Consider the following 115,343-nt stretch of genomic DNA (forward strand, 5'->3'; position numbering starts at 1 on the left):
CAACTTAGTTAGACCATATACGTATCAGCATTTTGTTTCTATTTCAAATTACAGTAATAATGGTGAGCCATTAGCGCACCCTAGAGGTGCAAATTTTAGAGAATTAATTGGTGTCGCAAATTATTCTTATAAAAGATTTGACTTTTCGGGTAAAGGTATGTTTAGCACATTTGGAACTGATCCTAATATGGAGACAAATATGGGGGGGGATATTTTTCAATCTTATAGAACAATCCCGGAAATGTATGGTAATAAAATTGGACAGGGGGTGAAGAACAATTTGTATTTTGCGGATCTAAGAGCAGCCTATGTTTTAAATCCAAAATATAATTTGCGTTTGGAATTAGGGTATACACAGCGTTTCCGCACTATTGAGGGAGATAAAACCCAAAAATCAGGTGTGATTAATTTTGGCTTGAGATCTAGTTTCCGCAATTTTTATAATGATATTTAAAAACTGATATCTATATTTATTCATTAATCTATAACATGAAGAAAATATTGGTGCTAAATGGACCTAACCTTAATCTGTTAGGTGTTCGTGAAAAAAGTATTTATGGTGAACAATCGTTTGAAGATTATTTCAAATCTTTGAAAGATAGATTTGCTAGTATAGATCTTACCTATTTTCAAAGTAATTCTGAAGGTGCAATTATTGATAAATTGCATCAAGTAGGATTTGATTTCGATGGAATAGTCTTGAATGCAGGAGCCTATACACATACATCGGTAGCAATTGCTGATGCTATTGCAGGTATAACTACACCGGTAGTGGAAGTACATATTTCTAATGTACATCAGCGTGAATCATTCAGACATCACTCTTATTTATCCAAAAATTGTAAGGGAGTGATACTAGGTTTTGGATTGGATAGTTATCGATTAGGAATAGAGAGTTTTATATAATAAGAAAGAGGCTTTAATAAGCCTCTTTTGTGTTTTCGTTAATTTTTCTTTTGGTCAAGTGAAGTAGCAGTGAAAATAGGGCGCAAAATCCCATACAGACCAACATGGGTTGTGCAGTATCGTTATGTAATAAGCTAACCACCCCAGAGCTCAGCGCTCCAAGCCCCATTTGTAAAAATCCTAATAATGCAGAAGCAGTACCAGCAGTTACTTTAAATGGTGCCATTGCCATGGCTGATGCATTTGGAAATATAAACCCTTGACATAGCAAATAGCCAAAAGTTAATCCTAAAAGTATAGGTAAGTTTATAAAATTAAGGGTTAGGCTTAGAAACATAAATAAACCAACAGCAACCTGACAAATATTAGCTATTAAACATATTTGCTGCATAGACCATCTTTTAAGCAACATTCTATTTAATTGAGTGGATAGTATAAGTGCAGAAGCCACAAAAGCAAATGCTAACCCATATTCTTTTTTGCTCAATCCGTATATGTCTTGGAGAATGTAAGATGATCCAGCCAAATAAGCGTATAGCCCTGCTGATGCAGTAGAGGCAATGAGGCAGTAGAAGATGAATGTATTATTCTTAAATACTTTGAAATATTCGTTGACAATTGATTTTGGTGCTAAGGATAAATTTTTATTTCCGGCATAGCTTTCAGGTAATATAAATACTGTAAGTACCAGTATTACAAAGCCAATACTAAACAAAGCGATAAATATATAATGCCAATCCAAATAATCTAATAAAAATGCGCCTGCTGAAGGAGCAAGAATTGGCGAAATTGCAATTACCAGCATTAATAGACTAAATACACGTGCAGCCTCTTTTCCTTCATAATAATCTTGTATCATTGCTCGTGCTGCCACCATACCAGCGCAGCTTCCTAAAGCTTGTATAAATCGCAGTAATATCAAACTATCCACATCTTTAGTAAATACACAAGCAATAGATGTTAAAGTATAAATGCAAAGTCCAAATATTAATGGTTTTTTACGCCCATATTTATCTAATAGCGGACCATAAATCATTTGTCCAATAGCAATACCGATAAAGAAAGAAGTCAGTGATAATTGTACATTTTCAATACTGGTATCAAAATCCTTTGCAATTGTAGCAAAAGCAGGAAGGTACATGTCTATGGAAAATGGACCAATGGCTGACAAAAGACCGAGAATTAGCAGGATAATTTTTTTATTATTAAACATAGTAATGTGATTACACCTTCGAGAATTCAGTGTGTGAATTTTGCTGTAAAGGTATAGTTTTACATGGTTTTATAAGAGTTTAGTAAATAAAAATGAAGTAGAAATTACATGAAATTAAGCAAGATTTTATAATTACTTCAGTATAATTCTCTCGAAAACGTTTAAGTAGAAAAAAATATATTAATTTCTTTTTTATAGCTGATATTAGCACATTTACGCAGCAATTATAAATCAATCAATCATCTAGATGAGTATATTCGAACAATTTTCATTACAAGATAAAGTATGCGTAGTGACAGGGGGAACGGGGGTTCTGGGCGAAGCATTTGTGTCTGCCATTGCAGAATCGGGAGGTAAAGTTGCAATTATAGGGCGAAATGAAGAAAGGCTAAAAGCTAGAGTGGAAATGGTTGAGAAAATAGGTAGCCACGGTTTAGGTATAGTCGGTGATGTATTGTCCGAAGAGGATATGATAAGAGCTAAGGATATTATACTAGAGAAATGGGGAACAATTGATTGCTTAGTGAATGCTGCGGGGGGAAACATAAAAGAAGCGGTGATCGGTCCTGATGCAGACTTATTTGCTTCTAATATCTCGCACACAATAGATGCAATTAATTTAAATTTAAACGGAACAATTATTCCAACACATATTTTTGGTAAAGTCATTGCGGAAAAGGGAAGTGGTAGTATCATAAATATCGCGTCACTTTCATCCCAGGTTGCACTAACGCGTGTGTTAGGGTATACAGTTGCCAAGTCAGGTATAGTCGGATATACCAAATGGATGGCTACTGAATTGGCGTTACGCTATGGAGACAAAGTACGTGTAAATGCAATAGCTCCAGGTGTATTTCTAACAGAGCAAAATCGCTCACTAGTTACGAATACAGACGGAACTTATACATCTCGAGGGCAAAAATTTGTTGATAATACACCATTCGGTAGACTTGGTGATCCAAGGGAGCTAAAAGGAACTATTGTTTATCTATTGAGCGATGCATCACGCTTTGTATCGGGAGAAACAATTTACGTGGATGGAGGATTTACCGCTTGGTCTGGTGTGTAATAATTATGTATTCAAGAATTGGATGTTAATCTGTAGAACTGTATATGAAAAACAACTTTATAAAGGAAGATTTTTTATTAAATTCATCATTGGCAAAGGAATTTTATTTTGACTATGTATCTACACTCCCGATTATAGACTACCATTGCCATCTTCCTCCAGATCAAATAGCAACCAATCACAAGTTTGAGTCTATAACAGAAATATGGCTTAATGGAGATCATTATAAATGGCGTGCAATGCGTGCTATTGGCGTTGCTGAAAAGTACATCACTGGCGATGCAATTGACCAAGAGAAGTTTGCAAAATGGGCAGAGGTCGTTCCTTACACAATGCGTAATCCATTGTACCACTGGACACATATGGAGCTAAAAAATCCTTTTGGCATTGACAAGTTGCTCGATCCTACCTCAGCTGATTCAATATATCAGGACACAAAGTCATTATTAAAAGAAGATAGATTTTCCACGCAGGGATTGATGAGTCATTTTAAAGTGGAGATGGTAGGAACAACTGATGACCCTATAGATTCTTTGGAACATCATAGAGCTTTGAATAATAGTGATTTTGAAGCTAAAATTCTTCCTTCCTTTAGACCAGATAAAGCGTTTAATATAGATGGTGGAGATTTCTTTAGAGAATATATCCAGAGGTTAAGCACAGTATCAAATATTCAAATTCTCGATTTGGACAGCTTGCTAGAAGCTTTGTTTAATCGCATTGAATATTTTCATGCATTAGGTTGTCGGATTGCTGATCATGGGCTTGGATGTCTACCTTTTGAAACAAATATAGCGCTAGAATCAATTAACATAACTTTCAAATCAATTTTGGCGGGTGAGAATATACATATTGTATCCGAAATGAAAGATGCATTTGTATTTTATGTACTGACGAATTTGTCCAAAAAGTATAACGAAAAAAATTGGTCGCAACAATTTCATTTAGGCGCTTTTCGTAATACGAATACCCGTAGTAAAATTCAATTGGGACCAGACACAGGATTTGATACTATAGGTGATTATCAACATGGAGAAAGATTGTGGAAATTCCTCGATTTTCTACAAAAAACAGATCAGTTGCCTCGAACAATTATTTATAACCTTAATCCTTCCGATAATGCACTTTTCGGAAGTATGATAGGTAATTTCCAACAAGAAGGTATAAAAGGCAAAATTCAGTTTGGCTCTGCTTGGTGGTTTTTGGATCAACTTGATGGCATGAAAGATCAAATTGATACACTATCTAATTTGGGATTATTGAGCTGTTTTGTAGGTATGTTGACAGATTCTCGTAGTTTTTTGTCGTATTCTCGACATGAATATTTCAGAAGGTTGTTGTGTGAGATTTTTGCAGATGATGTACTGAAAGGCAAATTGCCGAATGATAAGGGGTGGATCGGTAAAATATTACAAGATATTTGTTACTACAATGCAAAGGATTATTTTAATATCTCTTCGTAAAATCTATGATAATGTGAGAAGCAACCAATACAGTTGCTTTTTTTAGTTAACAGCTGTTGACTTTCTAAATGTTAGTTCTGTTTCTAACTCAATGGTTTCTTGCCCATATTGAATCCAATTTTGTCTTTTAATAAAATGGATTAATCGCTCTGTAGCAAGTCTGCCAATTTCTTTTGTAGGCTGTCGAATGGTGGATAATGAAGGATTCAAAGAGTCTGGAAAGTCTACATTGGAGAATCCAATGAGTGCTATTTCATCAGGGACAGCTATCTTTAATTCGGCAAGAATTCCTAAAATACGTACAGAAATAGTATCAGATGAACTTATGATAGCATTCGGTTTTAAATCGCTAGCCAACACTTTTTGAAGTGCTGTACGTAAGTCGCCATCCAATAGCTCATTGCTCTGCATGTTACATTGGATATAATAATCAGGATTGAAGGGTATATTGTGATCCGTAAGTGCCTGTTTATATCCCTTGAATCGTTCTCCACTCAGACCAAATTTTGAGCCTGTGATATTCAAAATATCTGTTCTGCCATTTAGAATTAAATGTTTGGTTGCGCTATAAGCACCTTTAAAATTATCGACTCCAATTTTGACAGTTTCTAACTGATGAAGGATGCGGTCAAATATAACTACTGGACAATTTGATTGGTGTAAGGACTTTAATAAATCAACATTGGAGGTTTCGTCAATTGGTGCTATTAGCAAACCATCAATTCCTCGTAATTGTAACGCTTCAATACATGATTTTTCAATCTCGGACTGTTCCCTACTTTGCATAAATATAACATCATATCCAACAGTCAGCGCGTGTTGCTGTATTCCTTCAATTATTTGCGAATAAAATAAATTATTAATAGAGGATAGAATAACACCTATAGTATTGGTTTTACCAGTTTTTAAATTTTTGGCCAACAAATTTGGTCTATAACCATTTTCTTTCGCATACGCTAATACACGTTTTTTTGTTGCTTCACTAATATCATAACTATCATTCAACGCTTTAGAGACAGATGATATCGATAAATCTAGGGCCTTAGCAATCTCTTTGATGGTGATATTAGACATAGATATATTGGTAACTGTTTATTGCAATATATCGAATATTTACAATAGATTAAAATAAAAATGGTTGCAAAAGTTGCAACCATTTTTATTTTAATTAAGCTTTTTAGATGCGGGTCTAAGTATAAGGTAGAGACCAGCAAGTATAAATGGAATACTTAATAATTGTCCCATATTGAAGAACATACCATCTTCAAAAGCTTCTTGATTCTCTTTGAAAAACTCCATTATGAACCGAATGGTAAAAAGTCCAATTAGCCCTATTCCAAATAGTAAACCTCTTTTTGGATTACTATCTTTTTTATAAGTCATCCAAAGTATTAAAAATAGAACAAAATATCCAAGCGCTTCATATAATTGAGCTGGATGACGTGGAATATTGTCTATTTGGGTAAAAACTACAGACCAAGGAAGATCTGATTCAGTAGGCTTCCCGATGATTTCAGAATTCATGAAATTACCAATACGGATGAACGCTGCAGCAATTGGAACAACTAAAAGTAATCGGTCTGCAATCCATAGAAAATCTGTTTTTGTTTTTTTTACATACAAATACATGCCGATTAATATACCAATAGCTCCACCGTGAGAAGCCAATCCTGCGAACCCTGTGAATTCCCAGCTTCCAGATCGTTTACTAAACGGCAAAAGCATTTCTAGGGGATTTTGACTGTAATAATCAAACTCATAAAACAAACAATGCCCAAGACGAGCACCTAGAATAGTACCTAAAAAAATATAAACAGTTAACTTATCCAGATCATCTTGTGTTTTGCCTTCCTTCTTAAAAACTTGCAACATTAATATGTAAGAAACAACAAATGCAAGAAGCCAACACATCGAATAATACCGGATACCAAATGATCCTATAGAGAAAATATTCTCTGCTCCTGACCATTGGATAACATTATAAATATACTCCATCTTTGATTGATTAAAGCTGTAAATATAAAATTAATAATCGTTTATGAGAAGGCTATTTCTAAATAGAACTGTATTATTTTTTGGATTAGAATAATTATTTTTTATTTTGTACGGAAACAAAAAATGGTATGGCAAAGAAGAGTAGTAAAGAAATAAAACATCAATCGGTCGTAACGAAAGAATCTGTAAAATTCTTTGAAAAATACATAAATAATCCATCTCCAACAGGTTTTGAGTGGGAAGGACAACGTCTATGGTTAGACTACCTCAAGCCATTTGTAGACGAAACATATATTGACAATTATGGTACTGCAGTGGGAATAATAAATCCTAAAGCGGCTTATAAAGTGGTAATTGAAGCGCACGCGGATGAGATATCATGGTTTGTGAATTATATCACAAAAGATGGTCTTATCTATGTAATTCGCAACGGTGGATCAGATCATCAAATAGCACCGTCAAAACGAGTAAATATTCATACAGATAATGGACTTGTAAAAGCCGTATTCGGTTGGCCCGCGATACATACGCGTTCGGGTGAAAAAGAGGAATCACCATCATTAAAAAACATTTTTTTGGATTGTGGATGTACTTCCAAAGAAGAGGTGGAAGCATTGGGGATTCACGTAGGTTCTGTTGTGACTTACGAAGATGAATTCATGATTTTGAATGATCGCTATTATGTGGGACGTGCTCTGGACAATAGAGCTGGTGGATTTATGATCGCTGAGGTTGCGCGTTTATTGAAAGAAAATAAAAAGAAATTACCATTTGGGTTGTATATTGTCAATTCAGTACAAGAAGAAATTGGTCTTCGTGGTGCAGAAATGATTGCAGATTGGATCAAGCCGAATGTTGCTATCGTGACAGATGTAACGCATGATACCCAAACACCTATGATCAATAAGATCACGCAAGGAGATTTGGCATGTGGTAAAGGTCCCGTTGTATCGTATGCTCCAGCTGTACAGATTAACTTGAACCGTCAGTTGATCGACGTAGCACAGAAAAACGATATTCCATTCCAACGTCAAGCATCATCGAGATTCACTGGAACAGATACAGACGCATTCGCATATTCTAATGGCGGTGTGCCTTCTGCTTTGATTTCTTTACCTTTGCGCTATATGCATACTACAGTAGAAATGGTACATAAAGAAGATGTGGATAATGTAATTCGCTTGATTTATGAGACTTTATTAACTATTGAAGATGGACAAGATTTTAGAAGTTTTACGAAATAAATAAGATTAAATAATTAGAATAGAGATGAGTGATCAAAATCAAAACATTCCAGAAAACAACGAATTAAGTATAGAGTTATCAGAAGAAATTGCTGAAGGTATTTATTCTAACTTAGCGATTATCACACATTCGAATACAGAGTTTGTGTTGGATTTTATTCGCGTGGTGCCAGGCGTTCCTAAAGCGAAAGTGAAATCAAGAATTATCTTGACCCCGGAGCATGCAGTAAGATTATTGGGTGCGCTTCAAGATAATTTAGCTCGATTCGAAGCTCAAATAAAAGCTGCAGCGCAACAACAACAAGGTGAGCCTGTCGCGAAAGATTTTCCTTATCCATTGGATTTGCATCCAAAAGGCGAAGCATAAAATAAGCCCTCTCGTTATATCGAGAGGGCTTATTAATTGAATTAATCTATTACTTATAATAAGCTACCATTGGATAGCTTGATCTTCGTCAGGTATCTGTGTATTGAGCACACGTTGTAAACTCAATGTTCCTTTTACCACATATTGAATATTAATATTGGGAATCATGGTGTAATCCGTGAAGTTGTAATCAATATTATTAATTGTTATGGTTTTTCTCAATAAGTATGGATAATTAGGTTCAATCATTTCACTCATCGTATAGCTTAAATCTTTATTTACCTTAAAGTTTAGGAGTGGATTGTCCGCATATAATTGAACTCCTCCGCTATCATTAAAGCGCGCATAGATTTTATAGTTTTGTCTATCTTGTCTTTCTTCGTCAATTGCTCCTGCGTAAAAAAATATGGTGTTTTCATCCACTACATATGCTTTGATTTCGCTTTTTACGATAGAAGTTTCATTTTCGGCTCCATCCATAAAAGTTCGTAATGCTGTACCGCCGTAGGTTCCAGAATAATTATTAAACGGGTTGACACGTAGTAAAGCTTTTTTGTAATGTTTACGTGGATGGGGGACATAAGTAGATGAACCCTCGACAATAGTGAGTGGTAAGACCCATTTTTCTACCAGATTGATATCCTTCAAAGTAAAGTCAATATTCAAGAGCCCTACATTTTCTCCAGATTTGATATCGAGCGTTTGGTTAAAACTGAAATACTCAGCAGGCAATAATCTATAGTAAAAGTCAGTTCTGTTTTGGAATCTTTCATAGTTCAAGATATCTAAACTGTCTCGGTCTACGTCGATTTTAACAGAAATATTCTGTTCATTATTCGTTGAACCACTGATGATGACTGGCAGTTGAAAAGATGACTTCTGGTTATCCTTATAACGAACATATATATCGGATACACCACTTTGATTATTAATAGGTGCTTTAAATGAAATGAAATTTTCGTATTGTTCTTCTTTCCACTCATCGTTGCACGAAGTGTTAGCAAATAAAAGTGCTAGTACTAAATATTTAATATAATTCTTTTTCATGAGATACGTTTCTAATCGTTGTACGTCCAACCAGGATTTTGAGTTAGTTTTTTGTTTCTCTTCAATTCCGAGTGTTTAATTGGCCAAAACCACATTTTATCTGCAAAGGTGTTTTTCAAAACCCAAGTAGCTACTGGCGTATGGAATAAATCTCTATTTCCTGCATTCATCAAAATATTGCAACCATATACAGGCAGAGATTCTTCTACAGCAGCATCCAACCAACGGCGAAGATCATAATAGCGTTGCCCTTCAGCCACCAATTCAATGAATCTTTCTCTTTTAAGTGTTTTTCTTAATTCCTCCTTACTAGAATAGATTGCTGTTGAGTAATCTGGCACACCTGCTCTAATGCGTACAGGATGTATTCCTTTTTGCATTTCAGAAACATCTCTTGAGAGAGTATAATTTGTTCCTTTCCAAGAAGCGACAGTATGTGATCCACTTAACTCGTTGAGTGCTTCCGCATACATCAATAATATATCTGCATAGCGAATAGCTGGTTCAGTTTTTTGAACTATACGGTCAGCGCTTCCTCCTTCATAAGTATCACTAGGGTGAACGTATTTTTTTATTCCGAATCCAGTACGTAGCCAATACGCATTGGAGGAGTTAAATCCATTTCCACGTGAATCTTCTCTATAATAGAATACTTGTTGGTTGCGGTTGCGTTCTTGTGTTTCATTAAGAAGTGTCCAAAAACTTCCATTAAATGCTACAGACGCATAAAATCGAGGTTCTCTGTTAGCATATTGTAATGAAACACCTTCTCGTAGAGGACGATATTTTTGTGAAGAGACATCACTAGACGAAACATAGCCAGTCAAACGATTCGATCCATCACCTCTACCTATCTCTTTATCCTTACCTGGGACATCAGTTCCATCATTCATATAGTATGCATCCACTAATTTTTGAGTAAGTCCATGCGTGTTCCAACCGGTAGCAGACCTTGGTAGGGAATGCGCTACCATAGCTCTTATATCTTCACCACCTTGGTTATTTCCCCTCGTAAAAATCAGTTCTGGATTACCTGATGCGACAAGTGTACCGTCAAATACTTGCGCATAAGATTTTGCAGGGTCAATATTTGCCCATCCCAAGGGCCAATCTTTATTAGCAAAATTTCCATCATCTGGTGGAATAACAGTAGCATCTGAACCTGTTGTCTGAACAGGAACAGTGTATAGACTATAAATACCAAGTTCCATTACATCGCGTGCTGCGGCAGCAGCTTTAGCCCATTTCGCTTCTTGGTAATCTATTGATAATAATCTTTTTCCTGTATGGTCTACAAGTTTTGCTGCGAACTCGGAATTATTACCATTTGCCATTGGACTAGCAGCATACAATAGCGCTTTTGCTCTTGTTGCTAATGCTGCACCTACGGTAGGACGAGCAGAGGCATCTTGCCCTCTGCCTACACCTAATTTTTCCATTTCTTTAGCCGCTTGTAGCATTTCATTACTAATGTACTCTGCACATTCTTCGTATGTGCTCCTCGGAGTAGCTAAGTCGTCATAGCTGTCTGTATAATCTAGCCCCTCATCAGGGAGTAGGGGTATAGGACCGTATTTGCGCAACAACAACCAGTACAAGTAGGCACGTGCAAAACGTGCTTGACCACGGTAATCTTCTATTTCATCCGCAGACATTTCTTTATTTAAATGTATTTTATGAATAAAGGTTGTTGCATTGCGAATTCCGCGGTAGGATTGGGTCCAAGAACCTTGTTTGTCATTTTCAGAATACAAACCCATCTTGAACATATTGTATGAGAGTTCATTCTTAGATGGATCATAATCTCTATCCCGATCACCATAATACATGTCATCCGAAAAGTTATGTGGAGTCAAGCCTTTACTTGCTACATCAGCATTAATTCCCTTAAATTCTTCGAATACGTGCGCGAGCCATTGTTCCGCATAATTTTTACTTTCGAATACTTTTTCTTCTGTCATTCTATCCTTAAATAAGGATTCGGATTCTAAATACCCCTTTTGACAAGAACTAATACCAGCTAAAGCAACCAGTATTGGTAGATAATATATGTATTTACGCATTTTTTTTCTTTTAGAGGTTAACATTTATACCAAAAGTTACTGATTTAGGAAGAGGGTAATCTTCACCTCTTGGTGTTGCTAATTCTGGATCCCAAAGTTTAAATTTAGACCAAGTCATCAGGTTGTGACCCGCAAGGAATAACCTAATATTGTTAGTCCTAATTCTACTTGTAAAATTCTTCGGAAGTGAATAACCAATATCAATATTCTTAAGCCTAATATACTGACCGTTTCTTAACCAAAATGTGGACTCTCTAAAATTGTTTGGAAACGCTCCAAAACTTAAGCGTGGATAGGAGGCATTGGGATCTTCCGTAGAAGGATCTCCTGAAATATCAGCAGAAATCCATCGATTATCACCCATTATACCTTTCATCACTTGTCCCCATTCACCCTCACTAAATGCATAGACTGTTTTGCCATATGTAGAGAAAGTTGATTTTCCAGCACCTTGAATATGTAAATTAATATCTATTGATTTCCATTGAAAAGACGATCCCATTCCATAGATTAAATTAGGTCTTCTAGTCGCTCCGATCGCAACAACATCCCCATTATCAATAATACCATCTCCATTGACATCTTTGTATTTAATGTCACCTGGTTGATACACTCCAAAAGTTTGTGTTGGACTATTTCTTATATCATCATAGTCTTTGAATAAACCTAAAGCGATTAATCCTTTCGCTTGGTCTACACGAAATCCTTCTGAATTCTGATAAGGATAGACATTGTTTTCTTCGTCTCTTTCTAAGATTTTGTTTTTGCTGTAGGTGATATTCCCTCTAGCTGTCACATTTACTTCGCCAATTCTTTGTTTATAACTAAATCTTCCTTCAAAACCTTTTGAACTAACAGCCCCCACGTTAGCTCTTGGAATACTTTCTAAACCAACGATTTCTGGCAAGAAATTTCTTGGCATATAGATGTCTGTTCGTTCTTCATCGAATAGTTCAATAGAACTTTCAAACTTGTTGTTAAATAAATTTATATCGAATCCAAGATTTTTCTTTAATGAAACTTCCCATGAGACATATGGAGATGCTACTTGCGAAAACCTCAATCCTCCGTAGCCGCGATCCGAGCCGAAATCTGCCCATTGATAGCCTCCAGCAGATCCAATTGTATATAAGTAAGGGAAACGCTCACCATACATTAACTGGTCATTACCTGTCTTGCCGTATGAAAATCTTACCTTAAGTAGGTTCATCCAATCAGCGTTTTCTTTAAATATTTTTTCTTCCGAAATATTCCATGCAAATGATACAGCCGGGAAGAAACCATATTGATTACCACTTGCAAAGTTTTCAGATCCTGTGTATCCAAAATTGAAGTCAGTAAAATATCGGTTATTAAAATTATATGTTAATCGTCCAGCAATAGCCTCGTTTTTACGTGCAATACCATTTTTAATTTCCGTTCCTAGATTTACGGTTTGCACCAATGCATCACGAGTAAATCTAGCAACCGCGCCAATATTATGTCCGTTGAATCCGCGGTCGTAGTTTAGCATGAAATCCAAAAACTCTCTTCTATTGCCACCAGCAGTACTTTCTTGGTACATCTCTCTAGGATCAGAGACTTTATAAAATATTATTTCCCCATTATTGACATTACGTGCTCTGTCTGCTCGCCATTGCTCAGGCCATTTTAGCCTTCTGATATTATTGTGGTTATTAGTGTCATAGCCGAATATTCCACGTCCACGAAGTCCCTTGGTTATAAAATCTAAATTTTGTTCAGCGGTGATGTTGATTTGAATATTATTATTCCAGTTTTCATTATATCCAGTTTGTGTAGCCATCACCCATGGGTTAGTTCTGTTGCCTTCGCCTACCGCAGGTACACGACCGTTTGAGTATTCAATAGGCATACTAATAGGCGAATAGCCAAATAATGCTCCCCAAAAATCTAGATCTCCAATACCGGGACTATTGCGTAGGCCTAATGATCCAGCTACTCCAACTTTTAGTATTGTAGTTTTTGTGATGTTCATATCTGTATTTAGTCGATAGTTCCATCGCTTGTAGTTAGCATTAGTATTGTAGTCCTTTTTCAGGTTTTCATCGATTTTATACATACCACCTTCTTCTACGTAACTGCCCGATACGAAATATCTTGCTGTGGCACCTCCTCCGCTCATGTTCAGATTTGCGCGGTAAGTCATTGCCCCATCATTCAACAGTTTTTCCTGCCAGTCTACATTTGGGTAAAGGTCTGGATCCAAACCCAATCGCAAAATCTCTAATTCTTCAGGTTGATATACGGGTTGGTTGTTACGTGTAATTCGTGCTTCATTCAAGAGGTTAGCATAGGTAAAACCATCCTCAAATTCGGGTGTAATTGTTCTGGTGTTATAAATGGTTTCGCTTTTAACATTGATGTTAATTTTACCTTCTTTACCACGTTTTGTAGTGATTAGAATTACACCATTAGCACCTTTGGACCCATATATAGCAGTTACAGCAGCATCTTTGAGTACCGATATGGATTCAATATCTTCAATGTTGATATCATTGATATTGCGTTCAATATTGTCTACCAATACTAGAGCGGATGAACCTCCACCAAAAGTCGAAATACCACGAATCCAGAATTCGGATATATTTCGTCCTGGTTGACCTGACTGCATCATTGCCATTACTCCAGCTACATTACCTGCTAAAGCGTTGGAGAGGCTAGAGGTCGGATTGGACTTCAAATCATCCACATTTACCGTTGTTACTGCCCCAGTCAATGTTAATTTTGTTTGATTACCCATGCCCGTCACAACTACTTCTTCCAATACATTGGATTCATCTTCCAATAATGTGATGTTAATTTTTATATCTTCTTTGATCAATATTTCTTGTGTTTGAAAACCAATAGATCTAAAAACAAGTTTTTTGTAGCGTTCAGCTTTAATTTTATATTGACCTTTATTGTCCGTGATTGTACCTAACCCAGGTGCGTCTGATACATGGACAGTAATTCCTGGTAAGGGATTTTTTTGAGCATCTACTACAATACCAGTTACTTCAACTATTTCCTGTGCTAGCGAGTGACTTATGACGCTAAGAAGTAATATACAGGTTAGTAAGAATTTATTCATAATTCCATTCTGTTACTAAGGTTGTGATTTTGTTGATTATTATGTTAATATTTGGTTAGTCTAATTATCACCTTCCAAAGCAATTTTTCTAAATCTTCTATTGGCACGATCACCTATATAGAAAGCTTTCTCTGTCTCACTATACGCTATTCCTGTAGGTCTGTCGAAGCGAGCTTCTAATCTTAAGTCTCCGTCTACATATCCCCATGGATTAGCATTCAAACTAGAACTTCCACGGCCAGCAAAGGTAGATACAATACCGTCTGGTGTTAGCTTTCGAACAGCGTGATTCATCTGGTCTGTGAAATAGAAATCGTATTCATCGGATTTGCCAGCAGCAGCGTATTCTTCATTTTTTACGAATACACCTTGATACGGTTGATTTAGCCTTACGCTAGCGCCAATTCCGTCCGTATATCCTGCGCTTCGCAGTTGACCACAGACCAAGTAAGGTTGATTAAATTGTTTCTTTTCCCAGTTGTAATCAATACGTAATATATAATGTTGGTTTATGACTACTATATAAGCATAGTTGCCTGTAGGGTGTATAAAGATTTTGTATTCCCATTGTGGATCGTGTACAAAGAATAAGGTTTCGAAATCTTTTTGTCCCAATCCTTGTGAGAAATATTTTTCCATATCAAACCTGAAAAATTGCCCTTTCTCGTAGCTATTAAAATACATTTCTCCATTGACAGGATGTACAGTAGCACCATTACATTGGCGATAGCGTGTTAATATTTCCGTATCTAAGAAGTTTCTAGCACGAGAGAGTAGCGTAGTTGCTCCATCATTTTCACCTCCGCGGTCTTCTGAAATAATAATATGATCCCCATCTTTTGTGAAGTCTACACTACGAGGTCTGTTAAAATTGGATCTAATTTTAGTAACTACACTATCCTCAAAATTGAGTAAGTATAATCCATTATTATTGTCAAATGTCACATACAAATGTTTTGGATTTTTTGGGTCAAATTTCATGTGCGAAGGTTCCCAAAATCCACTGGCCATTTTGTTTTGATCCGGATCTTTGAATTTGCCATCTCTCCATGGTTCATCTCCTCTTTCATTTCTATATCCGATGACAGTTGAAACAATCATTTTGCGCTGATAGACGAATTTTTCATTTGCCTTACCAACAATTGGCAATCGCTCATCTCCAACACGAACTTCAATATCTCCTGCATAGGCTTGAGTAGGGACTAAGCAATAGATAGATTCTCCTTGAGCGCTGATAACAATAGCCTTTTGACCACCGATGACTACATCAATGATGGAAGGATCGTTTCCGAAATTTTTTCCATAGATTACTAATCGTTGCCCGGCACCGCCAGTTTTGGGTTGAAAATCTGAAACAACAACGGGTTGATTGGGGTTAAAAGGTAAAGCGGAGTCTGCTGTTTTTTCTTCCGTTTTACATGACCATAATCCTACAAATAATACTGGAATTATCCAGAGAAAATTGTTGAGATAATGGGTTAAGCTTAAGGTAGGTGTGTTTCTCATAAGCATTATAATTGGCTAAAATTTTTACACTTGATATAAGTCGTAAATATTTGTCTTAAAGACATTTGTTAAATCGTTTTAGTTAAAATGATTTACTACTAATCGATCTCTGCTATAATTTTTCTTAGAAAAATTGGAACAGAATTTTAAGACAATATTAAACTAATATGAATGCGAATATTATAATTGATTAAGTCAAAGTTAGGCTATAATGAAAATGTTGGGCTGTCAATTTTTCTCATTAAGTATTCAATTTGTCTCATATATTTTATAATAGCTTTATTAATTAATATCTTTCAAACAGCCGTATATTACTAACAGAATAAAGCAACATATACCTAATAAACTTAAGTACTAATTATAAACTGAGATGAGAAAAATTCATATGCGTTGTTTGTCATATACTTGTTATATGGTGGGAATTCTATTTAGTGTATTGTTCACACGTTTGGAAGCACATTCTATTTCTACTAATTCAAAACAACCAAAAAGCGATGATTTAAAAAGGAGTATGGACTTGATTGAGAATGCCATGCTGTATTATTTTACTCCCGATTACTCTACTATGTACCGTTTCTATAATCCTTTTACTAAGGAACGTAAGGATGAAAAGGCGAGTGTATGGATGTATACAGCAGCGATAGAGGCTGCTAACTCTGTTCTTAAATCTTTGAAACATGCCAAAATGAAAGATCAACAAGCTATCTCAAAGTATGAAGGTTTATTGGAAAAACTCTATGATAATGCAGATTATTACTTGGGGACGTTTGAGCTTACCTCATTCACGCAGACGAATACCTGGAGTGTGTATGCTGTGGATAGAGTTAATGAAAAGGGGAAGGCTAGGGTTACAGGAATTTATAATGTTTATGACGATCAAATGTGGTTAGTTCGTGAATTGCTAGATTCTTATCATTTAACTCAAAATGATAAATACTTGGAAAAGGCAGAATATTTGACTGCTTATGTTTTAGATGGCTGGGATGCGACTCGTGATTCTAATGGGAAAGAGCATGGTGGTATTCCTTGGGGCCCTGGATATGTAACTAAACATGCCTGCAGTAATGGACCTATGGTAAGTCCTTTGGTATGGTTACATGAAATTTATAAAACTAAAAAAGACAAAATCACATACCGTTACATAGATCCAAAGGATCAGAAAACACGAAAAACTAAATCAGTAACCAAAAAGGAATATTATTTGGATTTCGCCAAGAAAATCTATGATTGGCAAAAGCGTAATCTGTTAAATACAAAAGGTGTTTACGATGATATGATGGGCGATTGTAGTCCAGATTGTTCAATTGTTTATGAGGAAGTAAATGGAGTAAAATATAGAGCCCACACTATATTACAAAAACCTACTGGTCGTGCATATACTTATAATGCAGGAACTATGTTGTCAGGCGCTGCAGATTTGTATCGTGTCACCAAGCATAAAGTTTATATAGATGATGCTAAGAATTTAGCAAAAGCTAGCTTCTCCTATTTTGCAAAGCCTAATGCACAGGTACAGCATTATGCATCATTTCCATTTGATGGCTTTAGCAATTGGTTTAATACAGTGCTTTTGAGAGGTTATTTGGATTTTGCTCGTGTAGATCAGTCTGCTCTAGACTATATCCAACCATTTAAAAAGAACCTTGAATACGCTCATTCAAATTTCTCATACGAGGGTATAATACCTTCAGATCTATTGGGGGGTTGGAATAAAGATCACTCAAAAAATAGTACGGAAGGAATGTTTATGTTCGCGTTTGCGACACAATGGGCATTGTGTGATCATCTGACACACCTTAAGAACTAAATTTACAAGGACATATCAATTGTTTGTTATGTCCTTGTTATTTTGCTTGTGCTGAAATTCGCTAGGACTTATGCCAAATTGTTTTTGAAAATTTCTTGAGAAATGTTGAGCTGAGCTATAGCCTAACAAATTCGAAATTTCATAAATTTTGAGATTGCCCTGTGACAGCAATTCCGCTGATCTACGTAATCTGGTCAAATTGATAAGTTCATTTGGAGACAAACTTGAAACCATATTGATTTTACGGTATAATGTAGGACGGCTCATACATAGAATATCAGCCATTTTATCTACATTAAACTGTGGATTATCGATGTTTTCAATAATAATCTCTTCTATTTTGATCAGAAACTCTTTGTCGCTTTGATTTTGCCCAATCTGTTGTATCTGCGAAGTAGGATTTTTAAAAAAGAATTCTCTTACACGTGTGCGGTTATTAAGCAAACTTGCTATTTGCGCCCTTAAGAAGGCTAAGGAAAAAGGTTTTTCTATGTAGGCATCTGCACCATACTCTAAGCCTTTTATTTTGGATTCAATGGTGTTTTTGGCCGTCAATAGAATGATTGGTATATGTGCTAGATTCATATTCGCCTTTACCTTTTCGCAAAATTCAAAACCATCCATATCCGGCATCATAACATCGCTTACTATCAGATCAAAATTTTCATGCTCAAACAACGCGTAAGCCTCTATACCATTGGTAGCTTTCGTGATATGATAATTCTCCATCAAGTCATCCGCAATAAATTCGAGTAGTTCTGCGTGATCATCTATGAGTAATAAGTTCGCTTTAGCATTCATATACATAATTTTGGTTGATAGGTAGTCGAAGAGTAAAGGTATTAAGATTTTCTTTATCTATACTATAATTAATCTGACCATTTAGTTTGATAGCAAGTGATTGTGCGAGTGAAAGTCCAAGTCCACTACCAGGGATACTTTTGCTATGCGTTAACCTATTGAACGGTTCAAATATGAATTCTTGATCTTTCTCCTTAATAATTATGCCATCATTTTTTACGGTAAATATTAAGTTTTTATTGTCCGTATCACTATGTAATTCCACCACAACAATATTTTTAGAATACTTCAAGGCATTATTTAGTAAATTATTGCAAATGATTTCATAAGCTTCAAGATCTATAAAACAGGAAATATTTGGATCTATGTCAGTTATTAATGTTTTTTGCTGCGCTTCTAATGTCAGCTTGTAGTTGTCAATAAGTGCTTGCGTCGAGATGCTGATATTTTTTAGTTCAAAATTAAACTTAAAGCCTTTTGTCTCTACTTTTCTGAAATCTAAAAGTTGGTTGCTAAGTGCGATAAGTCGTTCCGTGTTATTCTGAATATTTTGGAGCAATTTATCTGTTATTGGATTGTAAGGAATCTTAGTCACTAGTTTTTCCAATGGGGCTTTAATTAGAGTCAGTGGTGTACGTATTTCATGTACAACATCCGTATAGAAGTTAATCTTAGATTGGTAAAGCTCCTGTTCACGTAGATTTTGTATCGTCAAAAGATGTTCCTTGTTTTTCTGTTTTATGCGTTCATTAAAATGATAGGCAACAAATAGTATAAGTCCAATTAGCATTGAAAAGTAGAGTATGAAAGCAGGTATACTGGCCCATATCGGTGGCAAAATTTTAATTCTGAGTTTACGTTCACTAGTAAATCCAAATCCATTGGGATCTTCGGCTTTGACAATAAAATCATAATTTCCAGGCAATAGTTTTGTGAAATGTGCACTTGTAGAACCATTGGTTGTCACCCAATCTTTATTTACTCCGTCTAACTTATAACTGTATTTAATAGAATGTGGTGAATCGAATAATAATGCTGTGAAATCTAAACTAAAGGAAGATTGATCGTATTTAAGGATGATCTCATCAGTAAAAAGAATTGATTGCGTCAATATAGAATCAGGGTCATGTTGATTTATCTCTTTATTATTGACCGTTAATTTGGTTATATATATAGGTGTATTTGCATTATACTTTATCTGATTAAGTTTTTTTGGTTCAAATCGAATCATGCCATTAATGGTGCCGAAATAAAAATGCCCTTCTCCATCATCAAAAGCTGAGTTATAGTTAAACTGAATCGAAGGTAATCCAGACTCCATATTAAATAAGCGGGTACTATTTGTCGCAGGATTATATCTTGTTAAACCTTTGGACGTTGTAATCCATAGGTTATTACTCTGGTCCTCTAATATGGCAAATACAATTTTACTAGGTAGAGAAATATTAGGTTTAATAAATTCAAATTCGCCATTTTTATTTATAAGCTTGCTTAATCCGCCTTCTGTTGCTATCCAAATGTGCCCTTTGGAATCTTCAAAAATAAAATTAATCTTATTATTAGGTAATGAATTGGAATCATCTGAATTATGAGAAAAATGTTTTTGGATATTTTTGGTGGGATGGTACATATATAATCCACTTCTCCATGTGCCCAACCACACATAGCCATTTCTATCTTCAAATAGTGTTGTATAGGACATTCTAAATGGTACATGATGTATAGGATGAAAGGATTTATTTGTTATATCAAAGGAATAATGTCCTCGGGTAGTAGCTAGTAAAATTTCTCCAGACCTACTTTTTTTGATATCATACAAGAAGTTACTTTTTAGTGAAGAAGAAGAATTGCCATCATATTCAGCGTGATATATAACTTTTTTTGACGTAGAATTGAAGATATCCATGCCATATACAAATGTCCCAAGGATAATGTTGTCATCATGTGTCAACAATCCATGTGTATTGTTATCGGAAAGACCTACAGTTTCTACACTAAAATTTTCTATTTTGCCAGAAGTAGGATGGAGTTTGCTCAATCCACCATTTTCTGTGCCTAACCAGATCATCCCATTTTTATCTTTGTTGATAACCCGTACAACAGTGCCTAATAATTTCCCTCCTTGCGTTTTTGACATGAACTTCTCAATAAGACTATTATTCTTATGGTAGTAATTTATGCCTCCGAAATAGGTTCCCAGCCAAATGCCTCCATCTTTGTCTTTTAAAATATTATAAATAGCGTTATCAGAGATTCCCCAAGGATTATTTTCAGCTTTTTTGATGTTAATGTATTGTTTGCTTTCAATATTGTATATAAAAAGTCCTGATTCTGTTGCAAACCAATACTCTTGATCATTTATTTGTAGAATATCGCGTACATACAAAAACTGCTTCAAGTGATCGAGTCCTAACAACCACTTAACTGAAGTCTCATCTTTTGAAATAGATCCAACACCTGCTTTGGAAGTTCCAAAAATTAAATTTCCTCGTTCATTTTCAATAATCTTTTGAATGGCAAACCAATCTTTAGGACCATATGTACGCTCAAGGTTAATAATTGTTTTGGATCGAAATTGCTCTAACTGACAAATTTTGCCGGTGAAGGTTCCATAATATAATTTATCGTCATCTGTACACAATATAGCAGATATGTTGTTTTGGTCTGCATTTATCTTGGTTGTTCTTTTTTTTGTATAATCGTAAAAATAAAGACTCTGATTAGCGATAAACCACATATTATTTTTAGAATCTTTTTTGATAACAGGTATATCAGCATAAGCAAATTCTTCATCCAACAAGGAGAAAGTTTCATATAATGGATTATAAATATATATACCTTGGTCAGTACCTATCCATATTTGTTTTTGATTATCTTCTATTAGGGAAATTATGTTATTCGCAACCGTATTAAGCACCTGATTTCGAATATCAAAGTGTTTGAAATTATTGCCATCAAATCTATCCAGTCCATCTTTTGTTCCAAACCACAAAAAACCATAACTGTCCTGCATACTGCAGATAACAGTGTTGTTAGAAAGACCATCGGTTATTTGGTAATGATTAAAGTAATAAGGCTGTGCATACTGCTGTTTGGGCAATATGAGTGAAAATAGAATTAATAGCCATAGTCCTATTTTATACATTATCATTCTTGGTTTATTTGGTTGTTTATAATTAATTGACCAAATATATAATCTATATAATCAAAATTATATGAATATAGTAATGATAAATGTCACTTTAAGACTGTTTGGAAAAGGAATGATACAAATCGGTATTATTTTGAGATAATATGAAGATCGCTTTAAAGATTCCCCCTTTATATTTGAGTAATCAATTATACACAATTATAATCCTATCTGCACCATGAAAAAGTCTTTATTCATAGCTTTAGTATTAAGCTTAAATAGTAGCGTACTTTTTGCGCAGCAAGAATCAATTACGAGTATCCAAGAGTTGCCTATTGGCTCTAGGAATAAACATTATATTAACAACAGATTACCACTAAAACAAAATGTATTAATCAAGTTACCAGTTCGTAATATTCGTCCTTCGGGGTGGTTAGGACGATATTTGGAATTGCAGAAGGATGGTTTGACAGGTAATTTGGGCGAAATAAGTGCATGGTTATCGAAAAAGAATAATGCTTGGTTGAGTAAAGATGGATCGGGAGACCATGGTTGGGAAGAAGTGCCTTATTGGTTAAAAGGATACGCACATTTGGGCTATATATTGAACGATCCAAAAATCATTGAAGAATCCAAAATTTGGTTAGAGGCAGCAATTCAAAGCCAACGTCCTGATGGATATTTTGGTCCATTGATATTGAGACATAATAAACCTGACTTATGGGGCAATATGATCATGCTTTGGTGTTTGCAGTCTTATTACGAGTACAGTGGAGATCAACGTGTGCTAACATTAATGACGAATTATTTTAAATGGCAACACAAACTTCCCGATAGTTTCTTGTTAGAAGATTATTGGGAAAATAGTCGTGGAGGAGATAATTTATTGTCTATCTATTGGCTTTATAATCGTACCGAGGGCAACGAATGGTTATTAGAATTGGCTGATAAAATTCATCGAAATACTGCAGATTGGACAAAAAATCGCGATCTACCAAATTGGCATAATGTAAATGTAGCACAATGTTTTCGAGAGCCAGCGACCTATTATTTGAAGACTCATGATGTTAGACATTTAAAAGCTACTTATGATAATTTTCATTATGTGAGAGAGGTCTTTGGACAAGTACCAGGAGGTATGTTTGGTGCAGATGAAAATGCGCGTCCGGGCTTTACGGATCCTCGTCAAGGCGTAGAAACCTGTGGTATGGTCGAACAAATGGCTTCTAATGAAATTTTGTTAGGAATCACAGGCGATCCTTTTTGGGCGGATCATGCCGAGGAGGTAGCATTCAATACCTACCCAGCAGCGGTTACGGCCGATTTTAAAGCTTTACGCTATATCACAAGTCCAAATATGACAATTAGCGACAGTCACAACCATTCGCCAGGTATAGAGAATAGTGGACCTTTTTTGATGATGAATCCCTTTAGTTCTAGATGTTGTCAACATAATCATAGTCAAGGTTGGCCATACTATGCAGAGCATTTATATATGGCAACGAATGATAATGGTGTGGCTGCTGTATTGTTTGCAGCTTCTACAGCCGATGTGAAAGTAGGGAATAAAGGAGAAGTTAGCATCCAACAAAGTTCTAATTATCCATTCGAAGAATCTATTGCTTTTACAGTAAATACGAAGCAAAAAAACATTGCTTTTCCATTTTACTTACGGATACCAGATTGGGCGAATCAAGCAGAAGTAAAAGTCAACGGAAAAAAATATAGTGTTGCACATGGAGCTAAATATTTCAAAATAGATCGCCAATGGAATAATGGAGATAAAATCGAACTTATTCTGCCTATGACCATCAAGGTGAAAACTTGGGAAGAAAATAAGAATGCGGTAAGTATCATGCGTGGTCCATTGACGTATTCCTTAAAAATAAAAGAAGAATATGTTCAAAAGGACAGTAAAGCATCAGCTATTGGGGATTCAAAATGGCAAGAAAATGCTGATCCGTCTAAATGGCCATCGTATGAGATTTTACCAGCGAGCGATTGGAATTTTGGAATCGTGAAAAGTGAACTAGAGCGTCCAGAAAATTTGAAAGTCATAAAAAGAGAATGGCCGAAAGATTCATTCCCATTTGAAGCCAATGCAGTACCAATTTCAATCACCATAAAAGCTAAACAGCTCAAAGAATGGTTGGTCGATCGACATGGATTGACAGGTGTATTACCTTTGAGTCCATTAGTTGTTGATACCCAAGAACAAGTGGTAGAACTGATCCCAATGGGAGCGGCTCGATTGCGTATTTCAGCGTTTCCGGTTGTAAAATAATATAAACTAAATAACATTTATTTGATGAAAAGAAAGATTTTTGTAGCATGTCTTATGCTGGCAAGTCAGCTTAATTTTGCCCAAGAATGGAAACCAGCAGGTACTAAAATTTTAACTCCTTGGGGAGAAAAAGTTACCCCACAACAGCCTCATCCAGAATATCCACGTCCTATGTTGGTGCGTGAGAATAATTGGCAAAACCTTAATGGATTGTGGAATTATGCTATTACAGCAGCGGATCGCAAGGACTTTCCTCAAACATGGGAAGGTCAAATATTGGTGCCTTTTGCTGTTGAGTCTGCATTGTCGGGTGTAGGCAAAGAAGTAGGAAAAGATAAAGCATTGTGGTATCAAAGAACAATAACGCTTGATAAAAATGTAAATAAGGATAATATTCTCTTGCATTTTGGAGCAGTAGATTGGCAATGTGATGTATATGTAAATAATAGTTTAGTAGGAAGACATGAAGGAGGTTTTAATTCTTTCTCTATGGACATTACCAAATTTGTTAAAAAAGGAGCGAAGCAAGATATTGTCATTCGAGTATGGGACCCTACTGATGATGGACCACAGCCACGTGGTAAACAAATCAAAAATCCTCATGGCATTTGGTATACACCTGTCACAGGAATTTGGCAAACGGTATGGGTAGAAAGTGTGCCGAAAACTTATATTGCGAATACCAAACAAACCCCACAATTTGATTCAGGAAAATTGACTTTCGAAGCAAATGTAGAAGGAAGCCAAAGCGGAGATCAGATAAAAGTTGCAGTGATGGATGGCAATAAACAGATTAAAGCCCAAATACTGGATGTAAATACGACAATGGATATCCACGTTCCAAATCTAGAAGCGTGGTCACCGTCAAATCCAAAATTATATGATTTGGATGTACAGTTAATTCGAAATGGAAAAGTAATTGACAAAGCAAAAAGTTATTTTGCAATGCGTAAGATTTCGATGGAAAAGGACAAAAATGGTATTCAACGTATGATGTTGAATAATAAATTTGTGTTTCAATATGGCCCATTGGATCAAGGTTGGTGGCCTGATGGATTGCATACAGCACCTTCGGATGAAGCCCTCAAATTTGATGTCATCAAAACCAAAGAAATGGGTTTCAATATGATTCGTAAGCATATCAAAGTAGAGCCCGCACGTTGGTATCGCCATTGTGATAGTATAGGTATGCTCGTATGGCAGGATATGCCTAGCGGTGATTTGGGAGGAAATAGTTGGGATATGCAGCCAGGTAAAATTTCGGGGGATCTAAGAGATAAAAATCGTTCGGCTGAATCAGAAGCTTATTTTCGTAAAGAATGGAAAACCATTATGGAGACACTGCATAATTATCCTAGTATAGTTGTATGGGTACCATTCAATGAAGCATGGGGACAGTTCAAGACAAAGGAAATTGCCGAATGGACCATGGCATTTGATGATTCTCGATTGATTAATAGTGCGAGTGGTGGTAACTTTATGTATACAGGACATATCTTAGACATTCATAATTATCCTGATGCAGCCAGTCCAGATCCAGATGTTTTCGGCTCACAATTTATATTGGCTTTAGGAGAATTTGGTGGTTTAGGATTACCTGTAGATGGCCATACTTGGCAGCAAAAAGATAATTGGGGTTACCAAAGCTTCAAAAACAAAGAAGAGCTTTTTAATAGATATAAAGATTTGGTCAATAAGTTAGATAAACTTATACCTCTTGGGTTATCTGCCGCTGTCTATACGCAGACTACCGATGTCGAAGTCGAGACAAACGGACTGATGACCTATGACCGTAAAGTAATTAAAATATCTGAAGCAGAATTGGATAAAGTGCACCGTAAATTGTACGCGCATTAATTCTATTATTTAGCTAAATTTCTAAACTATGAATTTCAGAAGTAATATTATCTTTTTAGCCTTATTGATATGTTGTGTTACTAATTTGGTAGCACAGCCATCACGGGTTAAGAATGACTTGCGTGCCCCTGCATTTCCCCTAATCACAATTGATCCGAACACCAGCGCATGGTCATACTCAGACAACCTGTATGATGATGCGGTAAGGCATTGGACAGACAAACCTTTTCCTCTCTTGGGAGTAATCAAAGTAGATGGTATTGCTTATCGCTTTTTAGGAAAAGAGGAGATTGAATTGGAACCCATAGCCAAAATGGCTGAACACGAATCTTGGTCTGCAAAGTACACGGTTCAAGAGCCATCCAAAGATTGGACCCAAATAAATTTCTCCGATTCAAATTGGAAAACTGGTTCTGCGCCTTATGGTACTTTAGACTCAGAGCCTAATTCAAAAACTGATTGGCAAGAACCGAAAATTTGGGTTCGACGTGAGGTTATTTTGAAGGAAGATTTGGTGGGAAAACCAGTGTATATAGAATTTACACATGACGACGATGCTATGATGTTTGTGAATGGTATTGAAGTGGCTAATACAGGGCAAGCAACAGGCAAAAACCGTAGAATGAAACTATCGGAAGAGGTTGTGAAGACCTTAAAAAAGGGGAAAAATATTATTGCAGGATACTGTTACAATAGAGTTGCTAATGGATATTTTGATTTCGGAATGTTTACCGAGAGAAAAAACACTATTTCATTTGCAAAATCAGCCATTCAGAAGTCTGTCGATGTACAAGCTACACAAACTCACTATCAATTCGAGTGTGGACCTATAGATTTGAATATCTCATTTATAGCCCCATTACTTTTGACTGATTTGGATTTGGTATCAAGACCTGTAAATTATATCAGCTATAAAGTGAAATCACGTGATGGTAAGAAGCATGAGGTGCAAATTTATTGGGAAGCATCATCAAATTGGGCAGTTGATTCTCCTTTGCAAGAATCTGTGAGTATGCAATACAAAACTGGAAACTTACAATACGTAAAGACTGGAAGCAAAAGTCAAGAAGTATTAGGAAAAAAAGGAGATCATATTCGAATAGATTGGGGATATTTCTATATGGCAGCTGATGCTGAAAAATCAAAATCAGCTCTTGGTAATGGGCCTAAATTGCGAGAACAATTTTTGAAGGGAAATACTATCCAATCTGCACAAAATGGAAATCAACTAGTGCTTACACAAAATTTTGTAGTATCTGGGACTCATGCTGATAAAGTAATGATTGGCTATGATGATATTTATTCTATACAATATTTTGGTAAAAATCTACGTCCATATTGGAATAGAAGTGATAATAGTAGTATAGAAAAACAATTTGAGTTAGCAGATAGGGAGTTTGTAAAACTAAAGACTGCCTGTGATAATTTCGACGCGGAATTATGGAATACAGCGACGCGTACTGGAGGTGCGGAATATGCAGCATTGACAGCACTTGCATATAGACAATCTATAGCAGCTCACAAACTTGTTCAAGCTCCAAATGGTGATTTGTTATGGCTTTCTAAAGAAAATGACAGTAATGGTTCTATGGGGACAGTTGATGTTACATATCCTTCTGCACCATTATTCTTGTATTACAATCCTGAATTGGCAAAAGGTCTGCTAAATCATATATTCTATTATAGCGAAAGTAAGCGTTGGATCAAGCCATTTGCTGCACATGACATCGGAACTTATCCTATTGGAAATGGTCAGACATATGGAGGCGATATGCCTGTTGAAGAATCAGGAAATATGCTTATCCTGACTTATGCAATAGCCAGAATGGAAAATAATGCTGATTATGCTTTGAAACATTGGGATGTACTTACGACCTGGACCAATTACCTTGTAGAGCATGGTCTTGATCCAGATAACCAATTGTGTACAGACGATTTTGCAGGGCACTTTGCGCATAATGCAAATCTTTCTGTGAAAGCAATTGTAGCAATCGGATCATACGGTTACTTAGCAGAGATGTTAGGTAAAACCGATGTAGCTAAAAAATATATAGCGATTGCTAAGGATATGGCATCACAATGGAAAGAAATGGCTGCTGATGGTGATCATTATAAGTTGACTTTTGATAAATCTGGTACGTGGAGTCAAAAATATAATTTGATATGGGATAAACTGCTAGACATGAATATATTCGATAAGTCTATTTTCAAAACAGAAATAGCTTATTATCTTACTAAGCAAAATCATTATGGTTTACCATTAGATAATCGTAGAACCTATACTAAGACAGATTGGATCATGTGGTCAGCGACTTTAGCAGATGATAAGTCAACATTTCAAAAGTTTATTAGCCCAATGTACAAGTTTATGCATGAAACTACTGATCGAGTACCAATGTCGGATTGGGTATATACCGATAAACCAACACGCTCGGGCTTTAAGGCGAGATCCGTGGTTGGAGGGTATTTTATCAAAATGCTAGAAGAGAAAATTAATAGTATAAAATAAGTTAGTTAGTAATTACAATGTAAACCTCATCAGTTCTTCTTGATGAGGTTTTTTTGTGAAAAATTTTGCTAATAGTTTATGGTATCGGATTTGCTTATATTTAATAGACTTAAAATGAGATTTTATGGATATAAAAGTTAGGTTGCTTTCGAAGAAGGATTATTCGGATTTGAAAAAATCAATGACTGAAGCCTATCAAGGAGTGGGAGATGTGTGGACACGTGAAAATATTGTGGATTTGATTGACGTATTTCCTGAAGGACAGCTTTGTGTAGAAGTGAATGGTCATGTAGTAGCTTGTGCACTATCAATTATCTTGAATTCGAAGAAAAATAATATTTACGATACTTATTACGAAATAATTGATGACGGTAAATTTTCTAAACACGATTATGACGGAGATACACTGTACGGAATAGAAGTTTTTGTTCACCCCGAATATCGTTCATTACGATTAGGGCGTCGTCTATACGATTCTCGTAAAGAGTTGTGTGAACAGTTGAACCTCAAGAGTATTGTAGCAGGCGGACGCATTCCAAATTATTTCAATTTTGCTGACGAAATGAGTCCTCGTGTTTATATTGAGAAAGTCAAACGCAAGGAGATCTACGATCCTACATTAACATTCCAACTTTCAAATGATTTTCATGTAAAAAAAATTCTAAAAAACTACTTGCCAGAGGATTCTGAATCTATGGAATTCGCGGCATTGCTTGAGTGGAATAATATTTATTATGAACCCGATGCAAGATCAAATTCTGCTTCCAAACAAGCCATTCGATTGGGATTAGTACAGTGGCAAATGCGTTCATTTAAAGATTTACAAGAATTTTATGATCAAATCGAATTTTTCGTAGATACAGTTTCTGATTACGGAACGGATTTTATTATGTTTCCCGAATTCTTTAATACTCCATTGATGAGTCCATTCAATGATTTACCAGAGCGAATGGCGATGGAGAAATTGGCGGAGCATACGAAAGAAATTAAGCAGAAAATCACGCAATTTGCAGTCTCTTACAATGTAAATATTATTGCAGGTTCTATGCCATTATACGAGAGAGGAAAATTGTACAACGTAAGTTATTTATGTCACCGTAATGGACACACCGATCAATATCGCAAAGTTCATATCACTCCAAATGAATTTAAATACTACGGTATGGTAGGAGGGAGTGAGGTAAAAGTCTTTGATACGGACTGTGGTAAAATCGGTTTGTTAATTTGTTACGATGTAGAATTCCCAGAACTAAGCCGAATATTGGCAGACCAAGGTATGCAAATTCTTTTTGTGCCATTTATGACTGATACCCAAAATGGATATATTCGCGTTCGTCATTGTGCGCAAGCGCGTGCGATTGAGAATGAATGTTATGTAGCTATTGCTGGATCGGTGGGTAACTTGCCTCGTGTTAATAATATGGATATTCAATATTCACAGTCTGCAGTGTTCACTCCTTCAGATTTTGCATTTCCTAACAACGCTATAAAGGCTGAAGCAACGCCTAATACTGAAATGGTATTGATTGCGGATGTAGATTTGTACGCTTTACGTGATTTGCATGAATATGGTACTGTGAAGATTTTAAAAGATAGAAGGAAAGATTTGTATGAAGTGAATTTATTGAAATAAGAAAGAGCTGGATTTCCAGCTCTTTCTTGTCATAATAAATTTATATTTTCTTCTGCTAAAATTTGCTTTTTATGGTCATCCCAAATACTCACTTGGACTTCGCCAATGTGCGATAATTTTAACATAAACATACATACACGTGATTGACCAATTCCACCACCAATGGATTCTGTTAATTGATTATTCAACAACATTTGGTGGAAAGCCAATTCTGCTCTATCTGTACAGTTCCTTATTTCTAATTGTCTTTGTAACGCTTCCTTATTGACGCGAATTCCCATCGAAGACAATTCAAAGGCACTGTTCAGAATTGGATTCCAAATTAATATATCACCATTAAGACCTTGATAGCCATCTTCATTTTCGGTGCTCCAATCATCGTAGTCTGCCGCTCTGCCATCGTGAGCGAAACCATTTGATAATACAGCACCTATGCCATACAAAAATACAGCACCACATTCTTTTGCGATAGCATTTTCTCTTTCCTTCGGTGTAAAATCAGGGTATCTTTTCAATAATTCTTCCGATGAAATAAATGTAATTTGTTCTGGAAGAATAGCTTTAAGATGTGTGTATTTAGTCTCGACTTGTTTTTCTGTTTGAACCATTGCACTATATATGGCACTAACAGTTTGTTTCAAAAAGGCTAAATTTCTGTTTTCAGGAAGAATTACTTTTTCCCAATCCCATTGATCTACATAAATCGAATGAATAGGAGAGTAATCCTCATCTGGGCGTAATGCACGCATATCGGTAATAATACCTTCTCCTGCTTCAAGCTCAAGTTCTTTTAAGCGTACGCGTTTCCATTTTGCAAGAGAATGTACAACAACAGCGCGTTGTTCATTCAATGATTTGATAGGAAATGAAACTGGTCTTTCTATGCCATTAAGATCATCATTAATTCCTGTTCCGTCTAAAACGATCAGAGGTGAGGAAATAGGTATTAAATTAAGTGCTTGTTTTAAATATGTCGAAAAAGTATCCTTAACAAACGTAATAGCTTGTTCTCTTTTAAGTAATTCTCTGCCCATTAATTGTATATATAACTGGTTATTATTCTGTGATAAATGTAACGAAATGTACGCATTTTAATCAAAATAATAACATATAATTATGATTTTTAATAATATTATAAAAAGAAAGAGCTGCATGTGCAGCTCTTTTGTATTTTAAATTTGACAACTGCTTAAACGGAGAAACTTTCGCCACATGCACAAGTTCTAGAGGCATTTGGATTGTGAAATTCAAAACCCTTACCATTTAAGCCATCAGAATAATCTAATTCTGTTCCTGCAAGATATAAGTATGATTTGATATCTAAACAGATTTTTACACCATTGTCTTCAAAAAATTGATCGCCTTTTTTTTCTTCGTTGTCAAACTTTAGATCATAAGAAAGACCTGAACAACCACCACTGACAACAGCTACACGTACGAAATAGGTTTCGTCGTAGTTTTCATCTGTCAATATTTTTTGAATTCGCTCTTTCGCTTTCTCTGTTACCGTTACCATAATTGTTAATCTTTTAAGATTAGGACAAAGTTCGTAAATAAATTGCAACGTACAACTACAAAAAGTATGAATTTTGTCAAAATATTAAAGTAGATTGGATTTATACAGTTGCCAAATAGGGGATTCACTTCTGATTTTTGCAACAGCAGATTTAATTTCCATAATGGCGATGTCTAATTCTTGTTTCGTTGTATACTTTGAAAGTGAAAAACGAATGCTACAAAGTGCGTCTTCTGCTGAAATACCCATAGCGGTCAATACATGCGATGGATCTCGATCACCCGAGACACAGGCAGAACCTGAAGACATAGCTATATTGGTTAATTTGGGCATTAGCTCAGCACTTTTCACGTGTTTAAAAACTATGTTGCTTGTATTATTTAGACGAATAGCTTGTCTTGCATGAATGGCCGTATCTTCAATTTCGTCGATTATTCTCTCTTCAAAATAATTTCGAAGTTCTGCTAATTTTGTTGATGGTTTCAACACAGCTGTTTCAAAAGCTTCGCCCATACCTACAATTGATGCAGTATCGTAAGTTCCACCTCTAAATCCATTTTCTTGTTTTCCACCAGTTATGAGAGGTTCTATTTGTATTGGTCGGGATTTGCGGCGAATATAGATTCCTCCGATTCCTTTTGGGCCATGTAATTTGTGCGCGCTAAAACAACAAATATCCACGCCTGACGTTTCATAGTTGGTGGATAATTTTCCAATTGCCTGTGTGGTATCGCTAAAAAACAAAACATTATTTTTATTGGCTATTTCTGCGATGGCTTCCAACGGAAGAACGACTCCTGTCTCGTTATTAGCATGCATGAGACAAATTAGGATAGTATCCGCTCGTACTGATTTTTCTAAATCATCTAAATTAATATTACCATTTTGGTCAATAGGTAAAAAGGAAATCTCTGCACCTTGCTTCTCCAAAATTTCTAGCGTAGTAAGAACAGCCTTATGTTCAGTTTTAGTAGTTATAATATGTTTACCTATGGCTTGATAACGTGCAAATACCCCTCGAAGGACGCTATTAATAGCCTCTGTAGCTCCAGATGTGAAGAAAATTTCTTTTGGATTAGCACCGATTAAATTTGCAATACTTTGTCTTGATTTTTCAATGGCTTGATGTGCAGTTCTACCCATCTTATGTTGCAGACTAGAGGCATTGCCATATTCTTCTCGAAGAAAGGGGAGCATGGCATTGAAAACATCATCATCAATTCTAGTAGTAGCATTATTATCCAAGTAAATCATAGGCTAAAGTTATCTAAAAACTATAGATTTACCATTTGAATATTTGGATATTTTATAGATATTGTAAATAAATAATTCACAACATATGGAAAACTTTGAAGGAAGAATTGAAAGATTAATCGACATTTTGGTATTAAAAATACCGGACGTAGTAGCTGCAATATTAATATTATTTATAGGGCGATATGCTGTTAAGTTATTGTTACGCATTATAAATTCTAGATTTGAAAAACGAAATATTGATATTTCCATTAGAGGCTTTGTATCAAGTTTATTGAAATTTGTACTTTATGCTTTGCTTATTTTAACAGTAGCAAGTACATTAGGAATTCAAACAACTTCATTTATAGCAGCATTATCGGCCTTCGGTTTGGCTGTTGGTTTGGCTCTGCAAGGTAGTTTATCGAATTTTGCCGGTGGCGTGTTGATACTTTTATTTCGCCCATTTGAAGTAGGTGACTATATAGATAGTCAAAATGGATCAAGTGGGACTGTAGAAAAGATTGATTTGCTTTATACTACACTTAAAGATGCAAATGGTATCAAAATTTTTAGTCCTAATGGTACATTGGCCAATTCCGTTATAAAAAACTTTACTAAAATTACAGCTAGGCGATTTGATATTGTAGTAGGTATAGGATATGATGATAATATTAAGGTAGCAAAAGAAGTTATTCTTAATATCTTACATTCCGAAGAATTTATTTTGAAATCTCCTGAGCCAACGGTATTTGTAGGTTCATTAGGTGATAGCTCTGTAAATCTTACAGTCCGTGGGTGGATAACTCCTGATCAATTTTGGGATACGAACAATAGTCTTCAAGAAAAAATTAAGTTAGCTTTTGATGAAAAAGGAATATCAATACCCTTTCCACAAACAGAAATGCTTATTAAAAATGCACCGAGAGACCTAGAAAATTAATCGAGTGAATTTGTCAGCACATAATAACGATAGGCAATAATGGCTTGTTGAAATTTAGTCAATTTTGAAGGGTCATGTTTACTGTATCTCGGCAAGATAGACTTGTTTATGTTATTTAATATTTTGAAAAACTGCTTTTTCATACCTTATCAAATTTTTGACTATACAAAAATAACAAAAAAGTCTTGTGAATGGTTCACAAGACTTTTTTATCTACAATCAAAAGTTACTTCTTATCTACCGCTTAAAAATGTTTTTTCTTGCTTCCAAGTGAAAGCTGTAAATAAAATAGCTAACAGACAAGCTGCTAGAATTAATTCAAATGCGCCATTCCAACCTCCGAAATCTACGACAGCTCCTAATGCAGCATTTGCCAATAAATCTCCGATGAAATAACCAAATAAACCAGTCAATCCAGCAGCAGTTCCAGCAGCTTTTTTAGGAACTAAATCCAACGCTTGTACACCAATAAGCATAACAGGACCATAGATCAAGAATCCGATTGACCATAATGAAATATTAACTACCCATTGATTATCTCCCGGTGCTAACCAATATACCAATACTGCTACAAAGGTGAAAATCATGTAAATAATAGTCACCGGTGCACGACGTCCACCAAAAAGTTTATCACTCATCACCCCACATAAGATAGTACCGGGAATTGCCGCTAGCTCATAGAAAGATGCTGACCAAGTCGCTTCCGAAGCTGTGAAATTCTTAGCTTCTTGCAAGAAAGTTGGTGCCCAGTTTACGATACCATTTCGAACTAAATAAACAAAGGCATTTGCAATAGCAATAAACCATAACAATTTATTATTGAATACATATTTGAAAAAGATTTCTTTAGCTGTAAGTTCTTTCTCTTGACTTGCTTCGTAAGTTTTTGGGTAGTCATTTTTATATTCTTCGATAGGTGGGAGACCACAAGATTGAGGCGTATCTCTTATTAAAAGAATTGATAATAGAGCAACAGCTAAAGCAGCAAGACCTGGAAAATATAGTCGTGCTTCCCAATCTAGAAACAACTCTACTCCTAAAATAGTTAAGGGACCAACTAAGAAACCACCAACATTATGTGCTAGATTCCAAATAGACATCGTCGTTCCTCTTTCTTTTATCGAGAACCAATGGACCACAACACGACCACATGCTGGCCAACCCATTCCTTGTACCCATCCATTGATAAATAATAGAACGAACATTATCCCTACAGATGATGTAGCCAATGGAGAAAAGCCCATGAAAATCATTGTAAGAGATGATAAAATTAATCCAGCGGGTAAGAAATAGCGTGCATTTGATCTATCAGAAACATTTCCCATCAAAAACTTACTAAGCCCATACGCAATAGAAATTGCGGACATCGCGATACCTAATTCAGCTTTAGAATAGCCTAATACATCTTGTAAATCTTTAACAGCAAAAGAGAAATTTTTACGAACAAAATAATAAGCTGCATAACCGAAAAATATACCTGTAAATACTTGAATTCTTAACTTTTTGTATTCCGGATCAATACGACTTTCAGGTAAACGACTCTTGTGAGGAGCAGGTTTGAAAAAATTAAACATAATTAAAATAAATTAGGGTAATCTGAAATAATCCCATCCACTTTCAACGCTTTTAATGCTTCAATCTCTTCTTTTGTATTTACTGTCCAAGGAATAATTTTTATCCCTAATATATGCGCTTCGTCAACAAATTTTTTGGTAACAATTTTATAGTTAGGACTTATAATAAAAGGTTTGAATCCTAAATCTGCAACTAATTCTTGGGGAGTTTTTGTGTTTTTAGCATCTATTAAATAAGATGTTCGAATAGACGGATATTGCTTATTAATATATTGAATTGTGCGTTTATCAAAAGATTGAATTACAGTACGTGGGGCAATTCCTTTATCGTATACTACTTTGAGTAATAAATCGGAAAATTCTTTTGGCTCAGGGTGAGCTTTATTGTCCTTTTTTTCGTTACTCTTAGTTTCGATGTTATAAAACATCTTTTTACCTTTAGAGTTAGCATATTTTTCAGATTCCTCAATTAAATCTGCTAGTAAATCAATTTTTGTTGCAGTTTTTATTTGTTGTGGAAAATCAACATTGCCTTTCAATCCGATATCGAATTTTTGTAATTGATCATAGGTGTAATCGTAAATCAAACCTTTATCATCATTACCAGAAAGTTCTTTACCATCTGAATACGTAACGAATTTTGGGTTCAAGAAATCGTCATGATAAACGACTACTTTTTTGTCTTTAGTGATGTGACAATCCATTTCTAATGTAGTCACGATTGGTAAGTCAATAGCAACTTTCATGGCTCCAATAGAATTCTCAGGATAAAGACCTCTCGCTCCGCGATGACCTTCGTAAGCGAAAGTAGGGAATGATAAGGAATCCATATTTACAGATTTTTTCACTGCACATGATGTATTAATAAACAATGTTGCTAGTACTATCATTGCAATATTATAACGTTTTATCATAGTTAGTTGTTTTGATGGTTAACAATTGAGGTGTTACTAAAGTACACATATTGAAAAAAACAAGAAGTATTTGTCTCCAAATACTTCTTGTTTAATGAAAATAAATTTTATTTTTCCCACCATACTCTAGAAAGAGGAGAGTCACCAAATTCTAAGTTTTGTACAGCTAATTTATAATTTTCAGGGTTCGTAATTTGTAATCTATCATGATACATAAACCTTTTTGGCATCACTCCATCATTAAGCATGTGCTCAGTTTTAGGAAGAATTGGGAATCCTGTTCTTCTGTATTCGAACCATTGCTGATAATCACACATATATAAAGCGATATATTTTTGGTTCATAATTTTTTCTAATGTCCCATCATATTTAACAGCAAGGTTGTCAAAGTAAGCATTTGTTGGCGCAGTAATTCCAATCCACTGCGTTATTCCAGCGATTACTCCTTTTTTGTAAGCTTCTTCCGCTTTAACATTATCATTAGCTTGCTGATATACTTCACTTTTTATGAATTCTACCTCAGCATAAGGCATAATAATTTCATGTACTGGAGTTCCTAATGTTTCTGGAATCATTAAGTCTGGGTTTGGAACGCTTGGACTAAATGTAAATGTTGCTGAAGGATTGTGGGCTGCAGGAATTCCTTTATAACCTATATTAGTCGCTGGAGTTCCAACATTGGCTTCAGTCATGAAAAACGGTCTGCGTGGATCATTATATTTATTTAACATCTCGACAAAAAACTCTGCTTTTACTTGATTTAGTGTGTAATCCTGTCTACGATTCCATGCATAGTCAAATGGACTTAGACCACTTACTTTTAAAATTGCAGCTTCTGAATTACTTGTAAAAACTGGGTACTTAGTAGGATTTTCAATTATTTGTTTCAAGCGTGCATAAGAATTCATTTCCGCTTTTTTACTCGTACGTAATAATAAGCGCATTAGTAATGAATTATTGAATTTACGCCAATTATCTTTATTATTATTATAAAGAATATCATTACCTGTCATGGCACCTACAGCCGTAGCATAAATATCATTAGCTTCTTCTAGGCTGGCAATTAGGGATTTGTAGATATCTTCCTGTTTATCAAATTTAGGAGTGGAAATATTCTCATCCAATTTAATTGCTTCTGAATAAGGAACATCTCCAAATGCATCAGTTAACATAGAAACGGTATAAGCTTCTAAGGTTTTAGCTACAGCTAAATAGAGCGGTTGATTGGCTGTAACAGCCGCTTCTTCAAGTTCACGCACACTTCTTAACCAAGTATAGCTTTTGTTCCATGATCCGTTACCAGCAGTAGGAGTGATGTCATAACGATGTACACCTACTGCAGTAGATGGGTAAGGAAAACTAACTTGCATTAATTGCCATGTAAAGTCATAACTTCTAGTACTCCCATAAGAAGCAATGTCATATATTAACGGTGCCATAAGACTACCAGGTACTACACGGTCAATATTGTTAGGGTCAATATTCATATCTTCAAAATGACTACAAGAAGTCATGACTAATGATGAACCTAAGAAAATTGGAAGTATATGTTTTTTTAATAATGTTTTCATGATAAATTAATATGATTTCTTATAATGTCACGTTCAAACTAAAACCAAATGTACGCATCGTTGGTAATTGTCCCATTTCAACACCTGGCATGATATCAGCACCATTCAAAGATGCTGTCTCAGGATCAAAAATTGGGAATTTTGAAATCATAAATAAATCTCTACCATACAACGCTAATGAAAGTTGTGACATCTTCAATTTAGAGACGAAAGTATTCGGGAATGCATATTGGAAACGTACCTCTCTTAGCTTAAGGTATGAAGCATCTAAACTGTTTGTTTCTACATTGGCGCGTCTGTAGTAATCACTATAATACGATTGTACTGCTACTTCTTTAGTATTTGGAGAATAACTTCCATCAGCATTTTGAACAACGCCTTCTCCGATAATCACACCTTCATCACGACCTTTCAAAGTATGTCTTAATTTTCCTTGCTCAGTCATTTTATGGTGTGTTTGCGAATAAATTATACCACCATATTGACCATCTACTAACACATTTAATGTTAAGTTTTTGTAATTAAATTCATTTTGGAAGCCACCTCTCCATGATGGATATGCATTACCGATGTATTTTACAGGAGAACGTAAAGCATGTCCTGTGCTAGCATTAAATACGACTTGACCTTCTTCATTTCTTACCAATCCGGCTCCCCAAATATCTCCTGTTGTACCGCCTTTTACCGCTATAATGGAAGCAGATCCACTTGACATGATTGTTTGTTGCGTTAGCTCTAGATCTTTACTTAATTCAAGAATTTCATTGTAATTTTTCGACCAAGTCACTGTTGGTGTCCACTTGAAATTCCCTCTAAATGGTTTACCTGATAACATCAATTCTATACCTTCATTTTTGATTTTTCCTCCATTGATGAAAGAATAGCTATATCCTGTAGTAATATCTACAGGTACACGTAATACTTGATTGACTGTAGTGTTGTAATAATAATTCACATCTGCAGTTAATCGATTTGAAAATAAAGAGAAATTCAAACCAGTTTCGAATGAATTTGATATTTCAGGTTTTAAATCATTATTGTTTTGTGTACTTGGAGGCGTAACAGAACCTGGGAAAATATTCTGACTGTAAACCTTTTTAAGCCTATATGGTTCTGTATCGCTACCAACTTGAGCGAAAGATACTCTTAATTTAGAGAAACTAACCTGACTAGGCAATTTGAAAATATCAGATAGAATAAAACTTGAAGTAACAGAAGGGTAGAAATACGAGTTATTACCTTTTGGTAAAGTCGAAGACCAGTCATTTCTTGCTGTTAAATCTAAAAAAATCATATCATCAAAAGAGAAGTTCGCTAATGCATATAAACCATTAACTTGTCTTTCGTATTTAGTTGGCTGTACATACAAATTATTTAATGCATTAGATAATTTAAATATACCTGGAAGCATCAAACCTGTCGCTGAGGTACTTTTCGAATTGCTCTCTTCTTTACGAATATTACCACCCGCACCTACAGTCATTTTAATTTTATCAGTTAATTGTTCGCGATAATTAACTAAGAAATCCGTATTGTGCTCTAGCCAATTCGCGTCTTGTTCTTTGTAGTATCCTTGTGTATACTGAGCAGTACCCCATGGTCGTTTCATGTCTCTGAAATCCTGTCTGTAATTCAAGCCAGTTCTTAACATGAAATCCCATTTATCAGAAAAATTATAATTCAACTGAACATTACCTTCGATGTTATGATTTTTCAAGCCATTAGTCATTTCATAAGCAATAATATAAGGATTATCAATGAAGGAACTGAATGGGTGTATCTGTTCAATTTGCTCTTTTCCAGGTTGCCACATGGGCTTATAGATATCCAGATCTATGTTTGGATTTTGGAATATCATAAAATAAGCAATAGACTGATTATTATAACCTGTAGCAGGTAAATTATCACTTGATTTATTTGTGTATGATACTCTTGAGGAAATCGATAGTTTATCAGTCACAGAGAATTTGTTATTGACAGCTGCAACAAGACGCTCAAATCCAGTATTCGGCATGATCCATTTATTTTTAGTGTGACCTAATGAGAATCTACCGGAATACTTATCCGTTCCGCCTTCAATAGCTAATGTATTCATCAAGGTAGATCCAGTTTGCCAAAATCCTTTAATATTATCTTCGTATGGAACCCAAGGCAATCTTTCAGTGGATTGAGTACCAGTAGCAGGATCATATTGGAAATAAGATTGACCATTGAATTTTGGACCAAATGCACTTGACGTGCTGCCTGTATTTGGTCCATCTTCAGATTGACCAAACGAATAGAATAATTCTCCTGCCGCATTACGCTGATTTGTGCCTTGTCCGTATTCATATTGATAGTCAGGCCAACGTAATACATCATTGATACTGCTGTTCGAGCTAAAGCTGATACCTAGTCCTTTTCTATTTTTACCTGATTTTGTAGTTATAATTAAAGCTCCATTGCCTGCACGTGATCCATAAAGTGCAGTTGCTGCTGCTCCTTTTAAAACTGTTACTGATTCTATATCTTCAGGGTTTAAATCACTTAGACCATTACCAAAGTCAATAGGAACATCTGAGCCACCAATACCATAGGCATCGTTCACGCCTGAGCTCAGTTTGCCGTTAACCATAGGAATTCCATCAATTACAACTAAAGCTTCATTATTTCCTGACAACGAGCGGTCTCCACGTAAGTTGATACGAGTTGAATTTACTGGACCAGAACTTGCTTGTGTCAGGTTTAGACCAGCTACTTTACCTTTTAATCCATCACTCCAATTCGAGCTGGCAGCATTATTTAGTTCATCACTTTTGATTGTTGTAACAGCGTACCCTAAGCCTTTTGCTTCTCTTTCAATACCCAAAGCTGTCACCACAACTTCGTCCAAATCATTTGAAGCTTCACTTAATAAGATTTCTTTATTCGATAAGCTTTGATTGAACTTTTGAGAGAATGATTCATAACCAATTAAATTGAATCTAACATCTGCTCCTGCTGGAATGTCGATAGTAAATACTCCAGTAGCATTGGTCGTACTCGTACTTTTTCCATTCACTGTAATAGTAACATTAGGCAATGGTTGTCTTGAATTGGCATCCAATACTCTACCACTAATTTTAATGGATTGTTGAACAAATAATTCTTTACCAATAAAATTTTCGGATGCAAACGTGCTTCCTACAAATGGGCTTGTCACTAAAGCAAGCCAAAGAACTCTCCTTTGGAATGAATTATCTCCATTCCACCTCTTAACATTATTAATCATAAGTAGTACTAAATGTTTTTCGCAAATGTGCGAAGCTAATATTAAATCAGTGTTAACTCAATATTAAGCCTCTAGGTTATATTTAAATAGTTTTTTGTTAATTCTATAATTTATTAATGTATGCACAAATAAAGTCCAGCAGCTAAAGCAGATCCGATAAATGGTCCAAAAACAGGAACCCATGCGTAATCTGCATTAAAAGAAGCTTTATTTTTAATAGGAACTAATGCATGAATTATTCTAGGTCCTAAGTCCCTTGCTGGGTTGATTGCATAACCTGTTGTTCCGCCTAGTGATAAACCAATAGCCCATACTAGAAAAGTTACTGGCAAAGCACCAATAGAACCTAACCCAATCGGCGTAGTAGAATCTAGTTCAGCATCTTTAAAGTGCAATATTGTAAAGATCAATACAAAAGTTCCAATGATTTCACTTAGTAGATTTCTTGGTAAATTTTTGATTGCAGGTGCAGTACAGAAAACAGCTTGTTTTGCCCCAGCATCTTGGGTCTGATCGAAATGGTCTTTGTACATAGCCCAAACAAAAAATGCGCCCACCATTGCACCTGCAAGTTGAGCCAGCATATAACTTAACGCAGCAGATACACTTAATTTCCCCATAATCAATACGGATAATGTTACAGCACAATTTAGATGTGCGCCACTGTATGGTCCAGCTATGGTCACACCGACGAATACAGCAACAGCCCATGCAGTTGCAATTACAATCCAACCAGAATTGTGACCTTTAGTTCCACTCAGAACAACGTTCGCAACAACTCCACCCCCGAGGAGTATCATTACTGCTGTGCCAATAAATTCAGCTAATATAGGTGTCATAATATGAGTCAATTAGTATAAATTAATCTTTATAGTTCGCCCAAAATTTAGCTGTCTCCGTTGCTCTTTTCCATTCACGCAACAGCTTTTTATTTGAATTTTCATCTGCAGCATGGTCAAATGCTTTATCTTCTTTCCACAGCGATTTCAATTCTTCAATATCATTCCAAAAGCCTACTGCTAATCCTGCTAAAAATGCTGCACCCATGGCAGTAGTTTCTGTGATTGCTGGACGAATTACTTTAGTTTGCACAATATCAGCTTGGAATTGCATTAGGAAATTATTGTTCGTAGCTCCTCCATCCACGCGTAATTCTTGTATTTTATTCGCTGAATCAATTTCCATTGCTCTTAAGATGTCGTGCGTTTGGTAAGCAATACTTTCCAAAGCAGCACGTGCAATATGTGCATCTTTTGAGCCTCTTGACAAACCCACAATAGTTCCGCGAGCATTAGCATTCCAATGAGGCGCCCCTAAACCTGAGAAAGCGGGAACTAAGTAAACCCCATTCGTATCTGAAACACTTGTCGCTAAAGCTTCTACTTCAGAAGATTTTTTAATAATTCCTAATTCGTCGCGTAACCATTGTACAACTGCGCCACCAATAAAAATACTTCCCTCTAATGCGTATTTCACCTCATCGCCAATTTTCCAAGCAATCGTAGTCACCAATTTATTTTTCGAAACAACCGGCTTATTACCAATATTCATTAACATGAAGCAACCAGTTCCGTATGTGTTTTTCACCATACCTTCTTCAGTACACAGTTGACCAAAAAGTGCTGCTTGTTGATCTCCCGCAATACCTGCAATCGGAATATTCACATTACCAATTTCTAGAGAAGTATGCCCGTATAATTCAGAACTGCTAGCTACTTCTGGAAGCATAGATTTAGGAACCTCGAAAATATCCAATAATTCTTGATCCCATTCTAAGGTGTTAATATTCAAAAGTAATGTACGCGATGCATTGGATACATCTGTAACGTGTTTTTCTCCTTTAGTTAGGTTATAAACCAACCAAGAATCTACCGTACCGAAAGCAAGTTCTCCATTTTCGGCCATACGACGTGCTCCTTCAACATTTTCTAAAATCCAATTAATTTTAGAAGCAGAAAAATATGCGTCAATAAGTAAACCTGTTTTTTCTTGAATTAATGTGTCTAAACCTTTTTCTGCAATGGATTTGCAGTAATCAGCTGTTCGACGATCTTGCCAAACAATAGCATTATAAATAGGTTTACCTGTTTTACGATGCCATACAATAGTGGTTTCACGTTGATTGGTAATACCAATACCTTTTATAGAATCAAGTTTTACGTTTGCTTGAGCAACAACTTCGGTCATCACGGCTAATTGCGTTGACCAAATTTCTTGTGCATCATGCTCCACCCATCCTGATTGAGGATAAATTTGTTTGAATTCTTTTTGTGCAACCTCCACAATCTCCCCATCGTGGTTGAATAGGATAGCACGAGAACTCGTTGTACCTTGATCTAAGGAAAGAATGAATTCCTTTTTCATATCAAATTTGGTTTATAGTGTTTACTATTAATTTTAAAGTGTATAATTCTTTACTAACGCGGAATATGCTTCGGTTTGTGCATTAATCCAGTTTTCATCTTTTTGCAATTCGGCAGCCATTAATTGTGCTACACGAGGCGCTACCTCAAGTGATGCTTTTGCGTCCAATAGAAGGAATCGAATTCTACGCGCCAAGAAATCTTCAATATTGTAAACCATTTCATTTCGGCTCGCCCATACCACTTCAGCTTCAATGAAATTATAGTTTTGATGTAATTTAGCTCCTAATGCTGGATTTTCTTTAACTAATTTTTGAATTTCATCTGTATCTGAACCGTACACTTGCCAATGTCCCTCACGTCTTTCTGTGGAGTATCCGTGGATTTGTAGGGTAGTAGTTCTACAAGGCTGTGGTATCAGACCAGCTTTCGAAATTGCCAGATCAACGGTTTCTTCTGCCATTTTGCGATATGTGGTCCATTTGCCACCAGTTATTGTAATAAGTCCAGATATGCTGGTTATTAATTTATGATCTCTAGAGATTTCTTTCGTACTGTTACTATCGTTGTCAGTAGGAGCAGCTAATGGTCTTAAACCTGCGAACACACTTAGTACGTCTTTTCTTGTTGGAGCATTATCCAGATATGCATCAGCTGTACTAAGAATAAATTCGATCTCTTCTTCTAGTGGTCTAGGCTCAATCTGGTGTGCATTCAATGGCGTATCTGTTGTGCCTAATAACACCTTGTCGTGCCATGGCACACCGAATAGAACGCGTCCATCACTAGTTTCAGGAATCATTAAAGCGTCTATATTTCCTAAGAATTTTTTGTCAATAACAATATGTGCTCCTTGACTTGGTCTTACCAAATTTTTATGTGCTGACACATCTAGCTTCAATATATCATCAACGAATATTCCTGTAGCATTAATTACAGCTTTCGATTTTATAGCATATCTTTTGTTTGAGTCTTTATCTATAAACTCAATTCCTGTGACATTACCACTGGTATCTTTTGTAATCGCGGATACTTCTGCATAATTTAATACTACAGCACCGTTTTCAACAGCCGTTTGCCCGAGATTTAATGCCAAACGGGCATCATCAAATTGACCGTCAAAATATTGGATACCTCCTATTAGATTCTTCTGTTTTACTTTTGGAAGTTTTTCGATAACCTCAGACTTACTTAATAGAGTAGATTTACCTATACGAAGTTTTCCTGCTAACCAATCATATAATTTCAAGCCTATCAAGAATTTCATTTTTCCGAATAAACTGTATGAAGGAATTACAAAGCTTTGAACGAAAGAAACATGAGGCGCATTTTTGAAAATTAACCCACGCTCTTTCAATGCTGACATTACTAATTTTACATCGCCATTTGCCAAATAACGAACTCCTCCGTGAACTAACTTCGTACTCTTGCTCGAAGTGCCCTTTGCAAAATCATATTTCTCAACAAGTAATGTTTTGTAACCTCTTGACGCGGCATCTACAGCTATACCCAGTCCTGTCGCACCACCACCTATAATCGTAATATCCCACTTTGGAGTGCTTTCAATGCTTTTAATCGCTTCGCTTCTAGTAAATTTCATTTTGATATGATGTAATTGTGTTATGGTTATCGCAATAAAAGTACTAATAATCGTAAATAAACGAAAGGAAAAGAAGATTATTTTTTCTTTTTCTTTCGTTTTGGAATTAATTTCTAAATTAGACCATTATGAATAACGTCGAACGCCACCAGTACATTATTAAAGAAGTAAATCAAAAGGGACATGTTTCGGTAGTAGAACTATGCGAAAGTCTAAGTGTATCTTCTGTAACAATTCGAAAGGATCTACAATTTTTAGAAGATTCTGGATTGGTGTATCGTACGCATGGAGGTGTGACTAAGCAAAATCCTTATCAAACGGATCGCTCCGTGATAGAAAAGGAAAAATTACATGAAAAGGAGAAGATTGAAATTGCTAAAGCAGCTGCGAAATTTATTACAGCAAATGACTCGATTATTATTGGTTCAGGTACGACAACACAATTCTTTGCTCGTCAAATTGCTCCACAAGAGCAACTGACAGTAGTGACCTCAGCTTTGAATGTTACATTAGAATTATTAAAACATGCTAATGTAGAAGTGATACAATTGGGTGGAAGTGTACGACATACTTCTTCATCTGTAACGGGACAATATGCGATGCATATATTGGATCAATTCTTTTGCTCTAAGCTATTCCTTGGTGTCGATGGAATTGATTTAGAATATGGTATTTCAACGACTAATGCACAGGAAGCTTTATTAAACCAAAAAATGATTTCAGTCGCTCAACAAGTAATTGTTTTGGCGGACTCCAGCAAATTTGGACGTAAAAGTTTTGGTAAAATTGTAGATTTTTCAAATATAGATGTAGTCATTAGCGACGATATTCCAAAACCATTTCAAGAATTATTTGACGCGATGGGTATTCAGACTATTGTCTGTAAATAGATTGTCGTAAACAAATTCTAAAAATTTTTGTTTAACTTATTGTATGACAATAAGTAATCTGTATAAAAATATCCTACCATTTGTTAAACCTTATAAAAACTTAATATTTCTAGCTTTAGGATTAACAATTATTGGCTCCTTTGCTGCTCAAATTAATGCATTTGTACTGAAGTTTACTGTAGATAAAATCAGTGATATGCTTGTAAATAAAACTCCTCTTCAACAGGGAATGCATATTATTGGAGTTATTTCAGCAATTTTATTGGGTAAGGAAATTGTATACTCCATAGTGCAGTTTGGACAGAAGTTTTATGGTGAGAAATTAAAAATTATGATCGCCCGTGACTTTTCACAGAGTATAGTTGAGAAAATTTTAACCTATAAAATGGCTTTTTATACTACTGAATCTAATGAGTCGGGTAAGTTGCAAACTCGTATTGATGCTGGTATAAGTTCATTAACTAGATTAGTCCAAAATTTCTTTATAGATATTTTACCTCTCTTTACTACTGCTATTGTAGCACTCGTATTTATGTTCTCTGCCAATTTTTATGTAGGATTAATAGGTCTATTTATTGTGCCGATTTATTTTTATATAGCGCAGTTGCAAGCGTCAAAATTATCTGGATTTCGTAGAAAAATGCGTTTTTATAGAGAGAATAAAAGTAACCAAATCATAAATCTTATAGATTCAATTACAGTGATTAAGTCCTTCGTACGCGAAGATGTGGAGGCAAAAAGGCATCGTGAAATTCAGTATGATATGACCGAAAATCAAATGTCAACGCGTAAGACGAGTTATTTATTTGATAGTTTTAAAAGTTTCATTGAGCAAATTGGGATTGTATTGGTGATTATTCTTACAGCATATTTTGTTTTGAATGAGCGGATGACTTTAGGCGCGATTATGTTTCATATTATGTTGTTTAACAATGTGTCTGCTCCAATACGCCAACTGCACCGTATATACGATGAGGTTAACGATGCTTTAATTTATTCAGAAAGTTTTTTTGAGATTTTAAAAGCGGATGATCAAAAGGAATTGACAGGGAATTATCGTCCAGAAAAAATTGTTGGGGCGATAGAAATGCGTAACGTCAATTTTGAATATCCAAATGGAACAGCAGCATTGCATGATGTTTCTATGCGAATAAAGCCTAATGATATTACCGCTTTGGTAGGTTTGAGTGGTGCTGGAAAAAGTACAGTTATAAATGTATTGGATAAGTTTTATTCGCCTACTTCTGGTGAAATTTTTCTCGATGGAGTAAATCTAAAAGAATACGACACGCATTTCCTACGTGAAAATATTGGTTTGGTATTACAAAAGAATCACATTTTCAAAGGAACCATTGCAGATAATATTAGATACGGAAAAATAACAGCCACGCAAGATGAAGTTATTGAAGCCGCTCAAAAAGCATATATTCATGAGCAAATTATGGAATTACCAAAAGGATATGATTCCGAAGCTCATTTATTGTCTGGAGGTCAGCAACAACGTATTGCTATCGCGCGAATGTTTTTGAAAAATCCGCCAATAATATTTTTAGATGAACCAACAGCTAATTTAGATGCTATTGCTACAGAACAAATTAAAAATAGTCTTGACGCCATCAAAGTTGGCAGAACGGTAGTTATTGTTTCTCACTCTATTTCTCAAATAATTGATGCTTCGCATATTATTGTGATGGAAAAGGGTAGGGTGGTAGAAGATGGAACCCACGAAGATCTCTATGATCTCAAAGGAACTTACCATCGCATATTTTCTGCTATGGCTAATAGTTTAAATATCGATAAGATAACTAAAAGTATGCAAGATAATTAAAGTCTATGTGGGCTATTTTTAGGAAAGAATCTATACCATATTTTTTTTCCAAAACGAATACTTAAATAAAGTAGAATTATTGCAATGATGACAGCCAGCAGGGGTAAAAAAACTGCTAAAACACTCATTACAGTAGCTCCAGTGTTTTCAACTGTTGATACCACAGAATTTCCTAATCCAGCCGTTCCAGAGCTTGAGGCTAATCGAAATCCCGATAATGCAGTACTGATTGTCGCTGCTGTACCACCTCCAGCTATTACGCCTAATCCCCAGCGCAAAATTTCATTTGATTCCACAAATTGTGACGAAAATAGTAATGTTCCAGCAACAGCTGATAATGGAATAGCTATAGAGTCCAAAACATTATCAATGAATGGGATATAATAGGCTAATATTTCAAATAGCATGGCAATTCCTAGGATGAGCAGAGCTGTAAAACTACCTAACCATTGCCAATTGTCTTGTAATGGAATCCATTGGAAGTAGGAGGCTAGACTCACAAAAAACAAAGGCAGAAATACACGAAAGCCAGTTGCAGTAGCTAAGCCAATTCCAATAAATAAGCTTAAAATATAAGGTCCAATTTGTTCCATCATATGATTATTTATACTTAAAATTACTATTCTAAATGTGTATAAACAAAAAGAGTGAAAGACAATGCTTTCACTCTTCATAACAATATACTTTATTTATCTAAAACTTAGCACCTATAGTAAACATTGCGTTTGTTCTGCGTAGATTCAAATCTGCAATTGGTTCAAAACTTCCGCTATCATGCCAAAAGTTACTCAACTTATACGGAGACACACTAAATGTATTTACCTGATGAACGAGCGCAATATCGGCATATATACTATTTGATAATTTAAAGCCTAATCCCACACTACCGCTCATATTTGATTCTTCAGAATATTTATACGGATTACCCAAATAATTGAATCCTGCACGTCCGCTGATTGTATTTGTTAACAAATATTCTCCACCCACACGTACATTTATTGCTCCTTTTAATTCGTCTTTTAAAGTGTTATTTATTCCTTGGTATGAACTAAATCTGGATGGATTACTGTAGCGAATAGTATTATATGTTAGATATTCCATTTCAGCACTTAGTAAACCTCTGTTAAAGAATTTTGTCGCACCCAAAGCAAATTTCCATGGTGTTGCAATGTTGTAGTCTTCATCGCTAGAGTACATGTCAGACTCATAAGTATAAAAACTCGAATTGGAATTCATATCAGGAAAGAAGCTAACATCTGTAAAAGCATTTGTCGTTTCAGTAATGGATAGTAATGTAGGCGTGGTAATTGTCAAGCCGATATTCCAATCTGTAGTGGGTTTGTAAATCATTCCTAATTTAAAATCCACTCCTGATCCTTCACTAATTTGGGAGTAGTCATCTAATAGCTGATAGCTTTTATCGCCAAATTTTATATAGTCAGCTGAAGTAGGGTCTGCAAATTCTGAATCAGGGTTGTGTTTAGCAACATCAACAGCCAATTTGGTTAGACCATTTTCCTCGAAAATTTTGCTTTTCTCATATTTAAAAAAGGAAAGACCTAATGTACCACCTATATAAAATTTATTATTATAATTACCACCAAACGCAATAGCTGTAGTATTATGTGATCCTTTTGTTAATACATCATTTATTTGGTCTTTATCATCAAATTCTACAGCCAAAGGAAAATAACCTTTTGTGGCATCTGCAAATTCTTCAACAAGATAAGAGTTGTAAAAATCTGATTCAAAATTCTTGTCGTAATCCATAATATCCGTAAGATTATTAACAAACGACGTTTCTTTATTAACTCCACTATATATGATAGAATTATTAAAGTTATGCTTTTTGTTATAACTTATACCAACATTCACGTTCTGCCAACCGGCATAACCACCTATTTGGTTTCTACTTGGAAAATTAAAAACAATACCAGCTTGAGAAATACCAAAGTTGCCTTTGCTGCTGTTGGAATTTGTGCCTAGAAAATCAGCTTTATTGCTGTTTCGCAAGTAATCCAATGTAATGGAGATATCTGAACGACTAAAAAATCCAAGACCTGCAGGATTACCATTTATAGCACTAATGTCTCCACCAAGAGAAGTTTGCACATTTCCCATACCTTTAATACGCGCAGAAGCTGGATTACCATCTTTGGAAAAAGTTACGGCATCATCCACGGACTGTGCTTGGGCATATCCCCAGAATGCACTGGAAACAAAAACGGAAAGTATGATTTTTTTTATATTCATGAATTTATTGTCCAAAGTTTATAGAAATGCCAGTCTTTTAGGACTGGCAAATATTTAAAATTTATTATCTTCTTGATGAACGAGAGCTTGATCCAGATGAACTTGAAGAGCTTGAACCTGAACTTCTAGAAGAAGAGCCCGATGAACTGCTTCCTACAGACGATGATCCTCTTGATGAAGAACTAGAGGAAGGGGTGTAGCTCGAGCCTCTACTTCCCGAAGAACTGCTTGAAGAAGGAGTGCTAGTTGGCCTTACGCTTCTGTCTGTAGTTGTAGATCGTGAAGAGGATGGTGTAGTTGCACCACGTTGAGTAGAAGTTGTACCTCTTTGAACAGTTCCTCTATTATTATTTGTATTTGTTGATCTTTCTGATACACTGCGTGAAGTCGTACCTCTCTCGGTTGCACCTCTATTTGATGTGTTTGTTGATCTATCAGACACACTACGTGATGAGGTACCTCTTTCTATAGTGCCACTTTCTCTACGAACCGAACTTGCTCTGGTAGAACCGTCGCTATTACGAGTTGCAACTCTAGATCCAGTTACTATTCGTCCACTTGCATCTCTGCTAACGCTACGAGAGGTAGTTCCTTCTGTAGATCTTCGTGAAGATCTATTACTCACGCGAGAATCATATGAGCCGCGATTGGTCGAACGTACTGAAGAGTATGTTGGACGTACTCTATACCCATTTCCATAACCAGTATTACCATAATATCCATAATATGGATGTCCCCAGCGGCTGTAATAAGAGTTATGTCCCCAAAAAGACCCATAACGGTACGGATTACCCCATCCCCAGCCATAAGAGTAGTAAGGATTTCCCCAACCCCAATTATATCCAAAATGTGAATACGGATAACCCCAACCAAAACCTAAAGACCAATTTGAACCCCAGCCCCAATTAGACCATCCTAATCCCATGCCACCATATCCATATCCAAACCATGGGTCGAAAAACGGATCATAATAGCTCATGCCAGGAGCAGCGTAGTAGAATCTGTTGATACGATTAGCGTATTCTAAATCTTCATAACCATCTTCATAATATTCTTCATCAGAATACTCGTCTGCATAATAATCATTATTCTGTTGTGTATACTGTTCGTCCGTGTAGTAATAATCCGGACTTTGGTAAGGCTGATCAACATTCGCTTGGCGATTGTTGTACATGTCGTCCTTGTAAGCGATTTGCTTACTTGTCGAACAAGAACTAATAGCCACCGCTACTGTTAATGCCAAACTGCTAAATACTATTCTCTTCGCTTTCATAATATCTTTCTCGCTAGTTGTTGTAGATAATCCAACGTCTTTTTATTATCTTAGACGCGAATTTTAGCAAAGGTTTAATACCTCTTATCAAAAATATAAATAAATTTTTACAGCAAGAGAATATATACTTTTTTAACATATATTTTCGGATTATAAGTTATCGTATAAGCAAATGAGTAAAGGAATAACAAGTCGTAGTGAAGATTATTCACAATGGTATAATGATCTGGTAATCAAAGCGGATTTAGCAGAATACTCTGCAGTGCGAGGATGTATGGTGATTAAGCCTTATGGTTATGCTATTTGGGAGCGTATGCAAGCAATTTTGGACAAGCGTTTCAAAGAAACAGGACATAGTAATGCATACTTCCCGTTGTTTATTCCCAAATCATTTTTTTCCAAAGAAGCATCTCACGTAGAAGGTTTTGCGACAGAATGTGCTGTAGTGACGCATTACCGTCTTAAAAATGATGGCAATGGAAATATTATCGTTGATGAAGATGCAAAACTGGAGGAAGAACTAATTGTTCGTCCAACATCAGAGACTATTATTTGGAATACGTACAGAGGCTGGATTGAATCATACCGTGACTTACCGATTTTGGTTAATCAATGGGCAAATGTTGTGCGTTGGGAAATGCGTACGCGTTTATTCTTACGTACAGCTGAGTTTTTGTGGCAAGAAGGTCATACCGCTCATGCTACTTCAGAAGAAGCTATAGCGGAAGCTCAACAAATGTTGGATGTGTATGCTGAATTTGCGGAAAAAACATTAGCTGTACCCGTTATTCGTGGTCGTAAGACAGAAAATGAGCGTTTTGCTGGAGCATTGGATACGTATACTATCGAAGCATTAATGCAAGATGGAAAAGCATTACAAGCAGGTACTTCTCACTTCTTAGGACAAAATTTTGCGAAAGCATTTGATGTAAAGTTTACATCAAAAGAAGGTAAGCAGGAGCATGTTTGGGCTACCTCATGGGGTGTTTCTACACGTTTAATGGGTGCATTGATTATGGCGCACTCAGACGATCAAGGTTTGGTATTACCTCCAAAATTAGCACCTATTCAAGTGGTAATTGTTCCGATTTTCAAAACTGAAGAAGAGAAAGCTCAAATTGATGCTTTTGTTGATTCTTTGACTGCAGAATTGAAAGCAGCTGGTGTGTCTGTCAAATTTGATGATCGTGATACACAACGTCCTGGATTCAAATTTGCAGAATGGGAATTGAAAGGTGTGCCTTTGCGTGTAACAGCTGGTGCACGTGATATGCAAAATGGTCTAGTAGAACTAGCGCGTCGTGATACACAAACAAAAGAAACTGTTTCGCAAGAAGGTTTGGGGCAGAGAATAATTGCTTTATTAGATGAAATTCAAGATAATATCTTTAATAAAGCATTAAACTTCCGTAATGAGCATATCACAGAAGTAAATTCTTATGAGGAGTTTAAAGAAGTATTGGAAACAAAAGGTGGTTTTGTGTCATGCTTTTGGGATGAAACAGTAGAAACTGAGAAACGCGTAAAAGAAGAAACAAAAGCAACAACACGTTGTATTCCTTTGGATTATACGGATGATAAAGAAGGTGTTTGTATTTTTACAGGTAAACCTACTACAAAACGTGTGCTTTTTGCGAAAGCTTATTAAAATTTATTCATAAATATTTAGAGAGAGCAAAGATTATTCTTTGCTCTTTTTGTTTAAATTAGTTACATGAGAATATTGATTTTAGGTTGCGGTTGGGTAGGAGAAGATGTTGCTAAGTATTATATCGAAAATGGTTTTCAAGTCTATGCTACTTGTACTTCTATAGAGAAGAAAGAATTTCTAACAGCTCTAGGTTTACAAGTTGCCCTTGTGAATTTTGATGAGGAATCTACTATAGCCGAATTTCCTTCAAACTTTGATTTTGTATTGAATAGTATTCCAGCAAGTTCTCGTTCTTCTATGGAAGAAATAGCTATACGATTTCAAAATGTACGTCGATATTTGAATCAAATTCAGGTCAAGAAGCAGATATTTTTGAGTTCTATTGGTATTTATCCAGATAGGGATGGAGTATTTGATGAAACTTATACAAAGTATTTGAATGAACGATTACTGTTAAGCGAAAACTCAATTCAACTTGATAATACATTTATTTATAGATTAGGTGGATTGTTTGGAAAGAATAGAATTTTTGCTAAATATTTTTCGAATCGCGTATGTACTACAGGCGAACAACCTGCTAATTTTATTCATGTACATGATGTAGTATCATTAATCGTAAAAGGATTTGAATCGGATTTAAATCATTCGATTTATAATCTTGTAGCACCCGATCATCCGACCAAGCAAGAAGTTATAATAGCATCTGCTAAAAAATACGGATTTGATTTACCCTCGACTTTTGATTCTGAAAATTCCTTTCAAAAAATAGTTGATGGTTCAAAAATAGTTAAGGAAATTAATTTTAGTTTTAAGTATTTTTCTCCTTTAAATTTTTAAACCTCAATATAATGGCGAAAGATTATCATATCGTTTATGGAGATAATGCATAATCCTCCCTTATCCAATATTCTTCTATTGACTTTATAAGAGATGTTGTTGAAATTATTGTGTTGAAAGATAATCTGAATGAGGGTTTTTTGTTTGATTTAAAAACTTTACAAGGGTTAGATGAGCGCATCGAATGGTTTGACAAATACTATAAATTTAAGGAGCATTATCGTGACAGAAAGTTTGATAATATTGTTATTCAATCAAAGCTTAAAAAAATTACACCAGGAGATACTGTTTATTTATGGCTTGGTGATGAGGGGAATGAATATATTTGGATGTGTGCTATCTTAAATTTTCTATTAAAAACCAAACTCTCTATTTATGTTATTGATTGGTCAAAAATATCCTTTAATAATTTTCACTATAAGGAATTATCCGCATATTCACTACAAGTAAGTGCACCTCAAGACGTAATTTTGGCTTCTAAAAATTTCAGACGTTTAACAAATCCAGAGCAAAATATCTTCTCGGAATTATGGATAAATTTTTTAAAAAACAACAGTCCACTAAGAATTTTGAAGGAGTTATCTTCAATTTTGGAAACGGATATAGAATATTTATGATAATAATCTGATGAGTTTGACTACCTCATATTTTCAAAGAGCTGTTATTATAGTAACCAAAACTTTTGGTATTCTATATCGTAAAAACTATTATTGTGGAATTGGGGAGGAATTTTTGTTGCGAAGATTAGAGGAATTATGTTTAACGGGAAAATTAGTTGGAAGATTCTCTGAAAACGGTAATAGGTGGGATTTTGAAGTGCGATTAACAAACTAATTATGTCAGATTTTAATATTAAAGATTTTTTAGATAACAAGGTTGATGAATACAATCAACCCAATTTCATACTCAATGACCCAATGTGTATTCCACATTTGTTTACAAAGAAGCAGGATATAGAAATAATGGGGTTTATAGCTTCAATATTAGCTTGGGGACAGCGAAAAACCATTATCAACAAGTGTAAAGAGCTGATCGAGCGAATGGGGGGAAGTCCTTATGATTTTATCATGCATCATCAGGAAGAAGATTTGAAATCTTTGTTGGGTTTCAAGCATCGGACTTTTAACGATACGGATTTGCTATATTTCGTGGAATTCTTTCGCTATCACTATACGCGTTTTGACTCGTTAGAAGATGCATTTTTAATAGGGCAGGAGAATGTAAAACCTAAAGAAATTTCCATTGAAAAATCTTTGAATGAGTTTAAACAATATTTTTTCTCTTTGCCTGACTTTCCATTGCGTACTCACAAGCATGTTAGTTCACCAGCTCAAAAATCAACCTGTAAACGATTAAATATGTTTTTGCGTTGGATGGTGCGTCAAGATGATAAAGGTGTTGATTTTGGGATTTGGAATAGGATTGCTCCATCACAATTGATTTGTCCGTGTGATGTACACGTAGAACGTGTCGCGAGAAAGCTCCAGCTTATTACTCTAGATAAATTAACATGGAAGGCAGCGGTTGAGTTAACGGAAAATTTATTATTTTTAGATGAAAGTGATCCTGTCAAATATGATTTTGCTCTATTTGGGTTGGGGGTTGAAAGAGAAATGTAAACTGATATTATGCTTAAAACTCCTCTGTTTTTTGTGTTGAGCTTAGTGCTAATTGTAGTGAATAATTTGTTGTTTAGCATGCACGAAGGCGCAATTATTCATTGCATCCAAGTAATAGTCGGTATTTTGTTATGTTTTCATTTTACCTGTAGTATTCTAAATACTACAGCGGATTTTCCTAAGCAATACGAAATTCCTCTATTTATAGGTTTTATCGTGGTAGCCCGATCAACTGAATCTATAATTCGTAAGTCATTGATAAATTATTACCCAGATTTTTATCAAGATTATAAACTTTACATTTTTGCGATTGTACTTGCTATATTTTTAGTAGTTGTATACTTTTTACAAAAATCTATTAAAAGCTCAAACGAATCTTCCTCTTAGTAGTTTTTATTGCTGACTTAATTTTTTCAAAATATCAACCAATCTATTTGAATAGCCAAATTCATTATCATACCAGCCCACAACTTTGACCAAACCGCCGATAATCGAAGTCAATTGTGCGTCAAAAACACATGAATATGGATTGTTAATAACGTCAACTGATACAATAGGATCTTCAGTATAATAAAGCACCTGTTTTAATTTATTTTGAGCAGCTTCCTTGAATTTTTGGTTAATTTCTTCGACTGTAGTTTCCTTCTCAAGTGTACACGTAAAATCTGTTAATGAACCATTTAAGACAGGAACTCGGATTCCGGCACCACCTAATTTGCCTTCCAAGTGAGAAAATACATTTGTGATTGCTTTAGCAGCGCCAGTGGTTGTTGGAATTATTGAAGAAGATGCGGCGCGAGCTCGACGTAAATCTCTATGTGGTGCATCATGAAGATTCTGATCACCGGTCATTGAATGCACGGTGGTGATATAACCGTCTTTAATGCCCCAGTTTTCATCCAATATTTTTACTAATGGTGCAACATTGTTTGTTGTACAAGAGGCATTAGAGAAAATAGGAGTATTCCAGTTAAAATCGGCGTCATTGATGCCAAGTACAACTGTAGGAATTTCTCTATCAGGTGATGGAGCAGAAATAATGACCTGCTTAGCACCGGATACTAAATGCAGTGAAGCTTTCTCTTTACTAGTAAAAAGACCTGTCGATTCTATTACAACATCAATACCCAAATCAGCCCATGGAAGTTTAGCAGGATCTTTTTCTTGCGTAACTAATATTTTATGACCATTTATAAATAGATGCTGTTCGTCGAATGAAACTTCTCCTTCGAAAGGACCATGAACTGAATCATATTTAAATAAATGTGCTAAAGTAGATGTGTGTGTTAAATCATTAATAGCAACAACATCAATATTTGGCAAATTTCTTTTGAGCAAATTGCGAAGTGTGTGTCTTCCAATTCGCCCAAAACCATTTATTGCTATTTTCATCGAGTTATTTAGTATATTCTGTTAGAATAAAATCGATTTTTTTCTCTCCATCCCAGTGAGATTGTAATTTGCCTTCAGCTGAATAAACATAATTAGCTGGGAATTGCTTTGGTACATGTATTTTTTGAATAAAATCTTGGTTTCTATCGTACAATACTTCCACATTAGGTTTTCCTACTAATTCTTTTCCAAATGTTTCTAAGAAATTAGCCATTAATGCCGGATCATTCATCGAAACGAAATAGATGTTTACGTTCTTTAGCTTATCGTAGTTTTTGCCTAATAACCCTGCTTCTAATTGACAATGTCCACAGCTGGGATCAAATAGAATAAATACTGTTTTTTTCCCTTTTGGAATGTCTTGATTCGTGAAAGAAATGCCCGATTTTACTTTATAAAATTTGAATTCAGGTAAAATTTGTGCTGGGGATTTTTGAGATAGTTCCTCAATTTTTTTTTGTTGTTCTGTTTGAGAAGCGGTATGGTTGTGCGCACTGTGATCGTGTCCTGCATGATCGTGACCATCATGATTTTCTACGTTTTCAGTCGCGTTAGTATTCGTATTAGAAGAATTTGAGCAACTCGAAAATCCAAGAACAGTACTTAGTAAGAGAGTTGATAGCATCATTTTTTTCATATAAAATAGTTATTTTGACAAATCTATAAAAAATATGTGGGTATGGTAAGAATGCTGTTATTTATGATGAATTTGTGATAAATAGAAAAGGGTTATCATAATGATAACCCTTTCAAATATGTTTTAATTAGTTGTTATGGAGTAACAACTTTAGCTTCTGCAGATTTTGGTTTAGCAATATTTGCATTGTTCTTACCTAAATCATATACAGATGGCGCAGCCAACATGATTGAAGAATAAGTACCTACAACAATACCTATCAAGATTGCAAATGCAAATCCTCTGATTACCTCACCGCCAAATATAAATAACACCACTAATACGAAGATTAAAGTCAGTGACGTAATAATTGTACGGCTTAGTGTAGTATTAATAGCATGATTAATAACTTCACCGAAACTCTTATGCAAACCAGCTGATTTATTAATTTCTTCGCGGATACGGTCGAATACAACAACGGTATCATTCACCGAATAACCTAATACGGTCAAGAATGCAGCAACGAAATGTTGGTCAATATCTAATGAGAAAGGAACGATTCCATCAAGTAATGAGAATAAACCCAATAAAATCAATCCATCATGTATTGTTGCGATAGCAGCTCCAGCCGAATATTGCCATTTGTGGAAACGAACTAATATGTATACCGCAATAATTAAAATTGATATTACTGCTGACCATGCTGCTCTTTCTGTAATATCAGAAGCTATAGATGGTCCTACTTTTTGAGAAGAAAGGATTTCATACTTGTTTCCTGAAATTTTTTCTAATCCTGTGTTTAATTTCGCTAATACCTCTGCGTCCGCTTCATCAGAAGTTTCTTCGATATGGTAAGTAGTCGTTACACGTACTTGATTTGAGCTACCAAAAGTCTTAACCTCTGTTGAAGACTCGAAGACCTCATCTAAGTTTTTACGAACTTCTTCTAAGTTCACAGGCTTATCATAACGAACAGTATATGTTCTTCCTCCTTGAAAATCTACACCCAGACTAAATCCTTTTGTAAAAATTGAGATTAAAGAGACTGCAATAGCTACTAATGAAATTGTGTAGTATAATTTACGTTTTTTGATGAATTGATAATTCGCACCAAGTAACGTATTAGCTGACCAAGGGTATGAAACACTTATTTTCATTTCTCTTTTAAGCATGAATTCGAAAATCAAGCGAGAAATAAAGATTGAAGTAAATAATGATGTAATAATACCAACCATCAATGTAGTTGCGAATCCTAAAATTGGTCCAGATCCGAAGATGAATAATACAACACCAACTAAAAAAGTAGTGATCTGCGAGTCTAAGATTGATGACATCGCATGTTTATAACCTTCTTCAATAGCTTGCTTGATATTTTTACCATTTCGGATTTCTTCACGTATACGTTCGTAAATAAGTACGTTCGCATCTACCGCAGTACCCATTGTTAATACGATACCGGCAATACCTGGTAATGTTAATACCGCATTCAGCGAAGCTAAAATACCCATCAAGAAGAATACGTTGAAAATAACTGCAATATTTGCAGCCCATCCAGCACGGTTGTAATACGCTACCATGAATAGCATTACCACAACAACAGCAATCATAGATGAATTTAAACCTGCGTCAATAGCTGCTTGCCCCAAAGAAGGACCTACAATTGCTTCCTCTACGATTTTTGCAGTAGTGGGTAGACGACCTGCTTTTAAGACGTTAGCTAAATCCTTAGTGTCTTCAATCGTGAAGTTACCTGAGATAGAAGAGCTTCCACCAGCGATTTCTGATTGCACATTAGGCGCCGAATATACCACATTGTCTAGTACAATAGCAATAGCTTCTTTTTTCTGTGCTGCTTTAGCTGTTACTCGGCGCCATTCTTTAGCACCGTATGAGTTCATTTTCATACTTACTACAGGAGAATTGGTTTGCTGATCAAACTCATCTCTAGCGTCAGTAATTACATCACCTGATAGTACTGAGCCAGACTCACCTGCGCCAACTTTGATAGCATACAATGCTAACGACTCAGAATTTGACTCTGGTTTTACTGCCCACAGTAATTTAAGGTTAGCAGGAATTATAGACTTAACCTCAGGTCTAGCAAAATATGCATTAACTTTTGCAGTATCTTTTAATGCTGCAGATCCAACCATTGGTCCAGGAATTAATTCTGGTTGGCCAGTTGGTCCTTGATAAACAGCAGGGTATAATACGCTAAATAAAGGGTTTTGCGCTGTTAGGTTTGCAAGAGCTGCCGAAGAATCCGTCTTTGCAGATTTATTACCACCTAGATTAGCTAATAAATTTTCTTTTTTAGTTGTATCTGCTACAGTTGAATCTGATTTGGCAATTGCATTATCTGTAGATTTTAGCGATGTAGCTAATGTATTATTAATACTATTTAATACACCATGAACTTCAACATTATTATATGTTTCAAAGAATTCTAATTTAGCAGAACCTTGTAATAATTTACGAACACGATCTGCATCGTTTACACCTGGTAATTCGATTAAAATACGGTTGGTTCCTTGTTGAATCTGAATATTAGGAGATGCTACACCAAATTTGTCTATACGGGTACGCAATACTTTGAATGAATTTTGAATTGCGTTATCAGCTTCAACTTGTAAGAAATTTTTAACATCCGATTCTGAACTAGTGCTACTAATTAAGTTTGAATTATCTTTTGTAGCAAAGAATGATGCTAATGATGAAGTTGCACCTGACGCTTTGTATTCGTCAATAAATAAATCAACAATAGATTTGTTTGTCGATGTACTTTTCTGAATTGCTGCATTTAGCGCAGTGTTGAATTTTTCATCTTTCGTATTATTCGCTAGGTTGCGAATCAACTCGTCCAATGAAATTTCCATTGTTACGTTCATACCACCTTTTAGGTCTAGACCTAATGGCAACTCTTGTGCTTTACATTCTCTGTAGGTAAATTTAGCAACACCTAAATTATACACTACTTCCCCAGCGATAGAATCCAAATACGCTTTTTCTTTGGCGATATCTCCGCCAGCGTATGCTTGTGCGTCACGCTCTACTTTTCTTGTAACAAATGTAAATGATAACGCATATAGACAGGCTACTGTCAATATGGCTACCAGAAATTTAATCAGCCCTTTGCTCTGCATTTTCTTATTCGTCTATTAATTTGATATAGTTTATGTTTTATTACGATGTAATGATAAAAATATTTACCAAGATTCGCAAAGGTATAAAAAAAATACAGAAAGAAAACAATAGTGTAATTAGATTAACTATATAAGGTCTATACAGTTATAGGGTGTAAAAAAAGAAGAAAAAATTAAAAGGGAATCATTCGATTCCCTTTCAAAACGTAAAGATATTATCTTAATACATATTTTACACCGAAGGTGAAACCATCACCATGGAAGCCTGTATCATGATTTAAGCCTAAATATGGCTTATAATCTAAATGTAATGCTAATGGGATAGTAGGGATTTTATATTCCAAACCTACTTGCGGACGAAGTCCAATTAATGTGTGACCATCACCATCACCAGTCCAAAATCCTACTTGAGCACCAACACCAGCATACCAATGTAATCCTTCAGCACCTTGAAAAGGTCTTTCATACTGCCAGTCAGCTCCTAATGAAACCCACTTGTTGTTAAAAGCAGCTTGCAATTGTAATGCTTGAGGACCTTGTAAAGCTGTTTTGTATTGTATACCTACGTTTGCTCCGTCATTTCCGTCAAATACAACACCTAAAGCTGATTTGAATGGAGTTTGTGCTTTTGCCTCGTTAGCACCTAAAGTTAATGCAGCAACTGCGATCAAGGATAAAAATACTTTTTTCATAATCTATAATTTGTTTAAAAGAGAACTGAAGGTTAATCCTAAGTTCAGTATTAATTTTTATTGAGAATAAGCAAATATATTGCCAAACATTAAGTGTAAGTGATTATTTTATAATTACACCTGATGAATTTGATTTTCCTTAATAAATGAAGGACGTAGTTTTAGATAATTTTATGAATTGATTATTATAAAACTTCATGTCATATAAATATTAAATTTTCATGAAAAATAGTTCGCTGGCGCATTATAATTAGTAAATATTAAATTATTTTGTATCTTTGTCCGGCAAATAGAAAACCCAAGAAAGGTATTTGCCATGCAATTAGATCCACAAAAATTCGTAGCTGAAGGTCTTACTTACGACGATGTATTATTAATACCAGCTTATTCTGAAATATTACCAAGAGATGTTGATACGAGTACTTATTTGACTCGTAAAATAAAATTAAATATTCCTCTAGTTTCTGCCGCTATGGATACAGTTACTGAGTCTGATTTAGCGATTGCTATTGCACAGGCTGGTGGTATCGGTATGCTACATAAGAATATGACTATTGAGCAACAAGCTGCTGAAGTGCGTAAAGTAAAACGTTCGGAAAGTGGTATGATCCAAGATCCAGTTACGTTATTGCAAACAGCAACAGTAGGTGATGCTTTTAGTATCATGAAGGAGCATAAAATCGGTGGTATTCCAGTTATTGATACAGATGGTAGATTAGTAGGAATCGTTACTAATAGAGATTTACGTTTCCAAAAAGATATGTCTAGGTCTATTCAAGAGTTAATGACTAAAGATAATTTAGTAGTTGCTCCAATCGGTACAGATTTAGTAAAAGCTGAAGAAATTCTTCAAAATCATAAAATTGAAAAATTACCTGTAGTAGACAGTAATTATATTCTGAAAGGTCTTATTACATTTAAGGATATTCAAAAGTATAAACATTATCCAAATGCTGCTAAAGATGAGCATGGTCGCTTAATCGTTGGTGCTGCAGTAGGTGTTACTGCGGATACAATTGATAGAGTTGATGCGTTAGTGGCTGCTGGAGTTGATGTTGTGACGATTGATACCGCACATGGTCATTCTTTAGGTGTAATCAATAAATTAAAAGAAGTAAAAGCGAAATATCCAGATTTACAAGTTATTGTTGGAAATATTGCAACTGGTGCTGCTGCTAAAGCTCTAGCGGACGCGGGTGCTGATGGGGTGAAAGTGGGTATTGGTCCTGGTTCTATCTGTACGACTCGTATTATTGCTGGGGTAGGTGTTCCGCAATTATATGCTGTATACGAGGTTGCAAAAGCGTTAAAAGGTACTGGAGTTCCGTTGATTGCTGATGGTGGTATTAAGCAAACTGGTGATATTGCAAAAGCGATTGCTGCTGGTGCGGATACGATAATGGCAGGTTCATTATTTGCAGGTGTAGAAGAGGCTCCTGGAGAGACAATCTTATTGGAAGGTCGTAAGTTCAAATCTTACCGTGGTATGGGGTCTGTAGAAGCGATGGAAAAAGGTTCTAAAGATCGTTATTTCCAAGATGTTGAAGCTGATATCAAAAAATTGGTACCGGAAGGTATTGTCGGTCGTGTGCCTTACAAGGGAACTTTAGCAGAGGTCGTGTATCAATATATAGGTGGTTTGAGAGCGTCAATGGGTTACTGTGGAGCTGCTAGTATTGAAAGACTAAAAGAAGCACAATTTGTACGTATTACAGGTGCTGGTCTTAGAGAATCTCATCCACATAATATTCAAATCACTAAAGAAGCTCCTAACTATAATAGTAGAGGATAAAACTTCGAATAAACGATATTTTTATTCAAAGCCTAGAGATTTCTAGGCTTTTTTTTGTTCTAATTTTTAAATTTATTAAATTAGTATTTCTAGTAATCAATTTATATTCACTAATACAATTTATTATGGGAAAGGGAGATAGAAAAACTACTAAAGGAAAAATTATTATGGGTTCTTATGGTAAAAAGCGCCCAGGTAAGAAAGCATTCAAGAAAAAGGATGCCTCTAAAGAGACAGAATAAAGCAACCTAAAAGGTTGCTTTATTTTTTTTGGTTAATTTTAATTTTTTATCAAAAGCTGTGTTTTAATTTTATTTTCATAAAAAAAGACTTGAAAAAATATAAAATTTGCATACATTTGGGTTGGATAATATTTTTTCACCTTTACCAAGATATTAATAAAAATCATAATGAAATTAAGTCAAAAGCAAGTCGTATTTGAAAATGAGGTTCTGACAAGATTTGACCTTTTTAAAAGCTTGTTTTTAACACTTCCATTTCAACGTGTAAAGCATACAGGTACGTTGTTGCCATTTTTTGCTGCGCATTGTGAAAACGGTGTTGAGCAACATTTAGCGCCAGAGCATATTATTGATAGTTTCTTTGGTCAGTATGAGCAATATATACAAGAAAGCGACCGTATTGATCTCCTTTTTCGTATTGTTCAATACATAGAACGACAAGTAGTTTTATTTGATGCAATCGAAGATTCTTCTTTTCAAGCATTAGGAAAAACAGATGAAACAGCTGGTTTGGATTCTTTGTTCAAATTGGCACAGACAGATTCCAAATTGAAAAGTCGCATTGTCGAGAAGCTAAAGGATTTCTCTGTTCGGTTGGTATTGACGGCACATCCCACTCAGTTTTACCCTGGGCCGGTTTTAGGAATTATAAATGACTTGATTGAGGGCATTAAGAATAATGATATTCCGAATATCAATTTATTGTTACAGCAATTAGGAAAAACTCCTTTTATCAAAAAGCAGAAGCCGACACCTGTGGATGAAGCGGTTAGTTTGGCATGGTATCTTGAAAATGTATTTTATAAAGTAACCTCAAGTATTCATTCCAAAATTGATAGAGAACTAGAGTTGCCTTCTGATGATGTAAAGCAATTAATCGAGCTTGGCTTTTGGCCGGGAGGAGATAGAGATGGTAATCCAAATGTAACTGTCGAAAGTACAAAGAAAGTGGCGACGATGTTGCGTACCATTCTGTTCAGATGTTACTATCGTGATTTTAGAGTTGTAAAACGTAGAATTACATTCCGTGGAGCTGAGGAATATTTAGAAAATCTTCAAGAGTTGTTGTACAACAACAGCTTCAATCCTGTAGAGAATCCTGTCGATGAAACTTTAAAAATTTTAGAAAATCTGAATGGAATTAAAGATGTGCTTTATACGCATCACAATGGATTGTTTGTCGACTTAGTAGAAGACTTGATTCGTAAGGTAAATACATTTGGATGCTACTTCACGACATTAGACATTCGTCAGGACAGTTCAATTTTGCGTAATACAGTTGGTTATCTGGTTGAAACATATAATGGTGAGACTGGTGTAAAGGAAGCTGATTTGGAAGGTTCTGAAGAATTAAAGCAGAAAGCATTTAAGTTCAATGAAGAGGAACTAGATTTTTCTGAAAATGCAGATCCTCTTGTGCAAGATACGTTAGGTGTTATTCGTTTACTTAAGAGTATTCAAGCGTCAGGAAGTGAACGTGCTGCGCAAAGATTTATTATTTCAAATTGTCAACAAGCTTCGGATATCCTTGGTTTGATGCAATTATTCTTGTGGCAAGGCTGGAAAAAAGATTCGTTGACGATTGATTTTGTGCCATTGTTTGAGACTGTAGATGATCTTTCTAGAGCGCGAAGCGTAATGAAAGCATTATATACCAATAAGGCATACGCAACACACTTAAAAAAGCGTGGCAACAAGCAGACTATCATGTTGGGTTTCTCGGATAGCACCAAAGATGGTGGTTATTTGATGGCTAACTGGTCAATTTATAAAGCAAAAATTGAATTGACTGCATTGGCAAGAGAATATGATGTGGATTTAGTTTTTTTCGATGGTCGTGGTGGGCCGCCAGCTCGTGGTGGCGGTAAGACACAACGTTTTTACGCAGCGATGGGTGGGGAAATTGAAAATAAACATATTCAATTGACAATTCAGGGTCAAACGATTAGTAGTCAATATGGTTCGTTAGATACGGCACAATATAATATCGAGCAATTATTGCATGCGGGGTTGATTTCAGAAATTAAACAGAACAGTAGCGATACCCTCACAGATAAGCAAAAAAGCGTGATTGATGATATGGCTGCAGAAAGTCATCGTAAGTTTATGACACTGCGTAATCATCCTCAGTTTTTGAAATATTTAGAGAAATTAAGCCCATTAAAAGCACTCTCTTCGATTAATATTAGTAGTAGACCAGTCAAGCGTAATTCTGATAAAGAACTAAGATTGCAAGATCTGAGAGCGATATCTTTTGTGACATCATGGAGTCAGCTCAAACAAAATATTCCTGGATTCTTTGGGGTAGGTAGTGCGATGCAATGGGCAGAAGAGAACAATTTGTGGTCTTATGTGCGTAATTTGTACCAAACATCAGGATTTTTCAATACGCTGATCGATAATTGTATGATGTCGATGACAAAATCTAATTTTGATATCACGGCTTATATGAAAGACGATAAAGAGTTTGGTGAGTTTTGGACTATGTTGCATGAAGAATACGAAAAAACTAAAGCGTACTTGTTAAAATTGAGTAATGCAAATGTCTTAATGGAAAACTATCCTGTAGAACGTGCATCAATTTTGGAACGCGAGAAAATAGTTTTACCATTGCTTATTATTCAACATTATGCAATCCGGGCCATTGAAGCTGGTAAGCTTGATGAAGAACAACAAGAGGTATATAGAAAGATAATTGGACGCACTATTTATGGTGTGGTGAATGCAGGTAGAAACTTAGCATAATACTAATTCTGAAACTTTTAAGAAGTTTGTAAGATATTTTATACTTTTGTGTTCGATAAATTGAATAAACATGAAATTTAATACTTTATTTGTTGCGGCGATTTGTGCAGGTACATTGATGACTTCATGTGTAAATGACACTGCCAAAGAGAATCAGTTGAAGTACACACATACATCATTAGTGGATGGTGATGCCTTCTCTTATTTTCAAATTATTGGTGAAACAGCTTTAGACGGCGTAAAATATGCAGAATATGCAGAGCAGTCGGGTGATGCGAAGTCTACGGATATCGCTTCAAAAGTAAAGGCATTCTATAGCCAATTAATTCCAGCTTTAGACTCTTTAGCTACATCTAAACAAGTTGATTTTCCTATAAAGGGAATTCCTCAAGGTCATGGTGAAGCTGATACTACTTCTGCAGATTCTACAGCACATGAAGCACATGCTCACTTTGATTATGTACATCATGCACAACATGAATTGGCAACTGTAAAAGATAAATTAAAAAGATTGACTCGTAATACAGATAAAGATGTTCAGGCTTTTGCAAAAGAACAATTCACAATCGTTACAGATTTGTATACGCAAGTTGGTGGTAAAGAAGATGCGCATGCACACCACTAAGTCCTAGTTGAAAATATTTTAAGTAAGGCGTCAATTTTTGTATTGACGCCTTTTTTATTATTTAAATTTTCAAAATTTCATATTTCGTATGCTTTAATCTATTACTTTATTTTATTTTTATAAAAATCATATATAAATTGTTAAAATTTCAATAAAAATTGAAAAATGTTATGATTTTTATTTTTATTGATGTTATTTTGTGTTGTTAAATAATTAGAAATAACTCAAATAGAAATAAATTATGTGTGGTATTATTGGAGCATTTGAATTAGTCCAAGAGGAGTCGACGATTAGACCCCAAGTATTAGAAATGTCAAAGCGTATTCGTCATCGTGGACCAGATTGGTCAGGTATCTTTAGTTCTTCAAAAGCTATATTGGCACATGAGCGTTTAGCGATTGTAGATCCGAAATCAGGAAGCCAGCCTTTATATAGCCCTGATGGAAAAGTGGTATTAGCGGTGAATGGTGAAATTTATAATCATCAAGAATTACGTAATTCGCTACCACATTATAATTTTGCGACTAACTCAGATTCTGAAGTAGTATTAGCATTGTATTTAGAGAAAGGTCCAAGTTTCGTAGAGGATTTAAACGGTATTTTTGGATTTGCTTTGTATGATTCTAGAGATGATTCATTTTTTGTAGCACGTGACCATATGGGGATTATTCCATTGTATTATGGTCGTGATGAGGCTGCTCAATTTTTTGTGTCTTCAGAGTTAAAATCTTTAGAAGGATTTTGCACTACAATAGAACAGTTTCCTCCGGGACACTATGTTTACAGCAAAGAGAGTTTAGAGCCTCAAAGGTGGTATAACCGTGATTGGGAAACTTATGATACCGTCAAAGATAATAAAACTAGTATTGATGACTTGCGTACTGCTTTGGAAGCAGCAGTTCACCGTCAATTGATGTCGGATGTTCCTTACGGTGTTTTGTTGTCTGGAGGTTTGGATTCATCTGTAATTGCTGCTGTCACTAAGAAATTTGCTTCAAAACGTATAGAGTCAGGAGATCAAGAAGAAGCTTGGTACCCACAATTGCATTCCTTTGCAGTGGGATTGAAGGGAGCTCCAGATTTAATAGCAGCTCAAAAGGCAGCTGATCATATTGGTACGATTCATCACGAAGTGAACTTTACTATTCAAGAAGGTTTAGATGCGATTCGTGACGTTATTTACCATTTGGAAACGTATGATGTCACTACAATTCGCGCATCTACTCCGATGTATTTGTTGTCACGTGTGATCAAATCTATGGGAATCAAAATGGTGTTATCAGGAGAAGGTTCCGATGAGTTGTTCGGCGGGTATTTATATTTTCACAAAGCACCAAACGCACAAGAATTTCACGAGGAGACTGTACGTAAGCTAAAAAAACTATATTTATATGATTGTTTACGTGCTAATAAATCTTTAGCCGCTTGGGGAGTAGAAGGTCGGGTTCCATTCTTAGATAAAGAATTTATGGATGTGGCGATGCGTCTAAATCCTGCGGACAAAATGATTAAAGATGGGCGTATGGAGAAATGGGTAGTACGTAAAGCATTTGAAGATTACTTGCCAGAAAGTATCGCATGGCGTCAAAAAGAACAATTTTCTGATGGGGTAGGATACAGCTGGATTGATACACTTAAAGAACAAGCGGAAACTAAAGTGTCGGATGCTGAATTCGTAGCAGCAGCCACAAGATTTCCTATCAATACACCCAAAAACAAAGAAGAGTATTATTACCGTTCAATATTTGAATCTCACTTCCCTTCAGAAGCAGCAGCTAAAACTGTGCCTTCGGTGAAGTCGGTAGCTTGTAGTACACCAGAGGCATTGCTCTGGGATGCATCTTTCCAAAATTTGAATGATCCTTCAGGAAGAGCTGTAGCAAGTGTTCATAATGAAAGTTACGACAAGGCTAAAGCAGAAGTTGGAGTTAATTAATATTTACATCAATTAGTAGGTTTTTAAATAATATACGCGTTTAAAGAAATTTAAAATTCATTTTGAATGTTTAGAAACAAGTATTATCTTTGTGCCGTTGGCAGGGAAGCCTACTAATATGATTCCTGAATAGCTCAGTTGGTTAGAGCATCTGACTGTTAATCAGAGGGTCGCTGGTTCGAGCCCAGCTTCAGGAGCATTTCAAACCGGTATTAATGCCGGTTTTTTTGTTTTATACTTATTTCATAACAGAAACATGAGTTTAGTTATAGTGGGCACAGTAGCTTTTGATGCTATTGAAACACCATTCGGAAAGACAGATAAGATAGTGGGGGGGGCTGCAACTTTTTCCGGATTGTCAGCAACTTATTTATATGATGATGTTAAGCTTGTTAGTGTTGTAGGGGAAGATTTTGGGGATAATCTTAATATCATTACTGCTAAGGGAATAGATGTAGATGGAATTGAAATAGTCGAAGGGGGTAAAACATTTTTTTGGTCAGGTAAATATCATAATGATTTGAATTCTAGGGATACTCTCAGTACAGATTTAAATGTCTTGGCTGATTTTGATCCTAAAATTCCCAAATCATATCAAGATTGTGAGTATTTATTGTTAGGTAATTTGACTCCTCAAATACAAATAGCAACTTTAGAGCGTTTACAAAATAAACCAAAGCTCGTTGTTTTAGATACTATGAACTATTGGATGAATGTAGCGTTGGATGATTTGAAAAAAGTATTGCAAAGAGTAGATGTATTGACAATTAATGATGAAGAGGCACGTCAATTATCAGGTGAATATTCTTTGGTAAAGGCATCAGAAAAAATTCTAGCAATGGGACCGAAGTATTTGATTATTAAAAAAGGGGAACATGGTGCGTTGCTTTTTGGTGAAGGTCAGATCTTCTCAGCTCCAGCATTGCCATTAGCAGATGTATTTGATCCTACGGGTGCAGGTGATACCTTTGCGGGTGGTTTTATTGGCTATATGGCTAAAGTGAAGTCGATAAACTTCAATAATATGAAAAATGCAATTATCTATGGTTCGGCAATGGCCTCTTTTTGTGTAGAGAGGTTTGGAACAGAGCGTATGCTGGATCTAACGCAAGATGAAATTACAGTTCGTTTGCAACAGTTTGTAGCGCTTTCGAAATTTGATATTGCGGAATAATATAATCATTCATAAATGAAATAGGGAGAATGCTTATGTAATTCTCCCTATTTTTTTGAATCTTTCGAACACTGTAGCGGTATGAGGCGCATCTACTAGTTCTTCTGTAAGATCTTGTCCTGCCCAATGTTCGTAATGCATACCTTTCTTCCAAAGTCTGCTTTCAGATACGTCGTATATAATGCCTTTGTAACCAACCCAAATTTCAGGTTTGTCTTGCCCATTTCTTAAAGCTAACTGCGATTTTGTATAAACGGTTAAGTTTTCGTCACTCATCTACAAATCTACCCAAAAGGTTTATTATTTATACGTAGAAAGCGTTTTTTTCATTGCTTTTCTAGCAACGTGTATTCTTGTTTTTACAGTTCCGATAGGAATATTCAAATGCTCAGAAATTTCATGGTATTTGTAGCCTTCAAAATACATCGTAAAAGGCGTGTAGTAATCTTCAGCTAACGCGGAGAGTGCAGAATTGATATCCTCCAATACAAATTTATTCTCTCCTTGGTTCTTCGTTGCCGAATGTACAAGATTCACAGGAGAAATTTCTTCTTCTTTGGTAATAAAGCTGTTTGATTTTGTAATACGCCTGTAATTATTGATAAAGGTGTTTTTCATAATGGTATATAACCATCCCTTTAGGTTTGTTCCATCCCTAAAGTTTTTGAAATATGTGACAGCCTTTAGCAAAGTGTCTTGAACTAAATCATTTGCATCATCGTGATCTTTGGTAAAATTTCTTGCATAAGATCTCAATGAATCGGAATGTTCGATCACTAAAGTGTTAAATTCTGTTCTGTTCATAGCCTTGAGGTTTGTAATTAAAAAATAGTAGTTGTCCTTAAATTTTTATAAGTGTGAACTACAGTTCAGTTATTACATTACAAACACTGTGCTAGAATTTTATTGCTAAATATTAAATATTTGTTAATATTAAATAAAAATTTGTAAAAAGAACCCTAAAACTACTTTTAATAGTGATTTAAGTATACGGCGGCAGGCCGATTTATTAAGAAATGTGGAAAACTTTTTTACAAAATATTTACTTCTCTTTCTAATTCTATTCCAAAATTATTAAATACAGAATCAATTATTTCTTTAGAAACTTGAAATATTTCTTTTCCTGTAGCATTCCCTTTATTGGTAATCACTAAAGCTTGATTCTTCCAAATGACTACTTCTCCTATTTCTTTTCCTTTCCATCCACATTGCTCTATAAGCCAGCCTGCAGCTACCTTACTGTGCATTGTATCTATTGGATAGTTAACAATATTTGGGTAAGAAAGTTTTAAATTTTCCAATTGCGTATTAAGTATGATTGGATTTTTAAAGAAACTGCCCGCATTCCCAACTGTTTTAGGATCTGGCAATTTTTCTACGCGAATGAAGGAAACAACTTCAGCTATATCTTTAATAGTAGGATTTGATATCGCTCGCTTTGTTAATTCTGATTCAATAGCTCCATAGGAAGTATTTCTTTGTGTGTGAAGGTTTAATTTGTAAGTCACTGATACAATGATATAGCGACCTTTATGTTTGCTTTTGAAAATACTATCACGGTAGGAAAAACCACATTCTTTATTATTAAAGGTTTTGAATACTCCCGTTAATGTATCAAAGGCTCGGCATGTATACATTACGTCCATTAATTCAGTGCCGTATGCTCCAATATTTTGAATAGGAGAGGCGCCAACTGTTCCTGGAATCAAGGCCATGTTTTCTAAACCAGGAAAGTCATGCCTTACACAGTACCACACGAGGTCATTCCATACTTCACCTCCAGCAGCAGTGACGTAAATATTGGTTCCCTCAATAAAGTGTTGTATACCTTTAGTAGAAATTTTGATAATTGTTCCTTCAAAGTCAGTAGTAAACAGTACGTTACTGCCTCCTCCCAATACAAAAAAACGATTTTTGAAAATACCAGTGTTATATAATTCTATTAATTGTCTTTCATCTTTAATTTCAGCAAATTGTTTTGCTATTGCTTGAACGCCGAAAGTATTGTGTTTTTTTAAAAGTATATTTTGCTGTAGCTCCACGTTATTCTATATTTTTGGGGGATGAAATAAAATTAAAATGGTATATTTATTCCATTTATTCGCTATAAAGATAGCATAAGCGAAGCAATACCTAAAAAATAATTGAATATGGCTAATAATGCAGACGAAAAAAGAATAAGAATTTTGGAGACGGCGAAAAGACGCTTTGCCCACTATGGAATGGCAAAAACCACCATGGCGGAGATAGCGAAAGACTTGTCTTTTTCAAAAGCATTATTGTATTATTATTTCCCTGATAAAAATAGTTTATATGCTGCAGTATTGGAGCATGTCATTGAAGAATGTCAAGGTATTGTGGAAGATTCTATAGCGCATGTAAATAACGTTTTAGAAGGCGTAAATGCCGTGCTAGATGTTGGTATGAATTTCAAAAAAAAATATTTCTATCTATTAGAATATACGATTCTGATGCGCAAAGAATTGCCATCTGAATTGGATAGATTAATCATTAATTCATTTGAAAGTCAACGTAAAACTATTGAACAAATTTTTCGTATGGGGGTTGCTTCAGGAGAATTAAAATCCATAGATACTGAGGATACAGCACGTATATTCGTGTTTAGCACGTTGGGAATGCGCATGTCTGTATTGAAGGATTTTAAAAATGATTTTATTCCTGACAAATGCGAATTTGATGAAATCTTAGCTATGCAGAAAAAATTAGCAGAAATTTTTGTTGAAGGATTGAAAGCTTAGCCTTTAGAAAGAATTGTATCTATTATTAAATGCGCATGAACGCGTGAATTTTCAATAAACCATAAGTGTGTATTCAATCCACCACATACGACCCCAGCTAAGTACAATCCTTCTATATTTGTTTCCATAGTGGTGGGATTATGTTGAGGTATCATGGCGTCCACTTCGGGTACGTTGATGTTGAATTTTTTGAGCAATTCAAAGTTTGGGCGATAACCAGTTAATGCGAGCACAAAGTCATTGGGAATAGTTTTATAGCCATCTTTTGTACGAATAACAACTTCTCCTTCTCTTATTTCTGTCAATTTACTTTCAAAATATGCATCAATAGAGCCCTCAGCTATTCTATTTAAAATATCAGGACGAACCCAATATTTCACACGATGACTGATATCGTTTCCACGAATTACCAACGAAACTTTAGCCCCTTTGCGATAAGTTTCTAATGCAGCATCAATAGAAGAATTGCTGGCGCCGACCACTACGACATTCATCCCTGCGTAGTAATGCGGATCATTATAATAATGGGAGACTTTAGGTAGCTCCTCACCAGGGATATTTAGATACATTGGGATATCATAAAATCCAGTGGCTACAATTACATTTTTAGCTTTATAGAGCGCTTTTGATGTTCTAACATTAAAAATGTCGTTTGATTTATCACAATTTAAGACTTCTTCGAATAAGTGAGTATTCAATTTGTATTTGTCGTGTACTCGGCGGTAGTATTCCAAGGCTTCGGCTCTTTTTGGCTTCGGATTAGTAGTGACAAATGGAATTTCTTCGATTTCCAACCTTTCGGATGAAGAAAAGAAGGTCATATTGATAGGGTAATTATATATAGAGTTAACGATACAACCTTTTTCGATGATTAAGTGCGATAGATTATTATTTTTAGCTTCAATTCCACAAGCAATGCCAATTGGACCTGCGCCTATAATAAGTACATCGTAAATCATATTATCCATTTTAAATCTCTTTGGAAGCTAAAGTAGACACATTTTTTTGTAAATCTCCAGAAATTTTGGCTAAAAATTGTAATTGTTCTGTAATCAATATAGTGTCCTCATTATTCTCTTCTGAATGATTTTTCTCTACTGATTTTACATATTCTATTTTAGCGTATTCGGGTGATTCAATTTCGGCGATAGCACTTTCTAAGTATCCTAAAGATTTCGTAAGTAACTTGATATGCTCATTTGTATAATACTGATAATCGGTATTGTATATTTGAGTTAGTAATGTAGCTGTATAGGATGAAAATATATGATTTAATATCACAAATCTGTTGACATCCTTCGTGTTTTTTTGTCTCCATTTGGGCTCTGTTAGAAGGCGCTGAAATGTTGAGCCCATATTTGCAGAAGCAATATAGACTTCTTTACGTGCTAACTTGTATTCTATGACGGATATTTTTTTGTCGGATAAAAGAAGGATTGCTTGAGCCAAATATTTGTAATTTGCTACAAGTAAGCTGTGCATATTTTTTCTGATTTGAAAACTTTCCCAGTTGGGGAATATAATATAGCTGGAAATAAATGCAATAGATCCCCCTATGAAAGTATCCAAAATCCGCTCTTTTGCCATTTCCAATGTGTTTACTCCTGTAAAACTGAGCATAATCAGTACGTAAGGCGTCATAAATATTACCGCCATAATATAGTTTACACGGAATAGGCTGTAAGCTATTAAGAAAAATACAATGAGTATAACAAACCTGACCATTACATCTGGAACCGTGAAAAGGATAATACCTCCGATAATACCTCCAATAATAGTTCCGACTAATCGTTGTAAATTACGCTCTTTGGTCAATCCAAAACCAGGTTTGAGAATTACAAGGATTGTCAACAAAATCCAATAAGTCGTAAAGCTGGAATAGTTGAAAAAATTGAATAAAAAATAGGTGCTTGACAACACAATTGCCATCCGTAAAGCATGCCTAAACACACTTGATTGTAAACTTAAGTTATCTTTGAAATTTTGCCAATTTAGAATATCCCTATTGATAAATTTATTAGATTGTAGAATTTCTTCTTTCGTTACATCTCCAGCTTCAAATACTGCGTATTTAAAAACATTTCTCACGTGTTTAGTAATTGTACGAATATTAATGACGATTTTTTTAAGTGGAATAGAATTGACATTATTAGCTGAGTCATATTTCTCAATGCTAATTCTTAAGTGTTCTATTTCATGCTCATAATCATATAATGCCTGAGGGCGCTTATTCGCATGTAGTTTGTATGCAAAATGATCTAATTCATGTGCGATTTTATCTATAATACTTTTTATCTCTTCTAATATTCCAGAGTCAGCATACTTGGTTCTAATTTCTGAATAGTCATAATGGGTGGTCATACTTTGTTCGAATAAGTCGACCATTTCATTGAAAATCAAGGTCAAATAACGTCCTTCTTTAGTAGTATCTTTTATTGATCTTTTGCTTTGAAATAGAATATCTCTTGTGTTTTCTTGGTGTTCATTGACTCCAATTTGTTTTTCAATAAGCTTTAAATAGTTTTCATCTGCCTCTTTTCTCAAATCATAGAAATTAGCTTTTAGACGTAAATAATCCGCTACTTGTACGATAGTTTCCGAAAGTTCTTGTTGTGCCAATCGATAGGGGCGGACACGCATTAAGGAAAAGCTAATGAGCATATACCATAATGCTCCAATGATAAAGAGCCCTAAATACTGCATTTCTTGCTCAAAAGAAAACTGTGCATCGATGTTAATCAGCATAATCAAAATACCCATCATACCTACGGTTGCAGCCCTCGCATTGAAAACAGAAAACATACATAATATAAAAGAAAATAACGCAATGACTACAGTCATCAAATAGAGATAATCATTGGCTAAAGCAGTAACTAGAATGGTAATAATAGATATTACGGTACAATAGAACATTCCCCATTTGCGGTGCCTTGGTGCTCCAGGAGTATCGGATAACCCAATAATTAGCGCGCCTAAAGATATAAATGTTCCCATCAAAAATTCACCAAGAAGCGCACATACGACCACGGGAATTATTGTTCCTAACGTAATTCGTATTCCTTCGGCGAAATATTGACTATAAAAAAAACTGCTTAGTTCTTGTGTTTTTTTCATCGGGATTATGGTGTTTTGTATTATTTCATACTTGCTGTACAATTTACATTTTTGTTTCGGCTGAAAGAAATATTATTCCTTCTTAAAATGTACTTCCGATGTTCAAATGTGTAGTTTGAATTAGGTTTTTCAATAATTTTACCTTTATATTTATACATCAATTGTTATCTATATAAAATTTCATGCGAAAAAAAGCTTCCCTAAAGGATATTGCAAATAAGGCAAATGTGTCAATAGCTTTGGTTTCTTATGTCCTCAATGGGAAAAATACAAAGAAAATAAATGTAGAGACTGCGAATCGTATTAAGGAGATTGCAGATGAGCTACAATATCGACCTAATCAAATAGCTAAAAGTTTAAAAAGTAATAAAACATATACTATAGGATTAATAGTAGCGGATATTTCTAATTTTTTCTACAGTTATATAGCAGGTCACATTGAAGAGGAAGCTAATAATCGAGGTTATAATGTGTTGTTTGGTAGTGCATATGAAGATCCCAAGCGATTCAAAAAATTACTTCAAGTCATGATCGATCGTCAAGTCGATGGGTTGATACTCGCTATACCAGAGGGAGCAGATGATTGTTTTGATGATATTATTGATTCTGGCATATCTTACGTGTTGATTGATAGGGAATTTCCTTTTTGTGGTTCTCTCAAGACAGTTTGCTTGGACAATTATAACGCATCATCTTTAGTCGCTGAAAAATTAAAAAGTTTGAACTGTACTAGTGTAGCAGGAATAGCTTTACAAAGTAATTTATATCATTTGAAGGAGCGTACAAGAGGTTTTGTAGAAACTAGTAACTTATTTTTTGGGGAGCAAAATGTGCAAATGTATAGAGTAATAGAAGATCAATTGGCTGAATCCGTTTCAACCATTGTAAAAGATATCCTCGCTCAGAAATCTATTGATGGATTATGTTGTTTTACCAACAAAATTGCAATGGAAGTTTTACCACAACTTCTGAATAAGGTTGAGATTCCACAAGATATGCGTATCGTGTGTTTTGATGAAGTGGAAGCCTTCAGACTTTTTCCTCACAAACTTAGTGTGGTCAAACAGCCTTTATATGAAATGAGTAAAAAAGCTGTGGAATTATTGTTCGATGATTCCAAGAATGATAAGGTAGTTCATTATCTAAACGCAACAATAACCGATATGAATACGTAGAATAAGCAATTTATTCTGTATTGGCTACCTGATGAGTAACAAACAATTTATACAATTATTAAGTATATTAAAACGCTTCTGCCATTAAGATACATTTTCCGAAGTAGATATAATTCTATTAAGTGTTCTATTTATGGATTAATTTTTTTTGTAATTTTTCCATTATACTATTTTATTTAAACGTTTAAATAGCTAATTTTAGATTTCCAATTATAAATACTATGAAACAAGCAGTATTGCAATCTGCCGAAGAAATTATATTTCATGATGTAGACTTTATAGCCGATTTGGCACGTAACGAAATATTAGTTCATATTAAAAGGATAGGAGTATGCGGATCAGATATTCATGCTTATAAAGGTAAGCATCCGTTCACACCTTTGCCAGTGGTACAAGGACATGAGTATAGTGCTGAAGTAATAAATGTCGGAAGTTCAGTTTCAAAATTCAAAAAGGGAGATAAAGTAACTGGTCGGCCACAGCTTACTTGCGGAATGTGTAATCCATGTAAAAGTGGGAAATACAATGTCTGTCAAGAGCTTAAAGTTCAAGGTTTTCAAGCGCCTGGTGTAGCTCAAGATTATTTTATTCTTCCAGAAGATAGAGCTTACAAGATTAATGGGCAGGTTTCTTTTGATGAAATTGCATTGATTGAACCAGCTGCTGTGGGTGCACACTGTACTTCGCTTATCGAGGATATTCATGCTAAAAATATAGTGATTTCCGGTGCGGGACCTATTGGGATATTGATCGCACAATTTGCGAAAGCAAAAGGGGCTAAGCGTATTGTTGTTTCCGATTTTAATCCATTTCGTTTAGAAATGTTACACAAACTTGGGATAACGGATACCATAAATTTGAGAGAAGAATCTTTTGGCAATGGTGTACGTCGAATTTTGGGTGATGATGGCTTCCAGGTTGGGATAGAGGCTGTAGGTCACCAAGCTGCATTGGATGATTTGGTCGCTCATGTGGAGAAAGGTGGTGAAGTAATCATTGTAGGTGTTTATGAGGAATTTCCTCGTGTCAATATGGGATTTGTTGGAGAGTATGAATTGACTCTCAAAGGAAGTATGATGTATAAACATGAAGATTATGAGGAAGCTATTGAATTTCTTAATACCAATAAAATCAATGTTAAAGATATGATTACGCATACATTTGAATTCTCTGACTACAATAAAGCGTATAAATATATAAATGATAATCCAAATGAAACTTTAAAAGTAATTATAAACGTAAATGATTAATATCCATAAAATTATGAAAAATAAAAAGTCGCTAGTCCTCATTTGCTTTCTATTATTCATTGCGCTTTTTTCAAGCTCAATTTATGCTCAAAATAGAGAGGTGAAAATATTTGCACATAGAGGTGGAATGTTAGAATATGACGAAAATACAATTTCTGCCTTTCAAGAAACGTTCAACAAAGGAATTCGGGGGTATGAAGTCGATATCCGAATGACAAAAGATGGTTATCTTGTTTTATTTCATGACGACAACTTCAAAAGAATTATTGGGACTGAGGGTTCTATCGAAGAATCCACTTTGGCAGAAATCAAAAAAATGAAAACATTGAAAGGAAATCCAATTCCTTCATTAGATGATTTTTTGAATTTCTTAAAAGATAAAGAAGGACTGTATGTAGAATTTGAGATGAAAACCCAAAAGTCCTATTACAATGAAACTGTTTTGGCGAAATATTGCTCTGAATTATATAACAAAGTAAATAAAATAAAAAGATCAAAGGATACGTATCTATTTACTTCATTTGACAAAAGACCACTTCGCTTATTGAAAGCAAAAGATGCGAATGTAGACTTGTTGTTCATTAAATCCGAAGGATTGACACAAGCAGTACTAGATGAAGCGAAAGAATTGGGTATTAATAGACTTGGCTGCCGCGTAGAGAAGACTACTAGAGACATGGTTAAAAATGCTAAAGACCAAGGATTTATTGTAAGTCTTTGGCCTGGAAGAAATATAAATGATTTCTTGTTAGGAGTTAGTCTAGGGAGTGATATGTTATGTACTGATATTCCTGTCGAAGTGATGGAATGGGTAAAGAAACAAGGATCTTGGATTACATTGAAGTAATATAATATGATTAGGTACAAACACTTAAGCTGCTTATGTCTGATTATTAGTTTGTTGTTTGGATGTATCCCAAAAGAAGAAAAAAGGTCAAACAAAAGCACTAGTTCTTCAACTAGAAATGCAGCATTGCTAAGTTCAGAACGAGACCTTTCTGCTATCAAAGTTGGGTATTGTGGACCATCTATGGTTGCTCCATATTATGTGGCTTTGGAAACAATAGTAAAAGAGACAGTTCAGCATTATGGGATGACTTATTATACTGCCGATGGCCAAGAAGATGTAGCGAAGCAAGTAGCAGCCATTGAAGATTTATTGTCTAAAGGTATTGATGCTTTGATTATTAATCCCTTAGATCCAAAGGCTGTAGTTCAAGTCGTAAACCGAGCTCATCAACAAGGTGTGAAGATATTTGTTGTGGATTCTATGATAGATCCATCAGCAGAATACATATCTTCTATAGTTGCTAATAATATGATGAATGGCGAACTTTTAGGTTTGTGGCTTGCCGAACAAAATATTGCAGAGCCTAAGATTGCGATTATTTCAGGAAATCAAGGAAATCCAGTTGGTAGAGAGAAAAGATTAGGATTTATTCGCGGATTGGCAGATGGACAATTACATAAAAATGCAAAGACTAATTTCAGAGTCGTAGCACATGGTTGGGGTAAATGGAACAATAACGGTGGTGTGAAAGCCATGGAAGATATTTTGGTTGCGCATCCATATGTTAATGTTTTGTTTGCGGAGAATGATGCCATGGCAATGGGAGCTGCAAAAACTATCAAAGAGATGGGCAAAGAAAAGGATATTACCGTAATAGGTGTAGATGGACAAAAGGAAGCCTATGAAATGATGAAGGAGGGACGGTTAGCAGCAACAGCACAAAATAGTCCAAAGATACTTGGTGAATTAGTAGTTCAAGCTCTTGTTCGATATTTGAATGGTGATGAATCTGTTGAAAAAACCATTTATACACCGTCGGTGCTTATATCAAGGTCTAATGTGGAAGATTTTTATGATCAAAAAGCACTTTTCTAATAATAAGTAACCATTATGTTAAAACTAACCAATGTTTACAAATCTTATGGTGGCGTAAAGGCACTTCAAGGTGTTGACTTAGAGGTGAAGGGAGGAGAGATTCATGCGCTATTGGGAGAGAACGGTGCAGGTAAGTCTACTTTGATGAAAGTAATTTCAGGAGCTATTGCATATGATTCTGGAAATATTTCATTCATTAATAAGGAGGTGAAAACAAATAATCCGCATATTTCCAAAGAGTTAGGAATTAGTATCATCTATCAAGAGTTCTCTCTTATTCCAGATCTTACTGTCGCAGAAAATATTTTTTTTGGAAATAATACTTACAAATGGATTAAGTGGGAACAACTTTATAAGGAAGCGCGAGAATTAATTCAATCTTTGGGGTTTGATATTGATGTGAGAAAAATCACATCAGAATTGTCTATTGCACAACAACAAATTGTAGAAATAGCTAAGGCATTATCCAAATCTATAAAATTGCTCATTTTGGATGAACCATCAGCTGTATTAGGTTCAGAAGAGATAAAAAAATTATTCACACTACTAAAGAAACTCAAAGAAAAGGGAATAGGAATAATCTATATTTCACATCATTTGGAGGAATTAATTGAATTAACTGACCAGGTTACCATTCTTAAGGATGGAAAAACAATTGGTACTGTGCGTACTGCAGATGTCAATAAAGATATTTTGATTAGTATGATGGTTGGGCGAGAACTCAATCAATTGTATCCAGTCAAGAACCCAACTTTTAAATTTGATAACCCAATTGAAATCAAAGGATTCAACTCAAAACACTTTAATTCTCCTTTGAATTTTAAAGTTTACAAGGGAGAAATATTGGGTATTGGAGGTTTAGTAGGATCTAGCAGAACTGAAATTTTGCAAAGTTTATTTGGAAATTTTCCTATTGATGAGGGAACTATTGAAGTGGATAATACTTCGTTCAAGCCTACAAATATTTCGTCTATGTTGACCAGAGGTTGGGGTATGGTACAAGAGGATCGAAAAGCTTTAGGTGGAGTATTGGAGCGAAGTATTAAAGAAAATATCAGTTTGGCTAATTTGAAGAAAGTATCGAATCGATATGGTTTCATTAATCCTAACAAAGAAAAGCTAGTTCTCGATGAATTGATAACGCGATTGAAGATTAAGATGGGCAATGCGGAGGATAATTTGTCATCCTTGAGTGGTGGAAATCAACAAAAAGTTATATTGGCAAAGTGGCTGAACCGAGAATTAAGGGTTCTATTGATCGATGAACCTACACGAGGAGTAGACGTTGGAGCACGTTATGAGATCTATCAGATATTACAAAATTTGGCATATAGTGGTGTATATATCATCATGGTTTCTTCAGACATGGAAGAGCTATTAGGTATTTCGGATCGTATTATGATTATGAAATCAGGTACTATAAGTGGAATATTAGAACGTAAAAATTTCAGTGAAGAGTCTTTGCTGAGGATGGCAATAGGCGCTAACTAATTAAAACCTATGAAAAATTATATTTTAAAGAATAATACTTTAATCATTTTTATACTGTTGCTTTTTGTCTCTAGTATACTTTCAGATTCATTCTTGACTATTACCAATATAAGTAACTTGTTGCGTCAAGTAGCGCCGATAGGTTTGGTTAGCATCGGAATGTTTTTGGTGATTTTGACTGGTGGTATTGATTTATCAGTAGGGTCTATTTTAGCATTTATCGGTGTTGTGTTTGCCTTATTGTCTTACGAAGTTTATTATCCTGTAGCTTTATTACTCTCTATTATTTTTGGGATTTTGTGCGGTGTTATTTCTGGTTATTTGGTTGCTTATCAGTACATCGCATCTTTTATAGCTACATTGGCAATGATGACTATTGTTCGTGGCGGTGGATTTTTGCTGTCTAAAGGAGCCCCAATTACTGTCGGCGAGCATTCTTCTAGTATTTTGACATTAGCCAATGGTACATTTTTAGGTATTCCCTATTCTGCTATCATATTATTTGTTTCATTTGGTATAGTTTACGTTTTACTCAAATATCATGTTTACGGAAGAAAAGTAATCGCATTAGGTTCTAATGAAGAAGCTGTTCGTCTTTCGGGAATAAATGTGAAGCAAATAAAAATGTCTGTATATGTATTGGCAGCATTGCTGACCACAATAGCAGCATTATTAATGGTAGGAAGAACTGGTGTAGGTACGCCAAATGTTGGGGTTGGGATGGAGTTGGATGCAATTGCTGCGGTTGTGATTGGGGGAGCAAGTCTATCTGGTGGTAAAGGCACTGTTTTTCACACTTTATTGGGTGTTTTTATTTTAGGAATGATTGGCAATATCATGAATCTTTTGGATGTTACTTCTTATTTGCAACAATTAATTAAGGGTGTAATTATCATTTTAGCAGTAATATTTCAAAAAAGATAAGCTAATAATACAAATGAATTTTTTGAATAAACAAACCATAAAGTCTTTACCACAAGCGTTTGATGTACTAAGCGTGTCTGAAAATAAAGAGGTAGACAATGCTATAGTCCATATTGGTGTGGGAGGATTTCATAGATCGCATCAAGCTTTTGCATTGGCGCAGTTAATTTCACAAGATCCTGTGAAATATGCCAAATGGAGAATTACAGGCGTAGGCGTAATGCCGCAAGATAAGGAGTTGATTGCGAATTTCAGAGAGCAAGACTATTTATATACATTGAGGATGGTGAATGCGGACGGAGAAGAGAAGTTAATGGTAATCGACGCTATACAAGATTTTTTGCATTTAGATTGTGAATTAAATAAAATTATAAAAAAGATAGCGAGTGAACATACAAAGATTGTTTCTTTAACCATTACAGAAGGAGGTTATAATTATGATTTCGAAAAGGATGCTTTTAAGATTGAGAATGAGAACATCATTCATGATTTAAACAACAAACAGCATCCTAAAACGGTATTTGGTTTGTTAGCAAGGGCTTTAGAATACAGAATGTCAAATACTAATTCGTCTATTGTACTGCTTTCCTGTGATAATATAATCGGAAATGGAGAAATCCTCCGTAAATCATTGTTATCTTTTCTAGAAGGTTATGATAGGACATTAAGAGATTGGGTCAAAACAAATGTATTTTTCCCAAATTGTATGGTCGATAGAATTACACCAGTTCCCAAGAAAAATGATGTGGAAGATTTAACTAACCGATTTCAAGTGAAGGATAATTGTTTGGTCGTATCAGAAGATTATTTTCAATGGGTAATTGAAAAAGGTAAATATCTATCCGAGTTTCCTCCTTTACAATTGGTTGGTGTAGAATTCGTAGATAAAGTGTTGTATTACGAAAAGATGAAATTAGGGATCTTGAATGGTGGACACACCTTAGTGGGATTATTAGGATATGCATTAGGTTATAACACGATTCACGATGCCGTATTGGATCCTATGATTTCTTCTGTGTATAATGCTTATGTGCATGAAGAGGTGATACCTGTATTGTCACCCATTTCTGGAGTTGACTATCATGAGTATTATGAAAAGGTAAAAACTAGGTTTGCTAATGCGATGATCAATGATAGTACGGATAGAATTATCTCTTTCTCTTCGGACAAATTTCCCAAGTTCATATTGCCAATTTATCAAAGTCAATGCGAACTTCATAAACCAAAGATAAGATATGTGAGCATTATTGTTGCGGCTTGGTGGTATTATCTTCGCCAAAATCAAATTGAAAATGGTATGAGCCATGTTCAAGATAGTTTGAAAGGGGAATGGTCTATAATTTTTGATGACGAAGATAGTTCTGCACTCAAATTTATCGAATACAATCCTGTATTTGGAGATATGGGTAAAAATGAACTTTTTTTGAGTTTCTATTTGGAAGCCATTAACCATTTCAAAGCAGGTACTTTTAAAAAGTATCTTAATAATTTACACTTAACTAGATAAGATTTTGAAACATACTGTTATAGGATTTGGAGAGGTGTTATGGGATTTACTTCCTGAGGGCGCCCGTATCGGAGGTGCACCGCTCAATGTTTGCTACCACCTTAATAAAACTGGTTTGAATAGTTTTATTATAAGTCAAGTGGGGAAGGATGAACTGGGAGATAAAATATTGTCTGAGATTAAAAATTTAGGAGTCAATGCAGATTACTTGATACAAATTCCGCATTATCCAACATCTACTGTGGAAGTATCTTTGGATGCCAAAGGAAGTCCCAAATATACCATAGTGGAAAATGTCGCCTGGGATTATATATCTTTTAATCAGGGTGTTGCATGCCAAATAGCAAAAGCTGATGCTTTTGTTTTTGGTAGTTTGGTAGCAAGAAACCAACATTCCTATCAAACACTTTTGAAGTACGTAAGTTCTTCTACTTATACGGTTATGGATGTGAATTTAAGATTTCCATTTTATACGAAAGAAATCATTTTTAATTTGTTACATCATGTTGATTTGCTTAAAATAAATGATGAGGAAATTAATATAATAGGGAAGTGGGCTGGAATAGAAAGTGAGGATGAATTGGCTATATGTAAGTATTTGATTGCTACATTTCCAAAAATGAAAGAAATATTACTTACCAAAGGATCTCAAGGTGCGCTCTATTATTCTTCAGACATAATAGTACGTATAGGTATTTACGAAGTCCAAGTCGATGATACAATAGGCGCTGGTGATTCTTTTTTAGCGGCTTTTCTAGCCAAAAAACTTCAAGGTGAACAAATTCAAACGTGTATGGAAGAGGCGGCTTTAGTTAGTGCTTTTGTAGCAAGTAAATCGGGAGCTAATCCTATTTATTCAAAGGACGATTTGATCAATTTCAAAAAAACACATATCCTAAAAAAGCCATTGCAGTAATTTACAATGGCTTTTAAAATGTTAGCGTGGTAGGTATATTAGTTTTTTACTACTTCAACGTTAATAGTGATTTCAACTTCTGGAGCAACTGCAAACACGCCTGTAGGCAACTTGTCTGCATAGTTAATTCCATAATCAAAACGGTTAATTGAAGTAGTCGCTGTAAATCCAGCTCTTGTCATTCCCCAAGGATCTGTGATGATTCCGTTATTTTGAACAACTTTAAATGTTACTTTTTTAGTAACATCACGGATTGTTAAATCACCCGTTAATGTATATTTTCCTTTTTTGCCTTTCAATACCGAATTTTCCAATTTCATTGTCGGGAATTTTGCTGCACTAAAGAAATCGTCAGATTTTAAGTGATCATCACGCATTTCTACACGTGTATCGATGCTATTCACATCAATCGTGAAATTGACTTTTGAATTATTGAAATCTGTTGCAGAAGTTGACTCTACATTACCTTCTAATTTTTTGAATTGTCCGTCTACAAATGCAATTCCTAAATGTTTTACCTCAAAACGCGCGTTCGTGTGCGCAGGATCTACAGACCATTTTACTTGTGCTACCGCAACATTAGTAAATAGTACAAAAGCTGCTAAAATGTTAAATAGTGTTTTCATATATTTCTTATTTGCTGACAAAGTTGACCTTTTAAAATAGTTCTAAACTTAATCTATATTAAGAAATACAATTATTGTTATGATAAGATTTAAACTAATCAATGCCTTCCCACCAGTTAGGATACTTTTTATAATTATCTAATGAAACGATTTCACCCATTTTAGGAGTCAACAAAGGGAAGTTTTGTTTTTCGGCTTCTTGAGTTACACGAATTAAAGGCTCGTCCCAAGCGTGATTTGCTAAGGGAAATTTAGAAGAATGCACTGGGATGGTGTAAGTTGTTTTTAAATCATGTGACGCTTGAATCACTTCTTCGGGCATCATATGAATGTATTTCCACATCTGATTGTATTGTCCATTTTCCAAAATAGCGAAATCAAAAGGCCCATATTTTTCACCTATATCTTTGAAATGTTTCCCATAGCCACTATCTCCACCTATGTAAATTTTCTTAGAATTAGTTTGTAAAATAAATGAGGACCACAATGTCGTATTTCGAGTAAATGTACGTCCGGAAAAATGTCGAGATGTCGCAGAGGTAAACTCAATGCCATCGACTTTAGCATGTTCACCCCAATAAAGTTCGGTGATTTGGGAAGCAGGATATCCCCATTTTTCTAAATGGGCTGCAACTCCTAAACCAGTGACGATATATTTTACCTTATCTTTCAAACTCATAAATGTATTGTAATCTAAATGATCCCAATGGTCATGGGTAATCACCATAATATCTATTTCGGAGAAATCATCCGCTGAATAATTATAAGTTAATGGAAAAGCTTTTACACTTATTCGTATAGGAGAGGCGTACTCACTAAATACGGGATCGACCAATATTCGCTTTCCATCTAACTGCAAGTAATATGATGAATGCCCGAACCAGACGTATACATTGCTATCCAAAGGAATGTTTTTCAAATCCGATTTAATGACGGGAAGAGCAACGGATGGTGAATTTCGTACTTTTTTACTAAAGAAGAAACCGCGAAGCATATCTGAATAGGATGTGCCTTCTGCCAAGGCCGGTGTAAATTCTAAATTATCGAAAGCTCCATTTTTGTAATTAGGGGCATTTTGCATCCGAATTAGGCGATCGCCAGAAGCATTCACACCAAAGCGATCTGATCGCATATATAGAAATCCTCCAATAAGGATGATAACAAGGAGAAGTATAATGAATAACATAGTGAATTTGAATATTTTTCTTAACATAATACGTCTAATGTAGACTATTTTTTAATTATATACTCAAATTAATTGTAACGATTTTTTTATTCAGAACTTAATCAATTAGACATTTTGTTTACATATCTTGAGCACTCAATCATACAAAAACTATTATGAAGATTAGTCTACTAATCACATTTGCGATTTGCACATTATTAAGTTACGGTCAAGAGACTATTGTATTCGCGTCTGGTGAAGATGGTTACGCAAGTTATCGTATACCGGCTATTATTAAAAATAAGGATGGTAATCTATTAGCCTTTGCCGAGGGACGCGTCGATCATGCTGGTGACTATGGAAATGTCGATATTGTATACAAAATCAGTCAAGATAATGGTAAAACTTGGGGGGCACTACAAGTAGCAGCGGATTATGATAAATTACAAGCTGGAAACGCAGCACCTGTTGTCGATTTATTAGATCCCAGATTTCCTAAAGGGCGGATTTTCCTATTTTACAATACGGGCAACAATCATGAATATGACGTAAGAGCTGGTAAAGGTTTGCGTGAAGCTTGGTACATTACATCTACCGATGGTGGCAAATCTTGGTCTTCGCCCGTAAATATTACTACACAAGTACATAGGCCAAAAATGCCTCATATCAATATCGCATATAATTTCTCAGAAGATTGGAGAGCATATGCAAATACTCCAGGACATGGCTTACAGTTTGATTCAGGAAAATATAAAGGACGTATTTATATTCCAGCAAATCATTCTTTTGGTAATCCTAAGCCTGATGGCAAAGATTATTTTGCACACGCCTACTATTCTGATGATCATGGTGATACATTCAAAATAGCTGATAAAATCACATTTGAGGGAGGTAATGAGAGTATGGCAGCACAAATTTCATCAAAAGAGCTGTATATGAACTCACGAAATCAGCAAGGTAATGTTAGAAGTCGTATTGTTAGTTGTTCGAATGATGGAGGTGTGACATGGGATACTACTTTTTATGATAGAAATTTGCCTGATCCTGTGAATCAAGGTAGTACTTTATCATGGAAGAAAGGTAATAAGTATATTTTGGCTGTAAGCAATGCTGCCGATGAAAAATTAAGAGACAATTTAGTGCTTCGTCTATCAAAGGATAAAGGAAAAACTTGGTACTTCAATAAAGTTGTGGCTAAAAGCCCAGAAGGTTATAAAGGGGGCGCATGGGCAGCCTACAGTGATATAGTCTTAGTAAAGAAGAATACAATTGGTGTATTGTATGAAAAAGATGGTTACAAAGAGATTGTGTTTTCTGTAGTGAAAGTCAAATAATTTAAATTAGTATCAAAAAGAGTAGTTCGTTTATTTTTATAAACGAACTACTCTTTTTGATCTAAAACTTTAGTTAAGGATATCATTTACATATTTAATCCATTCGTAAGTATGGATGCTTTTGTCTATATAATAGTCTGGTTGTATTCCTTTATTATCTATTTCGAAATCCGGAATACGCATACTTCTGGTAAGGCAATATCCAAGTTTAAATTCTTTACATGGAGAATCAATAAAATACATATTGGAAATATCTAAGACACCAAACGTAGTAGTGCCAAAAAGTTTAACTTTCTTACTTTGCTTTGCAGCTAACAAAAATTGTTCATCAGTACTTCCATTATTTTGGTTAATAATTATTCCTATGTTTTTGGGAAATTCGTACACCGTGTCCTGTTTAGTATAAAACACCACGCTATCTTGCAGGTTCACAAATTTTCCATGATTATTTTCTAATGTATCGTATGCTTTTTTTATATGAACTTTTTCTTCTTCAGCAATATTATATGCAGGGTTGGTAATGAATTCAATCATTCTTTGATTGTTAAGAGGTGTAGATAAGTATTCAACACCTACATTACGTATTGGATTAGTGTATAAGAATGGAATTATTTCACTATAACTTCTATCGCTTCCTCCTGTGCCATTAGTAATATCAATTATCAGGTTTTCTGTCGAAAGTATAATTGATTTATTAGCCGTTATAACACTATCTATTTTTGTTTTTTCGGAGTAATTAAAAGATGGAATTCTAAAATATAGCGTCTTATTGTTCAACCTCTCAATATAAGGGATTGATGATTTTTGTGATTTAAAATACTGTTCATAATAGGGATCGACTTCGAATGTAGGGTAAAGTCTAGTTAATACTATATCGCCAATTTTTAAATGATTATTACCGATTAAAATTACAGATTGAGATTCTACAGGAGTGCGATCCCGTAAATAAAATATTGATTTATATTTATCTTTTTCAATATCGATTTTAAATTTTATATCACCTTTTGCCCAAGTTTCAAGACTTGATTCAATTATAAATCCAATATATTGCCAATTAACTTTCTTTACACCTATCTTATAGGGATCGGTCCACCAAATTCCTTCAAAGTCAGCTATTCCTTTTTCACTTAACACGTTGGTGAATACATCTATATTTGTCGAATATTTTTCACTTATAGCGTTAATCTTAGTGTTAGATTGAATTGAAATATTTTGATTAGATAGTTGTGGAGAATTAAGTTGTATCGCAATATGACCAGAGCGAAAAAAGGTTAACCACTCATATAATATAGGGCCACATTCAGATAAGGTTTTCGCAGACTTCACTTTCTCTAGTATTTTTTGATTATGCGTTTGGTAAGCAGGAATTCCTTTTCGGGAAACAGCATATTCAAAACCAGCATCGTTTTCTTCAAATGTTTTTTTTAACCATTCGAAATTCTTTAAGCAATCACAATTTTGTGCCCTGGTTTCGAAATTAAAATTTAATAAAATGATTGTTAGGATAATTGTTGCGATTCTTTTCATTTCTGTCATTTTTATTAAAGACGATAGGAATTCTTGATTCGTTGCATGTGAATTAAAATATTTTCTATATAATAACTACGCAAAGCATAGGCTCAATTTTTATTTGAAGCATTTCTTTTTAATTGATATCCTCAATAATTTGATCACTTGTTTTGTTTTTTCTTTTCATCGAAACTGCATAGTTGAAAAGTTTCGTCTCTTCAGTGAAGTATTAACACGTATTTAAGAAAGAGGCAAACAATGTTGAATAGCACCACATCCCGAAAATGCATCTTGATTTATTAGGTGTATAAATTTATTTCTTTTATAAATTTTAAGTTTTATTGTAGGTAAAAATTTAATTTTTACTTTTTTTTACTTACCACATATTTTATTTGGAAAAAACTTCTTCACTTAATAATATTTCAAAATTTACTTATTGAATCTAATCTTAATATGGATTTTACACGTAATTAACATAGTAAGTATACTTTTGTTTCAACTCAGGAAAATATGAATAAAGGTTATTAATCTTATCGAATGTTTTAAAACATTATCATTTGTCGTTTTTTATATGTTTTATTTTATTTATTTTTATTAATTTTTTACATGAAATCTAAAACTTTTGTTTATATTAGAGGCAACCAATTAAAAATATCTATATACTATACATTTACATTACTTAAAATTATGAGAAACACAAAACCATTTTGGTGTATTTTTCTGATGTTTTACCTATTTCAGTCATGTGCTGATAATGAGGTAAATAGTAAGGCGGACTATGATCCAAATAAGCCCGTTAAGTTAACATCATTCTTTCCCAAAGAGGGAGGAGCCAAAGATAAAATTTTATTAAGCGGTGAAAATTTTGGTTCTGATCCGGATAAGATAAAAGTTTATTTTAATAACGCGAGAGCTGCTGTAGTATCTTCTAGTGGTAATAAAATATATGCTATCGTGCCAAGGTTACCTGGAGAAAACCCAAAGATTTCCGTTGTTGTAGGTTCTGATTCTATCGCATTTGATGAAACATATGTGTATAATATCCAAGCTCAAGTAAGTACTGTTACTGGTACTGGAGATAAAACATTCCTAGCGGGGACATTAGATCAAGCAAAAGTGTATGGTAAGTATTTGGATCTTGACGCACAGGGGAATTTGTTTATGACTTGGAGAGATGGTGGTTCATACGGTGTAGCACGAATCAATGAAAAGGAAAATATAGTAACTGCATTATATCAAGCTGCATCATCACCAAATCCATATGCAAATGGAGTGACTGTTGATCGTGGAACAGGTATTATGACTGTATCACATGAGTCTGTGGCAGAAGTGTTCTTCTCATTTGATCCTCGTGAAGCATGGACTTTACGCCAAAGAAATGCACAGTTCTCAGCAGCTGATTATGGTAAAATTGTTCAAGCAGATCGTTATGCAAACTTTGTAACTTTTTGTCCTTATGATGGGTATTTGTATACACGTTTTAGAGATGGGCATATTGCAAAGATACATCCTGAAACATATGCAGCAACAATTGTACATAAAGGGCCTTACGGGTCACAATATGGTCAAGCAATAAATCCTGCAAAACCGTGGGAACTATATATTACACTTCATAGTAATGCAACTCCTATTGAGGCACGTCAAGGTATTTTAGTTTTGGATTTAAGAGATCCTGATGGAACTGGTGGTTTCAAGAGAATTAATGCACCAGGTGGTGGTGGATTTCGAGATGGTCCCGTAGCAGATGCAATTTTCAACTTGCCTAAAGATATTAAGTTTGATAATGACGGTAATATGTTCATTGCTGATTATGGTAACCACTGTATTCGAATGTTGTCGGCAGACGGAATTGTTTCGACAGTAGCGGGACAACCAACTAAAGCTGGTTATAAAGATGGTGGACCAATAGAGTCTTTATTTAATCAACCATGGGGAGTAGCTGTAAACGATCAAGGTGATATTTATATCGCTGATTGGAATAATGCACGTATTCGCAAACTAGTAATTGAATAACTAAACCTATTATTTGTATCATGAAGTTCATTTATGTTCTGTGCATAATTCCATTATGCTTATGGATCACTGTATCGTTTGGTCAACAAACAGAAGAGTTAACTATTGCGGGAACGGTAGTTAATGAAACGGGAGAGCCTATTAATAAAGTGTCAATTTATGTCAAAGATAAGCCTACGGGAGCTACTGCGACAGACGATCAAGGAAAATTTTCAATCAAGGCTGTATATGGTGACAGACTTGTATTTACATATGTTGGATATGAAACAGTGGAGCATCTTGTCGTAGCATCTACTGCAGATTTAATTATTGAATTGTCCGATAAAAACGTAGAGGTAGAAGAGGTTGTAGTAGTCGGATTAGGTGCTCAACAGCGAAAAATTAGTTCTGTAGGAGCTATTACGACAGTCGATGTGAAGCAATTGCAAAGTCCAGCACCTTCTATGGCGAATCTCTTAGGTGGGCGTGCAGCTGGTGTTATATCTATGCAAAGTTCGGGAGAGCCGGGAGCTAATATTGCAGATTTCTGGGTGCGTGGTATTGGAACTTTTGGTGCTAATGCAAAGGCGCTCGTGCTTATCGATGGATTAGAGGGTGATTTAAATACTATTGACCCTGCTGATGTAGAGAGTTTCTCTATATTAAAAGATGCGTCAGCAACAGCTGTATATGGTGTAAGAGGTGCGAATGGGGTTGTTTTAGTGACAACAAAAAGAGGTACTGTAGATAGGATTCAGATTACGGGTCGTGTTAATTCTACCTTGTCTCATTTGAATAGATTGCCTGAGTACCTTGGAGCGTATGATTATGCATTATTAGCTAATGAAGCGAGTGCTGTTCGCGGCGGTGAAATAATGTTTAATGAAACTGAATTAGGAATTATCGAAAACAATTTAGATCCGGATATGTATCCCAACGTAAATTGGCAAGATGAAATCTTAAACAAAAGTTTCTGGCGTCAAAGCACCTATGTGTCTGGACGTGGCGGATCTGAAGTAGCTAGATATTTCCTAAGTTTGGGAGGTAATAAAGAGACAGCGGCATATAAAGTAGACAAAAATAGTATCTATAGTTCAAACGTAGGCTACAACACATACAATTATCGTGTAAACTTAGATATAAATCTTACAAAGAGTACAAAAGTTTTCTTAGGTTCGGATGGTTTCTTATCGCAACATACCCAGCCTGGTATTGCCAATACCGATTATATTTGGAAAACACAATCAACATTAACTCCAGTTTCGATTCCTATTCAATATTCAAATGGCTTATTACCAGGTGTAGGTAGTGGTGAGCGATCGTCACCATACGTAATGATTAACCGTACAGGTAAAGCTGCCAACGAATGGTATAAAGGGAAGGCGACTCTTGCTATTGACCAAGATTTATCAAGTTGGGTTGACGGGTTAAAAATTAGAGCACAAGGTGCTTATGATATTCATAGCAACTTTTATGAGCGTAGATATATCCAACCTTCTTTGTATGAGGCAACAGGGAGGAATTTTGACGGCTCGCTTGTGATGGTGCAAAAAGTACAAGAAAGACCTGCAGCTTATAGTAAATCTTTAGCACAATGGCGTAAATACCACTTTGAATCAACAATAAACTATAGTAAACAATTTAATGAAGATCATCGTACGTCTGCTCTCATTTATTATTATTTGAGTGACGCAAAAGATACGCGTGATGCGACTAATAATTTAACAGCTATTCCAGTAAGGTATCAAGGGGTGTCGAGCCGTTTTACCTATGGATATAAAGATACGTACTTATTAGATGCAAACTTTGGATATACAGGATCAGAAAACTTTCAACCAGGACGTCAATATGGTTTCTTTCCATCAATTGCGGTTGGTTGGGTGCCTACTGGGTATAAATTCGTACAAGAGCAAATGCCATGGTTAGATTATTTCAAAATCAGAGCATCTTATGGTACTGTAGGTAATGACCGTATCATCAATTCTGTACGTTTCCCTTATTTGACTAAGGCGGATATAGATGCGGGAAGTGTGTGGGGTATTCCTAATATTGAAACAATCAATGAGACACGTATTGGCGCTGATAACTTAGCATGGGAACGCGCGATAAAATCAAACTTAGGTATTGAAGGTAAATTATTTAATAATAAAATAGACTTCGTTGTAGATATATTTGAAGATCAGCGTAATGGAATTTTTCAGCCACGTGTGCAAGTGCCAGATTACGTGGGTGTAATTTCAAATCCTTACGCAAACGTAGGGCGTATGAAAAGTACGGGCGCTGATGGTAATATTACCTATACAACCAATTTGTCTAACGATATGACATTGACGCTACGTGGTAACTTTACTTATTCTAAGAACGTAGTTCAAAACTGGGAGCAAGCATATCTAGAATATTCATACTTGGAGTACAACGGATATCCTTACAATTCTATACGTGGATACCATGCTTTGGGATTGTTTAAAGATGAAGATGATATTAAATATAGTCCAACTCAAACTTTTGGAGTAGTATTACCAGGAGATATTAAGTATAAAGATGTGAATGGTGATGGTATAATTAATACACTTGATAAAGTGCCTATTACCCATAGTAATTATCCATTGACAATGTATGGTTTTGGTGGTGAATTCCGTTATAAAAACATTTCATTGGGTGTACTAATGAAAGGAACTGGAAAAACGTCATTCTTTTATGTTGGACAACCAATGTCTTATCAAGGAGTGACTGAAAGTACAGGAATGGGATATATGCCATTTTTTGGAGGAACGGATGGAAACTTGATTACATTAGTTAATGATCCTGCTAATAGATGGATACCAAGAGAATATGCTTTGGCTAATGGCATTGACGTATCGTTAGCGGAAAATCCTGATGCAAGATTTCCACGTATGCAATATGGAAATAATAGTAACAATAGTCAATTGTCTACATTCTGGCAAGATGATGCAAGGTATTTAAGATTGCAAGAGGTAACGGTAAGTTACAATGTAAGGCCAAAATTCCTACGTAGAGTAGGTGTGAAATCTATGGATTTACAGTTTGTAGGTAGCAACCTTTATATCTGGGACAACGTAAAATTATATGATCCAGAGCAAGCTGCTTGGGGAGGTAGAAAATACCCTATACCAGCGACATATTCGTTGCAAGCATATATCAATTTTTAGACGCTTAGACTTAAATGAAAGACATGAAAACCTCAATAATTATAAGACGAATTACAAAGGTAGCTATCGCATTGCAACTTTTGGTAACAGTGACCTCTTGTAAGGATTACTTAAATATAGATAATTACTTTGATGACGAGTTTAATATCGATTCTGCTTACGCTAATACACGATATATAGAAGCATATATGTGGGGAGCTGCAGCAATGTTTCCGGATGAATCAAATACTATTCGTAATAACTATACTCCTGGTCCCATGGCAACAGATGAAGCCATCAATGGATTAACAGGTACTGGTACAGCCAATATTTATTATGGGATGGATTTTGTAACTGGTAATATCACTCCAGATCATTATGGTGCGAATGGTACATTAAATCAATGGGGAAGATATTATAAAATAATCCGAAAATGCAACAATGTACTAGCGAATATTGACAAACCACAAGATATGACATATACTGACAGAAGTCGTATAGAAGGTTATACACGCTTTATTCGTGCCTATGCATATTACAATATTTTAATAGATTTTGGTCCACCTATTCTTTTAGGTGATGAAATCGTAAATACAAATGAAAGTATTGAATATTACGACAGACCACGAGCTACTTATGATGAAGCTATGGAATACATCTGTGAAGAATTCGAAAAGGCAGGAGTATTATTGCCAACAACAGTAGGACTATTGAACTTTGGGCAACCAACCAAAGGAGCAGCTTATGCTTTGATTGCTAGACTACGTTTAATTCATGCAAGTCCATTATTTAATGGTGGCGCCGCTGCAAATTCTTATTTTGGAAACTGGACAAGATCGTCAGACGGTCTACATTATGTATCTCAGCAATATGATGAGCGTCGTTGGGCTGTAGCTGCTGCAGCTGCTAAACGAGTAATGGATATGGGAATGTATAGACTTTACACAGTTCCTGCAGACGAAAGAACTCCAATATTGCCTGCTAATGTAACATCAGATCCAAACTTTTATAATGCATATCCAAATGGTGCATCAGGTATAGATGCATTCAGATCATATTCAGATGTATTCACTGGAGAAGCTGTAGCAGCAATCAACCCTGAATATATATGGGGAAGAAATACGGCTTATTTAAACACGAATATTAATCAAGGTGCTACTCCTCCAACATTAGGTGGATGGGGACGCTTTGCAGTACCTCAAAAAATTATTGATTCATACTTAATGGATGATGGTCGTACAAGAGAGGAAGCTAGAGGTTCTACGTATTTCGAAACAGTTGCCGATCTACCTGCAGGAGGTGTTTATGATGATCTATTTACGACACAACCACGTAATTTTTCGGGATATCCTATGAATTCTGGAATCTATAAAATGTATGCAAATAGAGAAATGCGTTTCTATGCGTCAATTGGTTTTAATGGAGCTATTTGGCAAGCATTGTCTAGTACTACTTTAAATAATCATACTGCTAAATATTTTTATCAAGAAGCAGATGGCAGAGGTGGTGTGTCAGCGTCTTCTCCAAATTATCCTTTAACTGGATATGTGATTAAGAAATGGAATCATGCTTACGATGCTATAAATGGTACTGGTGCACGACAATTGCCTAAGGCATATCCTATTATACGTTATGCGGAGATTTTATTGTCTTATGCCGAAGCTTTGAATAACCTTACAAGTAGTCATACTGTAGAATTAGGTGGACAATCTTATGTCTTGAATCGAGATGCTGATGAACTTAAGAATTCATTTAATGCAGTAAGATACAGAGCAGGATTACCAGGTCTGTCATCAATGCAATTAGCAAGTAGAGATGAAGTTCAAAACCAAATTGAGCGTGAAAGAATGGTGGAATTCCTTTGGGAAAATAGACGTTTCTATGATGTACGTAGATGGGGAATTTATGAGGAAACAGAAAGAGAACCAATTATTGGTATGAATCCAGATGGACCAGATAGAGAATCATTCTATAGAAGAGTTTCTCCGGGTACATCCTCATTTTTAACACGTCAAGTAGACAAGAGATATGTTTGGGTTCCTATTCCACGTGCTGAGATGAGAAGATTACCTTCATTGGATCAAAACCCAGGGTATAATTAGTAAGATATTAATTAAGATAATTATATGGGCTTATTACAAATTATTTTAGTCTTAAGTCCATTAAAAAATATACATATGAAACGAAGTTATTTAGCTCTTATCACAACATTAGCATTCCTTAGTTCTTGTAAGGATAATGAGGTGTTTGAGAAGGAAATGTATAAAAATGAAGTAGCGTTGATAAGTAGTGATTATCACAATACTTTTAAGGAGGTAGTAACCTTGACAGGAGAGGAGGTGACTGGTTATATTGCTGCTTCTGCAGGAGGTACTCACGCTCCACAAAATGATTTGGTTATTGGGATTGAAGAAGATCCAACTCCTTTGGAGAGATATAACTGGTCACTATATGATGCATCAACAGAATTATATGCTAAATTATTGCCTTCTAGCAAATATGAAATTATGGATGACAAGATTGTTATTAAAGCGGGAGAATTAACCGGTCGAACAATGATCAAACTTAGACCAGATGGACTATCCCCAGACTCTAGTTATTTCATAGGATTAAAGGCCACAAATGAATTTGGTGTCGAGATTAATCCGAAGAAGAATTCAATGTTGTATCAAGTCATAATTGAAAATGAGTATGCCTCGCAAGCAAAAAATTCAGTTTACTCCATGGTGGGATATGCGGATGGACTATTAACAGCTGCTAATAAACAATTATTCCCATTATCGCGAAATAGTGTAAGAATGGTAGCAGGAAGTGAGACATTTGTATCTAAGGAAGCAAATATTAAACAAAACTCATTAATTCTTGAAGTTGATGATTATAACAATGTGACCATCAAACCTTATGGTACGATTGAAGTAGTACAGCTCAATAATGATCCTGCTTATCCAAATAAATATAGAGTAGAGGAAGCTTTTGGTATGCGTACGCGTGTATTTTTACTTTCTTACCAATATAAAATTGGAAATAAGACAATAACCGTTAAAGAGCGTGTAGAGAAATTAGAGAATTAAAAAATCTAAACTATGAAATTTTTGAACAATTTAAAATCAATATATCTATCAACGCCTGCTATTCCTATGGTGGCAATATGCCTTTTTCTATTAGTTGGATGTAAGGAGGATAATGACGATAAAGCTTTTTTTGCGATAAAGGATAATCTAACAACACTTCAGTCAACGGCTGATGGAACAGCACAAACAATAACGGTGCAATCCAGTGGTAATTGGAAGGTAGAGCCATTGCGTAAAGAACATTGGGTAAAGATAGAACCGATGGAAGGTAACGGGGACGGTACATTTACTATTACTGTTTTAGAGAACATGGACGAAGAAGCTCGTGAGTTACCTTTATTTTTTAAAGTAAATGATAGACTTCAAGACGCAGTTCTAAAAATATCACAAGATGGAGCTTTAATAGACGATAGTCAAAAGGAGTCTTATGTTAATTTCGATTCAAACCTTATGATATCTGAAATTCCAGAGGCAGGGTTAACACAAAACACAATTATTAGAGCGACTGGTAAATGGCGAATGGAAATTGAAGAAGGACAAGATTGGGTTACGTTTAGCCAGACTGAAGGAGAAGGTGATACACCGATCTCAATGACTGTAGCTAGAAATACCGATATCGTAAGACAGGCAAGTATAACTTTTTATTTAAATGAGGTGCAATATCCAACTCCAATTATTATCGCGCAAAAAGGTGTAAAATTACAAGTTGTGGGTGACGTGGTATTCACAGAGAATTTTAATTGGTTAACTTATGGAAGTGAAATTTTTGCGACTACAACAGGTGAGGCGCGAATATCAACATGGACTACTGATCAATTAGCTAAGGGATGGACAAGTACCATTAATACTACTGAAGGAGGAGGAAGCTACGCTTCTACATATGCTCGACAAGGATTTATAAAGTTGGGAAGAACAAATTATGGTGGGGATATAATTTCACCAAAATTGGAGAATGTACAACGTACCAAGAATCTATTAGTGACTTTTAAAGCTGTAAGGCATGGCGCTAATGATCACTATCTACTTACTGTAGGAGTAAATGGTCCAGGTACAGTAAGTAGAAGTTCATTTGATATTATGAACTATGCTAATCCAAATAATACTTCTGCATCATCTATAGCTGCTTGGCAAGCCTCTGAGGCAACTTATTCTTTCGTGATTAATGGTGCAACCAAAGATACACAAATTTGGTTTTTGGGAGGTGCATTTGATCAGAGATCTGGTAACTGGCCATCAACTACGAACCGTATATACTTAGATGATATCGAGGTTATAGTAACTAATTAATTTTGAAAAAGTCCATGAATACTATCTCTAGTAGCATGGACTTTTTTATATGATAACCAATTATTATGTCAAAAAAACATTATTATAGTCGTAGAAAATTTTTACAGGCTTCCATTGTTACTGGCTTGGGATTGACGCTTAATTTGTACAGTTGCACAAAAGGTACTTCATCACCAACCCAAGAGCCCCCCAATCCTACTCCCACGCCTACACCTGAAGATAAAACTTTGCGGATAACAGGTTTTGCACTGTCATCACGTATAGAATCGAGTAAAGGTTTTGAATATAAAATTACAGGTAAAGGTTTTGCGTCAGGTGATCAAATTTATTTTGAGTCAACCAATAATCTAGGTGCTACAGGCAAATTTACTATTAATAGTAAGAATGTATCTGCAGACAGTATTGAATTTGTATTTCCAAATAACATAGTTGCTGATAGTTATCGTGTTTCTGTTAAGAGAGGGACGCAGACTTTTCTATTAGGTACAACTATTTTAAATCTATATTTCAATGCTAATATTCCTGACAAAGCAGGAATGACTGTGAAGGGCTCCGTATATGCAAATGGTGTTGGTTTAGCCAATGTGGTGGTATCAGATGGGTTTGAAGTTACAAAAACGGATGAAAAGGGAATATACTATTTACCATCTGCAAAGAAAGCAAAATATGTTTTTATTTCTATTCCGGGAAATTTTGAGGTCAATACAAATCAAAGTGCTCCACAGTTTTTTCAGAAACTATCACAACCTGTGAATATCGTTGAAATAAGGGATTTTGAATTGAAACCTGTGAATAACGAGAAACATGTGGTCATGGTATTAGGTGATATGCATTTAGCAAAGCGAAATGATGACATTAATCAATTTCAAAAAGGATTTTTACCCGATCTGAATCAAACCATTGATAAATACAAAGCTGCAGGAAATAAGGTATATATATTAACGCTGGGAGATTTAACTTGGGAGACTTATTGGGAGTCTAGTAATTACGCATTGCCAGAGTACCTATCGGAGATGAATAAAATGAACGCTATGGTATTCAATACCATGGGAAATCATGATAATAACCCGAAAGCATTTAATGATTGGCCTTGTGAAGATAGGTTTAGAGACGTATTGGGACCGACATATTATTCATTTAATCTCGGTAAAGTTCATTACATTGTATTGGATAATATTGAATATATAAATACTTCAGGTACGCGAAATTACAATACAAAAGTAGTAGCTGATCAGATAGAGTGGCTTAAAAAAGATTTAGCTACTATCGCAGATAAGAGCACGCCGATAATATTATCTATGCATGCTCATTTGTACAGAAATCCATCTTTGAGCGGTACTAATGAAACTACATCGTTGAATATCACGAATGCTACTGAGCTTATAGCTGCATTTTCAGGATTTACAAATGTCAATGTGCTTTCGGGACATATGCATCTTAATTATAATGTAGAAACTACCGATGCTCCTAACATTATGGAACATAACACAGGGGCTGTGTGTGCTACTTGGTGGTGGACTGGTAATGTGGGCTATGCAGGCAATCATATTTGTAAAGATGGAACCCCTGGTGGATTTGCAATATGGGAAATGCAAGGACGTGATGTGAAATGGAAATACAAAAGTCAAGGCCAAGACGAGAATTACCAATTCCGTGCTTACGATTTGAATCAAGTGCATATAACAAAGGAAAAATTCGCACCTAATTATACAGGAAGCGAATGGAATACATACGCTGTAGAATATGCAAATGTGAATAGTAATAACGAAATACTTATCAATGTATGGAATTATGACAAAAAGTGGAAAGTAGAAGTATTCGAAGGAGATAAACCGTTAACTGTTTCACGAGTACGTGTACGTGATCCACTACATATTGTGTCTTATTCAGCACAACGATTAAATAGGAATGCCGTTCCTACAGCAGATTTTGTGACCACATTAACTGCGCACATGTTTAAGGCGAAGGCAGCTTCACCAACAAGTACCTTATTGATTAGAGTGACAGACCGTTTTGGCAATGTCTATGAACAAAATATGGTTAGACCAAAAGCATTTGGTTACTTAATGAAGTAATCGTGTTTTTTGTTGAAGGTTGATTTTTAAATTAATTACTGTGAGCTATGAAAAGAGTTATATTATCAAGTCTATTGTTTTTGATATTGGGTTTTACGGTACAAGGTCAAACAGAATTTGGTCTGAAAGCTGGCTTAAATAGCGCTCAATATAATTATAAGAAGTCTGAAATCATGGGTGATACGGAGGCTTTGCTACGTTATTATCTTGCTGGATACCTCGATACGCGTATGACGAGGTGGCTTTACCTTCATCCAGAAATTTCTTTACAGGGTAAGGGAAGCAAGCTGATAGAGTCGGAAGTAAGAGGAAGTACCAAAATTATTCAGAAAGTAAATTGGTTGGATTTAACATTTAATTTTCTTGGGAAACTTCCTGTTGATGGGATAGGAAGCGTTTTTGCTGGAGCGGGGCCTTACGTGGGGTTCACAATGGATGGCACAAATACGACCGCTGAAGGCAATTCTACTACTGCGGTGATTATATACGAAGACAATGCTTTAGAAAGATTCGATTACGGTGTTAATCTTTTGACAGGAGTCAAATTTGGTAAGCGACTATCTTTAAATGTCAGTTATAAGTTAGGTTTGCGCAATATTGCTGAAGATTACTTTAAATGGTCACCCAATGTGAAAAATCGTGTTTTCTCTGTTGGTTTAGGATTTGCGTTGTGAAATGTTTATTATAATTTAAGTTAGTTAGAGTAAGGAAAAAGGAGCTGTAAAGCTCCTTTTCTGTTTCTATTGATACCCTAATAATTTCATGACTTGTTTTGAATTTTGCTCTTCACCGAAAACTTCATAGTTGAAAGTCTCGTCTCTGTTGCGACGTATCAATACGTGCTTAGGAGAAGGCAACAAACAATGGTGAATACCACCATAACCCGACAATACATCTTGGTATGCTCCAGTGTGGAAGAATCCTAAATACTGAACTTTACGAGTTTTAGGCATGAATACCGAGTTCATGTGCGCTTCTTGATTGTAATAGTCTTGTCCATCACATGTGATACCACCTAAGTTTACACGTTCGTATTCTGAATCCCAGTTATTGATAGGTAACAAAATGTACTTTTGATTCAACGCCCATACATCAGGTAAATTTGTGATGAATGAACCATCAATCATAAACCATTTTTCACGGTCATTTTGTTGTTTACGACCTAGTACTTTGTATAAAATACCTGAAGCCTCAGCAACTGTGTATTTACCAAATTCAGTAATGATGTCAGGTTCCATTACTTCGTGGTGCGCACAGATTTGTTTGATGCGGTTTACAATTTCATTGACCATGTATTCATAATCAAAATCATGAACCAATGAATCTTTGAAAGGCATACCACCGCCGATATCCAATGTATCTAATTCAGGGTTGATTTTCTTGAATTTACAGTAAAGCGTTACATACTTTTCTAATTCATTCCAATAATACGGAGTGTCCGAAATACCTGAGTTAATAAAGAAGTGCAACAATTTCACTTTAAAGTTTGGATTGTTTGCTATTTTATTGTTGTAAAATTCAATAACATCCTCCATACGTATTCCCAAACGAGATGTATAGAATTGAGAATCAGGTTGCTCTTCCGAAGCAATTCGAATACCCAAAGCACATGGTTCATCCAATTCAATTTCATCATCATACAAATTGAATTCTTCCTTGTTATCCAATACAGGAATGATATTCTTGTAACCATCATGGATCATATCGATGATGTACTGTTTGTATTGGTATGTTTTGAAACCATTACAAATCACCGTAATATCTTTCGTAACCGTACCTTGACGCTCTAGTGAATCAATCATCGGCATATCAAATGCAGATGAAGTTTCCAAGTGAATATCATTTTTCAATGCTTCTTCTACGATGTGTTTGAAGTGCGAAGATTTGGTACAATAACAATACTTATATGAACCACGGTAATCGTGTTTCAATATTGCCGTTTGAAACAAGATTTTCGCTTGTTGTATTTTTTTGCTGACAATAGGTAGGTACGTAAAACGCAATGGCGTGCCATACGTTTCAATCATTTCCATCAAATTCAAATCGTGGAAATACAATTCGTCGTCGATGATTTCGAATCCGTCTTGGGGAAAACCAACACTTAAGTCAAGAAATTCCTGATAGCTCTGCATTTTTTATTATTTTTGCAAAGATATACTTTCATAATGAATACCTAAATACATTAGGTGTTATTTTTCTCGTTCATTATCAGAAAGATAGAATTATTACGCAATAATTACATGGCTAATTCGATACAAGATACACTCGTTCAACAAACTGTTGCCGCTGTCAAAGCGCTTTATGGTGCTGATATTCCAGAATCCCACATTTCTCTGCAAGAGACAAGAAAAGAATTTGAAGGTCAAATAACTATCGTTACCTTTCCCGTAACTCGATTCTCCAAAAAATCTCCAGAACAAACTGGTGCTGAGATAGGAGAGTATTTACAGCAAAATATTGATGCAATTTCGGCTTTCAATGTGATTAAAGGATTTTTGAATATCTCTTTAGCGGACTCGTATTGGATTTCTTTGTTGAATGAAACTATTGCCGCAAAAAACTTCGGTCAGTTTCCTGCTAATGGTAAAAAATTGATGGTGGAATATTCTTCACCTAATACCAATAAACCATTGCACTTAGGACACATCCGCAACAATCTGTTAGGTTATTCAGTAGCAGAGATTTTGAAAGCTTACGGTTATGATATTATCAAAGCTAACTTGGTTAATGATCGTGGGATCCACATCTGTAAGTCCATGTTGGCTTGGCAGAAGTTTGGTAATGGTGAAACACCAGAATCATCGGGCTTAAAAGGTGATCACTTAGTAGGTAAATATTATGTGGTATTTGATAAAGAATACAAAAAGGAAATCGAAGCCTTAAAAGCGGAAGGACAAACAGAAGAAGAAGCTAAGAAAAATGCACCTTTGATGTTGGAAACGCAAGAAATGTTGCGTCAATGGGAAGCGGGCAATGAAGAAGTTATTGCGCTTTGGTCAAAAATGAACGGCTGGGTGTATGATGGTTTTGCAAAAACCTACAAACAACTTGGCGTTGACTTTGATAAATTTTATTACGAATCAAACACCTATTTATTAGGTAAAGATATTATTCAAGAAGGTTTAGACAGTGGTGTTTTCTTTAAAAAAGAAGATAATTCGGTTTGGATTGATTTGACGGATGAAGGTTTAGACCAAAAATTGGTGTTGCGTGGTGATGGAACTTCCGTTTATATCACTCAAGATTTGGGTACAGCACAATTGAAATACGACGAATTCGGAATGAGTGAGTCAATTTATGTTGTTGGTAATGAGCAAGATTACCACTTCAAAGTGTTGTTCTCTATTTTGAAAAAATTAGGTAAATCTTGGGCTGATGGTTTATTTCATTTATCATACGGTATGGTGGATTTACCTTCTGGCAAGATGAAATCACGCGAAGGAACTGTCGTGGATGCCGATGATTTGATGGCTGAAATGGTAGAAACAGCACAATCGCGTACCGAAGAGTTAGGTAAAACAGAAGGTTTTTCAGATGAAGAAAAATCTGAATTGTACAATACAATCGGTATGGGTGCTTTGAAATATTTTTTGTTGAAAGTTGACCCTAAAAAGCGTTTGTTATTTGACCCGAACGAATCTGTAGATTTCCAAGGTCATACAGGTCCATTTATTCAATACACACACGCTCGTATTAAATCTGTTTTACGTAAAGCTGAATTTAATGTGAATACAGTAATAGCTATTCCTGCTAGTATTTCATCTTACGAACGTGACTTGATTCAAGCATTGGGACAATTTCCTACGGTAATTGAAATCGCTGCAACAGAGTTTAGTCCTGCACAATTAGCAAACTATGCTTATGAGATAGCTAAATTGTACAATAAATTCTATCATGAAGAGACTATCTTGAAAGCAGAAAATGAAGATGTTAAAACTTTCCGTTTACACTTATCCGCTTCCGCAGCAAAAGTTATCGCAGAATCTATGAGATTGTTAGGAATTCAAGTTCCGGAAAGAATGTAATCCCGTATTTCTAAATATAATTTAGTGAAATAATCTAACCAAAAGATGGTTAGATTATTTTTTTTGTCAAAATGTGATAATATTTTATATTTAATGAAATATTATAAAACATGAGTAAAATCACTTCTGCAATATCTGTTATTTTAGTGCTATTAATTTTTTCTTGTACAGAAATTAAAAATGATTTGCCTTCTCCTCAGGATACAACTTTTGAAGGTACTGCATATGGATATTTAATTTCTCAAAAGAAAGGGAAATTCGATTCCTTATTGAAAGCAGTTGATAGAGTGCCAACTCTAAAGAGTTTTCTGCAAAATTTTTCGAATTCCTTAACTTTTTTTGCTGTTGAAAATAAGTCATTTGAAATTGGAATTGACATAATGAATGAAAATAGAGTTTCTAATGGTTAATCCAAACTATTTATTAGCAACATAAAAGGTCTAGAAACATTGTTAAACAGGTATGTATTTAATGACAGATATCTAAGTAATGATATAAGAATTTCATTAGATGGTACAATGATGAATAGTCTGGATAATAATTACAGAATGCACGCACGTTACCGTCAAAAGGAAGGCGATAAAAATAAAACTCCAATAATATATTTAGAATTTAGTGATACGAATAGTTCAGTGTATAATATAGAATGGGATAAATCTGAAACTTCAGCAGTAGATAAGGAAACTAAGAATGGGGTGGTGCATATTTTGTCTACCCAGCACGAATTTGGATTTGGTAAGTTAATTGAATTTAATAAATAGTGCTTTTTATGGAAAATCATTTAGATATTCTTGTTCCCTCGTTAGGAGCTCTTTTGGTTTTGTTACCCATAATTTTCTTTTTGTTTCTTCGTGACATTAAGAAATTTAAATTCCTCTTTTATTTATTCTTAACGCTAACTTTTGGTATTGTATTTCTGATTTTACTAGCGAATTATTTGGATAAGGAAAATGCTTATCAATTAAGTCAGTATAGTTTGGCCTCTGAGGATTTAGAAAAAATCAATAGCTTGAAAAGAAGTTTGATGGGTATTGGATGGCCAATGAAGGCAATGATGGTCAGTCCTTTTTACCTAATTTATACCGTGTTGATTTATCCAATATTAAGCATTCTTCAAAAAGGTCTGTTACAAAGGAAACTTGGATAAGTATATATTTTATTATATTGCGCATCCAAGGATATAACTATGAAAAGATATAAAGTAGGACTGATAGGGTTTTCAATTGGGGGGCATGTTTTTCATGCACCATTTATTGCAAGTAATCCAGATTTAGAATTATATAAGGTGACTGCTCGTAAAGAGGAGCAGCAAAAAATGTTAGCTGAGCGCTATCCAGATGCGATTGGTGTATTATCAGCCGATGATATTATCAATGACCCCGAGGTTGATATTGTGGTGGTTGCTACCTCCAATGATGCGCATTACAGTTTGACAAAACAAGCTTTGGAAGCTGGGAAGCATGTCATTGTCGAAAAACCATTTACCAATACTACAGCCGAAGCGGATGAATTAATTGAACTAGCTAAAGCCAAAGGCTTGTTGTTATCAGTACATCACAATGCACGCTTTCATTCGGATTTCAAAACAGTAAAACGTGTGCTTAATCAGGGAAGATTAGGTAGAGTGGTAAGTTATGAAGCGCGATTTGACCGATTCCGTAATTTCTTGAGAGAAGGGGCGTGGCGTGAGCAAGCAGGACCAGGTTCTGGTATACATTACGATTTGGGAGCTCATTTAATAGATCAAGCTTTGCAATTATTTGGTCATCCAGAATATGTGTTTGCGGATTTGCGTGTACAGCGCGATGGGGCTGAAGCGATTGATGATTTTGAGTATATTTTGTCTTATCCACGTCTGAAAGTAACCTTAAGGGGGCAGATGTTAGCAAAGGAACCGACACCTCGATTTGCTATCTATGGCATGAATGGTTCGTTTGTAAAACGTGGCGTAGACCCTCAAGAAAATCTATTGCGCGCTGGAATTCGTCCAGAGTCAAAGGTTGACTGGGGAGTGGAATCGGCAGATATACAAGGTTCTTTGTCTTTGTTGGAGAATGGCGAGGATGTACATGAATATGTGTTGAGTGAAATCGGTACAGGTCAAGATTTTTATAAAAATATCGTAGCTACCTTAAATGGCAAAGAAGCTTTATTTATAAAACCAGAAGAAGCTCGCGATGTTATCCGCATTTTAGAATTGGGAGATATTTCTTGGAAGGAAAGAAGAACTGTTCCCGTTGCCGGAGAATTGATTTCTACAAAATATTAGTAAATCAAAATCCCGAAGTTAGATTAATTTCGGGATTTTTGTTTTTTATTAAAATGGTTAAACTAAATTTTCTTTACAGCGATATAGCAGACTTCTCCTATTGTCGAAGTGACGGGGAGCAATAACGGTTTTTGCTTTCTACTTCTAAATTTCCCACTTCTAACTTTTTACTTACTATTAACTTGTCCTATTTACGCAGACAACTTATCTTTGAAGCTTAATTCAAAAACATTGGTAAATTACGACGCGATAATAATTGGTGCTGGAGCTTGTGGACTGATGTGTGCAGCACAGGCAGGTTTGTTGGGTAAGAAAACACTCGTTCTCGAGCGAAATGATAAACCTGGCGCAAAAATCCTGATTTCAGGTGGAGGTCGTTGTAATTATACCAATTTAGGCACTACTATCGATAATTTCGTTTCTGAAAATCCCAAATTTCTGAATGCGGTCTTTTCACAATGGTCAGTAGATGATACCATTCAGTTTTTTGAAAATTTTGGTGGTATCAAGCCACAAGAAAAAACATTAGGTCAACTTTTTCCAACAACGAATAAGGCTAAGGATATTGTCGCAACTTTTACTAAGTTGGTTTATGAAACTGGTCAAGATTTGTGGTTAAATACATTAGTGAAAGGAATTCAGAAAGTTGATGAAGGATATGAACTTTCGATAGAGCGAAATGGTAAAGAGGAGAAAGTAAAGGCTAATAAAGTCGTATTTGCTTCTGGTGGTTTGCCTGTACACAAATTAGGCGCGTCAGATTTTGCATTGCGTGTAGCTCGACAATTTGATATGGAAATTGTACAAACTGCGCCGGCTTTAGTTCCGCTGACTATTACAGGTAAGGATGCCGATTGGTATGCTTCCTTATCTGGGAACTCTGTTTTTGCACGTGTCTATAACGATAAAATATCTTTCGAGGAGAATATACTTTTTACGCATTGGGGGCTGAGTGGTCCTGCTATTTTGCAGATTTCATCTTATTGGAAAGCTGGAGAAACTTTTACCATTGACTTGTTACCAAAATTTAAACTAGAAGATGTCATCAAGCAAGAACGTAATGATGGAGGTAGGCGTTTGGTCGGGCAGTTGCTCAACGATTATTTTACCAAAAAAATGGTCGATGCTTTGGGTAAATTCTTGCCGTTAGATATAAAAATTGCTTCACTGAGTAAAGTTGATGCAAAATTAATTATCGATACCATTCACAAATTCAAAGTAAAACCTGCAGGCGACAAAGGCTATGATAAGGCGGAAGTCATGCGAGGCGGTATTTCAACGACGGAACTAAACCCGAAGACATTGGAATCGAAGAAAAATCCAGGTTTGTACTTCGGTGGCGAGGCTGTGGACATCACAGGTTGGCTAGGTGGATACAATTTTCAGTGGGCTTGGGCAGCTGGTTTTGCAATAGCGCAGGATATATAATCATTTATTTTATAATAAAGTCTATTTATGTTATGGGCAAAAGAAAAGTTTTTGTATTTTGCATAATGCTAAACTTTAAAAAGTTAAGATTAGTACATTTACTATGAAAACATTTGATTATTAATAATAATCTATTCAATCTAACCCTTTAGTATTCAGAAGTTTTGTTATGATATGATGCATGTGCATTAATTATTTATATTTTAATAATGCTCTTAATATATGGTCAGTTATTAAACATCACTTTAGTAATATAAAAGGATTTTTTACCTATGAATCCAATACGAGTAACACTAGTAGAAGATAATGCTATCTTCTGTTTCTTATTTAAAAAATTTTTGGAAGATTATCCTTCCAGAAAAATCGTCGTTGAAGTTTTTTCAGATGGTAAAAAGGCTTGGGATCATTTTGTATCTATTCAAGGTCAGCCTGAATTATTTCCCCAAATGATTTTCATTGATATTAATATGCCATTTATGAATGGCTGGGAGCTAATAGAAAATCTGGTGGTAAATGATTTTAATTTTATTAAGGAGATTCCGAGTTATATTGTCAGTTCGTCGAAAAGTTCTTTAGATATAGGAAAATTTAAAGAATATAAATTTATCAAAGACTATATTATTAAACCAATTGATCGAGAAGGTATTTATGCAATTTTGGATAAATATCAAGAAGATCTTTTATGACCAAAATTATATATCAGTGGCATTAGTATTCAAAGAAGGAAGACCTGTAGTTCGATTAAGAGCCTTTAGAGCTATCGATGATCCAAAAACTTGTGAGAAATTTATCCAAGGACATGAACACGTGCTTACTGCAATAGGTGTGAAGAAGGTTACATCATCCAAAAACGATTGGATGTATAATCCTGCGGCATTCGTTTTAATTGTCGAATCGCTGGATGGAGAAAATGTATACGGAGGGGCGCGGATACATGTTGCGGGAGGTTCTCAACCGCTTCCTATTGAGGAAGCTACAGGAAAAATGGATCCATCAATTTTTGATTTAGTATGGGACTATGCACAAGAAGGAACAGGAGAGGGGTGTGGCCTTTGGAATTCTAGAGAGATTGCGGGATATGGTATCGGTAGCATATTCCTTACACGTGCAGCAATTGCCATCTCTCCGCAGATAGGAATCAAATCTTTATTTGCTTTATGTGCTCCATACACGATTAATCTTACAAAAAGTGTGGGATATAGACAAGAAACGAGTGTGGGTAATAATGGAACTTTTTATTATCCTAAATTGGATCTTCTTGCTACTACGATGGTTCTTGATGATGTGGATTCGTTGTCATTAGCATCCGAAGATGATAGAAATGCGATATTAGCTTTGCGAAATAATTTGGATTGTACTCGGATAGAAGTGTTGCGTTCTAAGGAAATCGAGATTCAATATCAATTAGGTTTAGATTTTAAAGGAAATTGGAATTTAAATGAGGTGATTGCGAATCTGTCCAAACGAACAAAGCTTGATAATGATATTGATGATAATGATATCCAAATAATGTAACTACAAGTTATAGCATATAGATATGAATGATAAATTTGAGAATTCCTATCCCTATAAACCTATTTTCTTCCATAACTCAAATATTGAAGATAGTGCTCGTCTATCGGCACTAAAAAGTAGTGAAGAAGTAGTATTTCTTTATGATGAAATAGAAAGACAGATCGCAGAACTCATACGCTGTCGCTTTCCAATGGGAATTCCGGAAGATAAAGCTAAAAGCTTACATAATGAAATTTTGGATGGTAAAGATTTGACAGATTATGGAGTTTGGGTGTATTATCCTTGGCGTAAAACATTAGTACATCTGTTAGATGAAAAAGAATTTGTAGAGGTACGGACTAATCGTAATCAGCTAAAAATAGCAAAGGAAGAACATGAGGAACTTGCAAACAAAACTATTGGAATAATAGGTCTGTCTGTTGGGCAATCTATTGCATTGACAATTGCGATGGAAAGAATTTGCGGACGTTTGAGACTTGCAGATTTTGACGCATTAGATCTAAGTAATATGAATAGACTGCGGACTGGAGTATTTAATATATCTGTGCCTAAAGTAGTAATTGCAGCTAGAGAAATCGCGGAAATTGATCCATTTTTGGATGTAGAAATTTATCCTGAAGGCGTATTAGATTCTAATTTTGATTTGTTTTTGAATGGCGATGGTGGTGTTGATGTACTGGTAGAGGTATGTGATAGTTTTGATGTTAAAATTAAAAGCAGATTAGTAGCACGAAAACACCATATACCTGTCGTTATGGATACTAATGATAGAGGAATGTTGGATATTGAACGTTTTGATTTAGAGCCAACGAGACGAATATTTCATGGATTAGCTGGAGATTTATCAGTAGAAAAGCTAAGTAAGTTGACGCAAGGAGAAAGAATGGGATATCTGATGAAGATTGTAGATGCTGCAAGTTTATCCCAAAAGATGAAAATGTCGCTTCCTGAGATAAATAAAACCTTGGCATCCTGGCCTCAGTTGGCCTCAGAGGTAGTTTTAGGAGGAGCTATTACGACCACAGTATGCCGAGAGATTTTACTGGGTCATGATGTGAAATCTGGACGACACTATTTGGATGTGGAAAAATTAATCAAAGATTAATAAGAATTGATATGAATATTAGAACTATTCTATTAATATTATATGTTTTCACAGTTTGCACTCTTGTCCAAGCAAATCCACCTTTCGTATTTACAGAGGAGGCTGGTAATAATTATATAGGTAGACATATTTCCATTTTAAAGGATCCAACTCGTACATTAACCTTTTCGGAGATTCAACAATTAAAAGATAAATTCATTGACATAGATCAGGATGTGCCAAATTTGGGAGTAGGGGATGCTACTAATTGGATTAGATTTACTGTAAAAAATGAATCAGATATTGAAAATTTAATTGTCAATCTTTCCCAAACAAATATTGATGAAGTTGTTTTTTATACAGTAAAAAATGGAATTGTAGATAGTATAGTTTCTGAGTCAAGTGGGAGTGGTAGTGGATTCATTTTCTCACATCAATTCTCTTTGTTCGATCTTCCAATAAAAAAAGGAGAAGAAATAGAGTGTTATTTTAAGTTATATAGTCATACGCAAATATCAGCACCAATATCCATTCATTGTCAAAAGAGTTTATTTAATAAGCTTTTAAATACTGATATATTTTCGGCTATATATATAGGACTCATGCTTTCGATGATACTATATAATATTTTCCTTTATTTTACGACACGCGAGTCACATTATTTTTCATATGTAAATTATATTTTTTGGGTTGTCGTAGCGCAATTAGCCATACTAGGTTTACTTGCACCATTATTGGAAATTGAAAATGATTGGATTAAAAGTAGATTACTAACATTTACAGGAGCAACCTCAGGTATTGCTGCGATATTTTTTGTAAAATCATTTTTGCAGACTTCTGAAAATTCTCCCAACTTCAATAAGCTACTGAATATCTTTATTCTTGGCTATCTAATTGCAATTGTATTATTAGGAGTAGGATTCATTACACCAGCATACAAAATGGTAAACTTTGTGGCTGGCGGAGGAAGTGCCATTGTGCTAATTTTGGCATTTCGACTTTCACGTCAAAAATATAGACAAACAAAGTATTTTCTTTTTGCTTGGTGTATTTTTTTGATTAGCGTTTTGGTCTATGTTTTGAAGGATTACAATGTTTTACCCTACAATTTTTTTACTTTACGATCTGTTCAAATAGGCTCATTTATTGAAGCTATACTTCTTTCCTTTGCATTAGGAGATAAGATAAATATCTACAGAAAGGAAAAGGAAGAGTCACAATCTAAAGCGTTGAAAATTTTACTTGAAAATGAGCGCTTGATAAGAGTTCAAAATACGGAGTTGGAGTTAAAAGTAAAAGAGCGAACAATGGATTTGACTGTAGCAAACGAATCTTTAAAAGCAACTTTGAAGAACTTGAAGGATACACAGTCACAGTTGGTAGAAGCTGAAAAAATGGCTTCATTAGGTCAGCTAACGGCAGGCGTGGCACATGAAATTAATAATCCAATCAATTTTGTGACTTCAAATGTTACTCCATTGCGTCGTGATATTGATATGATATGGGAGGCAATAGGAGAATTTGAGAAATTGGCTTTGAATTCGGATTTATCAGTTAATGAAAAACAAAATTGGATTGCACAATATAAAGATGATTTAGACTTTGACTACGTCAAAACTGAGGTAGAATATTTGCTCAAAGGAATGCATGAAGGAGCAAGTCGTACAGCAGAAATAGTGAAGAGTTTGCGTGTCTTTTCTCGTGTTGATGAGGACACGTTGAAATTTGCTGATATTAATGAAGGTGTGGAATCAACTATGGTAATCTTGAATAGTCTGGTAAAGGATCGCATTAATGTCATTAAAGAATATGGAGATATACCGTTTGTAGAATGCTATGCGGGCAAATTGAATCAAGTTTTTCTTAATATCATAACCAATGCGATATACGCTATTGACAAGAAATTTCCAGCAAATTCAGGTGGTATTTTGAAAATTGAGACAAGTTTATTGGATAATGGTTCTTCGGTTGCTGTTAAAATTTCAGATAATGGCATTGGAATTCCTGAAGATATTAGGAACAAAATATTTGAACCATTCTTTACGACTAAAGATGTGGGTGAAGGGACAGGATTGGGGATGTCTATAGCTTATAATACTATTGACAAGCATAACGGAAAAATATGGATTGAATCTGTTTTGGGAGAAGGTACTACGTTTAATATAGTAATTCCAATCAAGCAGACTATTAACTCATAGCTTACTATGGAAAAAATTGAAATTTTATATGTCGATGATGAAGTAAATAATCTACTGGGATTTAAAGCAAATTTCAGATTAGATTACATCATTCATATAGCTTCTAATACCAAAGAGGCAGAAAAGATTTTGGCAGAAAATCCAAATATTAGAATAATTTTCTGTGATCATCGTATGCCAGATGAATTGGGAGTTGATTTTTTATCCAGAATTAAAAAAGAATATCCTAGACCAATTCGTATACTATTGACCGCTTACGCGGATATGAGTGTGGTTATAGATGCGATTAATAAAGGAAATATCTTTAAGTTTGTTCGCAAGCCTTGGATGAACGAAGAAATAATATCGTCAATAGAAGAGGCTAATAAATTTTATATAGCTACCTCACTTTTAGACATTCGTAACCAAGAATTGCAAAAAGCGTATGATGAATTGGATAAATTCGCGTATAGTATAAGTCATGATTTGCGTGATCCATTGACGGGTGTGCTTTCAGCGATTACTTATGCTTTGGGGTATGATAAAGTGAAAGACATTCATGAATTATTACTACTCATGCAAGGATCTATTTTGAAATTGGATCAATATATTGATAGTCTTAGAGATTACTATCTATTGAGAAGAGGCGAGTTGTTGCTAAAAGATATTGACTTTCATGAAGTTGCAAATAATTTAAGAGATTTTTATCAAGTATCGGTAGAAAGAACACAAATCGATTTTAAAGTTGATGTGGATCAAGCTGCAGATTTTAAATGTGATATCTCACTAATTGAACTCATCATCCACAATTTATTGAGCAATGCATTCAAGTATCAAAGAGAAGGTGAGCCTAATAAATTCATTCATGTATCAATACATGTTGCTAAAGGTTTGGCAACAATTCAAGTAAAAGATAATGGTATTGGAATCCCCTTAGATGCTCAAGAAGAGATTTTTAAGTTATTCTATAGAGCGAGTACGCAATCACAGGGCATGGGATTTGGACTTTATAACGTACGTAGTGCATTAATTAAAATTAAAGGAACTATAGAAATCGAATCTGCATTAGGTGAAGGAACCACCTTTATAGTAAAAATTCTAAGTAAATAAGCTTTCTCTTAAGACAAAAGCTTCTGTCTTAAGAGAAATTCTAATTGTTCGTTTGATAGCTCTAGTTGAGAGAATTTTTCCATAGCAGATTTTCTATCTGCGTATATTTGATAAGCTCTTTGTATCGTGTCATCCAATTCCTTCTCATCCCAAGGTTTGGTCAAATAATGAAATATTTTACCTTTATTTACGGCATCAATTACAGCACTCATATCTGAGTAGCCTGTCAATAAAATTCGTATTGGCTCCGCATTGATATCTATTACTTTTTCCAAAAATTCTACACCTGTCATTTCCGGCATTCTTTGATCTGTAATAATGATATCAATTGGTTTTTTCTTAACAATTTCTAGGGCAGCATCGCCGCTAATAGCAGTGTGTACATTATATTTTATGCGAAAGGTAGCTTTAAATGAAAACAAGTTATTCTCTTCATCATCTACATAAAGAACTGATATTTTACTCATATTGTTTTTTTAATAGATAGAATTTGTGATGTAGGAATGGCTTAATACTATTAATGTGGAAGCCAAGGTACGGAAAAAATATAAAAATGTAAAACATTTATTGAATATTAATATATTAAAACGTTTGTTTTCAGGTGTTTCTATGAAATTAATGTGTATTCGATAAAATTTTTTAAGATTTTCAGAGGTTGTAATTTAGTTTTTGAGGTAGCGTTTAAAATGATACTAATCGTTTTAATAAATATTTGCTTCTAGAGAGGTTAAAATAGTTTTGATGTTAGTGAATTGAGTTGTAAAGTATCCCGCCAAAATATACTATTTTTAATTTTATAGGCTTAGCTTCCAATTCGTTAGGATTTGATGAAATCTAAGGCTTTAATTT

88 protein-coding genes and 1 tRNA gene (1 of these 89 cut by a window edge) are annotated in these 115,343 nt (G+C 35.1%); 53 read left to right on the forward strand and 36 right to left on the reverse strand.

Going from position 1 to position 115,343, the window contains the following annotated elements:
* A protein-coding gene (locus tag GOQ17_RS04395) for a gliding motility protein RemB (RefSeq protein ID WP_159635336.1) crosses the window boundary here: on the forward strand, window positions 1-454 show its 3' portion. It extends 1,190 nt beyond the left edge of the window; the window shows 454 of its 1,644 coding nt (coding positions 1,191-1,644); its start codon lies off the left edge, out of view; its stop codon occupies window positions 452-454.
* 35 nt (window positions 455-489) lie between these two features.
* Window positions 490-906, forward strand: a complete 417-nt coding sequence (aroQ, locus tag GOQ17_RS04400) for a type II 3-dehydroquinate dehydratase (RefSeq protein WP_159635339.1) — start codon at window positions 490-492, stop codon at window positions 904-906.
* A 13-nt stretch (window positions 907-919) separates the two neighbouring features.
* Here the strand turns inward: aroQ and GOQ17_RS04405 are convergent, their stop codons facing one another.
* Window positions 920-2,119 (reverse strand): multidrug effflux MFS transporter, encoded by a 1,200-nt coding sequence (locus tag GOQ17_RS04405; RefSeq protein ID WP_159635342.1) that lies wholly within the window; start codon window positions 2,117-2,119, stop codon window positions 920-922.
* 247 nt (window positions 2,120-2,366) lie between these two features.
* Between GOQ17_RS04405 and GOQ17_RS04410 the strand changes: the two genes are divergently transcribed.
* Together GOQ17_RS04410 and uxaC are read left to right on the forward strand one after the other, a co-directional pair.
* Window positions 2,367-3,188, forward strand: a complete 822-nt coding sequence (locus GOQ17_RS04410) for an SDR family oxidoreductase (protein ID WP_159635345.1) — start codon at window positions 2,367-2,369, stop codon at window positions 3,186-3,188.
* A gap of 44 nt (window positions 3,189-3,232) precedes the next feature.
* Window positions 3,233-4,651: a glucuronate isomerase gene (gene uxaC, locus GOQ17_RS04415; RefSeq protein WP_159635348.1), complete on the forward strand. Its 1,419-nt coding sequence runs from the start codon at window positions 3,233-3,235 to the stop codon at window positions 4,649-4,651.
* A gap of 42 nt (window positions 4,652-4,693) precedes the next feature.
* Here uxaC and GOQ17_RS04420 read toward each other — a convergent pair whose 3' ends face one another.
* Together GOQ17_RS04420 and lgt are read right to left on the reverse strand one after the other, a co-directional pair.
* On the reverse strand, window positions 4,694-5,725 hold the full coding sequence (locus GOQ17_RS04420; protein WP_159635351.1) for a LacI family DNA-binding transcriptional regulator: 1,032 nt from the start codon (window positions 5,723-5,725) through the stop codon (window positions 4,694-4,696).
* Between the two features lie 90 nt (window positions 5,726-5,815).
* The gene (gene lgt / locus GOQ17_RS04425) at window positions 5,816-6,646 is read right to left on the reverse strand and encodes a prolipoprotein diacylglyceryl transferase (protein WP_159635354.1); all 831 of its coding nucleotides are present in this window, start codon (window positions 6,644-6,646) and stop codon (window positions 5,816-5,818) included.
* A 128-nt stretch (window positions 6,647-6,774) separates the two neighbouring features.
* Here lgt and GOQ17_RS04430 point away from each other — a divergent pair, with 128 nt between their 5' ends.
* Both GOQ17_RS04430 and GOQ17_RS04435 read left to right on the forward strand, forming a co-directional pair.
* Entirely contained in the window at window positions 6,775-7,890 is a 1,116-nt protein-coding gene (locus GOQ17_RS04430; protein ID WP_159635357.1) for a M42 family metallopeptidase, read from the forward strand.
* Window positions 7,891-7,915: 25 nt separating this feature from the next.
* Window positions 7,916-8,257: a DUF3467 domain-containing protein gene (locus GOQ17_RS04435; RefSeq protein ID WP_159635360.1), complete on the forward strand. Its 342-nt coding sequence runs from the start codon at window positions 7,916-7,918 to the stop codon at window positions 8,255-8,257.
* Between the two features lie 63 nt (window positions 8,258-8,320).
* On the opposite strand, the gene GOQ17_RS04440 is transcribed toward GOQ17_RS04435, so the two are convergent.
* From GOQ17_RS04440 to GOQ17_RS04455, 4 genes are read right to left on the reverse strand one after another with little or no spacing between them, the layout of a single operon-like run.
* Window positions 8,321-9,304 carry a DUF4973 domain-containing protein gene (locus GOQ17_RS04440; RefSeq protein ID WP_159635363.1) on the reverse strand — a complete coding sequence of 328 codons (984 nt, stop codon included), beginning with the start codon at window positions 9,302-9,304 and terminating at the stop codon, window positions 8,321-8,323.
* Window positions 9,305-9,315: 11 nt separating this feature from the next.
* Entirely contained in the window at window positions 9,316-11,367 is a 2,052-nt protein-coding gene (locus GOQ17_RS04445; RefSeq protein ID WP_159635366.1) for a RagB/SusD family nutrient uptake outer membrane protein, read from the reverse strand.
* 10 nt (window positions 11,368-11,377) lie between these two features.
* On the reverse strand, window positions 11,378-14,458 hold the full coding sequence (locus GOQ17_RS04450; RefSeq protein ID WP_159635369.1) for a SusC/RagA family TonB-linked outer membrane protein: 3,081 nt from the start codon (window positions 14,456-14,458) through the stop codon (window positions 11,378-11,380).
* Window positions 14,459-14,518: 60 nt separating this feature from the next.
* Window positions 14,519-15,964, reverse strand: coding sequence for an IPT/TIG domain-containing protein (locus tag GOQ17_RS04455; RefSeq protein ID WP_159635372.1), 1,446 nt, complete (start codon window positions 15,962-15,964; stop codon window positions 14,519-14,521).
* Between the two features lie 370 nt (window positions 15,965-16,334).
* On the opposite strand from GOQ17_RS04455, the gene GOQ17_RS04460 reads away from it, so the two are divergent.
* The gene (locus GOQ17_RS04460; RefSeq protein ID WP_201288527.1) at window positions 16,335-17,771 is read left to right on the forward strand and encodes a glycoside hydrolase family 76 protein; all 1,437 of its coding nucleotides are present in this window, start codon (window positions 16,335-16,337) and stop codon (window positions 17,769-17,771) included.
* 15 nt (window positions 17,772-17,786) lie between these two features.
* On the opposite strand, the gene GOQ17_RS04465 is transcribed toward GOQ17_RS04460, so the two are convergent.
* Complete coding sequence (locus tag GOQ17_RS04465; protein ID WP_236537052.1) at window positions 17,787-18,572, reverse strand: response regulator transcription factor; 786 nt, start codon at window positions 18,570-18,572, stop codon at window positions 17,787-17,789.
* Window positions 18,562-21,717, reverse strand: coding sequence for a ligand-binding sensor domain-containing protein (locus tag GOQ17_RS04470; protein WP_236537053.1), 3,156 nt, complete (start codon window positions 21,715-21,717; stop codon window positions 18,562-18,564). The genes GOQ17_RS04465 and GOQ17_RS04470 overlap by 11 nt, the downstream gene beginning before the upstream one ends.
* Window positions 21,718-21,940: 223 nt before the next feature.
* Between GOQ17_RS04470 and GOQ17_RS04475 the strand changes: the two genes are divergently transcribed.
* The 4 genes from GOQ17_RS04475 (at window position 21,941) to GOQ17_RS04490 (ending at window position 29,985) form a co-directional block, all read left to right on the forward strand.
* Window positions 21,941-23,986: a beta-L-arabinofuranosidase domain-containing protein gene (locus tag GOQ17_RS04475; protein ID WP_159635381.1), complete on the forward strand. Its 2,046-nt coding sequence runs from the start codon at window positions 21,941-21,943 to the stop codon at window positions 23,984-23,986.
* A gap of 24 nt (window positions 23,987-24,010) precedes the next feature.
* Complete coding sequence (locus GOQ17_RS04480; protein ID WP_159635384.1) at window positions 24,011-25,843, forward strand: glycoside hydrolase family 2 protein; 1,833 nt, start codon at window positions 24,011-24,013, stop codon at window positions 25,841-25,843.
* Between the two features lie 28 nt (window positions 25,844-25,871).
* Window positions 25,872-28,352: a glutaminase family protein gene (locus tag GOQ17_RS04485; RefSeq protein ID WP_159635387.1), complete on the forward strand. Its 2,481-nt coding sequence runs from the start codon at window positions 25,872-25,874 to the stop codon at window positions 28,350-28,352.
* A gap of 124 nt (window positions 28,353-28,476) precedes the next feature.
* Window positions 28,477-29,985, forward strand: coding sequence for a bifunctional GNAT family N-acetyltransferase/carbon-nitrogen hydrolase family protein (locus GOQ17_RS04490; protein ID WP_159635390.1), 1,509 nt, complete (start codon window positions 28,477-28,479; stop codon window positions 29,983-29,985).
* Window positions 29,986-30,014: 29 nt separating this feature from the next.
* Here GOQ17_RS04490 and asnA read toward each other — a convergent pair whose 3' ends face one another.
* The 3 genes from asnA to GOQ17_RS04505 form a co-directional block, all read right to left on the reverse strand.
* Window positions 30,015-31,019, reverse strand: coding sequence for an aspartate--ammonia ligase (gene asnA, locus GOQ17_RS04495; protein WP_159635393.1), 1,005 nt, complete (start codon window positions 31,017-31,019; stop codon window positions 30,015-30,017).
* A gap of 155 nt (window positions 31,020-31,174) precedes the next feature.
* Window positions 31,175-31,501, reverse strand: a complete 327-nt coding sequence (locus GOQ17_RS04500) for a HesB/IscA family protein (protein ID WP_159635396.1) — start codon at window positions 31,499-31,501, stop codon at window positions 31,175-31,177.
* Between the two features lie 84 nt (window positions 31,502-31,585).
* Window positions 31,586-32,755, reverse strand: a complete 1,170-nt coding sequence (locus GOQ17_RS04505) for a cysteine desulfurase family protein (protein ID WP_159635399.1) — start codon at window positions 32,753-32,755, stop codon at window positions 31,586-31,588.
* Between the two features lie 85 nt (window positions 32,756-32,840).
* Here GOQ17_RS04505 and GOQ17_RS04510 point away from each other — a divergent pair, with 85 nt between their 5' ends.
* The gene (locus GOQ17_RS04510; protein ID WP_159635402.1) at window positions 32,841-33,677 is read left to right on the forward strand and encodes a mechanosensitive ion channel family protein; all 837 of its coding nucleotides are present in this window, start codon (window positions 32,841-32,843) and stop codon (window positions 33,675-33,677) included.
* 233 nt (window positions 33,678-33,910) lie between these two features.
* Here GOQ17_RS04510 and glpT read toward each other — a convergent pair whose 3' ends face one another.
* The 7 genes from glpT to GOQ17_RS04545 all read right to left on the reverse strand — a co-directional run bounded on the left by glpT (window position 33,911) and on the right by GOQ17_RS04545 (window position 44,949).
* A complete protein-coding gene (glpT, locus tag GOQ17_RS04515; protein ID WP_159635405.1) occupies window positions 33,911-35,251 on the reverse strand; it encodes a glycerol-3-phosphate transporter in 1,341 nt (446 codons plus the stop codon).
* A gap of 2 nt (window positions 35,252-35,253) precedes the next feature.
* Entirely contained in the window at window positions 35,254-36,165 is a 912-nt protein-coding gene (locus GOQ17_RS04520; RefSeq protein WP_236537054.1) for a glycerophosphodiester phosphodiesterase family protein, read from the reverse strand.
* A gap of 107 nt (window positions 36,166-36,272) precedes the next feature.
* A complete protein-coding gene (locus tag GOQ17_RS04525) occupies window positions 36,273-37,736 on the reverse strand; it encodes a SusD/RagB family nutrient-binding outer membrane lipoprotein (protein ID WP_159635408.1) in 1,464 nt (487 codons plus the stop codon).
* Window positions 37,737-37,755: 19 nt separating this feature from the next.
* A complete protein-coding gene (locus GOQ17_RS04530) occupies window positions 37,756-40,986 on the reverse strand; it encodes a SusC/RagA family TonB-linked outer membrane protein (RefSeq protein WP_159635411.1) in 3,231 nt (1,076 codons plus the stop codon).
* A 113-nt stretch (window positions 40,987-41,099) separates the two neighbouring features.
* Complete coding sequence (locus GOQ17_RS04535; RefSeq protein ID WP_159635414.1) at window positions 41,100-41,825, reverse strand: MIP/aquaporin family protein; 726 nt, start codon at window positions 41,823-41,825, stop codon at window positions 41,100-41,102.
* A gap of 22 nt (window positions 41,826-41,847) precedes the next feature.
* Window positions 41,848-43,350, reverse strand: coding sequence for a glycerol kinase GlpK (glpK, locus tag GOQ17_RS04540; RefSeq protein ID WP_159635417.1), 1,503 nt, complete (start codon window positions 43,348-43,350; stop codon window positions 41,848-41,850).
* Between the two features lie 33 nt (window positions 43,351-43,383).
* Window positions 43,384-44,949: a glycerol-3-phosphate dehydrogenase/oxidase gene (locus GOQ17_RS04545; protein WP_159635420.1), complete on the reverse strand. Its 1,566-nt coding sequence runs from the start codon at window positions 44,947-44,949 to the stop codon at window positions 43,384-43,386.
* A 128-nt stretch (window positions 44,950-45,077) separates the two neighbouring features.
* On the opposite strand from GOQ17_RS04545, the gene GOQ17_RS04550 reads away from it, so the two are divergent.
* Entirely contained in the window at window positions 45,078-45,839 is a 762-nt protein-coding gene (locus GOQ17_RS04550; protein ID WP_159635423.1) for a DeoR/GlpR family DNA-binding transcription regulator, read from the forward strand.
* Window positions 45,840-45,882: 43 nt separating this feature from the next.
* Window positions 45,883-47,667 carry an ABC transporter ATP-binding protein gene (locus tag GOQ17_RS04555; RefSeq protein WP_159635426.1) on the forward strand — a complete coding sequence of 595 codons (1,785 nt, stop codon included), beginning with the start codon at window positions 45,883-45,885 and terminating at the stop codon, window positions 47,665-47,667.
* On the opposite strand, the gene GOQ17_RS04560 is transcribed toward GOQ17_RS04555, so the two are convergent.
* The 3 genes from GOQ17_RS04560 to GOQ17_RS04570 all read right to left on the reverse strand — a co-directional run bounded on the left by GOQ17_RS04560 (window position 47,664) and on the right by GOQ17_RS04570 (window position 51,193).
* A complete protein-coding gene (locus tag GOQ17_RS04560; RefSeq protein WP_159635429.1) occupies window positions 47,664-48,263 on the reverse strand; it encodes a DUF4126 domain-containing protein in 600 nt (199 codons plus the stop codon). The genes GOQ17_RS04555 and GOQ17_RS04560 overlap by 4 nt on opposite strands.
* A 97-nt stretch (window positions 48,264-48,360) precedes the next feature.
* On the reverse strand, window positions 48,361-49,920 hold the full coding sequence (locus tag GOQ17_RS04565; protein ID WP_159635432.1) for a PorV/PorQ family protein: 1,560 nt from the start codon (window positions 49,918-49,920) through the stop codon (window positions 48,361-48,363).
* 64 nt (window positions 49,921-49,984) lie between these two features.
* On the reverse strand, window positions 49,985-51,193 hold the full coding sequence (locus tag GOQ17_RS04570; RefSeq protein ID WP_159635435.1) for a hypothetical protein: 1,209 nt from the start codon (window positions 51,191-51,193) through the stop codon (window positions 49,985-49,987).
* 172 nt (window positions 51,194-51,365) lie between these two features.
* Here GOQ17_RS04570 and proS point away from each other — a divergent pair, with 172 nt between their 5' ends.
* The 4 genes from proS to GOQ17_RS04590 all read left to right on the forward strand — a co-directional run bounded on the left by proS (window position 51,366) and on the right by GOQ17_RS04590 (window position 55,300).
* Complete coding sequence (gene proS, locus GOQ17_RS04575; protein ID WP_159635438.1) at window positions 51,366-52,841, forward strand: proline--tRNA ligase; 1,476 nt, start codon at window positions 51,366-51,368, stop codon at window positions 52,839-52,841.
* Window positions 52,842-52,907: 66 nt separating this feature from the next.
* Window positions 52,908-53,681 (forward strand): Rossmann-fold NAD(P)-binding domain-containing protein, encoded by a 774-nt coding sequence (locus GOQ17_RS04580; RefSeq protein ID WP_159635441.1) that lies wholly within the window; start codon window positions 52,908-52,910, stop codon window positions 53,679-53,681.
* 113 nt (window positions 53,682-53,794) lie between these two features.
* Window positions 53,795-54,298, forward strand: coding sequence for a DUF1835 domain-containing protein (locus GOQ17_RS04585; protein ID WP_159635444.1), 504 nt, complete (start codon window positions 53,795-53,797; stop codon window positions 54,296-54,298).
* A gap of 219 nt (window positions 54,299-54,517) precedes the next feature.
* Entirely contained in the window at window positions 54,518-55,300 is a 783-nt protein-coding gene (locus tag GOQ17_RS04590) for a TIGR02757 family protein (RefSeq protein WP_159635447.1), read from the forward strand.
* 393 nt (window positions 55,301-55,693) lie between these two features.
* Here GOQ17_RS04590 and gap read toward each other — a convergent pair whose 3' ends face one another.
* The 4 genes from gap to GOQ17_RS04610 all read right to left on the reverse strand — a co-directional run bounded on the left by gap (window position 55,694) and on the right by GOQ17_RS04610 (window position 61,143).
* Window positions 55,694-56,692 (reverse strand): type I glyceraldehyde-3-phosphate dehydrogenase, encoded by a 999-nt coding sequence (gene gap, locus GOQ17_RS04595; RefSeq protein WP_159635450.1) that lies wholly within the window; start codon window positions 56,690-56,692, stop codon window positions 55,694-55,696.
* A 4-nt stretch (window positions 56,693-56,696) separates the two neighbouring features.
* The gene (locus GOQ17_RS04600; RefSeq protein ID WP_236537055.1) at window positions 56,697-57,329 is read right to left on the reverse strand and encodes a peroxiredoxin family protein; all 633 of its coding nucleotides are present in this window, start codon (window positions 57,327-57,329) and stop codon (window positions 56,697-56,699) included.
* Between the two features lie 134 nt (window positions 57,330-57,463).
* Entirely contained in the window at window positions 57,464-60,451 is a 2,988-nt protein-coding gene (gene secDF, locus GOQ17_RS04605) for a protein translocase subunit SecDF (protein WP_159635453.1), read from the reverse strand.
* Between the two features lie 215 nt (window positions 60,452-60,666).
* Window positions 60,667-61,143 (reverse strand): hypothetical protein, encoded by a 477-nt coding sequence (locus GOQ17_RS04610; RefSeq protein WP_159635456.1) that lies wholly within the window; start codon window positions 61,141-61,143, stop codon window positions 60,667-60,669.
* Between the two features lie 316 nt (window positions 61,144-61,459).
* Here GOQ17_RS04610 and guaB point away from each other — a divergent pair, with 316 nt between their 5' ends.
* From guaB to GOQ17_RS04645, 7 genes are all read left to right on the forward strand, one after another.
* Entirely contained in the window at window positions 61,460-62,935 is a 1,476-nt protein-coding gene (gene guaB, locus GOQ17_RS04615; protein WP_159635459.1) for an IMP dehydrogenase, read from the forward strand.
* Window positions 62,936-63,060: 125 nt separating this feature from the next.
* On the forward strand, window positions 63,061-63,177 hold the full coding sequence (locus GOQ17_RS04620; protein ID WP_159635462.1) for a 30S ribosomal protein THX: 117 nt from the start codon (window positions 63,061-63,063) through the stop codon (window positions 63,175-63,177).
* A gap of 168 nt (window positions 63,178-63,345) precedes the next feature.
* Window positions 63,346-65,922 carry a phosphoenolpyruvate carboxylase gene (locus GOQ17_RS04625; RefSeq protein ID WP_159635465.1) on the forward strand — a complete coding sequence of 859 codons (2,577 nt, stop codon included), beginning with the start codon at window positions 63,346-63,348 and terminating at the stop codon, window positions 65,920-65,922.
* A 70-nt stretch (window positions 65,923-65,992) separates the two neighbouring features.
* The gene (locus GOQ17_RS04630) at window positions 65,993-66,547 is read left to right on the forward strand and encodes a hypothetical protein (protein ID WP_159635468.1); all 555 of its coding nucleotides are present in this window, start codon (window positions 65,993-65,995) and stop codon (window positions 66,545-66,547) included.
* Window positions 66,548-66,788: 241 nt separating this feature from the next.
* Complete coding sequence (gene asnB, locus GOQ17_RS04635) at window positions 66,789-68,483, forward strand: asparagine synthase B (RefSeq protein ID WP_159635471.1); 1,695 nt, start codon at window positions 66,789-66,791, stop codon at window positions 68,481-68,483.
* A 123-nt stretch (window positions 68,484-68,606) separates the two neighbouring features.
* Window positions 68,607-68,680, forward strand: a tRNA-Asn gene (locus GOQ17_RS04640).
* A gap of 59 nt (window positions 68,681-68,739) precedes the next feature.
* Window positions 68,740-69,657, forward strand: coding sequence for a PfkB family carbohydrate kinase (locus tag GOQ17_RS04645; RefSeq protein WP_159635474.1), 918 nt, complete (start codon window positions 68,740-68,742; stop codon window positions 69,655-69,657).
* 33 nt (window positions 69,658-69,690) lie between these two features.
* On the opposite strand, the gene GOQ17_RS04650 is transcribed toward GOQ17_RS04645, so the two are convergent.
* The 3 genes from GOQ17_RS04650 to murB form a co-directional block, all read right to left on the reverse strand.
* The gene (locus GOQ17_RS04650) at window positions 69,691-69,933 is read right to left on the reverse strand and encodes a cytochrome b5 domain-containing protein (protein WP_159635477.1); all 243 of its coding nucleotides are present in this window, start codon (window positions 69,931-69,933) and stop codon (window positions 69,691-69,693) included.
* 24 nt (window positions 69,934-69,957) lie between these two features.
* Window positions 69,958-70,461: an RNA polymerase sigma factor gene (locus GOQ17_RS04655; protein WP_159635480.1), complete on the reverse strand. Its 504-nt coding sequence runs from the start codon at window positions 70,459-70,461 to the stop codon at window positions 69,958-69,960.
* Window positions 70,462-70,688: 227 nt separating this feature from the next.
* Complete coding sequence (murB, locus tag GOQ17_RS04660; protein ID WP_159635483.1) at window positions 70,689-71,699, reverse strand: UDP-N-acetylmuramate dehydrogenase; 1,011 nt, start codon at window positions 71,697-71,699, stop codon at window positions 70,689-70,691.
* A gap of 108 nt (window positions 71,700-71,807) precedes the next feature.
* Here murB and GOQ17_RS04665 point away from each other — a divergent pair, with 108 nt between their 5' ends.
* The gene (locus GOQ17_RS04665; protein ID WP_159635486.1) at window positions 71,808-72,416 is read left to right on the forward strand and encodes a TetR/AcrR family transcriptional regulator; all 609 of its coding nucleotides are present in this window, start codon (window positions 71,808-71,810) and stop codon (window positions 72,414-72,416) included.
* On the opposite strand, the gene GOQ17_RS04670 is transcribed toward GOQ17_RS04665, so the two are convergent.
* The gene (locus GOQ17_RS04670) at window positions 72,413-73,375 is read right to left on the reverse strand and encodes a YpdA family putative bacillithiol disulfide reductase (RefSeq protein WP_159635489.1); all 963 of its coding nucleotides are present in this window, start codon (window positions 73,373-73,375) and stop codon (window positions 72,413-72,415) included. The genes GOQ17_RS04665 and GOQ17_RS04670 overlap by 4 nt on opposite strands.
* A 10-nt stretch (window positions 73,376-73,385) precedes the next feature.
* The gene (locus GOQ17_RS04675) at window positions 73,386-75,530 is read right to left on the reverse strand and encodes an FUSC family protein (protein WP_159635492.1); all 2,145 of its coding nucleotides are present in this window, start codon (window positions 75,528-75,530) and stop codon (window positions 73,386-73,388) included.
* Window positions 75,531-75,712: 182 nt separating this feature from the next.
* Here GOQ17_RS04675 and GOQ17_RS04680 point away from each other — a divergent pair, with 182 nt between their 5' ends.
* The 8 genes from GOQ17_RS04680 (at window position 75,713) to GOQ17_RS04715 (ending at window position 84,678) form a co-directional block, all read left to right on the forward strand.
* Complete coding sequence (locus GOQ17_RS04680; protein ID WP_159635495.1) at window positions 75,713-76,705, forward strand: LacI family DNA-binding transcriptional regulator; 993 nt, start codon at window positions 75,713-75,715, stop codon at window positions 76,703-76,705.
* A gap of 221 nt (window positions 76,706-76,926) precedes the next feature.
* Entirely contained in the window at window positions 76,927-77,955 is a 1,029-nt protein-coding gene (locus tag GOQ17_RS04685; protein WP_159635499.1) for a zinc-dependent alcohol dehydrogenase, read from the forward strand.
* A gap of 13 nt (window positions 77,956-77,968) precedes the next feature.
* Window positions 77,969-78,802, forward strand: a complete 834-nt coding sequence (locus GOQ17_RS04690; RefSeq protein ID WP_159635502.1) for a glycerophosphodiester phosphodiesterase — start codon at window positions 77,969-77,971, stop codon at window positions 78,800-78,802.
* Window positions 78,803-78,808: 6 nt separating this feature from the next.
* A complete protein-coding gene (locus GOQ17_RS04695; RefSeq protein ID WP_159635505.1) occupies window positions 78,809-79,840 on the forward strand; it encodes a substrate-binding domain-containing protein in 1,032 nt (343 codons plus the stop codon).
* A gap of 15 nt (window positions 79,841-79,855) precedes the next feature.
* Complete coding sequence (locus tag GOQ17_RS04700; protein WP_159635508.1) at window positions 79,856-81,331, forward strand: sugar ABC transporter ATP-binding protein; 1,476 nt, start codon at window positions 79,856-79,858, stop codon at window positions 81,329-81,331.
* Between the two features lie 9 nt (window positions 81,332-81,340).
* Window positions 81,341-82,255 (forward strand): ABC transporter permease, encoded by a 915-nt coding sequence (locus GOQ17_RS04705; RefSeq protein ID WP_159635511.1) that lies wholly within the window; start codon window positions 81,341-81,343, stop codon window positions 82,253-82,255.
* Between the two features lie 13 nt (window positions 82,256-82,268).
* A complete protein-coding gene (locus GOQ17_RS04710; RefSeq protein ID WP_236537056.1) occupies window positions 82,269-83,762 on the forward strand; it encodes a mannitol dehydrogenase family protein in 1,494 nt (497 codons plus the stop codon).
* A gap of 4 nt (window positions 83,763-83,766) precedes the next feature.
* The gene (locus GOQ17_RS04715; protein WP_159635517.1) at window positions 83,767-84,678 is read left to right on the forward strand and encodes a carbohydrate kinase family protein; all 912 of its coding nucleotides are present in this window, start codon (window positions 83,767-83,769) and stop codon (window positions 84,676-84,678) included.
* Between the two features lie 38 nt (window positions 84,679-84,716).
* Here GOQ17_RS04715 and GOQ17_RS04720 read toward each other — a convergent pair whose 3' ends face one another.
* Both GOQ17_RS04720 and GOQ17_RS04725 read right to left on the reverse strand, forming a co-directional pair.
* Complete coding sequence (locus GOQ17_RS04720) at window positions 84,717-85,304, reverse strand: YceI family protein (protein ID WP_159635520.1); 588 nt, start codon at window positions 85,302-85,304, stop codon at window positions 84,717-84,719.
* A 94-nt stretch (window positions 85,305-85,398) separates the two neighbouring features.
* A complete protein-coding gene (locus tag GOQ17_RS04725) occupies window positions 85,399-86,490 on the reverse strand; it encodes an MBL fold metallo-hydrolase (RefSeq protein ID WP_159635523.1) in 1,092 nt (363 codons plus the stop codon).
* 155 nt (window positions 86,491-86,645) lie between these two features.
* Here GOQ17_RS04725 and GOQ17_RS04730 point away from each other — a divergent pair, with 155 nt between their 5' ends.
* Entirely contained in the window at window positions 86,646-87,803 is a 1,158-nt protein-coding gene (locus GOQ17_RS04730; RefSeq protein ID WP_159635526.1) for a sialidase family protein, read from the forward strand.
* 69 nt (window positions 87,804-87,872) lie between these two features.
* Here GOQ17_RS04730 and GOQ17_RS04735 read toward each other — a convergent pair whose 3' ends face one another.
* Window positions 87,873-89,330: a S41 family peptidase gene (locus GOQ17_RS04735; RefSeq protein WP_159635529.1), complete on the reverse strand. Its 1,458-nt coding sequence runs from the start codon at window positions 89,328-89,330 to the stop codon at window positions 87,873-87,875.
* A 669-nt stretch (window positions 89,331-89,999) separates the two neighbouring features.
* Here GOQ17_RS04735 and GOQ17_RS04740 point away from each other — a divergent pair.
* The 7 genes from GOQ17_RS04740 to GOQ17_RS04770 all read left to right on the forward strand — a co-directional run bounded on the left by GOQ17_RS04740 (window position 90,000) and on the right by GOQ17_RS04770 (window position 101,560).
* Window positions 90,000-91,325, forward strand: coding sequence for an IPT/TIG domain-containing protein (locus GOQ17_RS04740; RefSeq protein ID WP_159635532.1), 1,326 nt, complete (start codon window positions 90,000-90,002; stop codon window positions 91,323-91,325).
* 20 nt (window positions 91,326-91,345) lie between these two features.
* Window positions 91,346-94,474 carry a SusC/RagA family TonB-linked outer membrane protein gene (locus GOQ17_RS04745; protein WP_159635535.1) on the forward strand — a complete coding sequence of 1,043 codons (3,129 nt, stop codon included), beginning with the start codon at window positions 91,346-91,348 and terminating at the stop codon, window positions 94,472-94,474.
* Between the two features lie 23 nt (window positions 94,475-94,497).
* Window positions 94,498-96,555: a RagB/SusD family nutrient uptake outer membrane protein gene (locus tag GOQ17_RS04750; protein WP_159635538.1), complete on the forward strand. Its 2,058-nt coding sequence runs from the start codon at window positions 94,498-94,500 to the stop codon at window positions 96,553-96,555.
* 75 nt (window positions 96,556-96,630) lie between these two features.
* Entirely contained in the window at window positions 96,631-97,524 is an 894-nt protein-coding gene (locus GOQ17_RS04755; RefSeq protein ID WP_159635541.1) for a BT_3044 domain-containing protein, read from the forward strand.
* Window positions 97,525-97,536: 12 nt separating this feature from the next.
* A complete protein-coding gene (locus GOQ17_RS04760) occupies window positions 97,537-98,811 on the forward strand; it encodes a BACON domain-containing protein (protein WP_159635544.1) in 1,275 nt (424 codons plus the stop codon).
* A 65-nt stretch (window positions 98,812-98,876) separates the two neighbouring features.
* On the forward strand, window positions 98,877-100,886 hold the full coding sequence (locus tag GOQ17_RS04765; RefSeq protein ID WP_159635547.1) for a calcineurin-like phosphoesterase C-terminal domain-containing protein: 2,010 nt from the start codon (window positions 98,877-98,879) through the stop codon (window positions 100,884-100,886).
* A gap of 47 nt (window positions 100,887-100,933) precedes the next feature.
* Window positions 100,934-101,560, forward strand: coding sequence for an outer membrane beta-barrel protein (locus GOQ17_RS04770; RefSeq protein ID WP_159635550.1), 627 nt, complete (start codon window positions 100,934-100,936; stop codon window positions 101,558-101,560).
* A gap of 66 nt (window positions 101,561-101,626) precedes the next feature.
* Here the strand turns inward: GOQ17_RS04770 and GOQ17_RS04775 are convergent, their stop codons facing one another.
* On the reverse strand, window positions 101,627-103,018 hold the full coding sequence (locus GOQ17_RS04775; RefSeq protein WP_159635553.1) for an arginine decarboxylase: 1,392 nt from the start codon (window positions 103,016-103,018) through the stop codon (window positions 101,627-101,629).
* A gap of 108 nt (window positions 103,019-103,126) precedes the next feature.
* Here GOQ17_RS04775 and argS point away from each other — a divergent pair, with 108 nt between their 5' ends.
* The 11 genes from argS to GOQ17_RS04830 all read left to right on the forward strand — a co-directional run bounded on the left by argS (window position 103,127) and on the right by GOQ17_RS04830 (window position 114,494).
* On the forward strand, window positions 103,127-104,911 hold the full coding sequence (argS, locus tag GOQ17_RS04780; RefSeq protein ID WP_159635556.1) for an arginine--tRNA ligase: 1,785 nt from the start codon (window positions 103,127-103,129) through the stop codon (window positions 104,909-104,911).
* 110 nt (window positions 104,912-105,021) lie between these two features.
* On the forward strand, window positions 105,022-105,321 hold the full coding sequence (locus GOQ17_RS04785) for a hypothetical protein (protein WP_159635559.1): 300 nt from the start codon (window positions 105,022-105,024) through the stop codon (window positions 105,319-105,321).
* Between the two features lie 39 nt (window positions 105,322-105,360).
* Window positions 105,361-105,672 (forward strand): hypothetical protein, encoded by a 312-nt coding sequence (locus tag GOQ17_RS04790; protein ID WP_159635562.1) that lies wholly within the window; start codon window positions 105,361-105,363, stop codon window positions 105,670-105,672.
* A gap of 8 nt (window positions 105,673-105,680) precedes the next feature.
* A complete protein-coding gene (locus GOQ17_RS04795; protein ID WP_159635565.1) occupies window positions 105,681-106,058 on the forward strand; it encodes a hypothetical protein in 378 nt (125 codons plus the stop codon).
* A 39-nt stretch (window positions 106,059-106,097) separates the two neighbouring features.
* Window positions 106,098-107,180, forward strand: coding sequence for an oxidoreductase (locus tag GOQ17_RS04800; protein WP_159635568.1), 1,083 nt, complete (start codon window positions 106,098-106,100; stop codon window positions 107,178-107,180).
* A gap of 279 nt (window positions 107,181-107,459) precedes the next feature.
* Entirely contained in the window at window positions 107,460-108,608 is a 1,149-nt protein-coding gene (locus GOQ17_RS04805) for a BaiN/RdsA family NAD(P)/FAD-dependent oxidoreductase (RefSeq protein ID WP_159635655.1), read from the forward strand.
* Window positions 108,609-108,880: 272 nt separating this feature from the next.
* The gene (locus GOQ17_RS04810; RefSeq protein WP_159635571.1) at window positions 108,881-109,294 is read left to right on the forward strand and encodes a response regulator; all 414 of its coding nucleotides are present in this window, start codon (window positions 108,881-108,883) and stop codon (window positions 109,292-109,294) included.
* Window positions 109,295-109,310: 16 nt separating this feature from the next.
* A complete protein-coding gene (locus GOQ17_RS04815) occupies window positions 109,311-110,123 on the forward strand; it encodes a hypothetical protein (protein ID WP_159635574.1) in 813 nt (270 codons plus the stop codon).
* A gap of 22 nt (window positions 110,124-110,145) precedes the next feature.
* The gene (locus tag GOQ17_RS04820; protein WP_159635577.1) at window positions 110,146-111,228 is read left to right on the forward strand and encodes a ThiF family adenylyltransferase; all 1,083 of its coding nucleotides are present in this window, start codon (window positions 110,146-110,148) and stop codon (window positions 111,226-111,228) included.
* Window positions 111,229-111,239: 11 nt separating this feature from the next.
* Window positions 111,240-113,405, forward strand: coding sequence for a sensor histidine kinase (locus GOQ17_RS04825; RefSeq protein WP_159635580.1), 2,166 nt, complete (start codon window positions 111,240-111,242; stop codon window positions 113,403-113,405).
* Between the two features lie 6 nt (window positions 113,406-113,411).
* Entirely contained in the window at window positions 113,412-114,494 is a 1,083-nt protein-coding gene (locus GOQ17_RS04830) for a sensor histidine kinase (protein WP_159635583.1), read from the forward strand.
* 8 nt (window positions 114,495-114,502) lie between these two features.
* Here the strand turns inward: GOQ17_RS04830 and GOQ17_RS04835 are convergent, their stop codons facing one another.
* Window positions 114,503-114,961: a response regulator gene (locus tag GOQ17_RS04835; protein WP_159635586.1), complete on the reverse strand. Its 459-nt coding sequence runs from the start codon at window positions 114,959-114,961 to the stop codon at window positions 114,503-114,505.
* Window positions 114,962-115,343: the final 382 nt, after the last annotated feature.

This window comes from Sphingobacterium composti (assembly GCF_009829075.1).
Classification (GTDB): domain Bacteria; phylum Bacteroidota; class Bacteroidia; order Sphingobacteriales; family Sphingobacteriaceae; genus Sphingobacterium; species Sphingobacterium composti.

What these genes read in the sequence shown, in the direction of transcription:
- GOQ17_RS04610 (WP_159635456.1), bottom strand. Translation starts at nt 61,143, where the DNA reads ATGAAAAAAGTATTTTTATCCTTGATCGCAGTTGCTGCATTAACTTTA.
- lgt (WP_159635354.1), bottom strand. Translation starts at nt 6,646, where the DNA reads ATGGAGTATATTTATAATGTTATCCAATGGTCAGGAGCAGAGAATATT.
- GOQ17_RS04750 (WP_159635538.1), top strand. Translation starts at nt 94,498, where the DNA reads ATGAAAACCTCAATAATTATAAGACGAATTACAAAGGTAGCTATCGCA.
- GOQ17_RS04690 (WP_159635502.1), top strand. Translation starts at nt 77,969, where the DNA reads ATGAAAAATAAAAAGTCGCTAGTCCTCATTTGCTTTCTATTATTCATT.
- GOQ17_RS04545 (WP_159635420.1), bottom strand. Translation starts at nt 44,949, where the DNA reads ATGAAATTTACTAGAAGCGAAGCGATTAAAAGCATTGAAAGCACTCCA.
- GOQ17_RS04820 (WP_159635577.1), top strand. Translation starts at nt 110,146, where the DNA reads ATGAATGATAAATTTGAGAATTCCTATCCCTATAAACCTATTTTCTTC.
- uxaC (WP_159635348.1), top strand. Translation starts at nt 3,233, where the DNA reads ATGAAAAACAACTTTATAAAGGAAGATTTTTTATTAAATTCATCATTG.
- GOQ17_RS04500 (WP_159635396.1), bottom strand. Translation starts at nt 31,501, where the DNA reads ATGGTAACGGTAACAGAGAAAGCGAAAGAGCGAATTCAAAAAATATTG.
- GOQ17_RS04465 (WP_236537052.1), bottom strand. Translation starts at nt 18,572, where the DNA reads ATGAATGCTAAAGCGAACTTATTACTCATAGATGATCACGCAGAACTA.
- GOQ17_RS04795 (WP_159635565.1), top strand. Translation starts at nt 105,681, where the DNA reads ATGGAAAATCATTTAGATATTCTTGTTCCCTCGTTAGGAGCTCTTTTG.
- GOQ17_RS04405 (WP_159635342.1), bottom strand. Translation starts at nt 2,119, where the DNA reads ATGTTTAATAATAAAAAAATTATCCTGCTAATTCTCGGTCTTTTGTCA.
- GOQ17_RS04730 (WP_159635526.1), top strand. Translation starts at nt 86,646, where the DNA reads ATGAAGATTAGTCTACTAATCACATTTGCGATTTGCACATTATTAAGT.
- GOQ17_RS04830 (WP_159635583.1), top strand. Translation starts at nt 113,412, where the DNA reads ATGGAAAAAATTGAAATTTTATATGTCGATGATGAAGTAAATAATCTA.
- GOQ17_RS04720 (WP_159635520.1), bottom strand. Translation starts at nt 85,304, where the DNA reads ATGAAAACACTATTTAACATTTTAGCAGCTTTTGTACTATTTACTAAT.
- proS (WP_159635438.1), top strand. Translation starts at nt 51,366, where the DNA reads ATGAGTAAAGGAATAACAAGTCGTAGTGAAGATTATTCACAATGGTAT.
- GOQ17_RS04470 (WP_236537053.1), bottom strand. Translation starts at nt 21,717, where the DNA reads ATGTATAAAATAGGACTATGGCTATTAATTCTATTTTCACTCATATTG.
- GOQ17_RS04805 (WP_159635655.1), top strand. Translation starts at nt 107,460, where the DNA reads ATGTGTGCAGCACAGGCAGGTTTGTTGGGTAAGAAAACACTCGTTCTC.
- GOQ17_RS04565 (WP_159635432.1), bottom strand. Translation starts at nt 49,920, where the DNA reads ATGAATATAAAAAAAATCATACTTTCCGTTTTTGTTTCCAGTGCATTC.
- GOQ17_RS04410 (WP_159635345.1), top strand. Translation starts at nt 2,367, where the DNA reads ATGAGTATATTCGAACAATTTTCATTACAAGATAAAGTATGCGTAGTG.
- GOQ17_RS04800 (WP_159635568.1), top strand. Translation starts at nt 106,098, where the DNA reads ATGAAAAGATATAAAGTAGGACTGATAGGGTTTTCAATTGGGGGGCAT.
- GOQ17_RS04695 (WP_159635505.1), top strand. Translation starts at nt 78,809, where the DNA reads ATGATTAGGTACAAACACTTAAGCTGCTTATGTCTGATTATTAGTTTG.
- GOQ17_RS04510 (WP_159635402.1), top strand. Translation starts at nt 32,841, where the DNA reads ATGGAAAACTTTGAAGGAAGAATTGAAAGATTAATCGACATTTTGGTA.
- GOQ17_RS04450 (WP_159635369.1), bottom strand. Translation starts at nt 14,458, where the DNA reads ATGAATAAATTCTTACTAACCTGTATATTACTTCTTAGCGTCATAAGT.
- GOQ17_RS04770 (WP_159635550.1), top strand. Translation starts at nt 100,934, where the DNA reads ATGAAAAGAGTTATATTATCAAGTCTATTGTTTTTGATATTGGGTTTT.
- glpT (WP_159635405.1), bottom strand. Translation starts at nt 35,251, where the DNA reads ATGTTTAATTTTTTCAAACCTGCTCCTCACAAGAGTCGTTTACCTGAA.
- GOQ17_RS04685 (WP_159635499.1), top strand. Translation starts at nt 76,927, where the DNA reads ATGAAACAAGCAGTATTGCAATCTGCCGAAGAAATTATATTTCATGAT.
- GOQ17_RS04755 (WP_159635541.1), top strand. Translation starts at nt 96,631, where the DNA reads ATGAAACGAAGTTATTTAGCTCTTATCACAACATTAGCATTCCTTAGT.
- GOQ17_RS04765 (WP_159635547.1), top strand. Translation starts at nt 98,877, where the DNA reads ATGTCAAAAAAACATTATTATAGTCGTAGAAAATTTTTACAGGCTTCC.
- GOQ17_RS04625 (WP_159635465.1), top strand. Translation starts at nt 63,346, where the DNA reads ATGAAATTAAGTCAAAAGCAAGTCGTATTTGAAAATGAGGTTCTGACA.
- asnB (WP_159635471.1), top strand. Translation starts at nt 66,789, where the DNA reads ATGTGTGGTATTATTGGAGCATTTGAATTAGTCCAAGAGGAGTCGACG.
- GOQ17_RS04445 (WP_159635366.1), bottom strand. Translation starts at nt 11,367, where the DNA reads ATGCGTAAATACATATATTATCTACCAATACTGGTTGCTTTAGCTGGT.
- GOQ17_RS04490 (WP_159635390.1), top strand. Translation starts at nt 28,477, where the DNA reads ATGGATATAAAAGTTAGGTTGCTTTCGAAGAAGGATTATTCGGATTTG.
- GOQ17_RS04475 (WP_159635381.1), top strand. Translation starts at nt 21,941, where the DNA reads ATGAAAAAGTCTTTATTCATAGCTTTAGTATTAAGCTTAAATAGTAGC.
- GOQ17_RS04665 (WP_159635486.1), top strand. Translation starts at nt 71,808, where the DNA reads ATGGCTAATAATGCAGACGAAAAAAGAATAAGAATTTTGGAGACGGCG.
- GOQ17_RS04760 (WP_159635544.1), top strand. Translation starts at nt 97,537, where the DNA reads ATGAAATTTTTGAACAATTTAAAATCAATATATCTATCAACGCCTGCT.
- guaB (WP_159635459.1), top strand. Translation starts at nt 61,460, where the DNA reads ATGCAATTAGATCCACAAAAATTCGTAGCTGAAGGTCTTACTTACGAC.
- GOQ17_RS04735 (WP_159635529.1), bottom strand. Translation starts at nt 89,330, where the DNA reads ATGAAAAGAATCGCAACAATTATCCTAACAATCATTTTATTAAATTTT.
- GOQ17_RS04655 (WP_159635480.1), bottom strand. Translation starts at nt 70,461, where the DNA reads ATGAACAGAACAGAATTTAACACTTTAGTGATCGAACATTCCGATTCA.
- GOQ17_RS04810 (WP_159635571.1), top strand. Translation starts at nt 108,881, where the DNA reads ATGAATCCAATACGAGTAACACTAGTAGAAGATAATGCTATCTTCTGT.
- GOQ17_RS04835 (WP_159635586.1), bottom strand. Translation starts at nt 114,961, where the DNA reads ATGAGTAAAATATCAGTTCTTTATGTAGATGATGAAGAGAATAACTTG.
- GOQ17_RS04725 (WP_159635523.1), bottom strand. Translation starts at nt 86,490, where the DNA reads ATGTTATTCATTATACTTCTCCTTGTTATCATCCTTATTGGAGGATTT.
- GOQ17_RS04440 (WP_159635363.1), bottom strand. Translation starts at nt 9,304, where the DNA reads ATGAAAAAGAATTATATTAAATATTTAGTACTAGCACTTTTATTTGCT.
- GOQ17_RS04480 (WP_159635384.1), top strand. Translation starts at nt 24,011, where the DNA reads ATGAAAAGAAAGATTTTTGTAGCATGTCTTATGCTGGCAAGTCAGCTT.
- GOQ17_RS04550 (WP_159635423.1), top strand. Translation starts at nt 45,078, where the DNA reads ATGAATAACGTCGAACGCCACCAGTACATTATTAAAGAAGTAAATCAA.
- GOQ17_RS04705 (WP_159635511.1), top strand. Translation starts at nt 81,341, where the DNA reads ATGAAAAATTATATTTTAAAGAATAATACTTTAATCATTTTTATACTG.
- glpK (WP_159635417.1), bottom strand. Translation starts at nt 43,350, where the DNA reads ATGAAAAAGGAATTCATTCTTTCCTTAGATCAAGGTACAACGAGTTCT.
- GOQ17_RS04430 (WP_159635357.1), top strand. Translation starts at nt 6,775, where the DNA reads ATGGCAAAGAAGAGTAGTAAAGAAATAAAACATCAATCGGTCGTAACG.
- GOQ17_RS04525 (WP_159635408.1), bottom strand. Translation starts at nt 37,736, where the DNA reads ATGAAAACATTATTAAAAAAACATATACTTCCAATTTTCTTAGGTTCA.
- GOQ17_RS04420 (WP_159635351.1), bottom strand. Translation starts at nt 5,725, where the DNA reads ATGTCTAATATCACCATCAAAGAGATTGCTAAGGCCCTAGATTTATCG.
- gap (WP_159635450.1), bottom strand. Translation starts at nt 56,692, where the DNA reads ATGAAAATAGCAATAAATGGTTTTGGGCGAATTGGAAGACACACACTT.
- GOQ17_RS04455 (WP_159635372.1), bottom strand. Translation starts at nt 15,964, where the DNA reads ATGAGAAACACACCTACCTTAAGCTTAACCCATTATCTCAACAATTTT.
- GOQ17_RS04680 (WP_159635495.1), top strand. Translation starts at nt 75,713, where the DNA reads ATGCGAAAAAAAGCTTCCCTAAAGGATATTGCAAATAAGGCAAATGTG.
- argS (WP_159635556.1), top strand. Translation starts at nt 103,127, where the DNA reads ATGGCTAATTCGATACAAGATACACTCGTTCAACAAACTGTTGCCGCT.
- GOQ17_RS04740 (WP_159635532.1), top strand. Translation starts at nt 90,000, where the DNA reads ATGAGAAACACAAAACCATTTTGGTGTATTTTTCTGATGTTTTACCTA.
- GOQ17_RS04650 (WP_159635477.1), bottom strand. Translation starts at nt 69,933, where the DNA reads ATGAGTGACGAAAACTTAACCGTTTATACAAAATCGCAGTTAGCTTTA.
- aroQ (WP_159635339.1), top strand. Translation starts at nt 490, where the DNA reads ATGAAGAAAATATTGGTGCTAAATGGACCTAACCTTAATCTGTTAGGT.
- asnA (WP_159635393.1), bottom strand. Translation starts at nt 31,019, where the DNA reads ATGGGCAGAGAATTACTTAAAAGAGAACAAGCTATTACGTTTGTTAAG.
- GOQ17_RS04520 (WP_236537054.1), bottom strand. Translation starts at nt 36,165, where the DNA reads ATGATAAAACGTTATAATATTGCAATGATAGTACTAGCAACATTGTTT.
- GOQ17_RS04570 (WP_159635435.1), bottom strand. Translation starts at nt 51,193, where the DNA reads ATGAAAGCGAAGAGAATAGTATTTAGCAGTTTGGCATTAACAGTAGCG.
- GOQ17_RS04825 (WP_159635580.1), top strand. Translation starts at nt 111,240, where the DNA reads ATGAATATTAGAACTATTCTATTAATATTATATGTTTTCACAGTTTGC.
- GOQ17_RS04745 (WP_159635535.1), top strand. Translation starts at nt 91,346, where the DNA reads ATGAAGTTCATTTATGTTCTGTGCATAATTCCATTATGCTTATGGATC.
- GOQ17_RS04580 (WP_159635441.1), top strand. Translation starts at nt 52,908, where the DNA reads ATGAGAATATTGATTTTAGGTTGCGGTTGGGTAGGAGAAGATGTTGCT.
- GOQ17_RS04555 (WP_159635426.1), top strand. Translation starts at nt 45,883, where the DNA reads ATGACAATAAGTAATCTGTATAAAAATATCCTACCATTTGTTAAACCT.
- GOQ17_RS04435 (WP_159635360.1), top strand. Translation starts at nt 7,916, where the DNA reads ATGAGTGATCAAAATCAAAACATTCCAGAAAACAACGAATTAAGTATA.
- GOQ17_RS04785 (WP_159635559.1), top strand. Translation starts at nt 105,022, where the DNA reads ATGAGTAAAATCACTTCTGCAATATCTGTTATTTTAGTGCTATTAATT.
- GOQ17_RS04675 (WP_159635492.1), bottom strand. Translation starts at nt 75,530, where the DNA reads ATGAAAAAAACACAAGAACTAAGCAGTTTTTTTTATAGTCAATATTTC.
- GOQ17_RS04560 (WP_159635429.1), bottom strand. Translation starts at nt 48,263, where the DNA reads ATGATGGAACAAATTGGACCTTATATTTTAAGCTTATTTATTGGAATT.
- GOQ17_RS04600 (WP_236537055.1), bottom strand. Translation starts at nt 57,329, where the DNA reads ATGAAAAAAATGATGCTATCAACTCTCTTACTAAGTACTGTTCTTGGA.
- GOQ17_RS04670 (WP_159635489.1), bottom strand. Translation starts at nt 73,375, where the DNA reads ATGATTTACGATGTACTTATTATAGGCGCAGGTCCAATTGGCATTGCT.
- GOQ17_RS04620 (WP_159635462.1), top strand. Translation starts at nt 63,061, where the DNA reads ATGGGAAAGGGAGATAGAAAAACTACTAAAGGAAAAATTATTATGGGT.
- GOQ17_RS04645 (WP_159635474.1), top strand. Translation starts at nt 68,740, where the DNA reads ATGAGTTTAGTTATAGTGGGCACAGTAGCTTTTGATGCTATTGAAACA.
- GOQ17_RS04710 (WP_236537056.1), top strand. Translation starts at nt 82,269, where the DNA reads ATGAATTTTTTGAATAAACAAACCATAAAGTCTTTACCACAAGCGTTT.
- secDF (WP_159635453.1), bottom strand. Translation starts at nt 60,451, where the DNA reads ATGCAGAGCAAAGGGCTGATTAAATTTCTGGTAGCCATATTGACAGTA.
- GOQ17_RS04535 (WP_159635414.1), bottom strand. Translation starts at nt 41,825, where the DNA reads ATGACACCTATATTAGCTGAATTTATTGGCACAGCAGTAATGATACTC.
- GOQ17_RS04485 (WP_159635387.1), top strand. Translation starts at nt 25,872, where the DNA reads ATGAATTTCAGAAGTAATATTATCTTTTTAGCCTTATTGATATGTTGT.
- GOQ17_RS04775 (WP_159635553.1), bottom strand. Translation starts at nt 103,018, where the DNA reads ATGCAGAGCTATCAGGAATTTCTTGACTTAAGTGTTGGTTTTCCCCAA.
- GOQ17_RS04700 (WP_159635508.1), top strand. Translation starts at nt 79,856, where the DNA reads ATGTTAAAACTAACCAATGTTTACAAATCTTATGGTGGCGTAAAGGCA.
- GOQ17_RS04530 (WP_159635411.1), bottom strand. Translation starts at nt 40,986, where the DNA reads ATGATTAATAATGTTAAGAGGTGGAATGGAGATAATTCATTCCAAAGG.
- GOQ17_RS04460 (WP_201288527.1), top strand. Translation starts at nt 16,335, where the DNA reads ATGAGAAAAATTCATATGCGTTGTTTGTCATATACTTGTTATATGGTG.
- GOQ17_RS04590 (WP_159635447.1), top strand. Translation starts at nt 54,518, where the DNA reads ATGTCAGATTTTAATATTAAAGATTTTTTAGATAACAAGGTTGATGAA.
- GOQ17_RS04630 (WP_159635468.1), top strand. Translation starts at nt 65,993, where the DNA reads ATGAAATTTAATACTTTATTTGTTGCGGCGATTTGTGCAGGTACATTG.
- GOQ17_RS04505 (WP_159635399.1), bottom strand. Translation starts at nt 32,755, where the DNA reads ATGATTTACTTGGATAATAATGCTACTACTAGAATTGATGATGATGTT.